Raw genomic sequence first — 115343 nt, 5'->3', positions numbered from 1 at the left:
GATCAAGAGCGTGATCATGAAACCCTCCAGAGCTGAAGCCGAAGGCTGGGAATCTTGGGGAAGTCGCGGGCGTGAGTTCCGGTTCCGCTCATGAACGCGACCCCTCCCCAGATTCCGCGTCGAATCCGATCATTTCATCGACCAGGTAGAGCGGCCGCTGTTTGACCTCCTCATAGATGCGACCGATGTACTCGCCGATGATTCCCAGCGTGATCAACTGCACGCCGCCAAGGAAGAGCATCGCGACCATCAACGACGTCCAGCCGGTCACGGGCCGATCCGTAAGCAACTTCTGGAGCACCGCATAGACGATATAGAGAAAACTCGCACCGGAGATCAGGAAGCCGAAGTAGGTGGCCATCTGCAGTGGGACAAACGAAAAGGAGGTGATGCCGTCGATGGCAAATTTCAGCATCTTCCTGAACGGATACTTGGTCTCGCCGGCGGCCCGTTCCTCACGGATGAACCGCACACCCGTCTGTCGGTAGCCGATCCAGCCCACCAGCCCTCTGACAAAGCGGTTGCGCTCGGTGGTCGCTCGCAGCGCCTCCACGGCGCGCCGGCTGAGCAACCGGAAGTCCCCCGTGTCGGCCGGGATCTCGACGCGTGACAGCCTGCGAATCAGCCGGTAGAACAGCGCTGCCGTCGCCCGCTTGAACAGGCTTTCCCCTTGGCGCTCCTCGCGGACGGCATACACGACGTCGTAGCCTTCGCGCCACCGCTCGATCAGCGTTGGGATCAGCTCGGGCGGATCTTGCAGATCGGCATCCATGACGATAACGGCGGCCCCGCGGGCGCGATCCAGCCCGCAGGTGATCGCCATCTGATGGCCGAAGTTCCGGGAGAGACTGACGACCCTGATCTTCGAATCCTCAGTCGCCAACTTTTTCAGCACATCCAGGCTGCCGTCCCGGCTGCCGTCGTTCACGAAGACCAGTTCGTACGACTCGCCCAGGCGGCGCATCACCCCGGCAAGCCGCGCATAAAGCGCCGGCAGCGTCTGCGATTCGTTGAAGACCGGCAGGACGATGGAGATTGTCGGGGTCATTTCACTCATCTACGGCACCGAGAAGAGGTGCCCTCTTCCGGGATAATAGCCGTTGAACTCATCTTCGAGTGCGTCGAGGTCGGTTCGTTCGAACGGTCGAACCCTCATATAGATCCATACGGTGACCCCGTTGTCGAGCGTGAACCTACCGGGCAGGCGCTGAAACGAGGCGCCGATGCCGTGGCCCTCGGTGACTTCCCGCGCCAGGACGCCGACGACGCGCTGGTCATCGGGACGCACACTGTATTGCGTGGGACTGGCGGCCACGAGGTATGTCGCTTGCAGGAACCGGCGGGGAAACCCGTCGCGCTTGTCGACATCGTGCGTGTACAGGATACGGTCACAAAAAGATCGAGGGTGTGGGCCAAGCCTACAGGCGTTCTGCAAGATATTTGAATTCAGAATATGGGAGCTGGCCAATACATAGATATCGCCCGGTTGCTGCAGCTCCAACGTCTCTACACGCGCCAGCAGGTTTTCCAGCACATCAATGTCGTACCTGACCAGTGGGTACAGTCGCGTTGACGGGGCTGGGACGAAGCTGCCAAGATGCTCAGCAATACCCGCAACTCCCGGAACAAAGGTCGCGAAGGAGCTTATCGATAGGGCAGCCAGCACACACCCGACCGAAGCGACTCGCCACAAGCCGTTCGTCATCTCCCTCCAGAGGCCGATAACGACTGCCGCAATGCCTACGGCGAGACCCGGAATCAGCAGGTACACATGTTGAACTCCAAAGACCTGGGTTCGCGCGAACAGCACGAAAATCGCGAACAATTGCACGAGCAGGAAGCTGCCTATCACCCGGGTTTCCTGACGGACGATGAGCCAGACAAGCCCGACCAGACCGGTGATCAGTTCAAACCACCCGAATTTACGGGCCACATCTTTCGCGACCTCGACCAGGGAGTTATTATACCGCCAGGCCGAATAGATGTCGGAATAGTCCGTTCGCATGGCCCTCAACGCAAACGGAGCGGCGAGCCAAAACAGGGTCAGGGTGAAAACAAGCCCAATGATGACCGCGTTGCGGCCGGCAGTCAGATAAGGGCGCCAGGCGATGCCGTGCCGCTGATAGATATCAAGACCGTGAGCAACGGTAATCGCCGGAAAGAAGGCCACCACCCAAAACGCATACCAGCGCCTGAGCAGAACGAGAAGGCAAAGAAGTAGTCCGGTCGCCACCAGTCTACCCAAGCCCTGTTCCGAGAGCGGTACGGCGAAGTGCAGCAGCGATATGCCTCCTATGAGGACGATCCCCACCACGTCGGGGTATCCTTGCAGTGCGGCAGCCCACAGCATATGGAGCAGCGGGAGACTCGCGACGGTCAACACGAACGGCACGAAAGGCCGCCGGGGAAAGTACGGACGAAACAGCCGCTGCACCAGCAGCCCCATAACCAAGACAGCCGGCACCAGATAGATATTGGTAATGGCCAATATGTACGGCAGGCGGCCGGTTCCGAACAGCCATCCCACCGGGACCAGCGGCAGCACCGGCAACGAATTATGGTCGTCCTTCCGAATGGAACCGATCAGGGAACCAAGCGTCGCGATGGGATGCTGCGTGAGTGACCCGGCAAGATCCCGGTACCGATCCCAATAATGGGACCAGTCCCAATAATAGATGTAGCGTTCTTGAACCACATAATAGACCGCAAACGCATTAGCCAGGACGGCCAAGGCAAGGCACGCGGCCACAACCCCGCCATATCTTCTGAACGGCCGGTCAATTGAGAGTTGTGGTGTCATGAGAGGGTTGTCTCAGTCTTTTCTGAAGGCAACTCCCAATAACCGCCTTCCTGCATTGCTCTCATAGTCCAAGTCTTTCGAATAGATGTGTGTCCAGATGTGCGGATCCGTGATCAGGCAGGAGTCTCCAAACTTATTGGTACATCGGATATACGATCCATCCAGCGATAAGTCGTACTGGTGTAGACCACGCCACCACTCTGTGGTGCCTTCATTCTCATAGAAAATCACCATGAAGATCCCATTTTTCTTAAGAACCCTGTAGATATTGTCTATCGTCAGGGACGGATCTTGTGTGTGATCCAGGGCATTGCCTATGTAGGCGATATGAAAAGATTCCTCCCCGAAAAGGTTCATGAGCGTCTCTCCGGTGCCGTAGATAGGCTTGACGGGAAATTCCCTGAAGAGTCCGTCTGTCTCCATCAAGGCAACATACTCACGTGCGAGGGGGTCGATTGCTGTAATCTGAAATAACCCTTGAACCTGACCCCCAATAAGCTGGGAAAAGGGGCCGGAGCCGACGTCGAGCGCCAACAGAGCTTCTCCTGGAAACAGCACCGGGCTTTCGCGGTGGACGAAGTTGAGCAAAAATTCAGGATAATAGTATTGATACTGCTCCTTCGATCTGGCCACGGAAAGCGCAGGTTCGAGATGTTTCCTTGCGGTGATCGCCTCTTTCCAAAATGTCAATTCAGATGAGAAACCCTCCTCCTCTATGACTCTACAATGCGCTGATGAGGTGTCGAGCCGGGCGATCGGTACTGTATGACCCGCGTCGTCTTCTGCCTCTATGGAGATGCTGATCTCATCCCCGAGAGCCGGCGGAATCCTGACGAAGGTCAAGAACCCCCTGCCCGGCTGTCTCGTCGCTTCTCCGGTGATCCGTTGTCGGTCATACGGCGTCTGAAAGGTCCTCGCTGCCGACCCATTGATGGAACAGATGAGGTGTTTGATATCCGTGTCGGAATCTACAAAACCCCTGATTTCGAGGAACGGCGTCGGCGAGCTTGGGTCGCGTTGGGCCTCACAGAATGTAATGGCGCCGTCAATTCTTCTTTTCCCCGTCTTTTTAAAAAAATACATTTTTGCAGTCTCCAACTTCAGTTTGCTCATCTACTACTTGCTTGTAATAATACCCGTACGTCATTGCCCAGAAAGTCCCTCCTCACCCCCGCCCTCTCCTCCAAGGAGGCGAGCGGCACGAAAAAAGACCTCCTCTCCCTCCATTTGGGGGAGAGGATTGAGGTGAGGGGGCCGTAATGCGTCGACTTTCATGTCCATGGGCGCACCAGCGATGCATGCGGTATTCCCGCAGTCTTTAAGCGGGAATCCACTGATGTTACTGGATACCCGCTTTCGCGGGTATGACGGCTTATGTGCGCTAACTTTCGAAATTAAGTACTACGGTACCGAGAAGAGGTGCCCTCTTCCGGGATAATAGCCATTGAACTCCTTTTCGAGTGCGTCAAGATCGGATCGTTTAAACGGGGACTCTTTCAAGTAGACTCGAACAGTCACTCGGTTGTCGAGCGTAAACTCACCCGGCAGGCGCTGGAAGGATGCGCCGATGCCGTGTCCCCCGACGACTTCCCGCAGCAGGACACCGATCACACGCTGATCATCGGGACGCAAATGGTATTGCGCGGGACTGGCAGTAACCAGGTACGTGGCCTGCAGGAACTGACGAGGAAACCCGTCGCGCTTATCGACATCGCTTGCACTGAGGATGCGATCGCAGAAGGATCGGGGGCGCGGACCAAACTTGCAGGCGTTGTATAAGATATTGGAATTCAGAATATTGGAGCTGGCCAACACATAGATGTCGCCGGGTTGCGCCAGCTCCAACGTCTCCACGCTCGCCAGCAGGTTTTCCAGCATATCAATGTCATGCCTGACCAGTGGGTAGAAACGGTCTGATGGCAGGAGAACGCGAAGACGGTCCGCGATAGCGACAGCCCCCGGAGTAAAGGCAGTGACGGAGCCGAGTAACAGTACGGTGAGCATCAGCCCGACGGAAGCGACCCGCCACACGCCATTCATCATCCGCCCCCACAGACCGATGACCACTGCCGCAATGCCTACGGCGAGACCCGGAATCAACAGGTAGATGTGTTGCAGGCTGAAGTCTTGGGTCCGCGTGAACAGCGCAAAGATCGTGCAGAGCTGTACGAGCAGGAAGCTGCCCAACACCCGCGTTTCTTTACGAACGGCCAGCCAGGCAAGTCCGACCGAACCGGCAACAATTTCAACCCAACCGAACCAACGAGCCAGATGGCTCACATCATCCATCAGGGAATGGTTGAACCGGTAGGCCGAATAGATGTCGGAATAGTCCGTTTGTATGGCCCTCAATGCAAACGGCGTAGCGAGTCCCAACAGGGCCGAGGCAAACGTCAGTCCGATAATAACCGCATTGCGGCCGGCAGTCAGATAAGGGCGCCAGTCGCTGCCGTACCGCCGATAGATGTCAAGGCCGTGGGCGACGGCGAGCGCCGGAAAGAACGCCACGACCCAATACGCGTACCAGCGCCTGAGTAGAACCAGAAGGCAAAGGAGTAATCCGGTCGCTACCAGCCTACCCGCACGCTGTTCGCTGAGCGGCCTGGCGAAATGGAGCAGCAAGATGCCTCCTATGGGTACGACTCCCACCACATCGGGGAACCCCCGCAGTGCGGCCACCCATAGCATATGGAGTAGGGGGAGACTTGCGACGGTCAACACGAAAGGCGCAAAGGATCGCCGGGGGATGCCTGGGCGAAACAGCCACTGTAGCAGCAGACCCATGACGAGTATAGCCGGCAGCAGATAGATATTGGTAATGGCCAATATGTACGGCAGGCGCCCGGTTCCGAACAACCATCCCACCGGAACCAGCGGCAGTACCGGCAGCAGATTGTAGTCGTCTCGCCGAACGGAGCTGAGCAGAGAGCCAAGGGTAGCGGTGGGATGCTGCGCGAGCGATGCGGTAAGGTCGCGATACCGAAGCCAATAATGGGACCAGTCCCAGAAGTAGATCGTGCGTTCCTGGGTCACATAGTAGACTGTAAACAGATTGGCAACGGCAACGACCGCAAGGCAAGCCGCCACAGCCCCGCCATATCCCCCGAGCGATCGGGACGCTGCGCGCTCCGCCATCATGACGGATTGGTGTTGCAATTGGAGCCTGCGCACCGCTGCTCGATCAATGACCAGAGCTGTCCACTGCTCTTGTACACATTGAACCCCGCCCTGACCTTTTTTCTCCCTCTCAGACCGTACTCTTTTCGTAGTCCTGGATTCTCCAGGAGCTTTTGAATGGCGTCAGCGATGGCCTCTCCATCCCGCGCCGGTACCAACAGGCCATTCCTCTGATCTTCAATGAGTTCCGGGATCCCCGAGATCCTGGTCGACACAACGGCCGTCTCACAGATCAGCGCCTCAACCAGGACCGTCGGGATCCCATCCCGCTCGCCATCACCCGCATACACAGATGGGGCAACCAGGATATGCTCCGGTCCGAAGTATTCCAATACCTTATCATTCGTCAGCGCTCCGGCAAACGTCACGCAGTCCCACAGATCATACTCCTCCGCCAGCGCCTGGAGTTTGCCTCTTTCCGGCCCATCGCCGATGAGCATACAGTGTGGAAATAGACCGCGTTCCTTAAGGAGAACGAGGGATCTGAGCAGATAGTCAAAGCCCTTCTTTTCTACCAACCGTCCAACGGCCATGATGAGCGGACTCGCCTGATCAACGCGCTGCACACGATCTCGTCCGTATTCGGGATCGATCCCCAAGACAATCCTTCGGATCCTGTCACGAAATGCCCCGGATGTCATTGAGATAAGCCGCGACGCGCAGTAGCCGGTCGTTGCCACAACGAAGGCGGCCCCCTCAATCTTCTCATAAAGCATCCTGAAGTCGGACTCGTGTTCAAAGTCCACGAACGTGCTGATACTGAAGGGCAGATGGAGGAGCGAGGCGGCAACCATCGCCCTTGTCGCGGGGTAGGTGGACCCGTAGGCATGGATACAGGTGATACCGCGCCTTTTCAGCAGCCCGATGAGACCGAATGATTGCACCGGGTGAAAGACATTATGAAACTGTTCGAAACGAAGGAACAACAGCTTGTCCCCATGGGAGTGGGGCCGATACAGGTGGATGAGCTCCGCCATCCTGCGCGGAGAGCGGACGAGGAAAAAGAGATAGCGAAGCACAGCGGCCGTTCGAGACAATCTGGGCACCATAATAGCCCTCTTCAATAGCTCCTGCGCCTCCGGATGGAGCACCCCGTAATCGCCTTCCTCCAAGGCAATGACATCGCAGTCGGCGCCCTGCTCAATCATCGCGAGGATCTCACGATAGACAAACGTGTGCGAGATATCAGGCAGTACGGGAATGAGGATCCCCACCCGAACGGGCTTCCCGGATTGTTTCGAGACTCGATCGCCGGGCGCGGGCCGACGCCACATCGACAGCATAAGACAGGTCATCACCGTGGCGATACCGGAGACCATCAGACAGGCCAGCATGTCGGCAAGGGCTCTCATCCGGCGGCTGAAGGACAGACCGACTTCTTGAAGTCTGCCGTCGAGAATGATCCTCCTTTCGGCTGGGATTATGAGCGAGAGGACAATGGCATCAGAAAGATGAACAACCTCGCGTGAATTCCGACACGGAATCACAACGAGGTCGACGCGCGCTTTTCGTAGCTTCCTGATAAGCAGCATGCCCTCTTTCCATGATCCGGCGGCACGGCTATCGTAGACACAGAACTTGTTGATGTGAGGATTGCCTGAGAAGGATTCCACCTGCTCTCGCTGCAGCAGTAATGTCACCTCTGCGCCGGGAAATTGCCCGCGCAGATGCGCAAGCGCTCTGTTCGTTTGATGGACATCCGCCGAGCGAAAAACAAGTACTTTTTTCCTTCTCTGGGTCGTCATCTTCGATGGCCTTCTACGGCTTTCTTACGGCGAAGGGATTCTCTCGTCCGGCCCCCTGAGCCCGACCAGTTTCAAGAACAGGCGCTTGACGCGTCGGCGCCGGCTGATGGCCTTCCAGACCGGAGACCGATACATTTTTGCGACGAGTTGCTCGACCGCAAGACTCACGACAACCCGCTCTCGTAACTCCGGACTGATGGTATTGGGTTGGGACAGGATCCCGGTGAGTCGGGCGACATGCTCTTCCAGCTCCTCCGCCCGCTTCTGCTGGCTCAATTTCTCCTGCCAGATACGGTGTGTAACGGGTTCCAGCCGCTGCGTTTCCAACCAGTGGCAGTAGCGATCCAGCGCCAAAGACCAATACTCGAAATCCTCACCCGTCCCATGGTTACCCTGTAACACGTCGGCCAGGTGTTGCGACACAGCCTCGACCATCTTGGACAGGGGAAACTGCTGCCGCACTCGTTCGCGCGCGGCGGCTCCCATCGCCTGCCGTACTCCTGGATGCTCCAGCAAGGACAGGAGGGTTTCCACGAACCGGTCGATCTCACCCGGACCCCCTAGCGGGATGAGGACGCCGACCTCGGACGTCACCAACTCTCGTTGGCCGCCGACATCGGACGCGACAACCGGGAGCCCCATGGCCATGGCCTCATAGAGCGTCAGGGCGATCCCCTCCCACTGAGACGGCAACAGTAAGATATCGGCCTCGCGGTAAAACTGGCCCGTATCCCTCCGAGCTCCCCAGAAGACGCACCGCTCCGACAGACCAAGATCGTAGGACAGCTTCTTGACCTCGGGGAGATCCGGACCGTCGCCGACAATCCATACCTGGAAGGGGGTTGTCGTGCGCTTATCAAGCCGTGACACGATCTCCATCAGGACCTCGGGCCGCTTCTGCTCACAGATGCGCGCCATGTAGAGCAGAACGGGGGTCGTCACGGGACAGCGTACCTCCCGACGAAGGAGGCCTGGCGTGAAGCGATCCGGGCTGAACTCGCCCTCCGCGTCGATGTTGGTATAGACACAGTGCACCTTTTCCGGAGAGCGAGAGAATTCCGACGTATACATCTTCAGCAGATGTTGCGAGCTGACAAGGCTCCGTTCCAGTGCGGGGCTTGACATCATGGAGCAATGCGCATATCCTCCACCCTTCCAGTGCATCTCCTCGATATGCACAAAATCAAGGACCTTCAGTTTGGGAAAAATCTTCTTCAAGACGGGCGAACACAGATACCCGTATTCGCTGTTGGAGATAAAGACCGCCGAGATGTCCCGGCTCCTGATGAAATAGACCAGGAATCTGAGCCAGTCTTCAACGGGCAGGAAGTTCGGCAGATGGAAGATCTCCGGCGTCAACTCAGCAAATCGATCCCCCCACGGGTTTTCACTTTTCAGCGTCGTCACCACGTACGGGCGAAAGCGAGCACGATCGAGGCCGCGCAGCACATCGAGATTGAATTTATCCGCCCCACCCATGTTGAGCCATGGCCAGATGAACAGCACGCCTGGGCGGTGGTCCGACGAGTACTGGTTCACAAACGGCAGATGGTCGTTAATAAACGGATAGGGGGGCGGCCAGGGAGGTTCCGGCGTCGAAGGCAGGCCATCCTTATAGAGTCGCGCATGTTTGACGCGCCTGTACTCGGCAAACCATCGGTTATAGCCCTCATCCGTCTCAATCTGCGCAAGCATTGAATTGGGTCGGCGGCGGTACCAGCACAAATACTCTGGGATGACTTTACTGGTGAAACCATGTTCGATCATGCTTAGCCAGTAATCCCAATCCTCATAGCCGCGCCGTATCGACTCATCATACTGTCCGCACACAAAATGGGCGCTCCGCCGAATAACACTCGTGGGCACCAGAAAATTCTCTCTCAACATCTGCTCGCGCTTAAACTCCCGCAGCCACAAGTAATTCTGCTCCCCAAAGCCGATGACCGCACTATGGGCCCATGCGCAGTGCGGATGCGTCTCCAGAAACCAGAGGCACTTTTCCAGGAACGTTGGAGCGAGCAGATCGTCGGCATCAAGCTGGGCCACGTATTCGGAACGAGCCTCTTGGAAGCCATAATTCCGGCTGGCAGCAAGACCTGCGTTGGCACGATGAATGACACGCACCCGAGGATCTTGCTGCGCGAGCTCGTTCAGCACGCCGACAGCCCTTGGGTCGGTCGATCCGTCATTGATGATCAACCACTCGAACTCGCGGAAGGTCTGACGAAAGACGCTCTCGGCCGTTTCACCGATAAACTCCACCATATTGAAAAACGGCGTCATGATCGTCACCGCAGGATTGCACGCACCGGAATCCTGGTCCAGCTCAACAAACGCCCGATCAATGCGTATTGGTTTCATTCGTGTGTGTTGGTCTCCATCGCCTGCCGGCCGCTCAGCAGGCGCAGACGCCGGCCGATCCGCGTCCAGGCCTGCTCTTCCAGGTCATCCAACGTCCGACCCACCTTCGCCCGCTCGTGCTCCAGCACAGCAATGCGGGTGTGTAGGGACTCAAGGGCTCGACGATGCTCCAGGACCAGCGCCTCGCGCTGCTCCGCCTCCCGCTGCCAGTTCCGTACCTGCTCCTCCAGCCGTACCGTGGCGGCCTCACGCTCCGCTCCCTTCGCCCGGAGGTCCGCAACCAGCGCCTCGCGCTGCTCCGCCTCCTGCTGCCAGTTCCGCACTTGCTCCTCCAGCCACGCCTTGGCGGCCTCAAGCTGGGCCGTCCATGTCCGAAGTTCTGTAAGCGTCCTCTCGCGCTGCTCCGCCTCCTGCTGCCAGTTCCGTACCTGCTCCTCCAGCCACGCCTTGGATGTCTCAAGCTGGACCGTCCATGTCCGAAGTTCTGTAAGCGCCCTCTCGCGCTGCTCGGCCTCCTGCTGCCAGTTCCGTACCTGCTCCTCCAGCCACGCCTTGGATGTCTCAAGCTCCGCTGCCCACCTGTGCACCTTCGCCAAGGCCTCTACCGAGGCATGCAACCACTCTGCCTCCTGTGCTCTGCCCGGGTGTTGGCGGTACTCTGCCAACACCTTCCGGCCGGCGAGGGCTATCTCCCGGACGCCCCTGTCGAACCGGTAGCGGTGCGTCTCATTGTCTGCATGCCACCGGTACTGGACCAAGGGTTGGCTGAGGAAGGCGACTCGTCGGTTGAAACAGAGCTTCATCCACAGGGCATAGTCACACGCAAACCCGAGATCCGGGTCAAATCCACCGGCCTTGACGAGCTCCTCCCGTCTCACAAGGACACTCGGCGCACAGATGAGGTTTCCCTCAAACAGCAGACGTCGAAGGTACGCGCCGCCATCAATCGTGAAATCGACCTCGGACGCCTCCACCCACCGGGATGGCGGATACGGCGCCGACGGCTCAATGAGGATCTCCACTGCCGAATGCACGATCCCGATGGTGGGATCAGCCCGAAGAACGTCGAGTTTCCGCGCCAGGTTGTCCGGCTGCATCCGGTCGTCTTGGTGGAAGAGACACAGGTACTCACCGCGGGCCAGGGAGACGGTGCGATTCCAGTTCCCTGGAATGCCCAGGCGCACCTCATTCTCGTAGAGGACAATGCGAGGATCGCACAGGGAGCGAACGATCTCGACGGTCGTATCGGTAGACCGATCGTCGACCACGATCAGTTCGAGGTCCTGGATGGTCTGATCCAAGACGCTTCGGATCGACTCGGCAATAAACCGCTCGCCATTGTAGGTAGGGATGCCTACGGAGACCTTTGGGGGGGCCACTGCCAGACCCGCTCTCGCCACACTGCACACGTCACGGGCGGAAGTGTTCCGCCCCGCCTTTTCTCAACCCTCTCCAGAAGGAGAGAATGCGCAACCCTTCATGAAAGGGGATATACGCCAGATGAAGCAGATACCGATTGTCTCGACAATACCTGTACTCCTCTCGGACCACATGCCATGACCACCTGAGAAAGTATGAGAGCGGCGCATGAGATGGAGGACCGTAATATTCCATCCCGTAGGCTCGGGACAGGTAGGGAATCAACTCGCCGTTAAGACGAAATCGGCTCGCCCAGTACCGAAGCGACAGGGGATGGCTGTGATACACTGAGGCTTCTGGGACATAGAGAACATGGTGGGATTCCGGCAGCAGCCGTCGCCAGATATAGTCCTCGGCACCCGGGGCCGACTCGTCGAAGGGGAAGCGCACCACGACCTCTCGACTGATCGCGCAGTTGGCCGCGGAGAAGATGACCGATGGACCGTCTGCATGATCAGAGGGAAATATCCGGTTCAACTCCATCTCCTCAAAGGGATTCAGCCCCTGTCGTGGCTCTTGTCTCCCGAAGGTCGCGACCACACCGTTATCGCCTGTCAGCGGCTCAACCAGACGTGTGAGCCACAGCCGGTCCGTCGGCGTGCAATGGGCTGAGAGATACACGATATACTCCCCTTTGGCAATCTGCGCTCCGCGATTCAAGGCGCGCCCAAAGCTGAACTCGTCGGGACTCATAGAATACACCGCGACGGGAAACCTGCGCGCGATTTCGAGAGTGCCGTCTCGGGAGCCCGAGTCCAGGACGATCACCTCGAAGAACCCATCGTACTCCTGGGCAAAAAGCTGCTCCAACACCTCGCCGAGGAACCGAGCCTCATTCCTGCTTCGAATAACGATGGAGATATCCACGGTCTCATCCGGCCGCTGATGCCGTTGGTTCGAGAACCTCCTCACCATTGGTTAGAAGTCCCCCGTGGGGGTCATTGCGAGGCGAAGCCGAAGCAATCTCACCGTTCTTCGCACCTTCAAAAACAAGGCGCCTTTTCAAGAGAATCCGTCGTGTTCGACCTCCAATCGAATCGTATTCTAGCGTTACTTAATGACGATATCAATAAGTTCACATGCTATTGGTCCCCGCACAAGCAATGAAACACGGACGATTCACGTGTCCGTTCATCCTTGAGTTGTAGAAGGACACGGTGGGCATCCTCAGGACAGACTTCTTGTGCGCGCTTCAATAGTTTCATCACCGGACCTGGAGATATCGGCGTACGTTCTTTTTTACGACTCACCGCGCAGACCGTTGCAATCGAGCCTGTGTGATTTCCGAAGCTGTCGCATCTCATGCATGGTTGGGTTCAGCACCTCATTCCATCAACGCGAAAGGGAATGCCCGCTTGTCGCGTCCCGTTGACGGTCCGGGGGAGACCCGACGCTGCGCCGAACGAGCGACAGATAAAGCTGTTCTATCTCAATCGCATGCGCTCGAATTGATTTGACCTCGACCTCATCGGCGTTCCCTCGCAATACGTCGATCAGGTGCGGTTCGACTGCAATCCGACCCAGGGCGATCGCCAGGGAGTCCACCGATCCGACCTCGAACAGCAGACCATTCTCGCCGTCGCGCACCAACGCCGGGATCCCGCCCACCCTCGCCGCAATGACGGGTACCCGCACCGCCAACGCCTCATGGATCGTCAACGGCGCATTCTCCGGCCAGATCGATGGGACGACGAGCAGATCGAGGCCGCTCAAGATCCCGGCGATCTCATCGTTGCGGAATCCGCCCATGAATCTTACCGGCTGCCCGGCCGCCTTCTGCTGCAACTGTTGAGCGTACTCGGGGGTTGCGGTCGACTCTCCGTAGATCAGCAGTTCGGCCTTATCACTCCCCAGCCGGCCGAAGGCCTCAATAAGCAGGTGCACCCCTTTGTGAACCACGATGCTCCCGATGAACCCGATCCGTAATCGGTCAGCCGGCCGTTTCTGAAAGCCCTTGAACAATTCGAGCGCAATGCCGTGCGGCAGCCGGATAATCTTCTCGGGAGGCACGCCATGGGCAATGAACCGTCCGCGAAGGAACTCCGACGGGGCGATCACCAGATCTGCCTGCAACAACCACCGGCGCATATAGTGGGTTCGGTAAATCCCGGCCAGCCGCCCGATCCATCGCAGGCCCATCTCGGCGCGGGTGTTCATGACCAGCGGGTGCTGGATACATGAGGCGCACTTGGCCCCCGACCCCGGCCCCTCGCAGATCCCAAGGGCCGACGTGAGCAACTGGGTCCGGTGGCATAGATACCAGTAATCATGGAGGGTGAAGACAACCGGCAGGCGGCGGCGCTTTGCGACACCCACCATGGTAGTCGAGAGCCTGACGGTATGTTGGAAATGCACGATGTCGGGCCGCCATTCACGCAACAACCGATCGAATGCCCTGTCGACCGCAGGGTCGCTCAAGCTGCGGCGAAAGGCCCGGACGATCCCATATCCCCGCCGTCGGTCCTGATCGATCAGGAACCGCCGAACGGGGAAACCCTCATACTGGTCGTCTCGCTCCGTGGAGGACGCGCCGGCTGATCCCTCCTCCCTGGTGTAGATCCGGACCTCATGGCCTCGATCCCGCAGGCCCTTCGCCAGGCTGAAGGTATAGATCTCAGTGCCGGCCACATGTCGCGGCAGGAACTGATGTACCACCAACAAGACCCTCATCGATGCCTCAACGGCGCGGCGCCTTCGCACACCGAACCGACTCATACAACGCTTCAAGCTCGGCTGCGTGCCGGCCCATCGGCGTAACAACAGGGATCCCCTCGCGCAGGTGCTCGACAAGTCCGCGATGCGCGATCAGACGTCTGAGAACCCGCTGCAGGTCCTGGGGATCACCCACCTTGAACAGGAGCCCGTTGACCCCATCCTGGACCAGTTCAGCCATCCCGCCGATGTCCGAGGTCACAACCGGAATCCCGGCCAGAAAGGCCTCCTGGATGGTCAGGGGTGAATTTTCACACCAGATCGACGGAACCACCAGGACATCGATCCCCTCCAGAATCCTTGCGATCTCCTGATGGCGGTATCCGCCCATCAGGCGGATTCTGGAATTTGTGATGAGGCCTTTCACGTGCTCGTCATACGAAGGGAAGAAGTGGTAGGGAACGAAATCTCCGTAGATCTTCAGTTCCACATCATTAGCCTCGACGCCGTTAAAGGCCTCCACGAGCACATGCACCCCTTTGGACAGGAGCAGATTCCCTATATAGCCGAATCTGAGCCCGGACGATGGGGTCCGTCGATAGTCGGCAAACCGCTCGATCGGATAGCCGTTGCGAAGCCGGATGAGCCGTGTGGGCGGTATACCCCATTGAACGAATCGATCCCGCAACCATTCGGATGGGGAGATGAAGAGGTCCACGAGCCCGAGCATCTCGCGGAAATGGTGGAGTCGCTTCTCAACCTCGACCGAGAACGCATCTCCATCCGAACCGTCGTTGCTCGATAGCCGCCGAAACGCCTGCTTCGCCAGCCCTTTGATGGGCGACAGCACACGTTGCAGGAGGGGACCGGCGGCGTGGTAGCCCCGCGCCATCGCTCCATACGTCGCAGAGTACGGCAGGAGTTGCGGCAACAGGCACGTCAGGCAGCCATCGCGAGATGGGCCCTCGCACCGCTCCGATCCAGGCCTCAGGAGCTGCCCCAGATGACACATCCACCAGAAGTCATGGTGGGTATACAGGACGGGGATATCCCGCCTTTTCGCCTCCATCAGCATGGTCGTGGACAGACACGTCAGGTGGTGGACATGGACGATGTCCGGTCGGATCTCGTCCAAGAACCTCCCGAACTCGCAGTCGATCATGCCGTCGCGATAGGTCTGTTCGAACGATCGGACCTCTCTGAACGTCCGATTCAGCTTGGAAACCGGGAGCCCTTCATAGCTATCGCGGACGACCAGATACTCGGGCAGGTCAGGGCGCGCGATCCGATAAAAGACGTGGACCTCATGACGTGTGATGAGCTCACGGCACAGGTTGAAGAGGTAGAGTTCCGACCCGCCGATATTGTCCGGTGGGAAGGCATGGATGACCTGGGCAATCCTCATAGGTCATCCACCGTCCCCGCGATCCGGCTGCTTCACCGGACGGAAGACACCCAGCAGAAGCCGCAAGCCTGCCACCACTCTGTACGTACGCGTCTGCTGGACGGTGGCCCATTCCTGTCGGATCCTGGCGGCCTCGGTCTCGGCCTGAGTCAGCAGCTTGCGGAGCCGGACGGTTTCAGTCTCGGCCTGAGTCAGCAGCTCGCGGAGCCGGGCGGTCTGCTCGCGGAGTTCAGTCGTTTCAGTCTCGGCCCGTGTGAGCATCTCGCGGAGCCGGGCGGCCTCGGTCTCGGCCCCGGATACCCGCTCCTGCAGCCGATCCAACTCGGCGTCACGGACAGCGAGACCCCGTAGAGCCTGTTCCAGTCGCTTGTCATCCACCGCCGCGTGGGTCTCTGCCGACCCCGGTGTTCGGGATACCATTGTGGCCTCCTGATACAATCGCTCCAGCGCCTCCACGTGCACCTCCATCGCCGGGCTTGGGGATACAGGAATGGCCGACCTCATCACCCCCAGCAGCTCCGGCCGGTCAAGAATCTCCTGAATGCGCGCCGCCAACCCGGCGGTGTCGCCGGCAGAAAAGATCAATCCCGCAGACCCTGCTCGCTCAGCAAGTGCCCCTCGATCCGACACGATCACCGGCAGGCCTGCGCGGAACGCCTCATCCAATACGAGACCGAACGACTCATGGGCAAGAGATGGAAAGACGGCGAGGTCCAGATCGAGTCCGGCCAGATCGGACGGGACATAACGCCCATAGAACCGCACCTGCAACCCGGTCGCCGCCGCCTGAAGCTCCTCCAGATACCATGGAGGCGCGTCGCCGCCATACAGGTGGATCGCTACCCGGTCCGGTTCGGCCAACCGGCGTGCGGCCTCGAGGAGGAGATGGACCCCCTTGAGAGGCCAGAGGTTCCCCCAATACCCGATCTGAAGGGGTCGGTTCGGGAATCCGGCTGTCGGATCACGGGTTGGGGAAGGCCACTCGACAAGGCTGCCATGCGGCAACACCCGCGCACGATCGAAGACCGCCCCCATCGTCCGGCAGAGGAGTTGCTTCTGGGCTTCCGACGGCACCACGAGGCAGGCGGCCAGTTCGAGCTCCCTGGCCAGCGTCCGTACGCGGATGTCGATCGCGCTCGCGATCTCCGCATCGTCCTGCCAAGGCGTCCGCTCCACACAGTTGAGACAGGCGGCTGGTGACGAAGGTTCGGTGCAGAAAGCACCGTCCCGTGTGAACCGCATCCCTCTGGGACAGGAGATCCAGAGGTCATGGATCGATACCACAACCGGGATCCCCTCCCCGGCGCAGACCGCCACAAGATTGTCCGTGAGGCGCATCCAGTGGTGAAGGTGCACGAGATCGGGACGCGCGAATGCCAGGAACTCACGAAACAGTCGAGCCGCCCCGGGGTCGAAGGATCGCGTCCAGTGCCCACGGTGCCAGCCAGAAAGATCGCCGGCGTACCGGCTCAGCCACACCCCATCACAGCGGTTTGTCAACAACCGGGGCTCTGGAGCTCCCTCGTCTGTCCCGGCCAGCACCAGGCACTCGTGGCCTCTGGCCGTAAGGGCCTTGCCCACCGCCGCCATATAGGCCTCCGTTCCACCGACCTCGTGCGGGAGGGCGCGATGGGCGATCTGCAGGATCCTCACCCCCGTCTCACCTCCTGATACGCCTCGACGTACCGAGCCGACGTCAGATGGATGGTCCGGTAGGCGTTCAGACCGGCCACCATGTGAAGATAATCGTTGTACCGGAGCTGACTTTCATACTGTTCTACGGCCTTGCGCTTCACCTCCCAGACAGGGGTGATGTCGATCACGTGGGTTGGTGTAACCGTCGCCCAGATCTCATAGCAGTAGTCCTGTACGGGGGCCGCGTGCTGACGAAGCGCTGCTTCAACGCCTACCCCAAGCGCCCAGTGGTCCGGGTGGATCTCCCTCGCCGACGGCCGATAGACGATGTCGGGTCGATCGGTATCGAACAGTATCCTCAGCCGTTCCGACAGGTCGTCGGCCTCTGCGAGCCGACCGTCCGGATAGTCCCAAAAGACCAGTTCCTCCACCCCCAAGATCGCCGCGGCCCGTCGGGCTTCTGTTCGCCGCAGCGCCACGTAATCCTGCCCGGCGTAGTAGCCCAGCGCATCGCCTGCCGCCCCGTCCGTCACGACGACCACCTTCACGCGATCGCCCTGGCGGCGGTGTAGTGCGATGGTCCCACCGCATCCCAGACTCTCATCGTCAGCGTGCGGGACCACGACCAACACACGTCCATGCGGCGGGGCTGTCAAGACCTTCGGGGGCTCAGGCGGCATCACATCACGGTCATTAACGTCTCAGCTCGATGCGGGCGCAATAAATTGCGCCCCTACGCAGACCGCGCTGTTCGTGCTTCGCCTGTCGGCGCGCCCATAGCGATGGAGTTCCCTCCGACCCGTCATTGCGAGCGACCAACGGGAGCGCGGCAATCTCACCGTCGTTGTCCTGAAAGATTGTGAGATTGCTTCGGCTTCGCCTCGCAATGACATGACGGATTTTGTCGACAATGACCGCGCTTCGTACCGCATTCATCAATAGATGTCCGAATCGCCCATGGTGTAGTACCATTGCGCGTTCACCCGCTCCAGCGAGATCTCGGGCGTTTTGGTCAGGGCGACAAGGTGATACAGCGTGGGCTCGGATCGATAGCCTCGCTCCAATAGCAGTTGGGTGGGCCATCCCGAGGGTCGAAACCATGCCTGCAGTTGGGTCATCCCGGCCTCGCGCGCCGCTGTTTCACAGTAGGCAAGAAGCGCCTGGGCTACCGGCAATGCGCCATCCGGGACGAGCCAATCCACCAGGAAGGCGATCGACTGATCCGCGATCCCAAGCCGCAGGACGGCGATCCCTGCAAGACTTCCGCCGAACCGCCGACGGGCCGCAAGCAAGATGTACCGAACGTCGGGGCAATCGGCATATCGCCAGTTGAGGTATCCGGCATCCCGCACGGTCGCGACACCCACGCTTGGCCCGACTTGCGTCCAGAGCCGGTCAACGTCTTCGCCAAAGCGATCGACCGGCTCGACGCGGAAGCGACTGGCCCTCCAGGGCAGCGGCCCACCCCGGTGATCATTCAGCTCCAGGACCAGGCGTACGACCGGATGGAGCGGGACGTATCCGGCGACCCGCTCCCCGACCCGCATGGCCTCCGGCGTCGGAAAACCATAGCCGACCGCGACCTTGCCGGAGACCAGGTAGTCGGTGATGTAGGCATTCGCCAATGCCGCGAACAGACCGGGCCGCTTCAGCCCAAGCCTGAAGCGGCGATCCACCATCACATCGATGATCTGGGTAAAGATCTGCGTCGTCGCTCCCCAGCTCACTCGAACGGGCAGTGCGGCGTACTGCCCTACCAACTCCCCGGAAGGCGCCTCCGCCAGCCGGATGTAATCTGAGCCTGCTGGATTGGCCTGGAATTTCCATCGCCAGTGCTCAAGGGTGCGATCGACGCTAAAAACATCCTGAAACAGACTCAGGATTCGGCCTTCATCCCCTGACCGATACGGTCGGATAGCCCACCGTCCGGCGGGGTTCAGACAAATACCCTCATCTTGCGGCTTCATTGAAGACTTCAAGGTAGTAGCCCCATTCACTCCGAATACACGGACGCTCCACCCGTATCTGAGTCCTCTCCAGGCTCATCTCAAACCAGTCATGAAACGCGTCGGAATCGCAATTGCTGCAAAGGTCGATCTCATCATGCCTGCCCATTCTGTGAAGCATCCTCGCCCTGTTCATAGGATCACCGTTCCAGATATCCCGCAGGCTGGCTTCAGGGAACTTCCCGATAAGATATTTCGCATAGTCGGCCGAGCCGGCATAACAGCACAGGACCACATGCCCACTCCAGCCCATCACCAGCGTCTGATCAAGGGACGGGCACGGCTTCTTGAGCACGATCCTCCGATTGACGCTTCTGTCGACCGGCCGCTTCAGAGACACCTGTATTGTATCGACCTTGCCCTTCCAGCGCTCTACCATGAGACCAATATCGGCCTCTTGATGGGCAACCATATTGAGGTATACTCGAGGGGTACCGGCCTTCCTGAGGGACAGCAATCGTTCGATGTTCTGCTCAACCTCAGAAAGGATTGCGCCCTTTCTGTAGTGCTCAAAAACCTCCCTCTGAGCGCCATCGACCGAGAATCCAACCGTGTCGATCTGCAACGCAACAATGGCCTCGGCCTTTCGTGCGTCGAACAACGTGGCATTACAGAGAAACCCCACACCTATGTTCCCTTTATCCTTGGCATAGCGCAGGATGTCCAGAAATTCAGGATGCAGTAACGGCTCCCCCGAGCCTGTGAGGTGAATATTGGCTCTCACCGGCCAGGCGCCTATCTCATCCAGTGCGCCCATCCAGATATCCCTCGGGATGAAGCCGACCTCCCTCTTTCTGGTGACGCCCTCACCCCATTCGGAGCACATCCTGCATCGCAGGTTGCAGCTATTCGTCGGCTCGATCACGAGGCTCTCCGGATAGTCGGGCGCGCTCATCTCACCCGGCGGCCTCCACACCCGCTCCCTGACGAGGCAATGGCTTCACACCTTCTCCGAGAGGCTCGACCTCCCACCGATGGTCCAGGTAACAGAGTCCTATCATCTTGGCTTTTTGGGCAACCCTGAATCTCACCTCGCGCAGCCGTCGATCATAAACGTGCAATCCGTTTCCGTCCAAGAGAAACGCACTCAGCGCGTACTCCCCAGACAGCAGCGGCAAGCGCGGCAGATGGAGGTGAGCGTGTCCGCTTTCAGTAGCCGCCTCCATGGCGACAATGTGAGTTCCGGTCCCAAAACACTCCGTGCCGTCGTTACGAGTCAGAACAACCCCGATGTGAACCGGAGTCGGCGATTGAGGGACGCGGAAAGAGACCGTCACGACAATGTCATCACCGGTCATGAAGATGTCGCGCTCCCCTGAGTCCTCAGCCTTGGCTACGTGAATCCGATCGATCCAGGGAAACGGCGTCACATGATCGGCACCCACAGGCGGTTTGGCCGACGGCAGTTCCCGCTCCCGAAGGTAATTCTCATACGCCCCAGCCACTCGGGACGCCTCCCCCATCTCATGAATTTGACCATTTCTCAACCAGATCAGCTCATCACAAATCATCCGAACATAATACAGGTCGTGGGAACAGAATAGAATCGTCTTCCCTGTTTTCCTGAAACTGTCGATGCGGTCGAAGCACCGTTTCTGGAAATATACGTCCCCGACCGACAGCGCCTCATCAATGATTAACACATCCGGATCGATAGCGGTGGCGACTGCAAACGCCAACCTGATATACATGCCGCTGGAATAGATCTTGACGGGTTGATCCAAGAAGTCGCCGATGTCCGCAAATGCCGCCACCTCAGGCAGCTTTCGCTCCATCTCCCGTGACGGGATCCCCATGATCGCCCCGCTCATCAACGCGTTTTCCCGCCCCGTAAACTCGGGGTTGAACCCGGCGCCAAGCTCCAGGATCGCGGAGACGCACCCTTCAATACGCGCCGTCCCGGCGCTGGGTTGCAGGGTGCCGGCGACCAGTTGCAGCAATGTGCTCTTGCCGGCGCCGTTATCTCCGATGATGCCGAGCGTCGTACCCCTCTTGACCTGAAAGCTGACGTCGCGAAGGGCCCAGAATTGCTTGTGATAGGTCCGACGGCCACGAAACAGGAATTCTTTGAGCCGATCCTGCGGATGGGTGTAGATCCGATAGACCTTGGACAGTTGCCGGGCCTCAACCGTCACCATCACAGTACGTCGGCAAAGGCAGGCCGCATACGCGCGAATACCCGATAGCCCAGCCAGTTCACGATGAGGGCCATCAGCGTCAGCGCAGCGAGGCTCCACCAGGTCGGAATCTCACCCCGAAGGATCAGGCTCCGGTAGGCCTCTACGACGGTATACATCGGATTGATGGTCAACAGGACCTGCATCCCCTGGGGAACCATCGCGGGCGGATAAAAGATCGGCGTGAGGAACAGCCACAGCGTCAGGATGACTCCAAGAATCTGACCGAGATCCCGTACAAAAACGGTCGTCCCGGCGATAAGCCATGCCAGTCCGGTCGTCAATGCGAACTGCAGCACCAGGATCGCGGGCAGGACCAGGATGACCGGCCGAATGGGATGCCCGATGACCAGCAAGACGCCCAGGAGGACGCCGAAGCCGATCAGCTCATTGACGATGCCGGCGATCACCGGATAGACCGGCAGAATCTCCGACGGAAAGATGACCCGCTTGATCAGGTTGGCATGCTCCAGGATGACGCCGGTCGAGCGATTCAGCCCCTCGGCAAAGGCATTCCAGGGGAGTAACCCGCAGAACAGGTAGAGGGCGAAATAGTCCGTCCCCTCTCCGGCGCCGACGCGGACCTTCAGGATGGCGGAAAAGACGATGGTGTACAGCCCCAGCATGATGAGGGGATGGATGATCGACCAGAACAACCCGACGGCAGAGCCTTTATAGCGGGCCAGCAGATCCCTTTTGACGAAGCTCCAGATGAGGGTCCGGTGACGGTACAGCCCAACACTGCAACGCATGCAACCTCCCACTCCGCGAGGACCTGCCCTCCCCGGCCCTCGCGAAAATTACGTCTAGTATAGGAGGAATCCGACAGTATCGTCAAGGAAAAAGCTCGGGAAGATGGGTAGATAGCACACGTTCCAATCGCGTGACCACGGCTGGCTGAGGTGGGGTAGTGCGCGGGAACCTGAAGACCGGCAGTCCGAAACCGCCTGCCTTCTCGTTCGACGACAAGGGCCTTACAAGTCTAAGCCAACATGTGAAGCTCGCGATGTTCTTTCGAGCGTCGAGTATCTTACCGAGGTCACTAGTGTCCCATTTCCGAAATTCGTTGCATATTTGTGGACGTCATTCCGGCCAAGCCCGCATCGCGGGCGCGAGCCGGAATCCAGGAAATACCGGGAGTTTTGGATTCCCGCTTTCGCGGGAATGACGACACATGGAGCGCCGACTTCTTCATCGAACTTTTAACTCAGGACGCTAGCAGGTTGTTGAAAAAGTCCGTATATGTCATTGCGAGGAGCGATGTTTGCGACGAAGCAATCTATAACTTATTGTTTTTTAAGGAGACGAAATCGCTTCACCTCGTCCGAAATGATGGTAGACCGAGTTTTTCAACAACCTGCTAAAACATCATCTGTTACTTACGACACCGTACTACGATGTGAAACGCAAGAACCGCAAGATCCTCTACCGATTTGAACCGGAACGGTTCCGCAAACCGTTCCCGCGAAACACCAGAAGGATCGAGCACGATCAGGGGCTCTAATTCGACGACCTCGAAACCATAGCGACGGAAAAGATCCAGCCAATTAGACATCCTAAATCGATTGCAAAAGACCTCACCCTGCCAGGTGCCGTCGAGAAATCCTCTGAGAGACGCCCCCTCACCATACGGCTGAGCCCTGGTGCTATACTCATCATCTGACCATTCCAGAAACCTCAGAGGACCACAAGTACCATAAGTACCATGGTCCTGCAGATCGATCTCGTGGACGCTGATTCCTCCGGGTCGCAGGACCCTTTTTGTCTCACCAACCGTCCGCTCTGGTTCAGGCACATGCTCGAGAGTCGCAACCGAGTAAATGAGGTCAAAAGAATCATCTTCGAAGGGTAGCTGCCCCGACGAAACCGGACTTCGGTAGTCGATCCGCCGCAAGACCTCGTCAGCGTTTAATGTCTCGGCACAGTGTGGGAACGAGGCATGGGGATAGGTTTTCGTGGCAAAGTAACGCCACCACGCAAATCCTTCTACACACCCCAGGTAGTCTTTCAAGCTCTTATAAAAATGAGGGCTTAAATCTGTAATCTCGACGACATCTACGCCGACTGCCCGCTCGACCCCGGAGGCAACAAAACAAAAAAGCGCCCCAAGATTAATACCAGGTCCAATCTCGAGCACCGAGCGGAGGGGTTGCGCGAGATGCTTGCGTGCCAGAAAGTCGATTTCCGCAAAAACGTGGTGGGCGTAAATTAGCGAGTCATTAACGGATGATCGAGCCCGGACCGCTTTAACGAGCAGTTCGTCTCCGAGCACATTGGCCAGCAGTTCTATTTCGCTAGAGCTCTTAAAGGACAATGAACCAATCAGAGTCTCGAGGAGATTCTTGGCAAACGTAGCGTCCGAGGCAGCCAAAGCGACGCACTCCTGTAGCAACTGTTGCGCATCAGGCCGTGCTTGAAAATCAGGTACTCGCGGCGAAACAGTTTGTGTCAGCAAGGGCCGAAGGTGATTAAGCATGCGAGGCATCCCTGACGATGCCGGCGATCACCGGATAGACCGGCAGAATCTCCGACGGAAAGATGACCCGCTTGATCAGGTTGGCATGCTCCAGGATGACGCCGGTCGAGCGATTCAGCCCCTCGGCAAAGGCATTCCAGGGGAGTAACCCGCAGAACAGGTAGAGGGCGAAATAGTCCGTCCCCTCTCCGGCGCCGACGCGGACCTTCAGGATGGCGGAAAAGACGATGGTGTACAGCCCCAGCATGATGAGGGGATGGATGATCGACCAGAACAACCCGACGGCAGAGCCTTTATAGCGGGCCAGCAGATCCCTTTTGACGAAGCTCCAGATGAGGGTCCGGTGACGGTACAGCCCAACACTGCAACGCATGCAACCTCCCACTCCGCGAGGACCTGCCCTCCCCGGCCCTCGCGAAAAGTAAACGTAGTATATGGGCTATCTAGGGGAATCGTCAAGGAAAAAGTCCCTCCTACCCTCGCCCTCTTCCGTGTGCAGGGATACTCTCCAAGAATAGAGATTGATCGCACAACCCTTTCATGTGTCTGTCATTGCGAGCACCCGAAGGGTGCGCGGCAATCTCACCGTTTTGTGCTCGTGAGCCTGGATAACGTGGGGCGAAGAACGGTTGGATTGCTTCACTGCGTTCGCAATGACGCATCCCAATGTCTATTTTTGGGATACTCGGAAGATGTTGACTTCTTAGAACTATTCCTCCATAAGCATAATGCAACCTAAATGGAGGACACCATGGCGACACTGAATATCAAGAACGTGCCCGACCCGCTGTACAGGAAGCTTCGGGCCCGCGCCAAGCGCGAGCGGCGGTCCGTGGCTCAAGAAGTCATCCACATTCTGACCCAGGCCACCCAAGAGCCCAAGCCCCTCTCGATCCTCGCTTTGAAGGGCCTTGGCAAAGAACTCTGGCGCGGTGTGGACACGGCGACATTTGTGGAGCAAGAGCGGCGCTCGTGGGATTGATGGACGAGATCGGGAGCGGCCCCGTCGCCCTTGATACGGCCATCTTCATCTACTACATCGAGGAACACTCACAGTTTCTGCCCCTGGTCGAACCCGTCTTTGCCGCCATCGACGCCGGTCCGCTCGAAGGCGTCACGTCCGGCCTGACGCTCCTTGAGACGCTGGTGGCGCCTTATCGCTTCGGCAATGGTCCGCTGGCCGAGCGCTACGAAGGACTTCTTACTCGGAGCCGCGGCATTCGGCTGGTTGATCTGCGCCTGCCTCTGCTGCGCGCCGCTGCGCAGCTTCGCTCCGGCACTCTGGTGAGGACACCGGATGCCGTGCAGCTCGCGGCGGCGCTGGCTGCGAATTGCGCGGCCTATCTTACGAACGACAGGGATCTCCCGTCCATCCCAGGGCTCCGGATTCTGCAACTCCGCGACTACCTTCCAGCCGCCTGAGGTCATGGGCTCGGCGTGCCTGTTGTCACGTCTTCTTAAGGTGCCCCAGCAGCACGCGCTTCAATCGTGCTGGGTCTTGTCGCATCCCAGTGTCCTGAGTCAAAAGTTCGATGAAGAAGTCGGCGCTCCATGTGTCGTCATTCCCGCGAAAGCGGGAATCCAGAACCCCCGTTATTTCCTGGATTCCGGCTCGCGCCCGCGATGCGGGCTTGGCCGGAATGACGTCCGCAAATAGGCAACGAATTTCAGAAACGGGACACTAGGCTCCCTCTTGGACTGCGAACGCCGCGATTACACCGTCAGAATCGTCAGGCGCGGAAAGGTTGCGCGATAGAGTCGGTCGTCAAGGGTGAGTAGGCGGAATCCATTGTGCAGAGCATGAGCCCCAATGACAAAATCGGCAAGAATGCGACGAGGACCGGCGTCACGGTGTGCTCTGCGGTGGGTCACATACTATTGGAAGGCACGGCCCGCCGCGCGCCAGACCGCTTCGTTGAGATGCCAGTCTACCGCAATGCTGGTCTCCCTGCAGAACGAATCGAGAAACGCTTCCGATCTGGCAGGAGCGGCAATCACGAGACTCCCTCGCCCCAACGCAGCATCCAGTGCCGAACGCGCCGACGTGTTCAGACTGTCGTCCTCGTTCCAGAGCGCGATCAGGACGTTGCTGTCGATCGCCGTCGTCATCGGCCGCGTATTGCGCGCACCCAGCGCATCACGGCCTTTTTGCCGCGCTGAATGCCTGGAGTCCCGATCCCCCGGTACTTTTCAAACGGACTCTCGACTCGCACGGGGCGCACGCGAATGCCGATGCTGTCCTTCTCGAAAAGTAGCGTGTCGCCGGGCCGAACACCCAGGGCCAGCCGAACATCCTGTGGCACGGTGATCTGACCCTTACTGGTCATACGTGCTGCATTCTTCACGATCGCCTCCTATCGTTCTTACTTTAGCATAGCACTCCTTACTGGGCAAGGCGGTGGGTTTCGCGAAGACGTGCATGCGTAACAGCTTTCGCGCAAAGCGCGAAAGAACGTGATGAATCACAGGACGAGCGTTTTCTGCTGACGACTACTTGGCGAGCTATTGGTAACTCGGGCGCCTGTTATCACCCACTCTTAAGATAAGGATGACTCAGCAGCAGACGCTTCAATTGTTGACCGAAGTTGAGATACGCGGGAATCGCCCTAGGCGGCTGTTGGCCTGACCCAGCGACGGTAAAGCGTGGTGGCGATCACAGCGTATCGGCGCCCGGAACCATCACGGTCACCCCTTCAAGGCGAGAGAAGTGTTTCCGGTCGAACGTACAGGCAATCGTCAGCCCGAGCCCCCGCATCCAGACCGCGCTATAGGCATCGATGAAGTCTACATTCTTTTCGGCATAGCAGAGCATAGCCTGCAGTATCAGCTCGCCATCTGCCACCTCCAGCCCTGGTGTGTTCAGGATGGTCAGTACCTTCTCTTTGATGTCGCTCCTGGGAAGTTGATAGAAGGCTTCCAGCGTCCACACCATTTCTGCCATAACCAAGGTGTTGGTGACCAGGGCCAGCCCTCCCGCCGCTGCACGACGGAGCAACTGCTCGACGGCATCCGCTTGTTCCGGCACATCGTTGGTGAGATAGCGCAGGAAGAGATTGGTGTCGACGAAGAGGCGTTCAGGTTTCATTCTCGATCACCTTGCGAGCATGGAGTTCGAGTATCTGCCGACGGATGGCGGTGAAATCCTGGGGTCCAGAGACAGGGACACTTCCCCGCAGGTCCAGCAAGGTGCGGGTGAGGGGCTGCAGGATGACTTCGTCGCCCCGACGGACGAAGAGGAGGCGATCGCCCTCTTGAAGATTGAGCCAACGGCGAATCGTTTTGGGAACCGTAATTTGTCCCCGACGTCCGACTTTTGTCACATTCATCGGATTAATACTCCTTTGACAGACAAATTAGCAATTCGCCTGACATAATTAATTTACCTGTCAAGTTAAAATGTGTCAAGCACGGTCGGTGGGGTGTGATTCCAACTCTCAACTGACTCGGGGAAGGACGGAGAGCAGTCTATTTTGGTCTGATAGGTGGCAACGACTTCCTTACGACAAACGCCATCGAGCACTGTTCCGGTGGGAGCGATACCCTCTCGCGTCATATGTATGCATGGAAGACTTAACATGCGATCGGTGGTTCACCCCTAAGGACAACACGGGGTCGTGGCGAGCGACACGCTGGTGATCGCCACATTGGTCCGGCGGTTAGAGGGGTCGAGGGGATTACTCCCGGGCACGACCCCAAAGGCCGAAAAGGTGTAGGTCCCCGGGAGGAGATCCGAGGATACTCTCAGCGTCGTGATCGGTAACGGGTTGGGCAGGTCGGGCACCGCAAAGGACTGGACGGCGGGCATCGGTATTGAGGAGAAGCTGACGAGGTCCGTGGGCAACGGACGAGACATCGCACCTCCCTCTGCGCTTACCGGCTCAACTCCTGCATCAGGTCCTGCGCCAGGGTGACAGCCTCTTCTGCGTTGGCCAACGCCTGACGGGCGTCGGTCTCACTGAAAAGCTCCCAGGGTGTGCGACCTCCCATTTCATCTCCGTAGTCGGTTTGTACGTGGATATCAGGACCCATCAGCTCCGCCAATTCAATGAGGCATCTTATCCGATCTTGCGCGGGACCCGGAAACAGCCCGTCATCCAACGCTTGGCGGAGGGCCACAGCAGGGTGATGCGTACGACCGACCGGTCCCAGCAACGCCAGCACCGATTTAGCGGCATTCTCCACCGCCAATTGCGCGTTGTCCACTGCAGCGCGCCAGCGTGTCAATTCCACATCCTGACGCGCCTCGCTCAAAAAGCCCTGAGCGATCCGGAGGCGATACTGCACCTGCTCCCGGCCGGTCATGATGCTTGGTCCCATTGCAGCGACCAGTTGAAACCGGGAAAACGTTCCCAACGCCAGACCAGATCACGACCGGCCCGCTCTCGGATCAAGCCGCGCCTGCGAATCAACTCTCTGAGTTGCGCCAACCGATCGGTGGCATACCCCTCGGGGTCATAGAGCACAATGCCGTCCAGGGCAATATCCAGCCACAGAGGAGGCAGATGGGCGGCAAACTCCTGAGGGGTGTTCGCGAGGAGGGCGACACGTCCCCTCCATGCATCGGGAAGCAAGCGCTTCAGCCGCTGATGTCGCTCAAGAATCCGGCCGGGAAGGTGGTGCGCCAGCACAAAGACATCCCAATCACTCCCCTCCCCGGCATCCCCTCGCGCGCGCGAGCCAAAAAGGGCGACAGCGACCAAGTCGTCACCGAGCCCCTCTCGGAGCGCAGCTACGACATCACTCAGGCACGCGCTCTCAGTGATTTCCTGGCCTGCCACCTTGTTCCTCCTACGAGCCTCGTTACAGCGGGAGATCGCCACAGCCACCCAGCGAAACAAACGAAAGTCTCACCCAATGCCCTGTCAATGTCAAACAGAAAAGACTGGAAGAAAGGTCGGCGACAAGACCGCAGATTAGAGAAGCGCTTGTCGTAATCCGAGCAGTCGTTGCGCTGGGCTACCGGCGCCAAACATGCCCTGCTGATCGCAAGGCGCGTTCATCAAGAAGGTGTGCCATTAGAGATTCAGTGACTTGGAGCCGTCAGTCATCTAACACGCAAGATACTATATCGGAAGATATCGCTTTGCGAGTTGTGATTGACAATGACGGAAGTGTTCGTTACTTTATTAAAATATGGTTACTTAACATCAATAGTGGTTTAATCGTGCCAAAATCTGTATAAATCGGCTAACTATATATGACGCTAGCAAGGGTGATTCAAGGTGGGTCCAACTGCGCAAGCATCAACAACGCGTGACGGAAGATGCTCAACTTCAATGAGGAAACTTCGAGAATCTTTCTCAGGAGGTGAGCCTGACCCCATAACGGACATTCGCGCTTCCTTCGAAGTTCGCAAACAGGTGGAGCAGACGACGTCAATTGGTCGGGAGCCTTTCGTCGCCCGAGGCGTAGTTCATGCTGAAGAAAGGAGGAGCTGGGGTGAAAGTTCGACAGAAACTAATGGGCGCATTTCTACTGGCTGGTAGTCTATTTGGTCTGTCCTCAATGGCGGAAGCCTTATTCTTCCCGGCAGACAACAAAATCGGTTGGTACGCCGGAAATGAGGTCTCGTCGCCCAACGTGCCGTGGGCCGTATTGATTTACAACGACGCTACGGATACATATTACCAAGTACTTATGTGGAAGAACGATTCCAGTTGTGATAAGGAGGTGTTGAACGATGGGAACACAACATGTAAGATCCTGCGCGGTTGGGGAAGGATGTATGGCACCACGTTGTATGCGTACATGCATGAACAAGGGAACACAATTCAAAGCACTACTAACGATGTAACCTATTACATCTTCCAGGACGGAAGGGTCTTTCGTGGCTCACAACTATTCCTGACCCTGAACAATCACATCGATGCCTATGGTAATCCGTTCTTTGGCACTAGCTCCAGGGATGGGGTTTTCTTCTCACTCCAATGGGGTCATAAAAAAACCGACAATGGCTGCACCATGACCAAGCTTGATAGCACCGTTGGTCCTAACTACAAGGATTGGGACTTCGAGGCATTCATCATTACCGATGCTGACGGAGATGCCTATATAGTCCTGCCAGCTATCGGACCCGGTCGTACCGGCATGGAGTATACGTGGGGACATCGGAGAGAGCCCCAAGGGTCGATTCATCCCATTTCCTATGCTCCTACATGGCTGTTCAATGATACTTTGGGGTATGCGGGGTTCGAGGGTGTGTTGAGTGACCTAAGATGGTGGCTGTGGCTTGCTCCAAACCATCCCACGCTTTCGTCAATCAATGGCAAGGCAGTTCAGACTTGGAGTCGGAGTACCAGCGTACTCTCCGCCTACAAAGTACAAGGCCCCGGCTTCACATGTGAATCTCAGTACCCGCCATCCGATCCGGCCCCGGGCTCTCAATGGTAGTCGAGAGAGGGAAACACAGAGGTACCACAACTGACACGAACTGATAGAAAGCAAGAATCGCGCGACCCGGGCCTCGACTTTTATCGTAGGCTCCATGACTATCTAGCGAGCTATCGGCGGTGCGACGCATCTAATGTCGCGCATTCTTTAAGATGGCCAAGCAGCGCACGCTCCAACCGCGTGACCACCGCCTCGACCGGATAGCCGGCAGCGACCTCGAGGCCGGCTTTCCGCAAGCGCTCCCAGAGCGCCTGATCGCTGAGAATCTGGTCGATGGCGTCCGCTGTAGTGATCGGATCGCGGGGCGGTACGAAGATGGCGTAATCGTGGGCGTGCCCCAAGCTCAGATACGAGGGGATCGCCGTCAACACACACGGCACCCCGCAGGCCATGGCCTCGATGGCCGTCAGTCCGAACCCTTCCGCCTCCGTCGAGGCACCCACCAGCAGATCGCAGTCTCGATACAGGTCGGGCATCGCATACGGAGCGACTCCTTGGTGATACTCATCAACCACACCCATCGCCTGCTCGGGCCCCGATTGCGGCGTCTGAGACGCGCGAACGATCCGGAGGTGATGCCGCCTATCGCGTAGACGCCTGAGTCCCTCGAGCGCATACGGAATCCCCTTGACAGGCCACTCCCATGGCCCCACGACCAGTATCCGCCGCAGTTCGCCCTGCGGTCGAATCGGTCCCGGAGTAAAGCGCGTCAGATCGATCCCGTTCCCGATCTCAACGCACGGTTGACCGAACCGCGATTCGATCAGCGCCCTCAGGTGCGGTCCTACGGTCACCTTCAGCGTGGGCAGACGATAGGTCGCCTCGATCTCGGCTCGAAGCGCGGCGCATCTCTCTGGGGTCGGCACGAGATCCGGCGGCAGCCGATAGATGCGCTCGACCTCGGCCCGCAACACGCCATCATCGTACAAATCGCCCTCATACCCCTGGCAGAAATGGACCGCCCTGCCGCGTCCGGCGGCTACGGCGGGCGCCACGGTGGTCCAGTAGGTGCCGATGATGAAGTCCGCCTCGGGAATGTCGTCGCGGCTAAACGCCGTCACCTGCCGAAATTCGGCCCGCAGGGGAAACCAGTTCGGCCAAGGCCCTTTGGAGAGGACGATCACCCGATGACCCGATCGGACCAGGCCGTTGGCCTGCTCCAAGACGGCCTTGACGCCGCCCCAGGTCTCAGTCCCTTCCAGAAGATAGACAATCCGCACCTGGTCTACTCCTTCACCCATGACCACACCCCCAGCGGGTCAAGGGTCTCGACATCCAGCATCCTGGCATAATACCGTCCAGGTTGCAGCCTGACCCATACCGCCGCCGGAAACCGGTACTCATCACCGCTCACAAAGGCCGCAGCCGACGGAATCAGACGCGGATCAAAGCCGATCTCGACCACCCGCTCGCGCTCAGGGGCCTCAGGAAGGCGCCATTTCGGAGGATCAGCCAAGACACCGAAATCGATGACACCCGGGGGCATGATGAGCGCCCGGCGGGCCAGCCGCCCGTGAAGCGCCCGGAGCGCCAAGTAGAGGAGCCGGCCGGGCAGGCCATAGTGGATCTGCACAAACCTGGCCTGTGACCGGCGCGCATGACCTTGGGTCGCTCCAACGTCCTGTTGCGCGCTCTGGTTGAAATAGTGGACGATCTCCGCGTCCGGGACATGGACGAGCCGATATCCGGCCAGGCGCACCCGGCGACACCAGTCGGCATCTTCATAGTACAGAAAATAGCCGGGGTCAAGCCGACCAATCCGATCGAGGACGGACCGGCGAGTCAGAATGCAGGCCCCGGAGAGCATCGGGACCTCCATCGGTTCGCGGCTTCGCCAGACGGTCATCGCATCGCGGTGCCATCGACTATCCAGGGAACCGCCCCACGCCGGCAGCAGATCCGCTATGAACCGGCCCATAAGAAAGGCGAGCGTCGGCGGGTCGCCGGGCGGCAGCAGGAGCGTGCGATCCTGGTCGGCCCAGATCCGAGGCCCCACCGCCCCGACCTCCGGATGACGATAGCAATACTGAAGCAGGGCATCCAAGGCCCCGTCCAGTACGACGGTGTCGGGATTGAGAAAGCAGAGGTACCGCCCCGACGCGCGCGCGATCCCCTGATTGTTGGCGACGGCAAAGCCGACGTTGGCATCGTTCCTTACCAGGACGACGTCGGACGGCAGTCGCTCAAGACAGGCCACATCCTCGGACGAAGAGGCGTTATCAATGACCAGGATCTCGAGGCGCCCGGCGTCCCCGTCCGGCGCAGCAAACTTCTGCGCCTGAAGCGAGGCCACCGCCTCCAGGACCAGGCCGCCGGCGTTATAATTGACAATAATGACAGAGAGATCGACGCTGAGCGTACCCATCCGTTCCGCTTTCCTTTCGACTTACCGCGGTGAATTATAGGCATCATGTTCGGACCAGGTCAAGCCGGGACGGACCGCCTTCGGATATAAGTTGACCGCGCCACCCATTCGCGTGTCTGTCATTTCGAGCACCTGAAGGGTGCGCGGCGATCTCACCGTTCTGTTGTCGCAAGCGTAGAGGAATGGCGACGAAGAACGGTTGGATTGCTTCGCTACGCTCGCAATGACGCATCCCGATGTTGATTCTCGGGGCCGCCATTGGGCTTTGACCGCTCACCCGCCTGGAGTATACTGACGGAGGCTCCAAAGGATTCGACACATTATGAGAGTATGCGAAGTGCAATGAACAGTATTATGCAGCTCGTCCGTTTCGATGCGATGATTGGGCAATGCGAAGGGCGTCAACAATGGATCAGGTTGTGAAAGAGTATGTGGCCGAGTTGCGAAAACGGCTGGGCTCGTCCATGCGACAGGTCCTTTTGTTCGACTCGAGGGCGAGAGGAAGCGCTCGGGAGGATTCGGATTACGACATGCTGGTAGTGGTCGAACAGCGAACGCCGAAGGTCCGGGGCCACCACCCGGCAATCCCTGAACGATGCCACGATCTGGATCGAGGGGCTGGTTAAATAGTGACGCGGAGGGGGAGTTTCTTCGAGCGTCACGAGGTGCTGCCCAACTCGTTCAGCGCTTCTTCCGGAGTGAGAATGCGGGCTCGCCGATGTCGCTTTAACGCCAGGAGATCCTTATCCCTCGTGATGATCAATGCGGCGTTGCCGGCCGTCGCCGCATCAAGAAACTTGTTGTCGGTCTGATCGCGACTCGCGGCAAAGTGTCTGGCCGGGTTGACCACGGTGACCTTCGAGGGATGGGTCAACCACAGCGCCCATCCTCTCAAGGCCCGTCTTGAAAGATCAAATCTGGCCAGGACCCGTAAATACTCCTCGACGATCTCATCGGAAACAATAGGCTGAATCAGCCCATGTTTCCAGCGATGCACCACCTGCTGCGAAGCTCCACCCCAGAGGCTGGAGATCAGGACGCTGGTGTCGAGCACCACGCGATCCCGAAGCTTCCGTCTGACCACCGTCTAACGCCCGACCTCGGCTCTCACCTTCTCAATGAGGCGATCGAGCTCTTCAGGCCGATAACCCGCCCGCTCGGCCGCCGCCTTCGTCTCTCGCATCAGCAGATCAAGACCGGAGGGGGATAAAAGGGCCGTCTGCTCCAGCCACTCGTCGATCACCGTCTTCTTAAACCGCCACTGTCGGCCGATCTTCGCGCCGGGAACCTCCCCACATTCCACCTTCCTGTAAAGGGTCTGCGGAGAAAGCTGAAGATACGCCGCGAGCTGGTTCAGATTCATGACCTCTGGAAATTCCCGCATGACGTCGTTGCGCACCGCTGCTATTGTGTTCACCTTCCTTGCTCCCAACCTCGCCTTTTCTCAAAATCCGCGTCAGCGCTTCCCTGCCGTCTGAGTTGATCCACCAATCTATCTTTGAACTTACGCATCTTTCTTCCAGTTGTCAAGCTTTTTCATAATTTGTTATAATTCGTAGCTAGTGTCATATATGTGAAAGTCGCCGGCGTTATAATTGACAATAATGACAGAGAGATCGGCGCTACGCGTTCCCATTCATTCTGCTTCTCCTTGGTTCGCAGGGGTGCATTATAGGCATCATGTTCAGATCCGGTCAAGCCGGGACGGACCACGCAAGAATAGAGATTGATCACGCAGCCATTCGTGTGCCTGTCATTGTTCAGAAAGCCCCCCGTCTCGGTCATTGCGAGGGAGCGCAGCGACCGAAGCAATCTCATCGTTCTTCGCACCTTGAAAAACGGTGAGATTGCCGCGCTCCCGTTGGTCGCTCGCAATGACGAGCCAGTGACGGGGCGGTCTCGCACATGCCCATCTGCCTGTGCGTGCCCGCACGCAGACAGGTGGGCGCACCAGCGACGACCTGATCCGGCAGGCGCGTACGGAGACCGGCGACGATGCGAAATTCGAATTTCCCGAGGTCCCGGAAGGGCAGTGGCTGCTGCTGGTCGAGTTGCCCAGACCGCCAGCGCTGGCGGTCTGGGTGGTTCCGGTGACCGTGACCGCCGGTGCGGCCACCAAGCAGTCGCTTAATGACCAGACTGTTATTGAAGGGCTAGTTCAATAGGCGAGAAGGAGGGAGGTGTTGTCAGTTCTGCCCTAGCTGGGAGTTGGTGTCCTTTGGGTTAGCCTGTCGCTCTTGTCTTCAAAGCGGCAGGAACATCACCCGGTTAATCAGATCTGCAGGCTCCCCAGCCTCGGCGATAATTGCTAAGTCCTGTACGCACCCGCCGATCGAAGACCGAAATTGGTGAGCGTAAATCACGCCGTGGAACGGAATGCCTGCCCCCTGTCGTGTCGCCGCTTCCGCCAATAGATCATCATCTCGAGTGAAGAGCACCCGTCTCAATTCGTTGGCTCGGTCCAATAAGGCCGCATCATCCAGCTTGCTGGCGCCATCCTCATATGCAGTGAGTACGTCTATTCCACGAAGCCGGAGCCCGAGAGTAATCGCTCGTGGAACATGCTGATCCATATAAAAGGCCAGGGGCATCAGATCCGCCCTGTGGCCCTCAACCGATCTCTCAGCGCGGAAGACTCCGTTGCCTGCTGCATGCGATCAACGGACTGCAGGCGTCGTTCGATATCCTGGTCAAGCTCCGTTTTATGATCCCAATAATACGCCAGCGCAGAGTAGATTTGACCCATGGTCAAATCTGAATGCTGGAAGTGCAGTTCTTCCGGACTCCAACCGTAGCTGAGATGATCCAAAACAAGTTCTACGACTTTCATGGTAGTACCGCCAATTATCGGAACCTGATCAGCATCGAGTCGAATGTGCTCGTAGTGGGTTTCGGTCAACAACGGAAACACCTCCTGCGCAAAACGTCTAGGCGCTCTCCCTGTCATGCTGAATAAGTCCAATGCTCTGACTCCAAACCTAATTCTCCCACTTTTACTTGTCAAGGCTTTTCAGGACAACTCGCGATTTCACGGTTGACAGTCTAAGATAGAACGGTATACTGTGCTTCGTCACGCGCGCGGGACAACATGACGACGCACAGGAGGGAATCGGATGCGACGAAGGGCAGGCAGGTGGGTGATCGGCTTTCTGCTTCTGGCCGGCTGCGCGGGCCTCACTCGCGGCCTTCAGGAACCTGATTGGCAGGGCATGCTGCAGACCGTCCAGGCGCGCAAGGACCGTGGCGAGGTCGGCGCCGTCGAGGGCCTGCTCTACCTTGGACGAACAGGGATCCCCATCCCCCTCCGGGATACGCCGGTGACCCTCATACCCCTTCCGCCTGAACTCGAGACGGTCGTGGCCGATGCCAGGGCGCAGTATGCGGCGGGCGGCTTTCAGCCCCTCTCGACCGAGGCGTTCGACAAGGCCCATCAGCCGATCACCACCGCCGTCACGCGGTTACGGACGGAGTACGGCGACCTGGCGCGTGCGGTCAGGACGGCATCAGGGACCGATCCCGAGTTCCGGTTTCAGGACGTCCCGGCTGGGCGCTGGCTCCTGCTGGCGGAGCTCCACTCACCCATTTCCACCCTCCTTTGGGCGGTGCCCGTCACCGTCAGCGCCGGGGCCATCACCCGGCAATCCCTGAACGATGAGACGATCTGGATCGAGGGCCTAAGGCCTCGACCTGAGACCACCCACCAATAACGCTCGTTCCCGCTCGGCGCGGACGTCATTGCGAGCAACCAACGGGAGCGCGGCAATCTCACCGTACTTGCCGTTGCGAAAAACGGTGAGATTGCTTCGGTCGCTGCGCTCCCTCGCAATGACGTGAGGGGGGTCATTGCGAGCACCCGAAGAAAGCCGAAGCCAGAAGCGAAGGGGTGGCAATCTCACAGTCCTTCAGACAAATCACACCAGGTCGGATTCATTCCGTTGATCAACTGGAGCTTCTTCGCTCGTGAACCCGCTTTGAGCCGCTTCTCCCGAACAATCCCAGTCTTGATATCGTCACACACCTCGTAGTAGACCAACTTGGTAAGATTGTAGCGCTTCGTAAAGCCCTCCGCCAGTTTGGCACGATGCTCATAGACCCGCTTGATCAGGTCGCTCGTGACGCCGACATAGAGCGTGGTGTGCGTCTTATTTGTCATGATGTAGATGTAACCGGGCCTTTGCATTGTCGTTCGTTTGTCCGTCATTGCGAGCGACCAACGGGAGCGCGGCAATCTCACCGTCGTTGTCCTGAACGACTGTGAGATTGCTTCGGTCGCTGCGCTCCCTCGCAATGACCGATACGGGAGACTTTGCTTAGAAAATAGCCCGCATTTTCATGATGCATGGGTGGCCGACGGGCCATGATGATTCTAACCAACCCCGCTTGCGCGGGGGGCGCGCCCATTGGGATGAACGTCTGTTGCGAGACCGTCTCATCACTGGCTCGTCATTGCGAGCACCAGAAGGGTGCGTGGCAATCTGGCACAGAGTGTCAGTGCGAGCCGTAGGCGAAGCAATCCCCTGGTGACACAGACAAGAACGGTGAGATTGCTTCGATCGCTGCGCTCCCTCACAATGACGTAAGGGGGGTCATTGCGAGCGACCAACGGGAGCGCGGCAATCTCACGGTCGTTATCCTGAGCCCACCAAAAAAACACGGGCCAGGGGTGAGAACCCCTGGCCCGTGGACTGTCGTTGTAACGTGATACCGACGATCTAGAACCCGAAACAGGCTAGGAAGAACTCAGCAGCCGTGTCGATCGACGCATCGATATCGCAGTGGTCCACGAAATCAACGTTGGTGTATCGCGTGTTCCGGCTACCGGTCGCAACGTTCAGATGATCACCGCCGCCTGCCGGATCACCCCAGAGGCGGGTGACGTCACCCTGGGCCGTATCGTTAGACTCCACCAGCACCCCGACCATGCCGCGGTCGAACTCATCACCGGCATCACCCCGAGTTGACAGGCCGGCTACGTTGAGCGGCCCGATATCTGCGCTGTTCGGGATATCGATCCACCCGATGAAGGCGCCGGGGACGGCGCCGCTGGCCTCATCCACATGCGGGAAGTTCGACACACCGTGGCAGTCCTCCGGGAGGATGTTGTGCCAGTTGGTCTGGTTGATGATGGTGCCAAACAGGCTACCCAGGGAGCTGAGGATATAGTGCCCGCTGATCGGTCTGGACGAGTGGTTTTCACATCCGTCAAAGACCTCGGTGTTGGCGGTGATCAGTGTGCCTGGGTTGATCAGAGACGTGCTCACAGCATCTGCGCCTGGCGGTTCGCCCAGGGCGCCGCCGGCCCAGTTACCGTTCGGAAGAGCGGCGATGGCCAGCAGACTCTGGGTATTAATGGGGCCACCCTCGGCGAAGAACATCGGCACGAAGACGCGCGCCGGGAACGGCTCGAAGCTACCGGTCCAGCCGCCGACAGCGGCATTTCCGCTTCCATCGTTAGCCCGGGCGACGATATTACCGCCGACACCCAAAGTAGAGCTGCCGATTCCGCTGGCGGCCGGGTAGGCGATCGCAAAGTCGTTCGTGCTGTCGCCGATGACGACGGTCCCCAACAGGACGTTAAACTGGACCGAGGTGCCGGTCGTGGTGGCCGTATCCCGGACATCGATGTCGGCATACCCCTGCGTACCCGGAAGGGCCAGCGAGGGGTTGGTCAGATCAAGCTGATCGACATCCCCCGGGCTGAGCTCGACGGGGACGTCGGTTCGAGTGCAGGACTTGTCGTACCACTCGATGTGGACTTGACCGGTCAGGGTGGTGACACCGTCAGTCATGGGCGCCCCGGTCAGGTCGACGAATCGGCTGACGTTGGTAAGCAGGATAAGGGTGCTTTTACCGCTGGTGACATCCCAGTACGGGATCGCGAGGCGGGCGGCCGGAACCAGCTCCGTGTTCGCGGAGGCCGTCCCCACTGCGGCCACCAGTGGGGCAACCGCCAGCATGGACGCCAAGATACCCTTCGTTAAGGACTTCATCTGTTTTTTCCCCTCCTTCTTGATGGATAACAGGCTATGGAACGGGTGAAACACACAAAACTCCTCTTCGACTTAAACCCCCTTGGACCGCTTCCCCGCATCACCTCCCCTCGCTGGTCCTCCCCCTTGATCACGTCGCGTCCGGGCCATTGACACTATCAAAACCTTACGCCAACTTCCCGCTTGATCTGCATGTACACCTGTATCCGGACGACCCCCTCATCCGGATGAGACTGAATTCTGCTCTTTATATTCTTCGCAGGCGCTGTTGTCAAGAAAAAAATCGGCCTCGGATCGATGTTACGATTCGTCATTGCGAGCGACCAACGGGAGCGCGGCAATCTCGCCGTCGTTGTCCTGAAAGACTGTGAGATTGCTTCGGTCGCTACGTTCCCTCGCAATGACGCGGGGGACTGTCAGGATAATGACAGATCGTCATCGTTATTTCTGGGTTGGCCTTAACGCAGGCCCCATCGCATTCCAGTCCACCGGCGGGTACGGATCGCCCACCGGAAAGCGGAACCGTCGGTACCAGTCACCCTCGGCCAGGACCCATCGCTCCTCGAATTCGTGCCACTTCGGCTCAACAGGTTTGACCAGCTTCGGATGATGGAACGTCGACCGGATCTTCATCCGTACCACCCCCTGTTGGCCCTGAACCTCCTGTCCCAGGATCGTATACTCAAAAACAGTGGTCGACCCGCGGCCCTGCGCAAACGCCGTCAGAGAGACGGCCCGCCGGAAGGCGGGCTCATGGAGCTGATAGGTCTCGACGAGATCGCCGCGAAGTCTGGCCTCCCAGTATTGGGCGGCCCGGGCGCGCAGCCGCTCCTCAGGGTCGAGCGTGACGGCCGGAGGCGGTTGAACGGCCTGCGGCGACGCGGCCTGCGGCGCGGCGGGGTGTTCCGCGGGCCGCAGCGGGGCCGACGCACACCCGGCCAGGACCAGCCCTGCAAGCAGTATGGCGCCCCATCCGGAGGCGTTCGTGTTTCGTCTCATCACCTCGTATCCCCCATTCTGTCGCCTTGCATCCCTTGCTTTGAGCAACACCGCACCCACCCTGCGGCACACACCCATGGGCATGAAGACTTCACTCTTAGTCCATACCACCCACTACTGCTTCGTTGTGAAAGGTAGCGCACATAAGCCGTCATACCCGCGGAAGTGGGTATCCAGTACAATCAATGGATTCCCGCTTAAGGACTGCGGGAATGACGGTACGGGTATTATTGCAACTAAGCACTAGAGCGTCATTGCGAGCGACCAACGGGAGCGTGGCAATCTCACCGTCGTTGTCCTGAAAGACTGTGAGATTGCTTCGGTCCCCTTCGCTTCGCTCTGGATCCCTCGCAATGACGCGGGAGGACTGTCAGAGCACTGCGCCCGATCGAAACGTTGGCGACACTATAGCAGGAAGCCGACGCTTGTCAAGGTCTACTTCAGGACTCGGTCGATGGGAGGCGGGGACTCCGGGTTCGACCCGTACACGATCATCTCGGCCAGCAACCCCAACGAGACCAGTTGAAGCCCGCCTACCACCATCAACACCGCGAGTAGGAACAATGGCCGACCTCCGATCCACTCCCCGAGCAGCCAGCCGACCGACAGATATCCGACGATGCCGACCCCGACCGCTCCCAGCAGCGCGCCGCCCAGCCCGAACAGATGCAGCGGGCGGGTCGTATAGCGCGTCAGCAGCAGGACCGTCAGCAGGTCGAAGAAGCCGCGTGTGATCCGGGCAGCTCCGTACTTTGATCGGCCGTACCGACGTGGATGGTGCCGGACCTCGACCTCCGCGACCCTGAAGCCGCGCCCGCCCGCCAGGACGGGGATGAATCGATGCAGATCGCCCTGCAGTCGAAGCTCGGCGATCACCGCGCGCCGGTAGGCCTTGAACCCGCAGTTGAGATCATGCAGGTTGACCCCGGTCACTCTGGAGGTCACGGCGTTGAAGAGTCGGGACAGGACGCGGCGCGACCAGGGATCCTGCCGGTTGACCTTCCAGCCGGAGACCAGGTCGTATCCCTCTTCAAGCCGACCCAGCAATCGGGGGATCTCCAGCGGATCGTCCTGGAGATCGGCGTCCATGGTGATGACCACCTCGCCCCGCGCCTCCCGAAATCCTGCAACCAGCGCCACCGTCTTCCCTTGGTTGCAGCGCAGCCGGATAATCGTGACTCGCGGGTCCGCATCGCGAAGCTTCTTGAGGCAGTCGAAGGAGCCGTCGGTGCTGCCGTCATCGACGTAGATCACCTCGCATCGGTCGCCATAGGGCCGCAACACGGCCGTCAGGGCCGTATGGAGCTCTTCAAGGCTCTCGGCCTCGTTGTACAGCGGGATGACCAGCGAGAGCGCCGGGCCGCCTTCGCTCATGGCCGTGCCCCGGCGCCCGACGGCGCCGATTGAGTCATTCGGTCCCGGCGGTCGGCCAACCGGGCCAGATTCGTCCTGGCCTCTGCCAATTCGGGCATCATCCGCAACGCCTCGCGAAAGGCTGCGGCCGCCTCCTCGAACCGGCCCTGCCTGGCCGCCAGCACGCCCAGGTTGTTTCTGGCATACGGGGCGGACCGACGGTTGCTCATCGCGGCCTGAAACTGCGCCTCGGCCTCCGTCACCCGCCCTTCACGCAACAGCACCGCCCCCAGCCACAGGCGCGGGATCATCTCATTGGGTCTGAGCGCAAGGGCGGCTTCCAAGGCCGTTCTCGCCGAAGCCAGTTCGCCACGATCGAGGTGGAGCTTGCCCAGGTTGCCGTGGGCGGTGGAAAAATCGGGCCTGATCCGGGTCGCCGCCTCCAGCTCCGCCTGTGCGAGCGCCAGTTCTCCCCGGCGCAGGTACGCCGCCCCAAGGTTGTTCCTGGCCCTCGCCGACTGTGGGGCCGTTTGCACCGTCTTGCGCCACAGCGTGAGCTCGTCCCGCCAATCGGTGTTCCGTGTTACCGTGCGCAGGGAGAACAGGACGAGCACAAGTGCGGCGGCCCCGAACACGACTCGAGACGATTGCCGCTCGGCAAGGGCGGGTTCGAGCAGCCCTACGAGCAGGAGACAGAATCCCACAGACGGCGTATAGAGGTAGTGCTCGGCCATCAGTTCATGGTGAGGGACGATCTGCGAGACCGGCAGCAGCGCGAGCGCGAACCAGGCGCCTCCGAAGGCCGCAAGCGGGCGGCGCGCGACCAGGAAGAGCCACCCATACCCGAGTCCGGCCAGGACCAGCAGTGCAGCCCAGGCCCAGGGATCGGTCCAGGAGTCCGTCACGGGGAAGGCATTGTACGAGTAGTCGGCGTTCAATCTCAGCGGAAAGGCCAGCAGACCGAGATAGTGCAGCACGACCCTTGACATGGTGAGCAGGGTCATGGCAAGGCTCCCGCCGTGATACGACTGCTGCCAGGTCCCACGCACGAACAGGAGGACATACGCCGCAAATCCCCCGGCCAGGACCGCGAGCGGCAGATAGAGCCGGCGGCCCTCCCGTATCGCCGCCCAAGCAGCCGTGAGGATCGCGCGCAGAGATTCCCTCGCGGTATCGCCGGCATGGTGTACCCGAACGCGGCGGTAGATGTCGTACCCGACACAGAGCAGCGGCAGGATGATCCCGCTCTCCTTGCTCAGGAAGGCGAGAGGGTAGAGCGCGATAGCAAGCACCAGATAGGCCGCCCGCCCGGTTCCGCGGTACCGCAAGAAGGCGTAGAAGCCGCCCAGAACAAAGAGGCCCGACAACACGTCCCGCCGTCCCGACAGGTACGTGACGGCATCAGTCTGAATCGGATGAACCGCGAACAAGAGAGCGGTCAGCAGCGCCGCCGGCAGGCGGTCGAATAGTCCTCTAGCGATCAGGAAGACCAGGACGGTTGAACCGGCGTGCAGCGCGATGTTGACGAGGTGATAGCCCCAGGGCTCCAGGCCGGAGACCGCGTAATCCAGGGCATACGAAGCGCTCCGGACCGGACGGTAGGCCCCGCGCCCGCTCAGAAGGGCATGAAGCGGGCCGAGGGGCCCGGATCCGCCTGGGCTGTGCAACTCCACGATCGTCTCGAGATCATCGAACAGGAATTCGTTCTGGAGGGAGTTGGCGTACACCGCCGCCACGACCGCGAGCAGCAACAGGATGGCGAGCAGGCTGGGCAGGTACCCTCCATTTCCGGACTGACCGACCTGCAGGGATCGGTTCTTTTTCTTCCGCACCTGCCACGTCCCGCTATGGCAGGCCGATCCGAACAGGTTGCGGCAGCCACGAGCGGCCGCCATCCACGGACCGGGTGATGACGATCCCGTGGCGGCCCTCGCTCCACGCGACGAACAGCCGCCCATCGCCGTCGGCACGGATCATCGGCGCGCTTCGGATGATCTCGGGAGGTTGGGCCGAATCGGCCAGGAACACTGCGCGACGGCGCCAAGTCTGCCCGTGGTCCTCCGATCCGTTCATCAGTACCTGCCATCCGGCCGGCCGGATGATCTGCTCCAGCCAGGCGACCCAGACATGCCCACGGTTATCATGACGGATCATCGGCGCGCCCGGCTGGCCTCCCTGGGGGCTGGTGCGCTCGAGCTGCACCGGCGGCACACTCCAGCTTGAACCGAAGTCGGATGAGTGGGCCATGAGCAGGCGTTTGAGCTCCTTGTCCTCCCCCTCGGCCCAGACGGCATACAGATGGCCCTGCTCATCGGCGCTCAACCCCCAATACAGGCTCTCGACCGCCTGCGGAGTGGCCGGATCAATCACGTTCAGACGGATCGGTGTGGCCGGCCAGCTCTGCCCCTCATCCAGGGATCGGTTGACGACCAGGACCTTGTCGAGTCTCGTCTCCTGCTTGCCGTCCTCCAGGGTGATGGCCCGCTCATCGAACTGCTCCCACATCACCGCCACGCGCCCGCCCGGCGACGTGACGATCAGCGGGCTGCGCGCGCCGAATCGGCTGTCCCCGGGTGGGCTTACCAGGATCGGCTTCTCAGCCCAGCTCCGTCCGTAATCGACGGATCGATTCAGGAAAATCTTGGACGAACTACCCTTCGCGGTCTCCTGCCAGACGACGTACAGACGCCCCGCCCCATCGGACGCGAGACGGACATTAACCAGCCCAAGTTCGGCGGTTGGATCGGCCCATTTCAGACCCGCCGACTCGCCCGTGAACGTCTCGCCGTGGTCAACGGAGGTCCTGAACTGCAGGTGGCGGTGGCCACGGAGCGGACCTTCGAGCCACGCGACGTAGACGCTGCTCTCGTCGTCGACCAGGAGATACGGCAACCCGACGTTGGCCGAAGCGGCCAGCTCCCGGGCCGGCTCCCAGCGCTTTCCTCCATCGAGCGAACGCGCCAGCATCAGTCGGTGCTGCTTTTTCGTCGCCTGATCCGATTGCCGCCAGGCAGCGTACAGATGCCCTTTGGCGTCGGCCGCGACCGTCATCCCCTGGACGATCGTCTCCTTATCGGCTTGTAACAAGGTCGTGGGCTTCTGCCAGGTCGCACCGGAATCCTGAGAGCGGGCGTACAGGATCTCCCAACTCGTACGCGGCTCGACCGCCTGCCAGAACAGATGGATCGCCCCATCCTGGCCGACGATCAGTTGCGGCATCAATTGCTCCAGCGCCTTAGACGCCGGTCGGGGGGTCTTGAGGCTCGTCTCGTTCTCCATCCCCCCTTGCAGGGCGCAGGCGGTGAGAGCGACGACCACCGCCAGCAGCCCGAACCCGCGCAATACTCGTACAATCATTCGGAACACCTCCATAGTTTCTATCGGATTGTCACACTTGGTTGATACCCTTCGTCATCGTGAGGCCGTGGTAGGCGTGGCAGGCATCCCCGATCAGAAGGGTGTATAGACGTGGAACCGCGTGCCTGAAGGACGCAATATCGGCCCGGCCCACCTCCAGGACCGCGGCGGCCAGGATCTCGGTTGCGGCGCGGATCTCCGCCTCCTGGGCGGGGGTCGGGGTATAGAGGCCGAACATCCGGACGTACTGAAGGATTTCCATGGCATGGCCGAGGAACTTCAGCCTGGTATCAAGATGAAATAGATGCGCATCAGCGGCAGGCGCGTCGGTCTTGGTCATGGCCTGGTAGTGCTGATTCGCCAGATAGGTCTCGGCCTTCATCCGCCAGATCAGCATATCGAGGATACGCGCGAGACGTCGCCGCCCCTCCTCGCCAAGGTGCCCGTATCGAACCGCCACCGCCAGACTGTAGATCACGTGGGTCCCGCCACAGGTAAAGCGTGTAATCGGAGCTCGTTCGCGTGGCATGATCCCCTGCTGCATGGCCGTCGCGTATGCTGCCGACCCCTGTTCCATAGCCGTGAAGAGGGTGGCGATCACATCGTGGAGCCTGATCTCCTGGTCGGCGGCGTTCTTCCAGACGGCCTTGTCCGGCGGCGTCGTGATGGAGAAGGCGATCACGCTCCAGGCCGCCTCGTCCCTCGTGTCGTGCAGGGGGCTCAAGGTCGTATCAAAGGTAAAAAGGGTTTTCCCGCTGTGTAAGAGATCGCCCACCGTCCGGCGGCGCCCCTGGACGATGAAAGAATGGTCCGGATCGACCCCGGCCTCCAGAAACGTCTTCAAGAGGGCATTGAAATGGCCGTCGGCGCCGCGCGCCATCTTCAGGTATGACCGCCCCCGGACTGTTTGCATCTCGAGGAAATGCGAACAGAGGTAGTCGACAGCCGGACCCTCGTCGAGCATGAAGTTCTTGCCGAAGGCCCGCACACCGTGCATCATGGCCCACGGATCATCCTTGACCGAGGCGTAACGACGGACGATGTCGCGCATCGCCTGCTTGGCCTTCGGCAGGCTGTTCCCCTGCCCGGAACCGGCCGTCACCGGTTCAGCGACCGCCAACGCGGCAAGGGGTCCAACCAGTAGTGCGCCCCCGCCGAGCGCCGCGTACCGAAGCAGGTCCCGCCTTGTCACGCCTCCACAACAGCACCGCACCTGTTCCGTCCTCCTTATATCTCCGATTCACGTACGCAGGATTGTGTCGTTGCCCGCCGACAGTGTCTATCTTCTAACCGATTGACACCGAGGCGTCAAGCCCTTTCACCGTACCAAGCATAACGATCGATCACGCAACCCATCCGTGTGTCTGCCATTGCGAGCACCCAAGGGTGCGCGGCAATCTCACCGTCCTGTTCTCGTGAGGAGGGCGGGTTGAAACCCGCCCCTACACTCGGGGCGAAGAACGGTTGGATTGCTTCGCTACGCTCGCAATGACGCGAAAGAGCACGCGATGTCATCGGTCTTTCTTTTTTTTCATCTTGCGGGCACCCTTCGTTCGCACTGCAGTTTCTTCAGTTCCGCCGACCCGGCTCTCTAACCCAAATGGCAGCCCTGCTTCATGCGACGGCACAAGGAATCGATAAAGAAACCATCCGATCACGAACGGCAGCAGTTGACTCGCTATCGACAGGTAGAAATTGACCCCCCACACGTAAAAACGGCCGGCAGAACTCTGCGGATCCCCTTGCGCCGGTTGCTCAAAGAACTTGACACCGATCAGAAGGTATACAAGATGGACCGCCAACAGGATCCCCAACGCGATCGCCAGCAGCTTGCACCGCGACCGCCAATCGATGCGTCGAAGTGAAAAGATGAGGGCAACCATCAGGATCAGATTGAAATGCGTCAAGTTGCCTCTGAATCCCTGGACCCGCATCTCTGCCCCTGGCGTCGAACTGGGACGCTTCAGGAGGATGTCGTGTTCCCAACCCTCAAGTCTTGGCGCAGGAGCGCTCTCAATGAGCGGGAGCACGAGGTTGGCACTCGACGCCAGGAGGCGATTATACGCCGGAGTCACGAGAAACCAGAGCGGCAGAACGAGGCAAAAGCTCAAGAGAAATCGGCCGGCAAAGATAAGGAGCGCTTTAGTGTTGAGGAGCACTGACGAAACGCACCGTCCAGTAGAGCCATATCAGGAGGGCGCAGAAGATGATCACCGATTGCCAGATCAACAGATGCGCCGTTTCGAAGAATGATGGGAAGTAGCGGCCGATATACATCAGGCTGACGACTCTAATAAGATTCAAGAAGAGAATCGCCGAGGCGCCAAACAGCAGCCCCTTCAGTTTCTCTTTCGCCCGGCTCGGATAGGCCAGGACGGCGGAGAGATAGATCGCCACCACAAACAGCCCGGTGCACACATCGTCGATTCGGGCCGTAAATCCCTCGACCTGGAGCACCGTACCCGTAGCCGTCGCCTCAACTGATAGGAGATTCAGGATCAATCCTCCGATGGATGCGAATGCCGTGGCCAGCGGCTGCCCGACGAAGTCCCGCATGACACTCGTACGCAGCAGGGTATACGAAGCAACGATGCATACGAAAAACGTCACGTATGCAGTCACCACAGGTCGACGTAAGAACAACGGCTGCGCCATCATATCCCCTGCTACTTCACGTCATGTTGAAGAGGAGTCATACGGGTAGAGAGATACACCAGTTGTCAGCCTGCTGTCAATACTTGATCGCCCCGCGGCCTCGCAGGCAGACCTGCAGCCACAGCAGGAACAGGCTGCCGAATCGGTAGAGGCCCTCATGGAGGAGGTTGAACTTGCTGCGACGGCGATCATCGCACCAGATAGGGATCTCGGCCACAGCCACGCCGTCGCGGTGGCCCCAGGCGATGAGTTGCACCACATAGGCGCTTCCATCGGCCAGAAGAGGAAGGTACGGCATGACGGCCGACCGTCGGTAGGCCTTGGCGCCGATCGAATAGTCGGTGAACTCCAGACCCAACAGTGTGCGCGTACAGGCGATAAACGCGGCGCTCGCCAGTCGCCGAAGCCACGAGCGCTGCTGCGCCCCCGTCTGCTTGGAGCCGATGACGATATCGGCCTCGGTGAGCAACGTCGCGGCCGATCCGATGAAGGCCAGGTCGATGGTCAGATCGAGATCCAGACAGACCAGCCGGTCGTATTGCGCGCGGCGGATCCCCTCTTTGAACGCGCGGCCGACGCCGCGGCGGTCGAGCGCAACGACGTGCAGATCGTTCCGGCCCGCCGCGCACGCATCGGCAATCTCGACGGTCCGATCGGTGGAGCCGTTGCTGACCAGGATAATCTCGTACTTCTCGATCTCCAGTTCCTTCAGGAATGCCCTCAGGCGATCGATGTTGGCGGCCAGGATGGCCTCTTCATTGTAGGCGGGGATCAGGATCGTGAGCGGATCGAGATTCAATCGAGGCCTGACGACAGGCGGCGGCATCATAGGGGATCGTTATCCGAAGAGCGCCGGTCGCACAAAGTCCATAAACAGGGCCGCCTGTCGCCGCCACAATCCAGGATCCATCCGGCGAAGCCTGGACCAGAGGATGGCCGGACGCAGGTAAAACTCATGAAAGGCGCGGTTCACCACCCCACGCAGGAAGGCCGCGTCATGCTCCCTGTCGAATACCTCGGGGAACAGCTCGCGCGAGCCGCTCATCTCGAAGAGCGCCGTCCCCCGGTAGGGACTGACGGCGTGGAAGGATGCGTACGTCGGGTTGAGGCGCTTGGCAAAGGCGATGGTGGCGTCCATATCCGCTTGGGTCTCCCCGGGAAAGCCGAACATAAAAAAACAGGCCTGATCGATCCCGGCCCGTTGTGTCTCCGCGACGCCCCGTTCGATCTGCTCGAGCGTAATCCGCTTGTTGGTGGCGGCCAGGACCTTAGCCGACCCGCTTTCCACACCGAAATGGATCAGCCGACAGCCGGCCCGCTTCATCAGGTTCAGCAGCGGACCGTCCACATAATCGGCCCTCGTCTGGCACGCCCACTCAAAGGGGAGGTCGGCCGATGCCAGCCGCTCACAGACCTGCCCGACATAGTCCCGGTTCGCTGTAAACTCCAGATCGATAAAATATCCCGTCCGGGCGCCCGCTTCCCTGACGAGATAGGCCACCTCGCGGATCACCTGATCGGGGTCCTTCCTCCGATAGCCTTTCCCATACATCTTCAGCAGACAGAAATGGCATCGGTAGTGGCACCCGCGCGTCGTTTCCAACAGCGCAAAACGGCCGCCGAGGATCTCATACCGATAATGGCGAAGGTCGAGAAGGCGGAATGCCGGCATCGGCAGTGCCGTCAGGTCGAGTGCCGGTCCCTCCGGGTTATTGCGAACGGTTCCATCAGACCGCCAGGTCACACCCGGAGCCTCCGACGGATCGTCGCCGCGACACAGCGCCTGTACGGTCAGTTCAGGCTCGCCACGGATGACGGCGCGCGCGCCCGTCATCTCAAGCAGCTCTTCCGGCGCAACGGTTCCATGCGCCCCCATCACGTACAGCTTGTCCCGCTCCACCAGACCGGTGACCGCCAGGAACGGTGCGAGGTCAAGGTTGGGACATTGCCATCGATCGATGGGAGACGAAGTCACAAAGACCAGGTCGTGCTGCGCCGCCGCCTCGGCAATCGCAGATAACGGGATCGACACGGCGCGCGCGTCGATCAGGCTGACGCCCACCCCGTCCTGTTCCAGGATCGCCGCGCAGTTCAGTAGATCGAGCGGCATCCAGGCGCGATTGAACCGGCGTCCCTTTCGGCTGACCAGTCCGTCCCAACTCGGATTGACCAGCAGGACCTTCAGCCGCCTCGCCTGCATGTTGCGCGCATCCTCTTATAATTATAAGGACCGATCATATCGTGTCCTTGAGCGTGCGACAAGCGCTTCCGTGAGTAGCCACGCGATACCGACTGCGGTGGCGGCCCACCCCGCATAATCGGGCCAGCGGTTGCCGAACACAAGGCGGACCTGTCTGGCCGTCGGATAGACCAGCATAAAGGCCGGCGAGACCAGATAGACCCGATCGGCGCCCTCAACGTGCCATTTTGGATGGTACGAGATCTTGATCAGGTGCGGGCGACCCGGACAGTCGGTCTCAAACCGCACCTCCTCGTTGGCAAGGGCGTCTTTCACACGGCATTCAGGTAAGGCCGATTGTTTCCCCGGCGCCTCGTCCAGACCCCTGAAGGGCTGTATAGCCTCTGGTGTCGGTTCACCCGCGCGCAAAAAAAGGAGCGGGACATCCAGCCATTCCGGTCTCTGGAACCAGTCATAGGCCAACCGCTTCCAGTCGCCATCCGTCACCGATGCCGGCGGATATCGAAGCGGGACGACATACTGGCCGTTCCCACGACGGACCTCAAAGATTTTGTAGGGTCCGATCGCCCCCTCCTCACGGTAGCCTGCGCTCGATGCCAGCGCTGCCTTGACCTCGTCCGTCACGGCAATCACCTGTTTGACGTTGAACAGCTCCAAATGGGCGAGGGCCTGTTCCGGATTGAATGTCGTACACGTATATGGAACGAACGGGCACGACGGGGTCTCGGTGAGCTCGGACTGAATATAAAAGATAAACGGGGCGCTTGGCGAGGACTGCATGTAGGCGCCCTCAAGTGTAGGACGTCCCGAAAAGAGCGGCAACGCCTCAAAGGCCCTGACCGTCCCGGCCTTGTCGTGAACCGGCGAGTGCTGATAGACCACCCGTGGACTGTGAGGGCCGCCCGGCACGCCGATACTATTGACGATCTGATAGTATCGCCACCACGGCTTTTGCTCCATCCCCTCGAAGTTCCAGCGGATCCATTTGGGGATATATGAGACCTGGGGCGCGACCCACGCGATCATCAGTACACCGATGACGATCGGGGCCGCCTGGCGAAGCGACGGCGGCAGTCGCATGACGAAGCGACCAAGACCGGCTGCCGCCAGTATCGTCAAAAAGAACTGGGCGAAGGCCAGGAACCTGACATCGACAAGATTCAGTCGGGGAGAGGCATAGTACAGGACGATAGAGAGAACGACAGGATAGGTCAGGTAGTAGACGATCCGAACCCACTCCTTATCCGTCTGTTTTTGTAACAACACCACGCCGACGGTGATCGCCGCCATGATGACGATGGGCCACAGCACGACCGGGGCGATCTCCAGGGGCGATTTGAACTCCCACGTAATGGGGAATCCCGTCGTGTAGTGAAGATAGGCGACGAGCGGCACCAGCCAGAATCCCAGCAAGAGCCCGCCGACCGCATAGACGCGTACCAGATACAGGAGCGTCGATCGAAACTGCGTGCTCACGGCGAGGAAGTAAAGCCCAAATCCTGCCGCCATCACCATCCCATAGCCATGGGCCAGACCGGTGAGGGCAAAGAGCACCCCGCACCACCCTACGTGGCGCTGCGCCGATACGCCACGATAGAGCGCGCCAAAAAAGAGCACCAGCAACATAAAGGACAGACTGTGCGAGAACTCCCCGGCCAGCGTACTGGGGAGGTTGCCGCCCCACATACTGTTGCCTGCGTTCAACAGAAATGGAAGCGTCAGGACAGCGCCGATGGCCGGTATGGGAAACGGGCAGCCGATCCAGCGGAGCGCGACCAGCGACGCGACCGGCAGTCCAAAGGTTCCGGCGAGGGTACCCAGTTTAAACGCAACGGGAAATGACGCGACAAGGCTCAAGCCGGCGATCAGCAGAAAGGCCAGCGGAAAGTAAAAGAGGAAAAGGGGATAGCCGGCAAAATTGCCCGGCATCCAGCCGACCAGCTTCCCATTGGGGAGCAGGTAATCCCGCAGATACCGAGCGGCGACATAGTGGGCGATCGTGTCGCCGCCAGCGGTAATGGTCGGCTGCAGCAGAAGGGAGGGCTTCAGGTACCAGAACAGGAGCCCATAGGTCAGCGCCAGCGCGGCCAGCGTACTGGCCCACTCCAGCCGGTTCGGCTGCTCATCCGCTGCAACCCCATCACTCAACGTGAACTAACCCCTCTAAAAAAGAAAAACGGGGATTGCTCCCCGTTTTTCATATTCATACAAACTGATCTGATTTAGACCGACTATGAGATGTGAGCTCGGCGGGCCTTGAGCATCCAGGCCATCGCGCCCAAGAACGCCACTCCGAGCGCCGCCATACCCCATGGACCGACCGTCGGAATGACGGTTGTGGTGGTGGTTGTGGTGGTGGTTGTGGTCGTCGTCGTGGTCGTCGTCGTCACCGTCACGCTGGTGGTATCCGAATCGCCCGTAGCGTCCTCGGCATTGTTGGCTCCGGTGATATCAAATCCCGCGCCGCCACCGGACACATTCAGAGTCCCCGCCGTATTCGCGGGGATGAATGAGGCGCCGTTATAGACGAAAAGGATGCCCTGGTTGTTATTCAAGGTGATCCCGTCGGCAGGTTGCGCAGCCCCATCAGCAATCGAACAGGTGGTGCCGCCATCAAACCCATACACGCTGCTGCCGCAATTGACGTCGCTGGTGATATGGGAAGCCGGTGAGGCTGCGGTAAGCGCCGTCAGCGCGCCATCGCCGAATCCAGACACCGTGGTCACGCCGGAAGCCCATGATCCGGATCCCGCGGCAGTGAAGGCGACCGCCGGAACGCATCCGGCCAACGACAAGATTCCGGTCCGCTTTCCCTGGGCCAGCGCGGTCAGCGGATTCGCCGGCACCCTGGCAATCAATGTCGTGCCGCTGCTCACGGTCTGAACGACGGTGGCCGCTGAATTGAAGGCGATCGACATCGAGACGTTTGTCAAACGGTCGTGGTCGGTTCCCGCCGGCTGTCCGTCGGAACAGAGGTACTGATACACAGTCCCATCGGCGGCAATATCAATCCGCTGCTGCACGCGGGCGTCGGCTGTTAATGGAACAATGACTCCTTGCAGCAGGAACGCCGATCCTACCAGGGAGAGCGTCAGCGTCTTACGAAAGCGACCCCTTCCTCCAGAACTCATCCTCACCCTCCTTGTCCCAACCATCAGGACATGATAGTTAGTCCGGATACTATCCTGTGTTCACGTCAGGGATGATCGTATAGCTGAAAACACGGGGATGAAATCGCCTAGCGCTTTCGCCCTCCCTTCGGCCCCCTTGCATGATCATTAATTCGCAACGCTCATTCTACCCTTAAAAAGGCGAATATGGCGTCTTGTGTATCACTGTCGCTTCATCGATGTCAAGTCTTTTTTTGTGGCCCAAGATATCCAAGATATCGTTGGGTCGCACCATTGCGAGCGACCAAGGGGAGCGCGGCAATCTCACCGTCCTGTTCTCGTGAGGAGGGCGGGTTGAAACCCGCCCCTACACTTGGGGCGAAGAACGGTTGGATTGCTTCGCTACGCTCGCAATGACACGGGCGGCTTTCTGATCGATGCGAGGGCCGATGGCTACGGCGGGCTGAGGGTCCGGACGGCCTGCTCCATCGCCTGGCGCACCTCCGGAACGGTCTCCTTGGACAGGGCGTCTTTGATCGGCTCCACCGATTCCCGGTCGTTGAGCTGTTCCAGGGCCATGGCCGCCTGAAGACGGACCCCCGCATCCGTATCGACCAGCGCCCGTTGCATCTCCGGCAACGCTTCCTTGGCGCCGACCTCGCGAAGGAGCACGGCCGCCCACCGCCGCACCCGCTGATCCGGGTCGGAGAGCGCCTGGCGCGCTGCCCGGACGGCCTGGGATGCCTTGAGCATGGCCAGCGCCTCAAACATTGCGACCTTCGCCTCCCCTTGCGCCTGTTCAGCGGCATCGATCAGGGGTGGAATCGTCGCGGGATCGCCGAGGCGGCCGAGGGCCCTTGCGGCGGCGGCCGGCAGATTCCGTTTGGCCGCAGCACGGCCGGCAAAGAACTCCTGGGGGCTGCGGGTGCGTGACGGCGGTCTATCCGGACTCTTGGCTCCAAGCGCCTGGATCAGCGCCTGCCGCGCCCGCCCATCCTTCAATTCCCCCAAACGCTCGGCCGCCGGGGCCTTGGCGGCGTCCGGATGGGCAGGGTCCTGAAGGATGTCGATCAACAGCGGCACCGGATCGATCCCTTCCCCGCCGATCCTCACCAGCGCCCACCTGGCGGCCAGCCGAACGGTCGGATCCGCATCGCCGCCGGCACGGCGCAACTGCGCGAGGGATTCCTGCGAGGCGTCCTTCATCGACCCCAGAGAGGCAGCAGCCGCGAAACGGACCTCGGCGGCCTCCTGTTCATCGGCCAGCCGCTCCACGAGGAAGGCTGCGACGGCTTTCTGCTGCGACGACCGGCCCACCACATGGACCATCGCGGCCCGGAGCGTGGGCCGCGTTTGCCTGTCTTGGATGACGGAAAAGATAGGATCGAGCGCCTTGGGATCGGTGGAGGCGGCCAGCGCCCTCGCGGCCTTCATGCGGACCCGATCCGATCGCGTCGTGTCGCGGACCACGGGGCTCAACGCCTCGACGTTGATCGCCTTTTGAACCGGGCGCTGGCGGCTCTGAAGTTCCGGCGTCGAGGCGCAGCCGGTCAGACCGGCGAAGATGAGGCAGACGATAGCCCAAGCGGCCGAACGGACCCAGTCGTTTTTCATTTGGCCACTATGGGACTGCAACCATACTTCATGCGTCAGTGGTACTGCGCCCATGGGCATGAAAGTGGGGGCGAGACCTTCGACCCCACAACCTGTCATTGCGAGCGACCAACGGGAGCGTGGCAATCTCACCGTACTTGATGCTGCGAAAAACGGTGAGATTGCTTCGGTCGCTACGCTCCCTCGCAATGACGCAGGAGAGGGACCTTTTAAGCACTAAGAGTGGGAAGGGCCACACGCTATGGCCGGTCACCCGCCGCGAGTGGGCTGACATCGCCACCCTGCAAGGGAATCTGGTACATGAAGGCCTGAAACGTGTTGAAATTCATCCCCACGATCCACCCCATGAACCCGCGATCGGCAGAGTGTATGTCCGCATGGCCGAAGAGCCCGGCCGCTCCAGGAACCGCGTCAGCGATCCGGGTGAAATCGAGATCTCGAGGATCAAGGCCTGGTGGATTAAGGATTCCTAGCCAACTCCCGAGCAAGAACCCGTCCGACCTGTAGACGTCCATATCAAGGTTCGTGTCGGTTGCCGTCGGGTTGAGCGCCAAGACGAAGGTTTGCCATCTCCCCTCCTCCGTCCAGTAAGGGATGTTGGCATCAGAAACATCCGGGATAGGGAAACCGCCGGGGCTCTCGATCACCTGGCTCTGCGCCGTATCCGACATGATCGCGACGGCATTGTTGCTGGTGATGAGGTTGTTACCATCTGAGACCCCGACCAGGAAGCTGACCGCAATATCGCCTCCCGTCGCGGCGAAATAGCAGAAGCCGAGGCCGGTATAATCAAGATCGGACGTGAGGCCCAAGCTGAGAGGGCTATGCACCGCCATCTCGAAAGCACCAACAGTGATATCGGTCCCCGCTGCAGGCCCGACGCGCTGGATGCCATCGTTGAAACACTTCACATTGACAGTGACACTGCCACCAATACCCAAAAAATCAGCGGTGTTCGAGATCAGATAGTGGGTCGTCAGGGGGCCGGGGGCCGTTCCGGCCGCCATGTCGAAGTGGCCATACGGGGCGACAAGGTCTGTTGCCTCGTTCCCATTAGCCCAGGCGGGCGAGAGCGGCGATAGTGCAGCCGCGAGACCCAGCGCCGATAGAGCAGCCAGCGTACGTCGGACGAATCGGTTCGTCTTCATGGCCTGCCTCCTTCCTTTCGGGTACGAACGGCTTCAGGCCGCTCACCCTCCTGTTAGCGTGCCAAACCACGCCTCCGAACACCCCTTCTTTTGCGATCCCTTCGTGCGATAGCTTTTCTTACATCCGGCCCTTGTCCCTGTCAAGCGGAAACTCCGTCCCGAGAATAAGGATTGATCGCGCACCCCGTTCATTTGTCTGTCATTGCGAGCACCCGAAGGGTGCGCGGCAATCTCACCGTCCTGTTCTCGTGAGGAGGGCGGGTTGAAACCCGCCCCTACAGTTGGGGCGAAGACCGGTTGGATTGCTTCGCTACGCTCGCAATGACGCATCCCAACATCCATTCTTGGGTCTGCCGTTACCCTTGACAGAGGTGCAAGCTCATTGCTATGGTACACTTAGTGTCCTGGGTCAGAAGTTCGGCGAAGAAGTAGGTGCCCCATGTGCCGTCATTCCCGCGAAAGCGGGAATCCAGAACTCACGCTATTCCCTGGATTCCGGCTCGCGCCCGCGATGCGGCCCCCGACCTGATCGGGGGCGGAATGACGTCCAGAATTATGCAACGAATTTCAGAAACGGGACACTAGCTTATCAATTGGCAATTGATTCGAAAGCCCCCCACTGCCCCCTCCCCCGCACCCAGGGGTCCTGGGGAGGGTCAGGTTGGAGGAGGCGTCGTTGACATTATGATGCGCCACGGTACCGCCATCGCTATCCTCTTCGGTGTGATCGCCGCCTGTGCGTGCTCGCCGGCGGCCGACGCCGCCACGAATACCGAACTGGTGCCGGGATCGAGGATCGTGTTTCCGTACTATGATCTGCGACCCGGATTTGCGACCTTGCTGTTTCTGACCAATACCGGCTCGACCCCCGCGTCTGCCGCCTTGGAATTTTACGATGCGACATGCGCCCGCCAGGACACCGTCATGGGCCTTTCAACCGGCGATATCGATCCGCTCGATCTGAGCCAGGTTATCTCCGGCACCGCATTCGGGAGCTTTCTGCAGGGTTTCATCGACGTCGCTGCCGGCGCAGACGTCCTGATAGGCACGGCGCTCGTCGTCAATATGGTCGATGACTGGGCGATCGCGTATAACGGGGCGACGGCGCGGCGACAAACGGGTGGCGTAACGCCCTTCGAACCGTACCCCACCGGCCTCTTCTTGCCCGCGTTCCTGACCTCGGGACAACTTGGGGGCGGTGTACTGGCGGACGGCCTGCTGATCGTCGCCGCCCCGCACCCGACCGTTCCAGGCGGCGAGCTCCCCGACAGCCCCCTCCAGGACAAGCCCATCCAGGCATCGGTCGAGGTCTTCCTTCAGCAGGAGGACGGCACCATGACCCAACGCTCTTCCGCGTTGAACGGCCACTACATCATCTCGCCGATCGGCGCGATCGCGGGCGCGCTCTCTCCCACGTTGGGATGGCTTTCCATCAGGAATCATGCGTCAGACGAATCGGGGAACCCGTTCGGGCTGGTCGGTCTGTACATCCAGACGTTGGTCGGACCGAACAGCGGCTCTGCGATGGCCATTCGACTGTCCGGCGACCCGTCCGCTGCCTCGACCCCTCCGGGCCCATAGCGGCGTGAACGGGGACACGCCGGATCCCACGCATCCGAGCGGCGCCCGGTCGCTATGAGGATTTGCCTCGTCGGCCCTTTCCCCCCTCTGCGCGGCGGGATCGCCCATTACAACGCGCAGCTCGCGCTGGAACTTAACATACGCCACGAAATCGTATTGATCTCGTTCTCGCGCCAGTATCCGGCCTTGCTGTTCCCGGGTCGAACCCAGTTCGGCCAGGACCCCCCGCCCCAGAGACTTGCCGCGGAGACGCTTCTGGACTCTATCAATCCGGTAAGCTGGCTGTACGCCGGTCGTCGGATCACAGAGATCGCCCCCGATCTGACGGTCGTTCACTGGTGGCATCCTTTTTTTAGCCCCTGCCTCGGAATCGCGCTGCGACGGGCGGCGAGGCGATCCCGTAACCGCGTGCTCTTCATCTGTCACAACGTAGTCCCGCACGAGCCGTTTCCCTTGGCGCGCGGGCTGAGCCGCTTCGCCCTGACGGCGGGCGATGCCTGGCTCGTCCACTCGGAAAGCGACCGACGGGCGCTCCAGTCGCTCAATCTGCGGGGCGACCCCCTGGTTGTCCCCCAACCTCCGGGGCAAGGATTCGGCGAACCGATCGACAAAGAGACGGCCAAGAAACGCCTTGGTCTTACGGGGACGGTTCTACTCTTCTTCGGCTTGATCCGCCGTTATAAGGGGCTCGCGCAACTGCTGACCGCGATGCCGCTGGTGCTCAAACAGGCGGACTGTACCCTGCTCGTGGTCGGCGAGTTTTATGAGGGAAAGGACGACTGCCTGCACCTCATCACCACACTGGGCCTTGCATCGAGGGTCCGAGTGATCGATCGCTTTGTGCCGGATGATGAGGTCAGCCTCTACTTTTCCGCCGCCGATCTGGTCGTCCTTCCCTACGAATCGGCGACCCAGAGCGCGATTGTTCCCATCGCCTACGCCTTCGAGCGCCCGGTGGTCGCCACCCGCGTCGGCGGACTGCCGGAGGCTGTCCGTGAGGGCGAAACCGGTCTCCTGGTCGAGCCCCGCGACCCGACCGCTCTGGCGGCGGCCGTGATTCGTTTTTTTGAAGAGGGGCTGGAGACGACGTTACGCCGCAATATTGCGGAGCAGAAACGGTTCTCATGGGCGGATCTGGCACGTACCCTGGAAATGACGGGAGCCTCGCATCATTGATAAAACTGAAGTCGGCGTTGATCGTGCTTCTGCTGGGGCTGACGACCGCTGTTGTGGTCGGCCTGTTCTTACTTACGCTCGCGCTACCCAGCCTCATCCCGCGGCTCGTCTGTACGCCGTACGGGATTCGTTGCGCCGTTGGGCAGATCACCATCCGTCCCCATTTGAACCTGACCATGGACCTGGTCATTGACCATCTGACGCTGTTCGATCCCCAGGGCCGAGAGACGGCGCTGCGGGTGAAGCGTCTTGCCGCAACGCTGGGTTTGCCCTCGGTGATCCGTACCGGTGAGGTCATGCCGACCGAGGTGCGGATCGAGCACCCAGAACTGCTGCTCCGACAACTCGACGATGGCCGGTGGAATCTCCAGGTATTGGCTCAGGAGGTACAGCGGCACGTGCAGCCTGCCGCCCGGTCCACCGCATTACGGATCCCCAGGGTCTCGCTCGCCGGCGGCGTCGTTCAGATCGGCAACGACCGGGTCGCCGATATACACGTCACGCTCGAGCCGCGGCCCGCTCCGTTATTGTTCGAGATGCAGGGGCAGGCCGTCGTCGGCGGACGCTCGATTCGAATCGACGGCGCGCTGAGCCATCTGTTTGATGGGCGGATTCAGGCGCAGGTCCCGGAGGACAAGGCGCAGGCCGCAGTGCGGTTTCATCTTGATGGGTCGACGCGCGCCCTCGCGATTTCTGAATGGTCATTCGCCATAGAGGGGGCGTCGGCTCGCGGGACGGCGGACGTCCGGTATGCCGACTGGCCGCCCGCCTATTCGCTGACCGTCGCCGAGTGGCGCGCGGATGTGGGCGTCCTGGCCCGACACCCCTCCTTCTCCCGACTGTCCGGCCTCACCGGGACGATCGAGGGCAGGCCGACGACGCTTCAGGGCCGTTGGCCGGACCTGCCAGCAGGACAGGCCGCTGCCGTCTTCACGGACGGCACATTGGCGCTCCCCGCGCAGCAGGTGACCATCGCCGCACTGAACGGCGACCTCGACCTTCAGCTTGAGGGACGCAGGCTGCAGGGACGAATGGAGCTGCGCGGCAGGACGATTGAGCTGCGCGGACAGCGGTACAGTGATCCGTCGCTCCGCGCCTCCTTCAGCGTCGACCCGACAACCGGCGATATGACCGCCGACGATCTGCGTATATCGATCTCCGGCGCACGGATCGACGCCAAAGGGACCGGACGGGGGTGGGGACGCGACCGTCTCGACCTGACAACCACCGAACTGCGGATCGAGCCGGCGCTGCTCGCGCAGCTTTCCCGTTTGGCCGGCGGAGGCCTCACGATGACGCAACTCGCCGATCCCTCGATCCGCCTGTCGTGGCAAGGCGACAGGCGCCCATGGAAGGCGGAGATGCGGGGCCGATCGATCCGGCTGCAGATGGCCGCCGCGGACGGCGCGGCAGCGCTGCAGAACGCACAGATCGTTGTCCGGGGGATCGGGGTGTCGGGGCGTCGTCTCGAGGGCGCGTTGACCGTCGACCGGATCGATTTTGCCGGGCAGCGCCTGAGCGGGCTGACCGCCGGTTTTGCGGTCGGCCCAGACCGGGTCCGCATTCCCACGTTTCATGTGATCGCCGGCAACGGCGATATTCGGGGCCATGCGTCGCTGATCAGCACTGCGGCCGCACAGGAGATACGCATGGCGCTGTCAGCCCGCGGCCTTCGTCCCCAGTTGCTGTCCGCCGCAACCGACACAGCGGCCGACGCGCAGGGGGTCACGCTCGACACCGATCTCGCGATTGAGGCCACCGTCGGCAGATCACGACCGCTGACCGGCCGCGGCGCGATCACGCTTCACGGTCTCTCGCTCAACCTGGCGCGGACACAGGCCCGACCGGCGTCGCTTGGCGGAAGATGGGGCGGCTCGATTCCCTTCGCGCTCGACGCGGCCGCGCTGACGATTCCCGAGACGACCCTGCGCAACGAGGCGGGACAGGTGTTGATCCTCGCCGGCAGTCTGCCGGTCGACGGACGCGCCGGCAGCGCCATGCGCGCTCGCCTGGCCGTTCCGTGGACGGAGCTCTCCACCTTTCGCCCGACACTCGCCGCCCTGACAGGAGACCCGCCCGAGGCGATTCGGCTCGCCGGTCGGCTTCGGACCGATGTGGAACTGATCGGTCGGGACTATCACGCAACCCTCGCCTTGCGGAACGTCGGCGTGGAATTGAAGGGCGTCCGTCTGGACGGCGCCACCGGCGTCATTCCGTTGGACGGACGGACCGGTTCGACAGGCCTGCCGCCGGTCGATCGGCATTCGACCACATCTGCAGACCGCGCGTCGGTGTCCGGGCAGTTCGGGCGGCGCCGCCTGGCGGAAGGGCAATTCGAGGCGGCATTGACACAACTGTCGAAGGTGCCGGCCACGGCGTCCGGATCGCTGACCGTCAGGGCGCTTCGCTACGATCCGATCGAGCTTCGCGGCATCGCCGTCTCCCTTGCGTCGTCCGATGGTCGGATTGCCGTACAGCGGTTTACCTTTGATGCGTGGGACGGGCGGTTGGGCGGATGGGGAACGATAGCGCCGCTTGGCGGAGGAATCGCGTTGACCATTCTGACGGATGGACTGAGTCTGCGCGCGATTTGTGATGCCTTTCCGCCCATCAAGGGATATATTCATGGGCGAATCAACGGGATGGTCGAACTGGCGATCCCGCGTCCGGCCATCGATCAGGCGGTCGGGAACGCGCGGTTCTGGGCCATAGAGTCTTCACGAGAAAAGCGGAAGATCAGCCGGGCCTTGATCGAAAAGTTGGCAGGACAACAGATCCGTTATTTCAACCTGTTCGGCGTGCCGCGTCGGTACAATCACGGTGTGCTGGAGGTCGCGCTGAACACAGGCGATCTGGTCTTCCATGAGCTGGAGATCTCCCACACTATTTTGGGCTACAAGGATCTGGATGTTCGCGTCTCGCCCACATTCAACCGAATCGGGTTGGCTCACCTGCTCGAAAGCCTCCGCGAGGCCATCGAACGTATCAGGAGGGTCTCCGGCGCGCCGAATCCCTGAATCATCGTCGGTCAGAATCTCAACCGGAAGGAGGATGTTGATGCGCACATACCGAACACCGCTTGTGATGTTCACCGCCGGCGCGCTGCTGAGCATCGCCGCATGCGCGGTCATTACCGTGAACGTCTATTTCCCGGAAAAGGATGTCAAATCGGCCTATAAGTCGCTGGAAGAAGAGTTACTGCAGACCCCGAACAAAGAACAGGAACCCGCGCCGAGCCAGGCGCCGTCGTCACATCTGTGGAACAGGCAACAACTCCTCGCCGCGACACGCGCATGGCGAATCGCGCTGGTGACCGAAGCCATGGCTCAGGATGATCTGTCGCGGCGTATTACGGAGGAGATCAAGGGTTATCCGGAGGTCGTTGCCGCCTACAAAGGGGTCGGCGGGCGGCTTGCCCGACTGAACCAGCTCCGAGAACAGGGATTGGTCGGCGAGGCGAACAACGGCAGGGTCACCTTTCGCGCCGGCCCGCCGCAGGTCAGCGAGGCCGATACGGCGCTGCTGGGCGAGGAGAACCGGGACCGCGAGGTCATCATCAACGGGATGGCCAGGGCGATCCTCAAGCTGACCAGGCAGGAGGGCACGCCCGCGAATCTGGCAAGGGTGAAGACAGAGGCCGCTGAAACCTTTGCGTCGATCCGCCGTGAGGCGGCCAAGTCGGGCTGGTGGGTGCAGCGTCCGGACGGCGCCTGGACGCGTAAGTAATCCTACGCCTCGTCGTGTCTGGCCTTCAGGTCAGCCACGACAGCGGCATCCGCCAGTGTGGTCGTATCGCCCAACGCCCGGCCTTCGGCGATGTCGCGGAGCAGACGACGCATGATCTTCCCGCTCCGGGTCTTCGGCAGCTCGGCCGTAAAGATCAGGTCGTCCGGTCTGGCGAAGGCGCCGATCTTTTTCGCCACATGCGCCTTGATCTCCGCCTGAAGTTCGGGGGTCGGTTTGACACCGTCCCGAATGGTCACGAAGGCCGCAACCGCCTGTCCCTTGATCTCGTGGGTGCGGCCGATGACGGCCGCCTCCGCCACAACGGGGTGATCGACAAGGGCGGATTCCACCTCCGCCGTCGAGACACGATGACCGGAGACATTCATCACGTCGTCGACGCGTCCCAGTAACCAAAAATCGCCGTCCTTGTCCCGGCTGGCCCCGTCACCGGTGAAGTAGAGACCTTTATACGTCGACCAGTATTGCTTTGTAAAGCGATCGGGATCGCCCCAAATGCCGCGCAACATGCCGGGCCACGGCTGCCGGAGCACGAGGTAGCCGGTGGTCGCGGGCTGACCGTTTTCATCCACCACCTCGGCATCGATCCCCGGAAAGGGACGAGCGGCCGATCCGGGCTTGAGCGGCGTAATCCCCGGCAGCGGTGTAATCAGGATATGGCCGGTCTCCGTCTGCCACCAGGTGTCCACCACCGGGCAGCGGCCGCCGCCGATGACCTCCCAATACCACATCCACGCCTCCGGATTGATCGGCTCACCGACACTCCCCAGCAAGCGGAGGCTGGACAGGTCGCACCGTTTCGGGTACTCCTCGCCCCACTTCATAAAGGTGCGGATGGCCGTCGGCGCGGTGTAGCAGATCGTGATCCCGTACTTCTCGATGATGCGCCAGAAACGATCCTTGTCGGGGTAGTCGGGGCTCCCCTCATACATGACGGTCGTGGCCCCGTTGGCCAGCGGCCCGTAGACCACATAGGAATGGCCCGTCACCCACCCCACGTCGGCGGTACACCAGTAGACATCGTCGTCCTGGAGATCGAAGACCCACTTATGGGTGGCGACCACGCCGGTCAGGTAGCCGCCCGTCGTATGGATGATCCCCTTCGGCCTGCCGGTCGAGCCGGAGGTATACAGCAGAAAGAGCATGTCCTCGGCGTCCATGATCTCGGGCGCGCACCGCGCCGGGGCATCCTTGATGAAGTCGGTCCACCAGACATCCCGGCCGGGCGTCATCTCGACCGCCTGTCCGGTCCGCCTCACCACCACCACCGTCTTGACGCCGGGACATGCCCTGAGCGCCTCGTCGGTGTTCCGCTTGAGCGGCACTGCCCCGCCGCGACGGAAGCCGCCGTCGGCCGTAATCACCAGGGCCGAGTCGGCGTCACGGATCCGGTCCCGGACCGCCTCGGGTGAGAAGCCGCCGAAGATGACGCTATGAGGCGCGCCGATGCGCGCACACGCCAGCATCGCGATCACGACCTCCGGGATCATCGGCATATAGATCGTGACCCGATCCCCTTTGTTGACACCGTGCCGCTGCAGCGCCGCCGCAAAGCGGCTGACCTCGCGATAGAGATCCCAGTAGGTCAGGGTCCGGGTCTCACCCGGTTCCCCCTCCCAGATCAGGGCGGCCTTCGTCCGCAGCGGGCCGTTAATGTGACGGTCAAGACAGTTATAGGCGACGTTCAGCTTGCCGGCGATAAACCACCTGGCGTGCGGAATCTTCCACTCCAGCGCCCGCTTCCATGGCTTGAACCAGTGGAGGGTCTTGGCCTGGCGCTCCCAAAACCGAACCGGATCGTGTGCCGCCTCCTTGTAGACGGCCGGACTATTGACAATCGCGCGCGCCCTGAACGCCTTCGTCGGCTTGAACCGTCGCCGCTCGCTCAGCAGTCTCGCCACGGCATCATCGCCCCGGCTTTTCGTGATCGCCATAGGTTCCTCCGTTTCAGAGTATCCGCAACCTTCGATATACCCTGTACGAGTGTGGGCTGCCATTGTACGTGACGTCGAAGAAGGCTGACAACCGTTTTTGTGCAACTATCCTATTACGGTCATAGCGGATATCGCCGAAACACCGGGAAGACCGTCGACAATTCTGCGCCTCCTTCAGAACAAGCCGGGTATTGCCGATAAACATAGCGGTGCGGCTTGACCGCGTGGTGTTCCTCATCTACGCGCTATCGCTACTATTTGACTGCAATAATACCCGTACGTCATTCCCGCAGTCCTTAAGCGGGAATCCATTGATTGTACTGGATACCCGCTTTCGCGGGTATGACGGCTGACGGAACCTCTTGAAATACTTCACCCTTGGACAGACTCAGGGTGAACGGGATCTGTAAAGAAGCGTTAGATACACTACGCTGGTAACGTACAGTTCCGGTAATCGGGCACCGCTATGGGCTGATGTCATGGGGTGTTTGCCGGGTGATAGGGCGAAGAGGTCATAGGAGGGTACTGCGACGGATAGCGTCTCACTGACGCCACCCGACGGGATGGCGTCGACACACGGTGTACCGATAACGAGAGAACTGCGCTCGTTACGCTATTATCAGACCGTCATAGTCCTCGCCCTCGCGGTCTACCTGTACTACCTCGTCTATCGACTGCTGTACACCATGAACCAGGACGCGCCGGCGTTCTCCCTGATTTTCTACTATGCCGAGTGCCACGGGTTCGTCTCCCTTGCGCTCTACTTCTTCCAGTTGTGGCATCCGATCCGGCGAACCCCGCCCCCCGCTTCGCCCGGCCTGCGGGTCGACGTCTACATCCCCACCTACAAGGAGGAGATCGATCTGGTCAGAAAGACGGTGTTGGGCTGCATCAACATGACCTACCCGCACCAGACCTATATTCTCGATGATGGAAATCGGGCGGCATTCGCGGCCCTTGCGTCGGAACTCGGATGCGGGTACGTCACCAGGACGGAGCGCGCCCATGCCAAGGCCGGCAACCTGAATCACGCCCTCTCGGTCACCGACGGCAACCTGATTGTCGTCTTCGACGCCGACTATGTGCCTCAACCAGATTTCCTTGACAAGACGCTCGGGTACTTCACGGACGATCGGGTGGCCTTCGTCCAGACGCCGCAGAATTACTACAACGTCGACTCGTTCTCATTTCATTTCAATCCGAAGCGGCGGATCATGTGGAATGAAGCGGACCTCTTCTATCGCTTTATGATGCCGGCCCGGGACTACTGGGACTCGGCCTTCTTTGCGGGCACGTCGGCGGTATTCCGAAGGACGGCCCTCGCCGACATCGGCGGATTTGCGACAGAAACCATTACGGAGGACCTCCATACCAGCGTACGCCTCTACAAGAGGGGCTGGAAGGGTGTCTATCATAATGAGCTGCTGTCCAGCGGTCTCGCCGCCACCGACCTGAAGAATTATCACGTCCAGAAACTCCGCTGGGCCGAGGGCAATATCAGCCTCCTGTTTGCCGACAACCCGCTATGGACCAGGGGGCTGACCCTGCCGCAGCGGATCTGCTTCTTCGCCACCGTGTTCGGCTGGTTCATCGGCGTGCCCAAACTGATCTACTTTGTCACCCCGGCGGTCATGCTGCTCACCGCGCAATATCCTATCTATCCCTTTGACTGGCCGTTTCTCTGGCGGTATGGGATGTTCCTGACAACTATCATCCTGAGCGTCAAGATCGTCAGCCGAGGGTACGGACGTATCCTCGATGAAGAGCTGTCCAACATGTTGAACTTCTTTGTCCTGACCAAGGCGGTCGTCAGGAGCCTCCTGTGCCGGAGGGCGCGATTCATCGTGACCGGCAAGGGGGCCGGCGAGGCGGTCAGCCTGCGGGGTGTCCTGCCCCAGTTGACGCTGATCGGTCTGTGCATCGCCGGGGTGGAGTGGGCAGTACTGAAGTGGCTGTATACGGTCTCGCGCGACTTGATCGGACTTGGCATCGGCGCATTCTGGACCGGTATGAATGGGCTGCTCGCATGTCGGGCGGTCGCCACGGCGACCGCCCCGCTGCACCGCCGGAGGGATTTCCGGTTTCCCGGCGGCCTGCCGGTCTGGTACCAAGCGGGCTACGATGAGGGAACGACAAAGGGGTTGGGGCTCAGCACCGACCTGAACGAGCATGGGATGGCGCTTATGACCTTTTTACCCCTGCCTATCGGGGAGCCGGTGAACCTGCAGTTGCACCTGGGACCCCGGATCCTCTCATGCGACGGGATCGTCCTGTATGTGCTCAAGGGTCCCACGAACGAGGGGGTCTTCCGATACGGGATTCAATTCAGCGATCCGTGCAGGGCGCAGCAGGACACGATCACGACATTCTGTTTCAACCGGATGCTCCCGACCCTTCTCCGGCGATTCGAGGTCGGGCCCTCACTGTGGACCAAGCGGATGGCAGACTATTACGACCGTCGGCGCATCCGGCGGCGGGCCGCGCGCAGGGTCGTCAGCCTGCCGGCCCTCCTGCATACCGACCCGCCCCACTGCCTGGTCACGGAGGACATCAGTATCGCGGGGGTGGCGTTCATGGCGCCGACCGCGTTGGCTGTGGGCGAGCGGACCGCGATGACGGTCTTCGGACCGTTCGGCAGACTGGACGCGCCGATCGAGATCCGATACTGCCGGGCCATAGCAACCGAGGGCGCCTACAAGGTCGGGGCCGAATTCGTGGGGCTGCCGGAACCGTCTCGTGAGCGTCTGCGACAACTCTGCGAGACCGGGCGCCAAGAGAGGGTCGCGTGAACGGGACCTCCCTGATCAGCAACAGATGGGTCGTCGGCGTCGCCCTCCTGCTGTATGGCGCGCTGCTGTGGGGCGGGTTCCAATGGATCTATCGGGCTGAGATCGAGCTGCAGCGACTGGCGCACGCCACGGAGACGCCGAATCCGGAGCGCACCGGACGCGTCTACGAGGCCATCATGCGCTCACCGGTCAAGCGGACCAATCTCGAGACCTTCGTGGCCCTCGGTGATCTCTTGGAACGTACAGAACGCTGGAATGAGGCGATCCTGGTCTGGCGGCACACGGTGGCTGTGGCGCCTGAAAATCACGGATTCAGGTGGCGGCTCGCGCTGGCCCTGCACAACGCGGGCCGCTATACGGAGGCGGAGCGCTACTTCGCCGAGTTGCTGGGAGAGGAGGCGACCTGACATGGTCAGACAGACACGATGGCGTGCGGTCATGCTCTCCGCGGCGCTGATCGGTGCCGTATTCACCGCGCCGACCCATGCCGAGGAGTCGAAGATCGACGAACACTTCCTGCTGTTGATGGGGGCCAGGAACGCAGCGAAGGCGGGCAAGCACGAGACGGCGATCGCCCGGTACCGGAGGCTGCTCGAACACCGTCCCTCGTACCCCGATGCCGGACAGGAGTTCGGATGGGCCCTGGTAGCGGCCGGACGGATTCAGGAGGCGGAGGAGCAGTTCCGGATCATTCTCCAGACGAATCCCAAAGACATCGAGGCCTGGAAGGGGCTGCTCGAAGCGGCGCGGAAGGGCGGGAAGCAGCATGAGATCCTCAAGTCGTTGGAGCGGCTGGTCGAGTTGGAACCCGCACGCCGCGATCTGCGGATGCAACTCGCGCTCGAACTCCATAACCGCGGGAGGTTCGCGGAGGCCGAAGCGCACATTGTCATTCTGCTGGGAGAGTAGTCCATGCCCCGAACACCCCGCCGAACCGCCATCGGGCTCATGGTCTGCGGTCTGCTCGGCATGTGGACCGCCGCCATCGCAGGGGCGCAGGAGCCCACCGAACGCGAGGTGTTGATGCTGGGCGCCAGGAACGCCTGGAGGCTCGGCGCCTATGACCAGGCGATCGCCAGGTATCGACTGGCCATTGAGCGGGATCCCACCCAATGGGACGCGGTGGAGGAACTGGGGTGGCTCCTGCTTGCCATAGGACGTACCGATGAGGCAATCCGACAGTTTGAGGCCGCTACAACCCTCGCGCCCGACAACCTCACGGTATGGCGCAACAGGGCCAGGGCGTACGGCTGGGCATTCGCGTACGAACCGGCCTTGGACACCTTTGACGTGATCCTCAAGCGGTTTCCGAGTGACGCCGCTACAGAGTTGGAACGGAACGGGAAGCGGGCGTTGTGGCTGGGGCGACTGAGACCGGCACAAGCGGCATTCGAACGGCTGGCGGAACTCGAACCGAACAATACCGAGGCGCTTTTTGATCTGGCACAGATCGCCGCACAGCGGGAACGCCCATGGCAGGCGCAGGCGCTCTACCGCCGCCTGCTGGCCGTAGCGCCGGAACACCGACGGGCCGCGCTGGGGCTGGAGCTTAATACCCGGCTACAGCAGCCGCTGCTCATGCTTGACTACGCCTTCATTGACCAGCAAGGCTATGACGGCAAGCGATCCATCAGATACGGGCTTGGCAGCGCCGAGGGCCGTGTGCGCATCTCCGATACCGTATCGGCCCGATTGGGTTACCAGAACGCCCAGTTTCACTTCGGGCACGATAGCCTATTGGCACACGCAGGTACCGTGGGGCTCGGCTATCACCCGAACAGCTTTCTGCAGTTTACCGGATTCGTCAGCGGTCTGCACTATGATAGAACGGACCGAGACCGGATCAACCTCGGCGTCGGCGTCTCATACGAGACGCTGTCCGGCCTGACACTCCGCGCCGACTTTGAGCGGAAGGATCTGTGGGAGAATCGGACCACCGTATTGGATGGGATCGTTACCCACCGATTCTCGACAAGCGTGAGGGGCGTTGTCGGGCAACGGCTGGAGTGGACGATCCAGGGTGACTTTACCGACTACTCCGACAACAACACCAGGATCGGCGGTGAGTTCCTGGCAGCGTATCGACTGCTCTGGTTCCCGACATCGCTCCGTCTGATCTATCGTGTCAACGGCTTCGGGTTCCAGCGGGAGCGCGCCTACTTTTCCCCGTCAGCCTACGCCACTAATACGCTCGCCGTCGAGTGGCAGCACCGGTTGGGTTACCCGACACACAAAGACTACCTGGCGGAGGCGCCGCGGAATGCCTACTCCATCTACTATGGGATCTCCATCGACAGCAACGGTATCCCGTTTAATGAGTGGCGCGGGAGATTTGCCTACGCGTTGGCGCCTCAGTTGGACGTTGGTCTGTCGCTGAAGACCATCCGGTCGACCGTCTATAACGAGTGGGGCGCTCAGGGATCGATCGGCTATACATTCTAATGAAGGATGACGGCATGCCCCCACGGACAGAGGTCGCGACGGTCGTCGGGCTGTTGGGCCTGCTGCTGGTATCGTGCGCAGCCTCGGTCTCCGACCCCCAGGCCGACACGACTCCAGTAACCGAGCTGATCGCCAAAACGTGGCAGGGGTTCCGCCAGCGGTTTATCGACGCCGATGGGCGTGTCTTTCGTCCGCACAACAGGGGGGACACCGTGTCCGAGGGGCAGGCGTACGCGCTGCTCATCGCCTCACTGCTGGACGATCGGCCGACGTTCGACAGGGTGATGCGCTGGACCCACACGCATCTATCGCGTCAGAGGCACGCCGGCGACCATCTGCTGGCCTGGCACTGGCAACCGGGCCGGGGGGTCGTCGACTGGAACAGCGCCTCTGATGCCGACATCGACTATGCGCTGGCGCTGATCATCGCCGCTCACCGCTGGCACGACCCGCGCTATGCCCAGGCGGCACGACCGATCCTGAACGATCTGCTCAGCCTGAATACCAAGGTGGTGGATGGCCGAAGGTATCTGCTGCCGGGCAACTGGGGACAGGACAACGACCGCACCATCATCAACCCGTCTTATCTGTCTCCGGCGCACTTTCGCGTCTTCTTCGCCTGTACGGGGGATGCCCGTTGGAACGACCTCATCGACAGCAGCTATCACCTGATCGATACGGCCTCACGACGCTTGGCCGGATTATCGGGGGTCGGCCTGATGCCGGACTGGCTGCGCATCGCGCCGGACGGTTCATTGACACGGGCCGAAGGGTTCTCGAATCGATTCGGGTGGGATGCCGTTCGAACCCCGTGGCGACTCGGAATGGACGCCCTGTGGTTCGGCGAAGATCGGGCGAGGCGATACCTCGCGCGCCTGAGTGGATTTTACGCCGGGGAATGGCGAAGACTGGATGGTCGGTTCTTCGCGGAATATAGCTATGAGGGCCGACCGATTGTGGAGTATGAGCACACGGCGAGCTACGCGATGAGCCTGGCAGCGTTGGTAGTGACCGACAGTCTGATCCTGGAGGGTGTATGGGATAGGCTGCGCAGTCGGTTCAACGACAAGGCGCAGCTCTTTGAGGCAACCGACGATTACTACGCCAACAGCCTCGCCCTGCTGGGGCTTATCCTGTACCGCGAGGCGCAGCAACCGACCATCGATCTTAAGACGCTCCGTTGCCGATGAGGTGCCGCGTACCCGTCTCCGTCGCCATGATTGGCTGTTGCGAAGGGTGCCCGGCTATCGCGTGCTCGGCACCGGGCGGTAATACTGTGACGCCTCGGGGATCCAGGCCTCGATCTGCTTGATACGGGCCGACTCCGACGGGTGGGTCGAGAGAAACTCCGGGGGACGGTCATGGCCCTTGGAGGCCTCGGCCATACGAATCCACAGATCGCGGGCAGCGCGCGGATCATACCCGGCCTTGGCCATATAGATGAGCCCCAGATGGTCGGCCTCCGATTCCTGCGAGCGACTCCAGGGCAGCATCAGACCCACCGCCGCACCGGCGCCCAACAAGGCGCCCACCGTCTGCAGGGTCTGCGGGTCGCGTTTCGAGAGCGCCGCCATGGTGCCGGCCAATCCCACCTGCACCAGCAGACCTTGGCTCATCCGTTCGGCGCCGTGTCGCGCAACGGCATGAGCGACCTCATGCCCAAGCACCGCCGCCAGCCCAGCCTCATCCTTCGTGATCGGCAGGATACCGGTGTAGACGGCCACCTTGCCGCCCGGCAGCGCAAACGCATTGGCCTGCCGATCCTCGATGACCACAAACTCCCATGGAAAATCCGTCCGACCGGTAGCCGCCGCAATGCGAGTTCCCACCCGTTTGACCAGATCGTTGGCCGCGGGATCGGTTGAAAGCTTGGATTTCTTGACAACCTCCTGGTAGGATTGGATGCCCATCTGCATTTCATCGGCTTCAGAAAGCAGCAGGAGCTGGGACCGACCGGTGATGGGAACCGTCTGACACGCGGTCATGCCGAGGCAGACAAGGAGGACGAGGCAGGAAGCGGCCAGCCATTTTAATCGAATGGGAAACATAGTGAGCCAGCGATCAGACCCGGTCACTGCTTAGCAGGTCCCTCGTGTCGGTCATTGCGAGGAAGCGCAGCGACCGAAGCAATCCCACCGTTCTTCGCACTCTCAAAAACGGTGAGATTGCCGCGCTCCCGTTGGCCGCTCGCAATGACGACCGCGGCGCGGGAGCCCTCATCGAGACCTTCGTGTGCATGGGCGTACCATCGGCGCAACGGGTATTGGTCAGCACACAATTCTCGCACTACTCAGGGCGGCTCGAAATCGGGCGATGGTGGCGACATAGTCCGGGGTCCCGAATACAGCAGAGCCTGCGACAAAGGTATCGGCCCCAGCCTCGGCGATACGGCGGATGTTGTCCACCTTGACGCCGCCGTCCACCTCCAGGTCAATCGCCTTCCCGACAGCGTCGATGCGCCCACGAATCGCTGTGATCTTCGGCAAAACATACTCGATGAAGCCTTGACCGCCGAAACCGGGGTTCACGCTCATGACCAGCACCAGATCCAGTCCTTCCAGCACATAGTCCAGCCAGGCGATGGGGCTCGCCGGATTGAGGGAGGCCCCCGCGCGACAACCGAGGCTCTTGATCAGTTGGATGGTCCGATCCAGATGGCGGGTCGCCTCCGGATGGACCGTAATGATATCGGCCCCACTCCTTGCGAAGTCGGGAATGATGGGATCCACCGGCTCGATCATCAGGTGGACATCCATCGGCTTCGTCGTATGAGGGCGGATGGCGGCGACGACAGCCGGTCCGATGGTGAGGTTCGGGACGAAGTGATTGTCCATCACATCGACGTGGATATAGTCGGCGCCGGCCTCATCCACGGCGCGCACCTCTTCGCCCAGCCGGGCGAAGTCGGCGGACAGGATTGACGGGGCGATCTTATAGGTGTACGTGGTCACGGACTAGTTGACACGCGGATCAAGTTCGCCCTTTGCGTAGCGGCGGGCCATATCATCCAGAGAGATCAGGCGGATCTTGCTCGCATGGCCGGCGCTCCCCAACTGCTCATAGCGCAGTTTGCAGATCTCTCGCATCCCCTTGGTAGCCGCCGTCAGGAACTTACGCGGATCAAAATTCTTTCTATTTTGCGCCAGATCCCGTCGGATGGCGCCGGTAGCGGCCAGGCGCAGATCGGTGTCGATATTGACCTTCCGTACACCGTGCTTGATCCCGAGTTGGATCTCCTCGATCGGCACCCCATAGGTCGTCGGCATGTCGCCCCCGAACTCCCGAATGACCTGCAGCCACTCCTGGGGTACGCTGGAGGAGCCGTGCATGACCAGGTGGGTGTCCGGGATGCGGGCGTGGATCTCTTTGACCCGCTCCATCACCAGGACGTCGCCCTTCGGCTTCTGGGAAAATTTATAGGCGCCGTGACTGGTGCCGATGGCAATGGCCAGAGCATCCACCTTTGTAGCCTTGACGAACCGGGCGGCCTGCTCGGGGTCGGTCAGGAGTTGATCCCGCGAGAGCGTCCCCTCGGCCCCATGGCTGTCTTCCTTCTCGCCGGTTCCGGTTTCAAGAGATCCGAGGCAACCGAGCTCTCCTTCCACCGATACCCCGATCGCGTGGGCCACCTCAACAATATGCGCCGTTGTCGCGACATTGTACTCATACGACGACGGGGTCTTGCCGTCAGCCAGGAGCGAGCCGTCCATCATGACGCTGCTGAACCCGGAGCGGATCGATGCGATGCAGACCGCTGGAGATGCGCCGTGATCCTGGTGGACCACCACCGGAATATCGGGATACATCTCCGACGCCGCCAGAAACAGATGGCGGAGGAACGGTTCACCGGCATACTTGCGGGCGCCGGCGGAGGCCTGCATAATCACGGGACTATCCGTCTCGTGGGCCGCCTCCATGATGGCCTGAATCTGTTCCATGTTGTTCACATTAAAGGCAGGAACGCCATACCCGTGCTCGGCGGCGTGATCAAGGAGCTGTCGCATCGAAACGAGTGCCATACCTTCCTCCTGTCTCTCTCTGTATGTCCTCTGTGCCTGTCCTAAATCTCGTGACACAACTTGACTGACTTCAGGTTGCTCGGACCATGCTCGGCCTCAATCATGCGCCTCGTCCGACTCTTGCCGCGCATCACCATCGAGTGGGTCGTTGAGCGGCTGTCGGCATATCGCACCCCGTGCAGCAACAACCCATCGGTGATGCCGGTTGCCGCAAAGAATACATCATCGCTGGACACCAGATCGCGCTCGGTCAGCACCCGGTTGATATCGAGGCCCGCCTCGATCACCGCCTCGCGTTCGCCCGGCTTCTGAGGGGCCAGTTGGCCCAGCATCGCCCCGCCCAACGCGCGAACCGCACAGGCGGCAATGACCCCTTCCGGGGTCCCGCCGATGCCCATCAGCACATCCACCCCGGAGCCGGGGGTCGCAGCCATCAGCGCGCCCGCCACGTCGCCGTCGGTGCGTGTCAGCACGCGCGCCCCGGCGGTCCGTAGCGCGCCGATCAACTCCGCATGCCTCGGCTTGTCCAGCACAAATACGGTGAGGTCCGTTATCGGCTTGTGTTTTGCGGCGGCGATTGCCGCCAACGTCTCGGTCACCGGCGCGGTCAGGCTCTGAGGTGAGATCGCCTCCCGCGCCTCGCGCCCCACAACCAGCTTATTCATGTAAAAGCCCGGTCCCGGCGACCACATCGTCCCGCGTGGCGCCACGCCAATGACGGCGATCGAATCCGGTCGACCATGCGCCAGCAGACTGGTCCCCTCCACCGGATCTACCGCTATGTCCACGGCAGGTCCCTGACCGGTCCCAACCGCCTCGCCGTTGAAGAGCATGGGCGCCTCGTCTTTTTCGCCTTCGCCGATCACGACGACGCCGGCGATATCCACCGTTCTGAGCATCGCCCGCATGGCGTGGACGGCCGCCTCATCGCCCGCATCCTTTTGCCCACGTCCCATCCACCGTCCCGCGGCCAATGCCGCGGCCTCGGTCACACGGACCAGCTCCAGGGCAAGATCGCGCCCCAGACACCCGTTCATCGTCGATACACCGCTCATAGACGTCCCCTTTATTATGTGCTGCGAGAACCTGTCAAGGGCTGGATTCACACGCCTGCGCCATCACAGGTCTTTAAGACCGCGGAGGGCGCGTGATTGCGGGAGAAATATTTCACAGGCGCTTGACAATGTCAACTACTTCGTAAGCGTGAAGGGTAAGGCGTAAGGAGTAACCTCCCTCCCCCTGACGCCTTACGCCTTCCGAGTCGCAGCGGCGTCTCTATAGCGGACATCCACCCAGTAACGCGGCAACGATTCGCCGGAGGGAAAGATCAGATCGGCCTTCTCAAAACCGGCGGGATCCTGCATCTCCTCACCGGCGTGGATTCGCCCCATCACCACCGATTGATGGGGATCAAACAGCGCAGGCAGATCGATGACCTCGACCAGATGACCGGACTGTTTGTCTTTCAGGAACATCTCAACTCCTCCTGACGGCGTGTGTCATGACGGTTGACTCGATTGAGAAGGGAGAGAGGCCGAACAGCATGACCAGCCAGGCGATGGCGCAGACAACAATCACAAACACCATGATGACGACGGCAAACAGCAGCGGTCCGCTGAGCAACCGACCCGATGACCCGACTGAAACCGAACTGACATACTCAACGCGGACCTCCTGATCAGGTCGAATCCGACCCTGAAGCGCCTTTGCGAAATCATAGGCCTGTTCGCGATGCCAGGGCCAGCCCTTCATGGTCTCTCGTTTGCCGTCTGTGGTATTGACAATGACCGTTGGGGTGCCCTTGAGGAGGCAGTAGCCGAATAGGACAAAAATCACGCCGACAAGCACTACCATCGCGGGTATCCCAATCAGAATAAGCAGAAGTCCATTGAGGAGGCTGCGGGATATGACGAATTGGACCGATGCGATCTCACTGAGAGGCACATCCTCCTCGTGTCCTTCGGTCAGCCAGCCTCTATTCGGGTGGTAGACGACCCTCTGGTCGGTGACCGCCCCGAATATGTTATCGGCAAAGGTCGTGTCTACTGTTTCTTCCGTCTCGGCCATGCATGAACCTCCCCTTATCAAACAGTACTATCGCCGCTCCGCGTGGCGGATCAATTCATATGTATCAGGTAGTTAGACTGAAGACTAAAGACTGAGGCGCCTGAGAACCTTCCACCTTCAGCCTGGGATCGTGCTGACTTTCAGCCCTCAGCGGTCGTGGGATCAATCACCGACCTGATCTCCGATACCCGGTTGGCCGGAAAACCGCCTTGTCGGGCATGCTCCAGAACCATCTCGGCGTTCGGCGCAATATAGACACAATAGACCTTCTCGTCGGTCACATAACTGTGCACCCACTGGATTTGCGGCCCTAACGCGCCCAGCACACCGCACGACTTCTGCGAAATGGCCTGAAGCTCCTGAGGCGACAGCCTACCCGCCCCCGGGATCTCTCGCTCAATCAGATACTTCGGCATGGACGATCTCCTTAGAAAAGCGTTCAGCGGTCAGCGTTCAGCGTTCAAGAGCAGGCTGAAGACCAAAGGTCAATAGGCTGAAGGCGGAGGATAAGGATCCTTCAGTCTTCAGCCTTCGGTCTATCTCCCTGCTGTAATTACTTCGGAATCGCAACGCCAAACGGCATCTTACCCACCGGGACGGTGGCGATGACCTTCTCGGCAGCCACATCGATCACCGATACGGCGTCGCTGCGACCACAGGCAACATACAGGAGGCGTTCGTCGGGGCTGAAGTCCAGATACCAGGCCCGCTGCCCCACAGGGATCTGTTTCGTAATGGTCATCGTACGGGCATCGATCACGTAGACCGCATTGCTCCGGCCGTGCGCCACATAGAGCCTTCGGCCATCCCGTGTCACCACGACCCCAACCGGCCGCTCCCCGACCGGGATGCTCTTGATGACCTTGTGCCGGGCGACGTCGATCACCGACAGCACGCCGGGCTCGACCTGCTCGCTGGTCACGTAGGCATATCTGCCGTCAGGGCTGAAGGCGATTCCGCGTGGGTTCTTCGCCACCGGGATGTTCGCCGTCACCTTAAGGACCGCGGTATCAATGACCGAGATCGTATTGGACGTCTCATTGGACACATAGGCGATTTTTCCGTCGGGACTGACGGCGATTGTCTCGGGCTCGACCTGAACCTCGATGGTGGCGACTATCGTACCAGTCTTGGTGTTCAGCACCGTGACCGTCCCGCCGTTCTCGTTCACCGCGTACAGCCGAGCCCCATCGGGACTCAGCGAGAGTCCCTCCGGGTCGACCCCGGCCGGCCACGTCTCCAACACCTTCCCGGCTTCCGCGTCAATCACACTGATATCATCGGAATTGCCGTTGGCAGTATACACAAATCGCCGGTCGGGCGAGATCACCACCCCTCGCGGTCGTTTGCCTACAGCAATCGTACGAACCACTGTATTGGTTGTGGTATCGATGACCGAGACCTCATCAGATTTCTCATTCGCAACATAGGCCATCGGTCCCGCCGCGGCGGCCGGTGGAATTCCGCCGGACCAGCACAGCAACGCGACCATAAGCAACCAGCAGCTTCGACGAACTGATTTTGGCATTACTCTCACCCTTTCCTTCGGCGCTGAACAAGGTTGAGCGCGATACTTCCTCGAGACGACGTCACTACGATTTCCTATCACAGATTGCATGGGATGTCCACCACGAAGGGAGGCGCGTAGAGCAGCTCACCGATAATTGATATCGACTTATTCTTCTGTCCGCTGATGGGCTCCGTCCTTATAGTTTTTGGTATTGTTGCGGTAATTGTTTGATCGCGAATGGTGATTTTATCTGAGTTCGGCATTCAAGAACGGGAATACCGCATGCGTCGCTGGCGCGCCCATGGGGATGAAAGTCGGTATCGAGCTCGTACCGGTAACCTGCTCGTCATTGCGAGCGACCAACGGGAGCGTGGCAATCCGACACGCAGTGTCGTTGCGAGGCGGAGCCGAAGCAATCCCGTCGTGACAGAGGCGAAGAACGGTGAGATTGCTTCGGTCGCTACGCTCCCTCGCAATGACCCGCACGGGAGACTTTCTGGGCAATTATGACCACAATTAGACCATATACGTCAAAAGGCGTATTGACGGCACGTCGTCTGTAGAGTATTTCTGATCGCGCTCAACAGCTACACCGTTTAGGAGCATGCGATCATCTCTACCCACACAAGGCCAGGGAGAGCCACGTTGTTGGAGACCGGCCGGGGACCTCCCGACTCTGCACCGTTGTGAAGACCGCTCGGTGCGTAAACAAAAGAAGATATCCGTCGCAGGGTCACTCGAATCTGCACAGATGCCGTGCCGATAGGCACGGTGGGTGATCCCTCCGGATCAATGGCATCGATTCAAGCGAGACGAGGCGACTATATCCTGGATGGCTAAACAGGCGAGTACCGACACTCGAGAGGAGGACCGAACAGCATGAAACGGAATCGATTGGTTGGGGCAATGGTGTTGGGTGGGATGGTGATGGTGGCGGCGCCGGCGATGGCGGATACCTGCGCACAGTTGGCCGGCCAAGGGCTGACGCATGATGCTCTGAAGACTGCCCTGCAGGGCGTGGTGCCGGGCAATGGCGGTACAGATACCCCCAGCGGCGGTCTGGACTTTCCGATGTGGCTGACGCTGGTGGACGACAGCGGCAGGGTGTGCGAGGTGGTCAACTCGCTGGGTTCCGGACAGAGCGCCTTACGCGATATCTGGCTGGGCAGCCGCGTGATCTCGGCGCAGAAGGCCAGTACGGCCAACGCCTTCAGCACGGGACTGCTCGCTCTGTCCACCGCCAACTTGCATAAGGCGGTGCAGCCGGGCGGAAGCCTGTACGGACTTCAGCACAGCAATCCGGTCGATCCGACTGTCGCGTATGAGGGCGACTCCGGCAAGTTCGGCAGCGTCAAGGATCCGCTTGAGAAGGAGCGGGTCGGCGGCATCAACGTCTTCGGCGGCGGTCTCGCCCTGTATAACAACAGCCACGTCAAGGTTGGCGCGATCGGCGTCTCCGGTGACACCTCGTGCACCGACCACGTCGTCGCCTGGAAGGTTCGCGAGGCGTTGGCGAGCGGAGCCTTCCAGGTTGCCAATCTGCCAGGGGGTGTCTCCTCTGTGGGGAACGATGCCTTGATTCAGGGAGAGTCGGCCGGCGCCTTCCCGGGCGGCTTCAATCATCCCACCTGCCTCAACAATCCCACGGATGCCAACGACGGCGGCTCCATCGAGGGCAACTGACCGTGACCTGCAGCGGGTTGGGGCGGACCGCTCCAACCCGCTGCAGTACCCCACAATTTCGCGATACCGCACCGACCCCCCCAACGTACCCGACTCGATCCGATTTCACGCGGCAATCCGTGTAAAAGGCATTGAATTCGATATCGCGCTGGTGTATCGTAAGTCTCCGCACCCGCATGCGATACTATCCCGGCGCAGGGGGCCCGGACATCCGTCGGACAGTTCGACATTGCCCGTAGGCTATGACAACGCTATAATACGTCGTCGTATCGGTCTTCCCGTATTAACCTATACACAGATGGAGGAGCCATGAGCGTACTCGTAGGCAAGCCCGCACCAGTTTTTACCGCAACCGCCGTCATGCCGGATGGCAGCCTTAAGGACAACTTCATGCTATCCGACTACTGGGGCAAGTATGTGGTGCTCTTCTTCTATCCCCTTGATTTCACCTTCGTCTGCCCTTCAGAGATCATCGCCTTTGATCATCGCGTGGCCGAGTTTGAGAAGCGCGGCGTGCAGGTCGTCGGCTGCTCGGTCGACTCGCATTTCACCCATTGCGCATGGCGCAATACCGCTGTGAAGAACGGCGGCATCGGTCCGGTGAAATATCCGCTGGTCGCCGACCTCAATAAGGACATTGCCCGTGATTACGACGTCCTGCTGCCTGGCGGTATCGCCCTGCGCGGCTCGTTCCTGATCGACAAAAACGGCATCGTGCAGCATCAGGTGGTCAACAACCTGCCGCTCGGCCGCAATATCGACGAGATGCTTCGCATGGTTGATGCGCTCCAGTTCACCGAGGTACACGGAGAGGTCTGCCCGGCCGGGTGGACACAGGGGGCTAAGGCGATGCAGCCTACCGCCGCGGGTGTAGCCAGCTACCTCGCCAGCGAGGCGGCGAAATTGTAAGGATTATGGGAAGGGGTGGTCGCGTGAGACGGACCCTGTAACCGCCTGCGCCGACCACCCCGGACCTCCTCATGCGACAGTCTCGTCCTGCCCTCCCTTTCTACGCCGTCGTCGCCTACCTGTAAGGTACACTTCACGGTGAAACACTATGCCGAGTTTGAGTCCGGCTTTATCTGGACATCGCTGACAACGGCGATCCTCGGCGGTTTTGCGTTCGGCGCCTACCTGGCGATCGTCATCGGTTACGGCTTTCCCGCCGGACAGGCCTTCTACGCGCTGATCCAAACCCACGGGCATCTGCAGCTCATAGGGTGGGCAGGTGTCTTCATCATGGGCATCAGCCTGCACTTTATTCCTCGACTGGCCAGCTTCCCCCTCCCCCATCCGGAACGGATGACCGGTATCCTCTGGTTCATGATTCCGGGGCTGCTGCTCCGAGCCGTCGGGGGACCCGTATTGGCCACCATCGAGGAGAGCCCGCTCTTTTTACCCCTCAGTTGGTTGGTCGCCGCATCCGGAATGTTGGAGGCAGGCGCCATCGTCCTGTATGTCTCGCTGCTGATCGAGACCGTGCGCGGGAGCACCAAGGTCAGCAGACTTCCGGCGCTCAGCGCGGTCAAGCCCTATTTTGGGATGATGGCGGCCGGTTGGATCCTCTCTGCGTGTCTCAACCTGTTCCTGCTGCTCCGAATGGCGACAACCGGCCATGCCGTCATCGACTCCGGCTGGAACGAGTTGACCATTCAGACCTTCACCAACCTGGTCCTGTTGCCGGTGGCCTTCGCGCTGTCGGTCCGCCTCTTTCCGCTCTATCTTGCGCTACCCGCCCCGGATTGGCCGGTCTACAGGATCGGGTGTACGTATCTCGTGTCCGTCCTGTTGCAACTGATCCCGGCAATACCCCCCCTGGCGGCGCGCGCACCAGACGTCACCACACTGATGGCGGCACTGGGGACGATGCTGAAGGGCGGTGTGATCCTCTGGTTTGTGTGGCAACTGGATATCCTGACTCGACGCCGGCCCCTGGGGCGCCATGCCCGCTTCCTTGACACCGGGCCTGGCCGCCCGCCCACGCGGCCCGGCCTTCCGGATTATGGAGAGTTTGGCCGGTTCGAACGGCTGGTCTACGCCGCCTATGCGTGGCTCGTCCTCGCGGCGTTCGTGGAACTTTTGACCGGCGCGGCTACCCTGTTCGGCGTTTCGGCCCCGGTTGCCATGGACGTCATCCGCCATATGTATCTTCTCGGCTTTATCACCCATCTCATCTTCGGCGCGTCGGTCCGGATGTTGCCCGGCTTTATCAGAAGAAAACGGGTCGCCGACGTAACATTGGTCGATGCGACCTTTTGGTTGGGAAGTGCCGCGGTATTCTGCCGCGTGGTTCCGCTCCTGTCGCCGTCGTGGTTCACCGATCTGCTGCCGGGCGGCGACCTGCTCATCCAGACGATCTTTGCGATCTCGGGGATATTCGGATGGGGGGCCGTTGTCTGTCTGGCGATCAATCTGCGACAAACAGCGAATGCGCCCGCAAGACAGCTCTTAGCGGGCCGCTGGATGACGCCCGTAGCCCACTCCCACTTCGGAAAAGATCCCGATGGCGGCGGGGCTCGCGAGCACCGCACCTAGCACATAGGGCCGCCCAAGCCCACACACAGAACAGAGAGAGGAGGTCGTGAGTACCATGAAGGTCTCATCAATCGGCATCGTCGTCGGGGTGACGGGGTTGATCATGCTGGGATTATCCGGTGGCGCCCTGGCGGTTGAACTCCACGACCCCTCCACCGATTCGCGGCAACGTCTGGTCCTCGGTCCGGCCCAGCGACAGATGGTGCTCGCCGAAATGCGCCTGATGCTCGAGTCTGTCAGCGGGATCCTTCAGGGTCTTGCACGCAGTGATCGCCCGGCTGCAGAAAAGTCGGCCCGTACGTCTGGAATGACAGGATCCGCCGATATGGATCCGCATATTCAGACACGACTTCCCCGGCAGTTCCTGGAGCTGGCCATCCACACCCATCGGGGGTTTGATGCCTTGGCCGACCAGATCAAGGCCGGTCACAGTCAGGCCGACATCCTCCGTGAGCTTGCCAGGCTGACCGGCAATTGCGTGGCCTGTCATACCATGTATCGACTCGACGAAGGGCACTGATCACCGTGACGTTTGCCTTGACCGCGTCCGGCGCTTCAGCTATATTTTTGACAAGATAGGAGACGGGCCTACCTACCCGGCACGTTCCGGTTGACTATCTGATGTATGCAGATTCTGCACGATGAGCCGCGAAATGGCCGCACATCAGTTCACAAGCACTACAACGGTTGATGACGTCGTCCATGCCGATCCGGCCCTCAGTCGGGTCCTGAACGCGCACGGAATCGACACCTGTTGCGGAGGGAGCGCCACGCTTGCCGAGGCGGCACATGTCCGGGGCATCGACCTCGATGCATTACTCGGGGCATTGAACGGAAACGGCAAGCCTCGCGAACGGCCCGTCGCCGTCGCGACCGAGCCGATGCGCCCTTGCGCCTCACCTGCCTGTGAGGTCACGGTTCAACCCGTACAGCCGCCGCGCCCGACGGTGGCGGCGCCCGCCGTCCCGCGGCCGACCGGCTACGTCCGGTTCTTCGCGGCCAGCCTGCTGTTTGCGCTGACCCTCGGCAGCACGCTGGGCGCGCTGACCCTGGCGACAATCACCCTTCCCTGGAACTTTCTGGGCGGCCTGTCGAGCGACGCCACCAAAGTGGCACACGGGTATGCGCAGGTCTTCGGCTTTGCCGCGCTCTTCATCATGGGTGTCGCCTATCACGTGATCCCGCGCTTCAAGGCGGCGCCGCTTACCGCGCCGGGTGTCGCGTCGGCATCGTTCTGGCTGCAAACGGGCGGCGTGCTGGTCATCACCGTCGGTCTGCTTGCCGGGCCACCGGTGGTCGGACCGACACAGCTTGCAGGGGCCATCATGCTCCTTACGGCGGCGCTGGCCTTCGGATGGGTCATTCATCACAGCCTGGATGCGGGCGCGCCGACCCCCGAGCGTTTCGAACGCTACCTGCGCAGCGGCTGCGGATGGCTGGTCATCGCCGCCGCATTGGCCGTTGTGACGGCAGCCGGCGCGGATTCGCTCCAACCGGCGGTCTGGGAGACGGCACTGTGGGGGTTCGCCGGCTCGTGGATCCTCGGCATGAGTCTGCGCATCGCCCCGGTCTTCCTGGGTCTGACGCTCCCGCCGGCGCGGATGAACACGGCGCTGTTTATCGGCTATCAAGTGGCGGCTTCGGCGTGGATCCTCGTCGCCGTCATCGAGACGTGGATACCGCTGCCGGGGTTGCGCGCGCCGGCCGGGGTTGCGCTGGCGCTTATGGTGGGGGCATTCGTCCTGCGGCTCGGTATCCTTGGATCGTGGGAGAATCAGACGGTAGTGGGCGACCGCGGCTATGAAAAGTTCCTGGTAGCCGCCTATGCGTGGTTGCTGGTTGCGCTGGTATTCATACCCGTCTGGAGCGCTGTGTCGGCATTGACGGGTCAGCCCGTACCCGCGCTGGTCTTAGACGTCGGTCGTCACGCCTTCACCCTCGGCTTTCTGACGCAGATCATCATCGGTGTCGCTGCGCGCCTCATCCCGGTATTTGCCGGTACGCCGTTATGGAGCAGAGGCTGGCGCGACACGACCTTCTATCTGCTGAATGCGGCAATCGCCACACGCGGCCTTGAACTGCTGGTTGAGCTGGCCGGTCTGGACGAGGTGTGGCCGTACATCTCTATCTCCGGCGTATTGGGTGTCGGGGCCTTTGCGGCGTTTGCCGTCAACGTCATCATGACCGTCCGGACCCGCCCATCATCCGGACTCGCCTCGACCGAAATCGAACCGATGGCGGATAATTTCGTCTCCGATCTCCTCACCATCCCTGGTGCCCTTGAACTGCTCGTCAGTCGCGGCCTGCGTCCGCTCCAGAACCCGGAGATGCGGGCAGCCATGGCCCCCACGGTCACACTGCGACAGGCGTGCCGGATTCACAGCATCGAACTGGAACCGCTGCTGGCCGAATTGGGGAAGCTGGCGGCGACATCGCGCGAAGCGTAAAAGGAGGATTCAACCGTTATGAGCATGGACAAGGCAACACCGCGTGAACACCTGGCACTCTCGTTGCGAGTGCATCCCGAACCGATTATCGTGCGCGACCCCTTTCTCGAATTCCTGGGACTGGTCGCGCCCGGCGAGCCGATCGCGGTCAGCTTTGATGAGCTCGTCAAGGCGGCAGGCCACATGTGTCCGACGGTGGCCGGCGCCTACCTTGTCCTGCGGCACGGCCTCAAGGCCCTGTATGGTGATGAGCCGGCTGTTCGCGGCAACGTGCGGGTCACGGCATACGGCGGACCGACGGACTTCGGCTATGGGCCGATCTCGCAACTGGTGAACGTCGCCATTGGTGCGGCGCCGGAAACCGGTTTTGGCGGGTTGGGCGCCGGGCGCTTTCGACGGCGTGATCTCTTCGTCTTTCGAAGCGATGATCTCCGCCACAGCGAGTTCGACTTCGAGCGCCTCGACACCGGTCGTACCGTTCATGTGACGTATGAGCCGAACGTCGTACCGGCGTCCAAAGATCTTGCAGCCGCCATCGGCCCCGCACTCGGTAATGGAGACCCCGCCTCAGTCGCTCGTTTCCGCTCCCTCTGGAACGAGCGCGTGGAGGACATCCTTGAGGCCGACGCGCGCGTCGTGCGCATACAGGCTGTCGGGCAATAAATAATGACGACGGGCCGGCAGATAGTATCTCCCGGCCCGTAGTCCAGGCGTCAATCCAAGGTGATCTCGGACCTGCGTCGCCTGTCGTGCAGCCGCTGAAGCGCGTCCGGCCGCAACAGATACCGGCGTCCGCGCCTGGTCCACAATCGTTGCAGCGGCCCCTTGATGGCCGCACGCTGCCGTGCCGCACGGTCGTGGTTGTCGGCCTTTTTTGAAACGATTAAGCGAATCCGGCCGTGGGGATCGATGACAATGGTGCAGCCGGCCGGCAGTTCCACCGGTTCTCCGCCTTGGATGAGCGTACAGGTCTGCGTGACCTCGGCGACAAGATCGAACAGTACGGTTCCATCAGGCGACGTGCGGCGCGCGCATCGAATCGACTCGATGAGCGGAGGCGAGGCGTAGGTCATACCCTTGGGCAGACGCCGGCCGGGAACGATGAGACGACACCAACGAGCATGGTCGCCGGTTGTGATGAACGCACCCAAGGCCGTCGCCTGACGGCGCAACTCATCGGCGTCGGCAGGATGACCGGGATCGCCGTCGAAACGAAGTTCCTTGAAGGCGAGCCCGGGAACATAGAGTTCTACGGGCGGCTCCTGCCATCGGACCGCGTCCTCCGTCATGAACTGTACGTGATCGGGAAAGATTCGCCGCCGTCGGAACGATCGCATCAGCGCCTCTCGGTAGCCCAACTTATCGTCCGGAACCAACTCGGAATCGGCGGTGACAAGCGCGCGAAGGTACTCGCCCATCTCAAGGTCGACAGGCGGGCAGTAGTCGATGGCGCGGATGCAGATGTCGAGGAACCGGCCGGCCACGTCGCAGGCGTCCTGTGCCAGCGCGCGCACCAACTCCTCACTGAGCTGCGCCTGACCGATCGCCTGCGGGTCGAGACCGGCAATCCGGAACAACCGTTCCCCCTTGCGTCGTACAACCGTGACAAACGCCTCGAACACCGCCGACACAAGCACCGATCCAAGCTGATGCGCCTCGAGCGCAGGGTCGTAACAGAGCGGGCCCTTGCCTTCGCCTGGCGGCGCGTCGGAATCAAACGGCACGAGACCGGCCACGTCAATGGCCGATCGGAGGGCGGCGGCTCGACCCGGTGTTGAGCGCGCATATCCGAACTCGCGCGCCACATCCGCCAGCAACGATCCTTGCGCAATGGCGCCGCGTGATTCGCGAATGGCCTGCTCCACGACACCCGGATAGCTGAAGTGCAGGAACAGCGCCACGAGATCCGCGAAGCCCTCGTGAAACGCGGGTACGTCAGGATTCGTGGGTACCGCAAACGATGATCGCAGCGAGTCGAGCAGCGCGTGCGTGGTCTCGTGCGCAACGACATCGTGCGAGAGGGCCGTCAGGATAAGCCCTTTGCTCACCACGAAGCCGGCCGGCTTCACGCCGGCCCTGAAATAGCCGAACGACAACTCGCCCGCCTCTCGCGAATAGCCCGCATTGCGCGCGTACATGCCGAATGGGCGGACGACGAGCCTGGCGCGCGGCGTCCCATCGATCCCTTCACACGCCCAGGAGATATCCCGACCGAGCGCACGCCGAAACGCCGCGTACGTGAGGCTGCAGACGGCATACACCATCTGTAACGCAAACCGACCGTCGGCGGGCGACGGCGCCAGCCCACCGGACATCAACAGGTACGGATCATCGAGATCCAGGGTCGACGCCTCGAGCGGCTTGGGCGCGCCGGAGGGATCGATGTGGAATACCGACCCGACCGGCCCAGGCTCCACATCCTCGTACGGTACGCCCACGGTGGCAACGCCACCGATTCGGTGTGAGACCGACGGATCCAAGGTATAGATTTTGAGCGGGCGCAAAAGGGGCGCCCCGTGCGGCCGCTGATACGGGCGAGTCAGCGCCTGTCGCTCTACGCGAGAACTGATCTCGAACGGCGGTGATGCGGGTCTTGTCTTTGTGGTCATCATGGTACAGGTGACGTTGAGATCGGTTGGGGTCCGAGGATCGGCTATGTACCGGGTCAATCGAACACGATCCGGCCCCGGGCTATTCCACACGTCACAGCGGGGTTGTGGACACCACAACGCGCGTCGGCGTCGCCTCGATGATGCGCCACGTTATTGCGTGTTCGCAACCGGTCGCGGGCAGTTCGATCAACACACCCGTCGACGTGGATCGCCATCGCCCCGTCCGGAGCACCGGTCTATCGTCGGCGCCGCCCACGAACACCCGAGCGACACCTCCAGCCGCCAGTTCGAATCGTTCACGCGGGCGACGCGCAAGCGGAATCCGGTCGGTTTCAGGGCAATAGACCGCCCCGGCCTCGGTATCCTGCTCGAATACGTGGATCCACCTGATGCCGCAGATCGTCGACGGATCCATGCGTGCCTTTCCTGCGAGAGAGCCATGGCGCAATCAGTTGTCGGATACCGGCGCCCCGTCGACGACAGGTATTCGGCTGTGGCGAACAGCCCAGCTTCTGCGCGGAGCCTACTTCAGTCCACTCCGATTCGTATCAAGCGCCGCCCGCATGCGCACCGTCTGCTGGGTCGTCAGCATACACATCGCTGCGTCGTCGGTGTAGTCCATGTAATTCACAAACATATCGCCATGAGGCCCGTTGCCGCAGGTGATCGTGGGGAAGGCGGGCGTGCCGTAGTTCGGTCCGGCGCAGTTCGGTGTATCGGCCACCATATCCGAACCGCTGCAATCGGGGGTATCGCCCCAGATGTGGCGCAGGTTGAAATAGTGTCCGACTTCATGGGTCGCCGTGCGTCCCTTGTTGAACGGGGCCTCCGCCGTTCCCATCGTACCAAATGCCCGAACATTGATGACGACACCGTCCGTTGACGGCGGCCCGCCGGGGAACTGCGCATAGCCGAGCAGCCCGCCGCTCAGGGGGCACACCCAGATATTCAGATGCGTCTTGGGCGTGATCGGCGCGATGCCGCCGGTCGCGGCCTTCTTGACCTTGTCATCGTGCGTGAACGCAGCGACATTGGTCTTCGTACGCGTCACCTTGACGAGTTTGAACTGGATGCGCGAATCGGCCACGAGGCCCTTCCACGGCGCCGGTACATGGGCTTTATCCGGATTGGCAGCCCGGAAATCCCGGTTGAGAACGGCTATCTGGCTCTTGATCTGCGCGTTCGAGATATTCTGTTCATCGGTCTTGTAGACGACGTGGACGAACGTCTTGACGGTGACAATGGGAACGGCCTTGATATCGAACGCCAATTGACGCCGTTTGTCCGTGACTCCTTCGAGGCGCATCTGGTTGCCGCGAAACGCCGGGAACGTCTCCAACAACATCATGTGTGCGGCCATCGTCCCGCAACTGCGACGGAGTTGAGCATGCCTTTTCGCCATATTTCCTCCTCCGAATCAGAGTAAAGCGCTTGGACCCCCGGTCGCCTCTATGCGATGGGCGACTTCGCCTGTCTGGAACACAGGTTCGGACGGCGGCGGCGGACCTCGTGAAGCGTCATGGTTCCGAATCCCGCTGACGGCGCGAGGCTATCAGCGACAGGAGAAGAAGTCAAGATGAAACAGTGGGAGATTGGAAACAGTAAAGTCACACGTAAACCATCTTTCAATTCGGTTGTGTGTCAGTATTGAGTGTTGACATGCGAATGTCGGACTCTCGCCGCCTGACACTGCCGTTCGCGTATGGACTCTCCCGGACATCGAGTGGCTATGACAGGAGCCGGAGGCGCAGCTAAAAAAATGCCTGGAGCGCAAACGCCGCATCGTCATCGCGATCCCGATGGTGATACTCGATGCGAAGGGTCCAATTCCGCGATAACGTGTAGCGCGATCCGATAGACCATCGAATATCGTCGGATCGCTCGCCTACCGCATACCCCAGATACGTCCCCGTCGCCATCGCTCGCCAAGACGGCGTCAGATCAGCCACGATTCCGACGGTGCCGCCGCCGCCGATACGATGCCGCTTGTCGTAGGCACGACTATAATTGCCCTCGGCCTCCGCAAACGCGAACAGGACCTCACGCCCCAGCAGTCGAGACTCAACGGCGGCCCCGATGCCGCCACCCAAGACCCCATTACGGCACAGTCGACAGCCATGATGCCGGATCGTCTGCATGCCGACATTGATCTTCCACGACGGGGCATGGGTCACCGCATCAATCGGCGACAGGGAGAAGACATCGGCCAGGGTCGCCCGTTCAACGCGTGTCTCATCCGCCCGATTGTAATGACGGACCGTCACGGATGCGATCTCGATCTGAGCATCCGGGGTATAGCCATCCTCCGGATCCAGCAGATCGTGATAGCCCGCCCGTATCGTGACCTCTTCAAACGTATCTCGATTCCGCCACCCCGTTCCCACGCCGACGCGGGAGGTCTTATGCCCTGACTCCGGCTGTTTCGCAAACGGCGCCACCTCAAAATCCTCAGACGGCAACCTGATGCGGCTGCGGGCCGTCAAGAGTGTCCGGTTTTGCTCTCGCAGTTCAGGGGATGGCTCATCAGCCGTGTCGATGCGGTATCGCAAGACGTCCGATGCCAGATCGAGCAGGAACGCCTGTTGCTGGGGATTCCGGTCGACGAATGACGGCGACGTCAGCTCACCCGGATCGCGTGTGATGCGGTCGGCCAGGGCGCGGTCGCCCGGCGGGAGGGATGCCCGTTTGCGCCGAATCATATTGCTGCGGGCTGGTCGATACGTGACCTCCGATACCAACCCCGGCTTGGATGCAATCAGTCGAACCGTATCGGCCGGGACCGTCCAGAACAGAAACCGGTCCGCAAGGTGGAGTGACGGGTCGGCGTAATCGAGCAGCGTCAGCAGGTGATAGGAACAATTTTCCTTAAAGAAAAAATAGTCGAAGGAGGCATTACCCAGCTCCCACGCATGCATCAGCAGCCGCTCTACCTGCTGATCGGTAAAATTGAGGCGATACTCCCAGATGTCACGGTCCTCGATGTCGCGATACTCCTGGACCTTCAGATAGTACGGGATCGTTGAGAAGTAGCCCCTGTAGAGTCCGAAGACGCCGCGAACCGGATAGGCGATACCGGCGTCCGGCGGGACATCCGCCGCATAATTGATCGTGTAGGCGAGGATCCGTGTCTGCTCGGTCTGGCCCTTCTGATCGACCCGCAGCAAGGTATGACCGAACATGGAGGCCGGATTGTTCATGAAGGCCGAAGGAAAGATCAGCGTGATCGACCGGGCCTCGAAGTCCGCAACCCATCGGTCGAATCGCTCGCACGCCGGCTTCGGCAGGCGCGAATCGTCGAACTGCAATCGCTGCCTTAACCAGTGATAGCGCGCAACGAACGCGCATTGAGCCGGCTGCCGCGACCGTCCCACCAACTCCGATGAGAAGAATTGCGCCAGCGTCGCATCGAGCTCCGCCTGAGGATCGGTCTTTCCTTTCGACGACAAGAAAAAGCCCGGATCGTCCTGTTCGCTCTCGAGTCCGCCGAACAGACGGGGGCGATAATGCAGAAGCAGGTGCCACTCACGATCATCCGCAAGTTTGGCTGCACGCGCCTGGGTCTGCAGTTCGGACAGATATGCGGCGGCGGCGAGCGGCTGTGCGCCGACCGGCGACGAGGCGAGACAGACGACGACAATGATCAGGCCGAGCAGGGGTGAGGCTCGAACGAGAAAACAGAATGGGCTCTGACCGGAAGGCCAGAGCCCATTTACCAACTGAATGCTACCGAACAGAGGCCTTGGCAAGTACCGGATGACCGGCCATCGCGTCATGGATCGCCTTCACCATCGCTGCCGGAGAGGTCTCGCCCGCCTCGACCAGCGACGTATAGCGTTCCTGGGTCATGGCGAAGAAGGCGCCGTGTTGATCGGCCGGTATCCCCATCAAGGTCGCCAGCGAGGCCAGATGCTCCCCCTGACCTCGCGCCATCTCCTGGGAGAGGTTGTCGAAGTTCAACTCGGCGAACATGGTCGTCCTGGCATCGCCCCAGACCTTGCCGTCATTGGTACAACCGGAGGTCCCCGAACTGATGCCGAACGTCTGGCTGCCGAAGGTCCCGTTGGTCGTCGCCATCATGACCTGCGGGGCAATGTCCTTCTGCCTCTGAGAGTCGGCCCAGGCGAGCTTCCCCAAGCCGCACCCTGGTCCCGTATCGGGATTCGACACCGCCATTGCCGGACCTGCCTGCATCCCACACAGCACTGCGACCGACACCATCACCGCTTTCCTTACCATACGTCCCCCTCCTTGTAAGTGGTCAACGACGCGCGGTACGTCTCACGTGATGCGCGCATTATACCCGAAGCGACCCGTGATATTGAAACAAATTAGGCGGGTAACGGTGTCCCCCGTGTTGGAGCGATCTGCCCCTCAGGCGAGATCCGGCGGGACGTGTAAGGCTGCGGGTACCTCGATGACGGTCAGTCTATTCCGCTCAAGCGCCTTGAGCAGGGTTTCACCGAGCCTATCAAGGGAGTCCACCCTCATCGCAATTGCTCCAAACGATTGCGCGAGGGCGATAAAGTCCGGGTTGCTGAGCGCTTCATCGCCAACGAGTCGCCCTGCCTTCCGTTCAGCGTAATCCACAACGCCGAAGGCGTTGTCATTAAAGAGTAAGACGACAATGGCAATCTGGTGCTTCACGGCGGTCGAAAGTTCCTGACAGGAATAGAGGAATCCGCCGTCACCGCACAGCGCCAGGACCTGACTGTCAGATTTGGCGAGCTTTGCACCGATGGCGGCCGGCAACCCGAACCCGATCGTCCCGCTTCCCATCGCCCAGAGGAATGTCCTGGGTTCGTAGACCTCAAAGTACCTGCGGGTCCAGTACGTTGCAACGGTGGAATCGTTGGCGACGACGGCATCACGCCGCAACGAGTTCCGGATGACCTCAAGCAACCGCAACTCGGTCGGGTAGTGCGCCCTGAGGCCATCGAGGACCCGGCGTTTGGCCCCGATCACCTCAGGTCGCTCAAAGCCCGGCGATCGCAACGACTGTCGGCCCAGCCGTTCAAGAACACGCTCCAACGTTATGCGGGCGTCTCCAACCAACTCGACAACGTTGCGCCCTTGAACGTCCGGATGGGTCGAGGCGAACTGCCCTTGGTCACAATCGACCCTGATCCACCGCGGGGGCAGCCGCAACGACCACCTGCCGGTCGATCGATTGCTGAACCGGGTGCCGACAACGATCGCGAGATCAGCCGTTGCCAGGAGCGACTGCACAGGCACCTCGGTTCCCAGGTTGCCCAGCGACAGGTCATGAGCCTCCGAGATCGCCCCTTTACCTTTGATGCTGGTGAGGACCGGGGCGTGAAGCAATTCAGCCAATCGTTCGATCACGTTGCCTGCGCCGGAAGCGATCGCGCCGCCACCGGCATAGATGACCGGCCGTCTCGCCCCCGCAATCAGGTCGACCGCTTCTTTCAGCCGCTTTTCATCGGGCTGTGTCGGCGTACGTACTGCCGGCTGATATGCGAAAGGTACGCTAAGTTCCTCCTTCAGAATGTCGGCAGCGATCTCGAGACCGTATGGTCTCGGCCGTTCATTCTGCATTCGAGAAAAGATTTCGTACAGGTAGAGAGGGATGTCCGATGCGCTTTTCACGTCATAACAGGCCTCAGTCACAGTCGAGATCAGCCCATGCTGATCTTTGACCTCGTGGATATCCCCCCATCCCTTGTGCAGATGGGCCTGCTCAATCTGGCTGGCAATGAGTAACACGGGCGAGGAACTGCAATAGGCCTCCTGTACCCCAATCATTGTAGCGGACGCACCGGCGCCCGTCCCAGCCAGCACAACTCCGATCTTGCCACTCACTCTGGCATAGGCATCGGCCATGAAGGCTGCCGACTGCTCATTCCGGACCTCAATGAATCGAAGTCCTCGCATCTTGGCGGCGGCCGCTACCGGCGCAATGTGCAGGCCGCGTATCCCAAAGATCAGCTCAACCCCTTGAGCCTTCAAGCACTCGACAACCGCCTCTGCCCCGGTCATCGGGATCCTCCAATACAGACAAGCTCATGGGTAAGACAGTTTGTTCGAGAACGCGCCATTCGCCAGTTCGTCATTGCGAGCGACCGAAGGGAGCGCGGCAATCTCACCGTAGTTGCCCCGAACGACTGTGAGATTGCTTCGGCTTCGCCTCGCAATGACACGGGGGACTTTCGGAACAATATCGGAAGACGGCGTCGCTTACGCGATCTGCTCTATGGCGCTTTCCAGGATCGTGACGGCTCGATCGATGTCCTGGCTCGTGATGATCAGGGGCGGCATGAATCGGATCGTCCGAGGCGGAATCGGATTGATCAGCAGGCCTCGCTCACGGCAGGCCTGGGCCATCGCCGGCGCGACCGGCTCGGTAAACTCTACCGCCACCAGCAGACCCCGACCTCGAACCTCCTTCACTATCGCCCGCCGCTCTTGCACGCCCAGAAGCCGTTCCTGAAAGTAGCGTCCCATACGGGTCGCGTTCCCGACGAGGTCTTCTTTCATGATGAACCGTAAGACCTCGAGGGCGACTGCCGAGCAGAGCGGGTTGCCCCCATAGGTGGAGCCGTGATCGCCCGGCCCGAAGCAGGCGGCCCGTTCATTGGCCAGGAAAGCGGCGATAGGGACCCCGCCCCCCAGACCCTTACCCACCGTCATGATATCCGGCCGGATGCCAAAATGCTCATGCGCCCACAGCATACCCGTCCGACCGCAACCCGTCTGGACCTCGTCCAGGATCAATAGAATGCCGCGTTCGTCGCACAGCGCGCGGACCTCCTGCAGGTAGTGGTCAGACGGAATATTCACCCCGCCCTCGCCCTGGATCGGCTCCAGCAGGATCGCACAGGTCCGATCGCGCACGGCGGCCCGCAAGGCGGGGATATCGTTGTACGGGACATTGATGAACCCCTCAGGGAGCGGGGTAAAGGTGGCCTGGTACTCCGGCTTTCCCGTCGCGGCCACCATCGCCAATGTCCGGCCATGAAAGCTTTTGAGGGTCGAGATGACCTCATACGCGCCGTTCAGATGCAGCTTCCCATATTTCCTGGCCAGCTTCACCGCCCCCTCGTTTGCCTCGGCGCCGCTGTTACACACAAAGACCTTGGCCAGACCGCATGTGGAGGTCAGCAGTTCCGCCAGCTCGATCTGCGGGATCGTATAGACATCAAGGCTGGCCAGAATGAGGCGTGATGCCTGCTCCCGAAGCGCCTCCTGAACAACAGGATGACAGTGGCCCAGGCTGCACGCGGCCCATCCCGCGATAAGGTCGAGATACTCCTGCCCGGCCTCGTCCCAGACCCTTGCGCCCTCACCACGGACGATGGTCACTCCGAGACGCCGGTGACCGGTGTCCATGAAGTATCGCTTGTCCCGCTCTATCCAATGGTTCATAGTTCGTACCTACTCAGGTGTTGAGGCTATAGGCTACAGGCTGTAGGGTGTTATAGCCTAAAGGCCTACAGCCTATCTACCTTGTAGTTACCATGATTCGTCCCGATCCAGAAAGAGGGCCAGACACTTGGGTCCGCCCCCGGCCTTGAGAAACTCCGTCGTCCCAACCTCGTAGACCCGATACCCGGTCTCGGCCAGCATCTGAGACAGATGGGGGCAGTCCGCATTCATCACGACGGCCTGTCCGACAACGATCGCGTTACAGGCAAAGCGCCGGGCCTCGGTCTCCGTCACCGGGATAAGCTCAGCGATCGTTTCTTTTAACAGCCGTTGAGAAGCCGGACTGAACGCCTCCGGGTAGTACGCCGCCCGGCCTGCCTGAAGCGGACAGAAACAGGTGTCCAGGTGATAGAACCACGGATCGGTCATCTCCAGGGAGTAGACCGGCCGTCCAATGAGTTCCGAAAGCAAACGATGGGCCTGAAGTTCCGAACGAAAGCGGTACCCGGCGAACAACAGATCACCGCAGAAGAGGGCATCCCCTTCCCCTTCAAAAAAGGCGGGTTCCGGCAAACAGGCGACCCGGTAACCGCGCTCCAGAAACCACCGCGTATAGTACGGCACCTCCGCCTCGCGCTCGCGGTATCGAAAACGACTACTCACAAACAGGCCATTCACCAACAGTCCGGCATTGGCGGTGAAACAGAGGTCCGGCAGCCCCGAGATGGGCGGCAGCAACTCTACGTGAAACCGCAACATATCGGTGAGTAGCCGATACAGCCCCTCCCACTGCCTCAGGGCCACCGCCCGATCCGCCTGGCGCCTTCGGTCCATCCAGGGGTTGATCTCGTAATAGATCCCGTAGTGGTCGGGACGACACATCAGCAGCCGGGTCATCGTTACACGTCAGCGCTCAGACCTTGCGCCATCTTGATCTCGTGACTGTGACCGACGGTCCACGCGACCTTGTGCGTGACCAGATCCAACAACGGCCACGATGCAGGCACCCCTGTCCCGCTCTTCTTCAATCCGCCGAACGGCAGGTGGACCTCTGCCCCGATGGTGGGCAGGTTCCAATAGCCGACGCCGAATTCACACTCCTCGCGAAGACGACGGGCGATCCGGTAATCCTCGGTGATCACGGAGCAGGCCAGGCCGTACTCCACATCGTTGTGAACGGCTACCGCCTCGTCCGGCGTTCGGAAGGGGATCAGCGCGACATGCGGCCCGAAGACCTCCTCGTGGAGCACCCTGGCATCGTGTCGATGTGTCATCCGATAGATGAACGGGCTGAAGAAGTAGCCCTGCCGATGGGCGTCGTCCTCCAGACGCCCGCCATCCAGCAGCACCTCTGCTCCCTCCTGCTTCGCCAGCAGGTTATAGAAGCCGACCTTCTTCATCGCCGACTCATTGATGAGCGGCCCCATGAAGACCTGCGGATCAAGAGGATCGCCGATGACGATCCGCCCCGCCATGGCGACGAAGGCATTCGCGAACTCCTCCAGCCGGCTCTCATGGACGATGAGACGGGAGGCCGATGTGCAGCGCTGCCCCGTCGTCTTGAAGACGCTGAGTATCGCCGCCCGGACGGCCAGATCGAGGTCGGCATCCTGACAGATGATCATCGCATTCTTTCCGCCCATCTCGCAGGCGTACATCTTGCGATAATCCTTGACGCAGGCCTCCTTGATCCGCGATCCCACGCCATAGGAGCCGGTAAAGAGTACCACCTCGACGTCGGGATGGGTGACCATCGGCCACCCCGCATCCTCTCCCGTGCCGTGAACCAGATTCAGGACGCCGGGCGGAAGTTCGGCCCGCTCAAAACATTCCACGATCTTCTCCCCCACCAACGGGGTATTGCCGGACGGTTTAAAGACCACCGTGTTCCCTTCAAGCAGCGCCGGGGTGATCAGCCAGATGGGAATGGCGAAGGGAAAATTCCAGGGGCTGATGACCGCCACCACCCCTTTCGGCTTGCGGAACATATACGCATCCTTCTCGGCGATCTCTGAGGCGACCACCTGACCGGAGGCAAGCCGTGCATGACCGAACATGTACTGCGCCATGTGGATCCCCTCGACCACATCGGCCTTCGACTCGTTATATGCCTTGCCGGCCTCCTGAGCCACGAGACGGGTAATCTCGTCGGTCCTGGCCTTGACCGCCTCGATGAATCGATCAAGGTATTCCCCGCGTTTGACCCGTGACAGCGCCCGCCAGCCGGCAAAGGCCGCCTTCGCCGCCGCGACCGCCTGCTCCGTATCCTCGCGATTCGACAGCGCCACCGTACCCAGCACCTGATCGAACCCGGCAGGGTTGCGACGTTCGAACCTGCCGCCTCCGACCGCCTCTACCCATCTGCCTGCGATATAGTTCTTGCCGTCCATCGTCCTACCTCCTGCAAATACGAAAAGCAGGCCGCCTCGACGCTCCCTGCCTCGATGAGTGCATTGGGTCTCTCTCCCGCGTGAGCGACGTCGTCCTTCCCCTACCGGCCGCTCAACCTCGTCGCCCTAGAAGAATCAAGACCCGATCCGTACACTCATAATCTAGCGCGAAGCATAAACGAGGACAAGATGTTTCCCCCAAGAGATCGAAATGCGTCATTGCGAGCGTAGCGAAGCAATCCAACTGTTCTGCGCCCTCAAGTATCCCAGTATGAACATAAAAGCTCGAACCCCCCACCTCACTCCTCTGCGAACCCAGAGGGTACCCGGGGAGAGGAGTCCTTTATGATGAACCCCTCGCCCCCATTTTGGGGGAGAGGGCGGGGGTGAGGGGAACTGTCGAGGTAATGACAGATAAATGAACGGGTTGCCATATCAATCTCTGTTATTAGGATTTATGCAGCCTTGATGTATGCTTAGGCATTTGCTATAGTAGCCCCGGGAGGGAACAATGTCTAAGGAAGAAATCAAACAGATTCGGAAGCAGTTAGGCTGGTCCCAGGAACGGCTGGCGCAGGAACTGGGGTTAAGCTTCAGCACTATCAGCCGCTGGGAGCGAGGCGAGTCCAAGCCATCACCGGCCGCAGAGCGGCTTCTCAATCAGTCGGTGCAGCCAATTCTGCCCAAAATGAAGCCTGCCCATCGACAGTGGCTGTCTGCCGATCGGATAGACATTTCAGGAATTGTAGGCATCTTCTCCGGCCCCAAGGATCTCTCGATTCATCATGACGACTACCTGGCCGGTTCAAGAAAGCGGCCATGACCGGCCGCCCTCAAGCGGGGTCTCTCCATCGGGCCTCCGTCCTCGTGGACACCAGCGCGCTTGTTGCATTGGCCAATCGCCACGACGACAATCACGAAGCAGCCAAGCGTATCTGGCACACGATGCAGGTCGAGAGATGCCAGCCTTTCACCACCAATGTCCTAATCATCGAGGCCCATACCCTGTTCCTGATCCGCTCACACCACACCATCGCACGCACATGGCTGATGACACAGCCCTTTCCGGAAGAGTGGGTGACCGAGCGCGACTACACGAATGCCCGAACACTTATTATTACGTATCGGGATAAGAGCTTTTCTCTCGCGGATGCCACGTCATTTGTAGTGATGGAGCGTCGTCGCAGCCGATGGGCCTTCAGCTTCGATGAGCACTTCACGCAATACGGGTTCACACGACTCACACCCTAAAACGACTTCAATGAGATATCACCTGCATACGTCATCCCATGAGCCACCGTAGCCCGGACGTGGCATGTCCCGTCGCGGCATTGCCGTGAGGCAGTCACGCCGAGATTACCAACGACCGAACCTGAGAAGCAGGGAGGTGGAGAGATGAAGGGAGTCTTAGCAGGAACATTCGTGTCGATGACGCTGCTTCTGGCAACGACCGTCGCGTGGGCCGCGAGGATCGACTCTGCCGGGCCGGCGAACGTCAGGGCCGGACAACTTGTGGTAATCTATGGCGCCTCGTTCGGTACGGCACTCGGACCGTCCAGTTCCAGGAGAGTCTCTCTTGCCCCTGTCGTGGGCGGACCCACAGGGAATTTTGATCCCGCGAGTCCTGGCTGTCCGGTCCCTATTGTCGACTGGCGTGAGGATCGCATCGTGACCCTTGTGACGGGGTGCGACCCCGGGGAATATCGTCTCGCGATATGGGGTAGACATCGTGAGTCTAATGAGGTACCACTCACGGTGCAGGGTCTATCGGGTCCACCTGCCAAAGGCGCGGTGCAAGGCAGAGGTCTGATTGTTCGGGTTCATCCCGAACTGGTCTCTCCGGGGCAGTTTGTCGATCTGTATGGCGATTTCCCTAATCCGGATCCGAGCAACGATGAGGTGATCCTGGTTCCGAGCGACGATGTCAAACAACAGAACCCGGACATCCAGAAGCAGTGGGTGCTTCAACCGCTGCCGGGAGAGCTCGCGAGGCAGCACATGCGCGTGAGGCTCCCTACGGATGGACTGGCCGCCGGGGAGTTCCTGTTGATTCCAACCAAGAGCGGAGGACGGTCGGGTTTCGGGCAACGTATCGTCCTTCGGTCGACTGAGCCGGCGGAATGGGAGTCGAGGAGTCAGTTTCGTAACGTCGTTGCGGCACCATGTCGCCTCGTCTTCGTCATGAAACACGTCGGTATGGGGGCTGAAGAGATGGATATCCTGGGGCTCAACTTCGGCACCATGCAAGGGCCACGAAAGGTGCATCTGATGAGGCAGCAGGACCTGGACAATTTGGAATGGAACATCAGACATAAGGACGACCCTCAGGCTCCGCTCTACGGGATCTCGTCTCCTCTGCCCGTCACAACATGGTCGGATACCCGGATTCGCGTCCGACATTCCGGACCCTCCCCGTCCGGCGACTTCTTCGTGATTATGAGCGGCCCCTCAGAAGCATGGTCCAACCCAGTGCACGTACGATTTCCGTAGCACATTTACGGAGGGAGGATATGCCGTACACCGATATCAAGCACACCGTGACGAGGCAAAGGCTTGCAAAGCGGACCGTACTTGTCTCTATTGTCGTCCTCCTATCGTTTGGCTTGGGTGGCTGTCATACAGGACACTGTCCCGACGGCAGAGAATGGTCGATCCCCCAGGGAGGGGAACAGGATGCGATGGTCACATTGATCAATGACGCAAGAGCCGACGCCGGGCTTGCCCCCTTGACCCGCGATGGCATGCTTTCACTCGTGGCCAGCGAACACAGCAAGGATATGGCCTGTCGGGATTTCTTCGACCATATCAACCCGGATGGTCAGAATCCTGGCGACCGGGTTCAAGAGGCCGGAGAAGCGTATGCGCCCCCTTGGCGTTGGATCGCCGAGAATATCGGGACCCACGCGACCGCCAGAGAGCAGTTCGATAGTTGGATGGCAAGCGAGGGACATAGGCGCAACATCCTCGATAGCAGGGTCGATGAAGTCGGCGTCGGTCTTGTTCATATCAGCGAGGGCTCCCGTTATACCGACTACTGGACGGTGGTCTTTTTGGGCCGCAACAGGTAAGCTGCAAAGGGTACACGGTCGGATCTGTCACGCATCGATTCTCCATGCGAGGAGGCGTAGCGATCTGCTCGATCGCGTTCCTTGACGTATGCTCAGGATCAGATTAGATTACAAGTAGCTGCACAGGCGAGGGCTTATACCTCTCGCGTGATCCTTACCGGTCCACCGATGACGCTACGTGGCCTCCTCATATCGGAGAAAGCGCCATGCAGAGCGATGCCCGACAGAAACAATTCGATGCCTTTTGGAAGAAGATCGCACTGAAGATCCATCGGCATCAAGTCATCAGGAACAACCGGTTCTGCATCTGGTTCAGTCGCGGCGAAGTCAACCCTGCTCAAGTCATCCATTTCCTTGAACAGTTCGCCGTCTTTTCCAAGCATTTTGTCCCGATACAGGCCAAGCGAGTCGCCCGTGCGACGAACCTTGAAAGCGAGAAGCTGGCGCGCCACATCCTGGTCAACGAATGCGGCGTGAGGCTTGGATCGGATAAGACCCCGGAGAACCAGATATTCAGAACGGAGTGGGCCCATATTGAATGGTTGCGCGAGACATGCGCGCCGCTCAAACTGGATCCGGAGCGGCTGGGCAACTGGCGAACCGCCACCCCGCCGACACGGCGCTTTCTGATTGAGCTTGAGAAGGCCTATGGAAGTCTCGATTGGCGGCTTGCCACGGGCGCCAGTTACGGCATCGAGACCTGGGCGGCGTGGGGAATCGGCAAAGGCGACGAGACGGAGTCCACAAATTTCTGGAAACAACTGATCATCGGACTGAGGGGTTTCAATGAACATCAGCGCCTGCCGTATGGTCTGGAGCCGATTCCGCTCGGCTTTTTCCAGCATCACTTCGAGCTTGAAACGGGGCACGGAGAGAACGTGTACGGCGAGCTTCTGGACACCTTTTCTCACCCCACGTTCGATCAAGAGAGGTTCATAGAGGGTGGGCGGAGAGCACTTGATGCCTTATACATTTTCTGGGAAGGGCTCAACTCGGCCAGACAAGTGCTCGCGTAATGAACGCGGGGGATTCGATGAGGATCGCTGAAGGCGTAACGCTCGTGTCACCGACCCTCGACGCAGAGCGGGCGCGCAGGATCATCAAGGAGGCGGAGCCGTTCTTGATCGGGCAGCATCTGGCGTACCCCTCGGATTCGGATGGGGCGCAGGTGCATCTCGAGGCCTATTTTGCCACAGAAGCGATCGTGGAGTTCCAGGAATATGTGTCATGGCTCGTCGAAGATGTGATGCGCTGGATGACGACGAAGGGCCTCCGGCCTCACGTCATTTTCGCTCCTGGGACTGATCCGGCCCGGCGCTTCGTCGAGCAGCTTTCGAAAGTCGTCGATGCCATACCGGTCTATCTCGAGACCAGGCCCAGCGGTCGGTTCGGCGAGGCCGTCGAGGGGGACCTTCCGACCGGCTCTTCGGTGTTGACGTTCAATCTGACCAGCCTGACCGGCGGTCGGTGTATCGGATTTCGACTCCCGGACGCAGCCGTCAAGCGCGGCGGGCACGTCATCGGTACGGCCGCCATTGCTCTCGGGACGTCACCCCTCAACGAGGCGCTTCGGCGGAGGTTTCCCGACAACCTCTACACTACATTCCACGTCGCCGTCACCCATCATGATCCGGATGCCTGTCCGGCAGGCGCACCAACACTACGACCCTGGCAGGAGGCGAACGCCGAGATCATCGCTCGCCTCAGAAGGTGAAGGGATATGACCGTTACCTCGATTAAAGACGCCCTCACCTATCCGGTCCGATTCCTGGACGGCGTCTCGGATGCCAGACACATCATCGGCATGGGCAGGAGTTCGGGACGCAGCGACGAGGAGATTCAAAACAGTCTCGATCTTCGCAGGGTAAGGTGGGCATACTATGCGCTCGCCCTCGGCCGGCACGAGATCCATCATGCCGGCGAGACGGTAAACATCCCCCGCTCGATCCGGAAAGCGGACTACGAGTTCGAAGTCGCGCTCCTGCTCGATCAGGCCACACAGGAAGGATGGACCGAGGAAGAGGCCGAGGCGTTTCTGCGGAAACATGGTCGCGTAACGATCCTCAATGATCTGTCCTGCCGATGCCTTCAAGGCGAGGACGTTCAACTCGGGCTTGGCCCCGCACGAAGCAAATCTATCCTCGGGAAGGTGCTGGGGCCGCGCTTTGTGCGGTATGCGGAATTCGCGACGCGAAACCCCAAGATCGTCCTGCGGGTGAACGGCGAGGTTCGTCTGGAAGCCCAGGCGTACACCGACTCGACCTTGTGGACATTCCCAACAATCATCGCCTATCTGTCTCAACAGCCTTTGATTCTCGACGCCGGAACGCTCATCGGGTCCGGGACGTTTGCCGGCGGCTCCATCGCCGAAACATCCGGGAAGTATCCATGGCTGTTGGACGGAAAGACGATAGATACCGTTGAGATGGAGGTCGAGGGAATTGGAACGCTTGCAACCAGCTTTGTCAGAAGGAGCGAGGGGCATGGATAAAGCGCAGCGCGGACCGGGCGGTCTGAGCGAGGCGGAACGGGATCTGCTCCTGGCAGAGCTATGGGACACCTTCACGTTGAAGCTTGATCATGCAGCACTTGCCACGCAGAGCCTCAGAGAGACCGCCTATCTGTTCATGCGCGCCATCCAGGGAGGCCATGTCACCTATAAAAGCCGCGATGTCGCCGATCCTGACGCCCCTTCCAGCATGAAGACCGTCGCCATCCAGCTCGGCAAGATGTCTGGAGCCGGCTATATTGCGCCGGTGGAGGGGATCGACCGGATGGGTGAGTCGCAGGTCTCGCACATCATCACGTGCTGTGGGGAAGGAATTCAGCACGTGGCGCTCCGTATCGAGGGGGGTCCGATCGAAGTGTATCGTCGGATCACCGAGCAGTTGGGGGTCCGCTACACCACCCCCATCCTGTATGATGATCGCAGCCGGCTGCTCCAGATGTTCACCGGCTCGCTCTTCCGCTCGCCAAACCCGGCGGCAGGTCCCTTCCTCGAGCTCAATCAGCGCCTCGACCTGTTTGAACGTGATCCCACTCACTTCCACCATGCCACGGTCCAGGCGCTCTATCGGTGCCTGGAGGAGTTGCAAGAGGCCGGTACACCGATCTGGATCCTCGACTTCGACAGTATTCCGCCTGACTGGGATCCGTTCGAAGCATAAAAGGAGCCGGGAAGCACGGCTCCCTCAGACTGGAGCGAAGAGATGATGGGGTACGCACCAAAGATGGTGAACCTCACGCGAACCGAACGGAGGGTTCGAGTTGACTATCAGACGCGGCTCAAGGACTGGCACGGGAGCGGCCGCCCTCCGAGGGGCCTTTCGAGCTATAAGCTTGAATTCGGTACGGAACTGCTGCTGGAGCATCCTCCAACCCCCATCATTGAAAGCCAGACGATTGTCTCCCGCCATCCCTTATCCGGGGCGCACCTCTCACAGCCGACTGCGGAACGTCATCCTCTTCAGAGACGCGCCTTCTATCTGACAGAGCACACTGCGTCCAACTCCCTGGTCCCCATCCTCGCGAGTCACGATGCGACCATTTGGGTCTGCAATGGGGATTTTGGCGACGTCGGGAAGTGGCAACCGGCTACTCGTCATGCCGATTGCTATGAGCTCTATTTTCTTCATCGGTCTCAACATCCCCTCAGTCTTATGACCGAGTTCGGGCTCCTCGAAAACATTCGCGAAGGTGATTTCATATTTCTGCCGCGGGGTGTCGCCTACTCGTTTCTCTTAACCGGAAGGGTCACCCTCCTCCTGTATGAAATTCCCAAACGGCTGTTTCGGCCCTACGACTACTGGATGGGGGATCAGCAGCTCTGGCCATTTTCGCCGGCTGCACCGATTCCGCCGGAGCCGACGCCGCTTACCGAACTTCAGCCGCCGCTCAGCGGAGCTGAGGCCACGCAGGTGGTTATCAAACGACAACTTGCCGGTCCCACGTTGCTCTCATGCGCTACGCCGATCTTCGATGTTGTGGCATGGGAGGGCGAGATATGGCCCTTCATCCTGCGGCTCGACGAACTGGTGGCGCTGTCTTCGCCCCACGTTCATCTCGATCCGAAGAAACTTACCGTGTTTGTGAGCGAGGATGAGGGTGCGGCGATCCAGGTATTCCTCCCCCGCTGGATTCATAGCCTGCCGTATCACCATCTTAACTGGGTGGATGAGGCGCTCTTCAATCACAAGGGATACGGTGCTCGCCCCGACATCGCGGATGGGTTCATGACGTTACACCCGGCCGGTTTGGCTCATGGGCCTGATCTCCGCACGCTGGCCAACACCGCCCCGCAAGAGGTACCCGATCCACGGGACTTACCGTTTCGAGAAGAAGTGGCCGTGATGGTGGAATCCAGATCGCCATTCGTTGTTCTGGAGGACGCGGAGAAGGTAGAGGTTCAAGGGTACGACCAATCCTGGTACCGCCAGTGGATTGCACAGGGGTGAAGGGTCTCGGGATTCAGGTTTCTATAACCTGCCGGGTGTAACTGCCGCCTGATGTATGTAGTGCGTCATTGCGACAGTCAACGCACATAAGCCGTCATACCCGCGAAGCTTGTCCCCGCAGGCTGTAAGCGGGGAGCGGGTATCCAGTAAAATCAATGGATTCCCGCTTAAAGACTGCGGGAATGACGTCCGGGTATTAATTCAATCAAGCAGTAGTCCCCTTTATGCTATCCGACAGGCGGGCGCGAAATGGGAGATTGTGATTGCAAACAGTAGAAGTATAGTGCCATTATGTTCCGACTTATGGTAATAACCGACCATTCCTTATCATCACATAGAGATCGTAGAGCTCTTCGAAGACATAGGCGTGACCGGGACGACCATAGGATGACTTTCTTGATGAATGTACTGACGCGATTCGGTGTGATGGGGGTTGCGGCGCTGCTGATCGGCGCAGGAGGGACAACCATGGAACTGAAGAGTCAGGCGTTTCAGGCCGGCAATATGATTCCCCCGAAGTACACCTGCGATGGGCAAGACATCTCTCCGCCGCTGAGTTGGACCGATCCTCCAGCCGGGACGGTAAGCTTTGCCCTCATCTCAGATGATCCTGATGCACCGATGGGGACATGGGTTCATTGGGTGATGTGGAATATCCCGGCGAGCAGCCGCGCTTTCGACGAGAACTTCCCCAAGACGGCCTCACTCCCAAATGGAACACAGCAGGGTACGACCGACTTCCATCGGGTGGGATACGGCGGCCCTTGCCCGCCGTCCGGGATCCACCGGTATTACTTCAAGCTCTACGCCCTCGACACGACCATGGGCCTACCGTCCAGCGCAACCAAGAAGGACCTCGAACAGGCGATGCAAGGTCATATTGTGGCACAGGCTGAACTGATGGGCACCTATCGCCGGAGATAGGGATGGCAGGAGAGCGGACAGTCCTGCACTATCTGGTGCGGCATGGAGCGGCAAAAACCGAACTGGAGGATCCGACCAAGCCGCTTAGCGATCTCGGACGTCGGGAGGTCATGCGGGTGGCGCGATACGCCGCGTCCGTCGGCATTGAGGTCGGCGAAATTCGCCATTCCAACAGGCTGAGGGCCAGACAGACTGCCGAGATTCTGGCCGAATACCTGCTGCCCGGGCTCGGTATCCGCGAGACCGAAGGTCTTTCGCCCGGCGCCGAACTCGAACCTGTCCGCGGCCAATTGGAAGAAGCGACGGAGCCCCTGATGCTCGTCGGTCACCTGCCGCATCTGAGCCGCCTCATCTCCGCACTGGTGCTGGGGAACAGCGAGACAGAGATCATCCGACCGGACACTGGTACGATGATCTGTCTTGTAAAGACCGATCGGGGTTTTCGGCTCCTGTGGGTCCTCACCCCAGAGCTGGCCCAGGGGTAGGGTCTCCTGATGAGTCTTCATACGAAACGGTTGGGATCGGTGGCGGGCCAACAATGAGATTACTTCTCGCGACGGTGCTTGGCGGGTGGATCCTCGGCACCCTATTTATGGCATTCGTCGCGACACAAAATTTCCGGACGGTCGATCGGCTGCTGTCTTCGCCGACGCAGGAGTTCTCTCACGCGATTGCTCCTCTCGGTGGACAGGATGAGGCTCGTAGTGTCTTACGCTATCTGGTGGCGGAACTCAATCGGCTCTATTTCAGCGCCTGGGGAGTGGCCCAAGTCGTGTTCGGCGCAGCCGTCATCGTTGCTGTCGTCGGATTGAGACCGTTAGACCGTACGGCGCTCACCATCGCCATCGTGATTTTCGCCGTCGTCCTCGGGTCGCTGCTGTTCAGTCAGATGCTTCTGACGCTCGGTCGGAGCCTGGACTTCGTACCTCGTACCCCGCCACCCCCTGCATTGGCCTACTTCAAGAGACTCCATCTGACCTTCACCGTCCTCGATCTGGTGAAACTCACACTGTGTATCTGGTTGTTGATTCGCTCCACTCGCCGAATAAATACGGCGACACCACACTGAGTTCAGCGGACGGCGGAACCCGTAAAAGAGAACGGCCCCCCGGAGGATTCTCCGAGAGGCCGTTACGGTTCAGCACAGAACGTCGGTGGGCTAGTCTGCCCTGGTCACGTTGGCTGCCTGCTTACCCTTTGGTCCATCTACGACGTCAAACTCTACGGCCTGCCCCTCGTTAAGGGATCGGAAGCCGGATCCGGAAATCGCTGAATAGTGTACGAATACGTCCTCGCCATCTTCCCGCGCGAGAAAGCCGTAGCCCTTCGCATCGTTGAACCACTTTACAGTACCTGTCACTCGCATGAAATCTTCACCCCCTTCCATCTGAACACTCGGGGCGGTGCCCCGATACACAAAAACCGCAAAAGCCTCACTCAGCAGCTTTCGCGGTTCTCGAAATTGCGCAACAAAAGCGTGCTACAACGTCAAATGCACAATAAAGGCATTGCATTGCTTGGTTCGGAGCGGACGTAAGCTCTACGCTGCCCTGGTCACGTTGGCTGCCTGCTTGCCCTTTGGTCCATCTACGACGTCAAACTCTACGGCCTGCCCCTCGTTAAGGGATCGGAAGCCGGATCCGGAAATCGCTGAATAGTGTACGAAAACGTCGTCGCCATCTTCCCGCGCAATAAATCCGTAACCTTTTGCATCATTGAACCACTTCACTGTACCTGTTACTCGCATGAAACTTTCACCCCCTTCCATCTGAACACTCGGGGCGGTGCCCCGATAAACAAAAACCGCGAAAGCCTCATTCAGCAGCTTTCGCGGTTCTCGAAATTGCGCAACAAAAGCGTGCTACGGAGTCAACAGCACAATAAAGGTAATACGTTGTAATGTCAAGAACTTTTTTAGGCTTTTCCGTCTAAAAAACCACACTTTCACACATTATTACATAAAGTATCTATGGACCGGCCACGTTCCGGGATAGCTCGACCCGCGTGGCCTTTTTCCCCGGCTTACTACTGATATTGACGTTGAACTGATCTGCGGGATCTCGACTGATCAGGATCAGTGTATTCATCAGCTTTCCGGAGTCCACCTGGGAGACCTGCGCATCCCTACCCACCTTCTCCCGATAGAATTTGACGACCTGGCCATAGGGCGCGTTGGCCGTGAAGCTCACCTGAAACCACCGGGTTCCTTCGCCCTCTCCGGATCGACGAACGATCGTCGACGCAACGGCCTGCGGATGGATCGGGAGCCCGATATCGTCCTGAGCGAGGGCCTGCGGGACAAGAACGAAGGCGACTAGCGCAAGCACCAGCGCCCCAACCGTCCGCCTCGCACCCACTATTCGATGCCCGGCGGAATCGGGCCGTACACGAGACCGACTCATCCGTGTATCGCCCTACCAGACGATCCTTTCCGGATCGCCTTTATAGATGGACCGGATCCAGGCAATGATTTTCCATGTCTGCTCATCGGTCAGATTGGCCCCGAATACCGCCGGCATCGTCTGACCCGGATAGGTCCCCTTGATCACCTTGAAATAGGTCTCGTCGTCACCACCAAATTTCCAGGCGTCACGGATGAACGGCGTCGCGCCGGCCATTGCACCGCCGCCTCCAGAACCATGACAGCCCGGACACCCGTTCTGCAGATATAATTGCCGCCCTTCCTTAATCGCATCCGGATTGCCGGTAAACGGATTCAGCTTCTTGGGCGTCTGATCCGCAGGCGCTGGGGTCTCAGGCGCCTTCGGCGACTCGGCCGGCTGCGCTTGAGCATACTGTGCGGCCCTCTCCGGCTCCTTCTGTGTCTGAGCCGTCAGGCTCTGGGCACATCCCAACATCACAACGCTGAGGATTAACGTGGTAACAAGCGACTTTTTCTGTCTCATGGTCACTGGTCCTCGTAAGAGAAGATTAGGTTAGCCCTTTTCAGTAGGAGGGAAGGGGATCCTCCCGATCGAAACGGCGGTAAAAGATTTCTCCAGGCTTGTCTTCAGTCTTTGAAAATTGCTCGCGCGCCAGGAGCGGCAAAAGTGGCACCCCGTAATCCTCCAGGATCTTCCGAATCTCGACCTGGCGCTTGCCGATCGCCGCCTCAAGCTCAGCCTTGAGTTCCTTATTGCCTTCCTTCACCCCCATAGAAAACTCAAAGGTAAAAGGAAGTCCCGGCTCTCCACCCTGGAGGAGGACGACCTCCAGGGGTGACGATCCGTTCAACTGCTTGACCGCATAGCCGGCCATCGGCCCCCAATCCAGTACGACATCAAGTTCGCCGGCAATCAGGTCCCGGATGATCTTATCCGATCGCACGGTCGAAACGTTATCAAAGAGGCTGTAACCGACGACATTGGCCCTGATCTCCCTGTTGGCCAATGCCTCCGCCGGCGGGGTGTTGATATATACGCCAATCTTAAGTTGCTTCAAAATCGGATCATCGAGCGATGTGATCTGCAACCCTCGATTCTTGGGATAGATCAGGACATACGCCGACCGATAATAGGGCTTTGTCCAGAGCACCTGATCCCAGCCCTGCGGGATCGAGATCATCACATCACAGAGTCCCGGTCGCAGCGCACGCCGGACCAACCCACGCTGGTGGGGCCACCAGAAGTAGGCCAGCTCTGCTCCCATCTCCTTGGAGATGACCTCGGCAATCTTGTTCTCAAACCCCTCCGATTGCTTGTTCGAGAAGGGCAGGTTATCCGGATCGCCACAGACCTTGAGTTGCGAAAGATGAGCGCCTGAGGCCTGTCCGACAAAGGGTAGCAGCAGCAGCAGCGCAATCAATCCACTGAGTGTAGTACGTCTTCGGTCCATCATACATCCTCAACATAAAGGCTTAGGCTGAAGGCTGAAGATTACCTAACAGCCTCCAGCCTATCGACCTGTTTGTCCCTACGACCTGAAAATTACCTAGCCGTATTATAGCACAAAAAACCGGCGCCGAAGAGACAATCCTTCGGCGCCGGTTCCAGGCATATTAACTTACAGACCAAACACGTACAGCGTCCCGCCCTTGCTTGATGCCATGGGCAGACCGGACAGGTAGGCCGCATTCACACCGCCCAATGCGGCAGTCGGATCATCCGGCGGCAGGTCGAGCGACACGGTGGCGCCGAACCACCCGCCGATCCCGGAGTAGACGGCGACATACTGCTTGCCGTCCGGCCCTTTGAAGGTCATCGGGTTCCCGATGATCCCGGAGCCGACCTTGTGCTTCCACAGGAGCTTCCCATCGACAGCGCTAACCGCCTTAAACCAGCCGTCCATCGTGCCGTAGAAGACCACGTTTGTAGACGTCACGACCGGGCCGCTCCATGGCGGCTGCTGCTCTTTGATGTCCCATACCCTTTTTCCCTGGTTGACGTCCCAGGCGATGACATTACCCCACCAGTTGTCTTTGCGCTCGCCACCGCTGGACATACCGTTGAACATCAGGACATTCGCGCCCACGTACGGAGCGCCGGCCGTATACTGAACCAGCACGCCCTCATAGTTCATGCACATGTTGTTGACGGCCGCATAGAAGAGGTTCGTCTTCGGAGAGTAGGCAGCCGGCACCTGGTTCTTGCCGCCCATGGCGCAGGGACAGATATTCTTGGTGTCCTCGCCCTGCTTGGTCAGCTTCTCGGTGTTCACAATCGGCCGTCCCGTCTTCAGATCGACCCCCTTGGCCCAGTTGACATAGACGAACGCATCGGCCTTGAGGAGGGTGCCGTTGGTGCGATCCAGGGTGTAGACAAAGCCGTTCCTGTCGAAGTGCGTGAGGGCCTTGACCTTCTTACCGCCGATCGTCTGGTCGGTCAGAAGAGACTCATTGATCCCGTCATAGTCCCAGTTATCCCACGGGGTCATCTGGTAGGCCCACTTGGCCATCCCGGTATCAGGGTTGCGGGCCCAGATGGTCATCGACCACTTGTTGTCGCCGCCCTTGCGGGGAGCGGGGTTCCAGGTCCCCGGGTTGCCGGTGCTGTAATAGAGCAGATTCAACTCGGGGTCGTAGGACCAATAGCCCCAGGTAGTGCCGCCGCCCACTTTCCACTGCTCGCCGGGCCAGCTCTTGGTCCCCTCGCCAAATCGCCCGTAATGCGGATTGGCGGAGTTGAAATCCGACGCCAGCAAGAGCTCGTCATCGGGTCCCGCGCTGCGGGCCTTCCAGATCAGCTTCCCGGTGTCGACGTCGTAGGCCGAGATCCACCCGCGGACGCCGAATTCACCTCCGGCGACACCCACAATGAACTTATTGTGAATCACCATGCCGGAGCCGGTGTTCGTCTCACCCTTCGAGGGATCGGCATTCCGAGCCTTCCAGATCTCCTTGCCGGTCTTGGCATCGAGGGCAATCACGATACCGTCAAGCGTCTGATACAGGATCTTGCCGTTCGCGTAATTGAGACCCCGATGGACGAGGTCGCAGCAGGCGACCGGAACCGCCTTTGGGTCGTGCTTGGCCACGTACTTCCACTTGATCGGCGCCCCTTCCTTGGACAGGTCAAGCGCGAAGATGTTGTGCGAGTTGCCCGTTGAGTAGGAGCTGTGGACGTACATGGTGTCGCCGACAACCAGCGGGCCTCCCTCTTGGCCGTTGAGGGTCCCCAACGAGAACGACCAGGCGACCTTCAGGTTTTTCACGTTGTCGGGCGTAATCTGGTTCAGGGTGCTGTAGCGGGTCGCCGCATAGTTCTTCCCCTGCTGCGCCCACTGCCCGTCATCTTTCTGGAGCTTGAGCAGGTCGTCGTTGGCAGAGGCCATCGGCGCCGTCACGACAAGGCTTCCAGCCAGGATCAGCAGACCCCCGATCAGTGACGTACTTCGTTTTAGGCTCATTGAATGCCTCCCTCTTCATTCGGTCCCATTACTTACCAGACGCGCTCTTTCAGCTACTCATCCCTCATCGTTTTCTCATACGGTCGTGCATCTACTGCATGTACGCCGGTCTTGCGCACGGCAATCCACATACGTAATCACTCACGATGAAAAACTGTCGTTCACCCCTCCTTTCTTTTGCAGATGGCATTGCATCAGGTGGTTCAATGAACACCCTGTCATACATACGACGCGCTAACGGACAAAGGAAAATACGCTGATGATACCACGCGAACCGTCCTGCAGATAGGCGATGAGGCCTTTCTCCTTGACCGCCGACAGGACAATCAGGTCTTTCCGGCCCGCACCGTTGAGATCCGCCAAGGCGACGTCACGCACCTGCCCCTCAAGCGGGATCGTCTCCCATCCCCGCGCAAAGGTGCCGTTCTGGCGATCAAACGCCACTACCTGACTCGGGGGGTAGGCCATCTCCGTTCGAAACACCCCAACCTTTTTTGGATTCGTGAAGGTCAGCAGCTCGGTCTTCGCGTTGCCCCATAGAGGCGTCGCCTCAACAAGAACCCGCCGCGGCAGGATCTCCCGGACGGCGTGCTCTTCAGGCGTAATCTGGATCCCCGAACCGGACTGGAGCCCCTCTTTCGCCTGGAGCATCTGCAATGCCCGGTACGTCGGGACGTGGAAAAAGGCAAGATGATCAACATCCCCCAAATCATCCTTGCCCTCCCAGGACGGCTTGTCCCCGCTACCGTAGGTCTTGACCCGCTGGTCGCTGACCACAACCACCTCCGATATCTGATCGCCGACGGCCTTCAGCGGCGCAAATTCATACAGTTTTTTCACCTGAGCCGGAAGGGCGAGCGGCTGGCCCTCGACATAGCGGGTGCCGTCCCACGCCAGTCGGACGATCGGCCCCTCAAACGCCGTCAGCTCCCCCATCCGCTGACCGGCCAGGATGGGCGTGTCGATGCCCGGCCCCGTCACGACCCGAAGGAAATAGCCCAGCTTCTCCGCAATCCGAACGAGTCGACCGTCTCGGAGTTCCAACACAAACGACTGCAGATCGTTTCGACCGCCCGACAGGGCGGTCACGACCACCTGGGCCGGACCGCGGCCATTGATCGCCCCGACGTCCAGATGGAGGTGACGAACCAGTCTCGGGCTGCCGGCCTTGGCGATCGAGACCAATCGTTGATTCTGCCACCGATACACAATCACCTCGGACGAGGTGATCCCGACGATCTCAGGCCGCTGATCTCCATCCAGATCGCCCGCCGCCAGCGCAAGCAACGGATCGGACAGCTCGATCGTCACAGCTTCTTGAGCGCCTTTTTCGGCAGAGGGTGCTGGGGTCGCGTCGCTTCTGGTCGCCGTCAGGAACGAAGGGCTGTCGGCCTCTCGCGACGGCGGTTGGGCAGCCGGGCTCCGGCGGGATGAGGCCATCTCCGATCGAGAACCGGTCTGTGGCTCGGTGATGAATGACGGTCGCGACGTCGCCGATGGTCCCGGTCCCGTACCTGGTCGGAGGGCCGGCCGTGACACAGGCGACGGGGCGGCCATCACAATCGGCCCACGCTCCGTCACCTCAACGCTTGCCACCGTCAATGGCGCCCCCGTCACAACCGACATCACCTGAAGATCGAGGAACAGTCCCCGGTGGCCAGGGTTCAGCTTACCCAGAATGAGGAGTTGCGCATGGGCTTTCTCCGCCAACAACTTTAAGGTTGAGGGGTCACTGAACGATCCCACCTGCGGGGTACGCTCCCCCGCCAGGGCTGCTTTAAGCAGCGGATCCTCAATGACGATAAAACGGCCGGTCTTGGCCAGCGCAATGGCCAGATCCTTGGTCGCCGACTGGACGTTCGCCTCCTTGACCCCACCGGCATCGATCAGAGGAAGGCCAACCACAAGCCGGTCCGAAGTCACCCGAACCAGATCTCTCGTCCGAATGACCGATCCCTCTTCTCTGGAGACAATCGTCGCCTCGGAGAATCGCTCCTTCACCTCGACAACCCTGAGGAGACCCAGCTTTTTGTCCCGCCTCCCCAGCACCTCGCCGGTGACCGGGTGTTTGACCTCTTCGCCCTCGCGGTAGACCTGCAGCTCCATCCCCTGATAGACCTGTTTGGCGCCAAGGTCGATCAGGACGCGGTCCTTCTCAACGGCGGTCACGGCCCCCTGGACAACCGGGAAGGCCTCAGCCAGTTTGGCTGCGGCGTCTTCAGCAGCTTGACCAAAGGCGGGTTCCAACGCGCAGGCTTGACGGGCAATGAGCGGAATCACACAGGCAACAGCGAGAGACAGGAAGACCGGTCCACGCCATCCGTAGGAGGGGGCAGCTCTTCCCGTTTTTGTCTTCATTACAAAATAGGCGGAACCCTTCATGCCTTTGAACGCAAACGGCACCGACTCGATAACATCAAGGAAAGACAGCGCGCCCTCTCTCACGCAACGGAGAGCAAAACTCTTTCGAGACGCTGTTTGACGCGGTGGAGATATAGCGTACTCGCGCGAGACCTGTCAAGCAATTTTTCTCTGAAGACGCGCCGGATTGCGCGGCTTGGCACTACGGAATCTTGGGCATCAGAAGGCGGGGCGGGCTGTCGGCTCGCTGCTGTTTCAGCAGCTCCTTTCCCACAACCTTCCCACCCGCGAAGCGAAAACGGATCTGGGCCTTGCCGGTGTAGTCGGTGTCCTCGTCCTGAAACACCTTTTCGCCCGTTTCATTGTAGGCAACCCAGACGTCCGGTCGGCCGTCCGCATTGGTGTCGTACTCTTCTCTTGCGAGACGGCCGTTCTCAAAAAAGCGAATCAGATCGTATCGCCCTTCGTATTTGGTGTCCACCTCCTGCCGTTGAATAGCACCATCGTGAAAGTAGGTTACAACATCCGTCTTCCCCTGTCGTCTGGTGTCCTGATGCCGCTTGACCGGTTTGGTATTCTCGTACCACTCGATCAGATCCGGCCGACCGCTGCCTCCTTGTGTGTCCTCCTCTCGGCGAGCCAGCGTCCCCGCTTGAAAGAAGTAGGCGACATTCGGACGTCCCCGACCCAGGACATCCTCCTCTTGCCTGACAATCTGTCCGTTCTCATAGTAAGCCCAGACGTCGGGCCGTCCGGATCCCTTTCGAGCCGCCTCACGTCGGATCAGGCGCTCATCCTGATCATAATAGGACCAGCGATCTATTCGCCCAGAACCCTTGGTATCCTCCTCGCGTTTCGAGAGCTTCCCTTCTTGATAGTAAGAAAAGAGCGTCGGCCGACCGATGCCCTTGGCATCCTCTTCGTCTCGAATCAGTACGCCGCCACTGCCGTAAAACGACCAGAGGGTGATCTTGCCGTCGCGTTTCAGCGATTCCTCGGCTCGAACGACCCTTCCCTTTTCGTAGAAGATCCATCGATCGATACGCCCATCGGCATCCAGATCCTGTTCCCCCTTAGTCGGCGCGCCCTGCTGATAGACCATCCAGACATCGGGCTTGCCGTCGCCGTTGCTGTCTTTCTCGGCCTTCTCCACCTGACGATTTGACGCCAGATGGTACCAGGCATCGGGCTTGCCGTCTTTGTCCGTGTCGACGGCCTGAAGAACCGCACGCCCCTCGCGATAGGTGACCCATGTATCGATCCGTCCGGAACCGGTGTCGATCTCCTCCCGAATCACTCGCCCCTTTTCGTCGTAGAAGAACTTATTAGCCGGCTCGGCCCCTGTGGTCTGGGAAGCAGACATAAACAATAAGAAGAAGAGGATAAAAGGCAGGATGATAAATGTGGAGCGTGTTGTCGGAGTCTGCCGGAGAGCCGTCATACCCGATGCCATATCAGTTGAGCGCAAACTTGACTGGAAGCAGCACCCAGCTTTCTACCGTCTTACCGCCCCGTTTCGCCGGAAAAAACGCCCACTCCCTGACCGCGTCCACCGCAGCCCGGTCCAGCATCTCGTATCCGGAGGATCGATCCACCGTCAGTCGCTCAACGCGGCCATCCACCCGAACCAATACCCGCAGGAAGACCGTCCCCTCATATCCTTTCTCCCGCGCCGTCAGGGGATACTTCGGCAGCGGATTAACCCCGTAATTGGCGGCTGCGAATCGCCCTCCAGACCCAGCACCATTGCCGGCCCAGCCTGCTCCTCCACCGCCCGTACCATAGGGCAAACCTACAGTGACCGCCGGCATCGTAGGCGCAACCAAGGCGGTGTCAAGTCCGCCCCCTCTTCCACCGCGATGCGCCGGGCCGGACTCGACCGCGCCATCCCCGTCGGGACCCAGGACAACCGGCCCCCGCGACGGACCACCCATGGCGAATGCCGTCGCCGCACCGATACCCGCGGTGTCCGCCCCGCCGGCGGCCATGCCGACAGCCTTCGGCTCGGCAACGTGATCGTCCGGGTCCATCACCTGAGCAGGCGCAGGCGGCGCAGCAGCAGAAGTCGGAGGCGAAACCTGAGGTTTGGCCATAGCCTTGGCGGGTGATGCGACCGGTCCAGGTGCGCCCGGTCGCTTGGTCTCCGCACGATCAGGTCGTCCGGACTCAGCAGACGATCCGGAGTTGTTGCTTCCGATGATATTGACAACCAGGGGCTTTGAAGCCGATGGAACCTTGGGAATCCCAAAGCTGATGACGATCCAGGCCAGGATCAGGTGGAATCCGGTGGAACTGACGAGAAATCGTCCCAACGAAAGTGATCTGGTCTGAAAACCCACGAATGATGTCATGGCAGGGTGAGCTGCATTGGAAGTCCGACTGACCTCGGTACTGCCTCCCTGATTGTCAAAAGCGAGGGTGTCCTTCGGAGTCATGTAATGATTATAGCGAATCCACCCAAAGCAGGCGAGCCGTTTTTTCGGCGACCGCTGTACCGGTCCTGTGTCATCTGGTCTTACTGCTCGAACAACTCGACCAGTACAATCCTCAATCCCGGCAGGAGGGGTGTACTGAGGGTGTCGGTCGCCTCACGGCTTAGCTCGGCGGTGCGGCTGTAGCCCTGAGGGGTTATGCGATAGATCTTCACCGTCTCCAGCTCCGGGTCGACGATCCAGTACTCCTGTACGCCGTACCGCTCGTAGAGTTTCCGCTTGATGATCTCATCGGTCTTACGGGTGGTCTCGGAGAGGATTTCGATGAGGAGGTCGGGTGTGCCTTGGATGTTCTTTGCAGTAATAATCGAGGCCCGAGCCGATGAGACAAAGATGAGATCCGGTTGGACGACATCGAGGTCGGAGAGGACGACATCGGTGGGGGCGACAAAAATCTGCCCAGCCTTCTGTCGATTCAGGAAAGTCCCGAGGGCAATCGAAAGGCGTACCACCAATCTCTGATGTGTCGTTGACGGCGCGGGTGTCATATAGTGCTCTCCATCGATCAGCTCGTGGCGTCGGCCGTCGTCGGGGAACAGCAGGTAATCGTCATAGGTGAATTTGACTTGTACGGTCACGGTCCCGGCCCCTTGTTATCTCGTCGTAACCCTACCAAGAGCCTGAGGCGGTGTCAACCCCCTCGCGCCTACTAAGATAAATTCAATCTTGCGGCACAGACAGCCGGAGAGGCTAAAGCGTTCTGACCGTGCTCTCACTGAAATACGGTGAGCTTGTGACTACACCATGAATCGTCTTACAGTAATGGTACACCGAACGTTTATGTCTGCTTTTAAGATATTGGTATATTGCTGATACTTGACGTAAATATACTTTGTGGTATTATTTAGATCATG

The 115343-nt window shown here is 60.2% G+C and carries 108 protein-coding genes (2 of these 108 cut by a window edge); 32 read left to right on the top strand and 76 right to left on the bottom strand.

Features of this window, described 5'->3' with window-relative positions; genetic code table 11:
• The 20 genes from rfbD to C3F12_05740 all read right to left on the bottom strand — a co-directional run.
• Positions 1–18 carry the 5' end (the start) of a dTDP-4-dehydrorhamnose reductase gene (gene rfbD / locus C3F12_05835; protein ID PWB47487.1) on the bottom strand. Its footprint begins 870 nt before the window's first position, so the window shows 18 of its 888 coding nt (coding positions 1–18); the start codon lies at positions 16–18; the stop codon falls past the left edge of the window.
• 70 nt (positions 19–88) lie between these two features.
• A complete protein-coding gene (locus C3F12_05830) occupies positions 89–1057 on the bottom strand; it encodes a glycosyltransferase (protein PWB47486.1) in 969 nt (322 codons plus the stop codon).
• Positions 1058–2800, bottom strand: coding sequence for a hypothetical protein (locus tag C3F12_05825; protein ID PWB47485.1), 1743 nt, complete (start codon positions 2798–2800; stop codon positions 1058–1060).
• 12 nt (positions 2801–2812) lie between these two features.
• A complete protein-coding gene (locus C3F12_05820; protein ID PWB47484.1) occupies positions 2813–3913 on the bottom strand; it encodes a hypothetical protein in 1101 nt (366 codons plus the stop codon).
• Between the two features lie 288 nt (positions 3914–4201).
• The gene (locus C3F12_05815; protein PWB47483.1) at positions 4202–5938 is read right to left on the bottom strand and encodes a hypothetical protein; all 1737 of its coding nucleotides are present in this window, start codon (positions 5936–5938) and stop codon (positions 4202–4204) included.
• Positions 5935–7722: a hypothetical protein gene (locus tag C3F12_05810; protein ID PWB47482.1), complete on the bottom strand. Its 1788-nt coding sequence runs from the start codon at positions 7720–7722 to the stop codon at positions 5935–5937. Before C3F12_05810 ends, C3F12_05815 begins: the two co-directional genes overlap by 4 nt.
• 24 nt (positions 7723–7746) lie before the next feature.
• Entirely contained in the window at positions 7747–10083 is a 2337-nt protein-coding gene (locus C3F12_05805) for a hypothetical protein (protein PWB47481.1), read from the bottom strand.
• Entirely contained in the window at positions 10080–11492 is a 1413-nt protein-coding gene (locus tag C3F12_05800) for a hypothetical protein (GenBank protein ID PWB47480.1), read from the bottom strand. Before C3F12_05800 ends, C3F12_05805 begins: the two co-directional genes overlap by 4 nt.
• A 1-nt stretch (position 11493) precedes the next feature.
• Positions 11494–12417 carry a hypothetical protein gene (locus C3F12_05795; GenBank protein ID PWB47479.1) on the bottom strand — a complete coding sequence of 308 codons (924 nt, stop codon included), beginning with the start codon at positions 12415–12417 and terminating at the stop codon, positions 11494–11496.
• A 417-nt stretch (positions 12418–12834) separates the two neighbouring features.
• A complete protein-coding gene (locus C3F12_05790) occupies positions 12835–14217 on the bottom strand; it encodes a hypothetical protein (GenBank protein ID PWB47478.1) in 1383 nt (460 codons plus the stop codon).
• Positions 14180–15559, bottom strand: coding sequence for a hypothetical protein (locus tag C3F12_05785; GenBank protein PWB47477.1), 1380 nt, complete (start codon positions 15557–15559; stop codon positions 14180–14182). The genes C3F12_05790 and C3F12_05785 overlap by 38 nt, the downstream gene beginning before the upstream one ends.
• Before the next feature lie 3 nt (positions 15560–15562).
• Entirely contained in the window at positions 15563–17212 is a 1650-nt protein-coding gene (locus C3F12_05780) for a hypothetical protein (protein ID PWB47476.1), read from the bottom strand.
• Positions 17209–17874: a hypothetical protein gene (locus tag C3F12_05775; protein ID PWB47475.1), complete on the bottom strand. Its 666-nt coding sequence runs from the start codon at positions 17872–17874 to the stop codon at positions 17209–17211. The genes C3F12_05780 and C3F12_05775 overlap by 4 nt, the downstream gene beginning before the upstream one ends.
• Before the next feature lie 13 nt (positions 17875–17887).
• Positions 17888–18130, bottom strand: a complete 243-nt coding sequence (locus C3F12_05770) for a hypothetical protein (protein PWB47474.1) — start codon at positions 18128–18130, stop codon at positions 17888–17890.
• Complete coding sequence (locus C3F12_05765) at positions 18130–19161, bottom strand: hypothetical protein (GenBank protein PWB47473.1); 1032 nt, start codon at positions 19159–19161, stop codon at positions 18130–18132. Before C3F12_05765 ends, C3F12_05770 begins: the two co-directional genes overlap by 1 nt.
• Positions 19145–20095 (bottom strand): hypothetical protein, encoded by a 951-nt coding sequence (locus tag C3F12_05760; protein ID PWB47472.1) that lies wholly within the window; start codon positions 20093–20095, stop codon positions 19145–19147. The genes C3F12_05765 and C3F12_05760 overlap by 17 nt, the downstream gene beginning before the upstream one ends.
• A gap of 1 nt (position 20096) precedes the next feature.
• Positions 20097–21338, bottom strand: coding sequence for an ABC transporter ATP-binding protein (locus tag C3F12_05755; GenBank protein PWB47471.1), 1242 nt, complete (start codon positions 21336–21338; stop codon positions 20097–20099).
• A complete protein-coding gene (locus tag C3F12_05750; protein ID PWB47470.1) occupies positions 21338–22129 on the bottom strand; it encodes a sugar ABC transporter permease in 792 nt (263 codons plus the stop codon). Before C3F12_05750 ends, C3F12_05755 begins: the two co-directional genes overlap by 1 nt.
• 623 nt (positions 22130–22752) lie before the next feature.
• Complete coding sequence (locus tag C3F12_05745; protein ID PWB47469.1) at positions 22753–23853, bottom strand: hypothetical protein; 1101 nt, start codon at positions 23851–23853, stop codon at positions 22753–22755.
• Positions 23846–24226, bottom strand: coding sequence for a hypothetical protein (locus tag C3F12_05740; protein ID PWB47468.1), 381 nt, complete (start codon positions 24224–24226; stop codon positions 23846–23848). The genes C3F12_05745 and C3F12_05740 overlap by 8 nt, the downstream gene beginning before the upstream one ends.
• A gap of 378 nt (positions 24227–24604) precedes the next feature.
• Between C3F12_05740 and C3F12_05735 the strand changes: the two genes are divergently transcribed.
• Both C3F12_05735 and C3F12_05730 read left to right on the top strand, forming a co-directional pair.
• Positions 24605–24835 carry a hypothetical protein gene (locus C3F12_05735; protein ID PWB47467.1) on the top strand — a complete coding sequence of 77 codons (231 nt, stop codon included), beginning with the start codon at positions 24605–24607 and terminating at the stop codon, positions 24833–24835.
• Positions 24835–25275 (top strand): hypothetical protein, encoded by a 441-nt coding sequence (locus tag C3F12_05730; GenBank protein PWB47466.1) that lies wholly within the window; start codon positions 24835–24837, stop codon positions 25273–25275. Before C3F12_05735 ends, C3F12_05730 begins: the two co-directional genes overlap by 1 nt.
• A gap of 453 nt (positions 25276–25728) precedes the next feature.
• Here the strand turns inward: C3F12_05730 and C3F12_05725 are convergent, their stop codons facing one another.
• From C3F12_05725 to C3F12_05700, 6 genes are all read right to left on the bottom strand, one after another.
• The gene (locus C3F12_05725) at positions 25729–25962 is read right to left on the bottom strand and encodes a hypothetical protein (protein PWB47465.1); all 234 of its coding nucleotides are present in this window, start codon (positions 25960–25962) and stop codon (positions 25729–25731) included.
• Entirely contained in the window at positions 25959–26180 is a 222-nt protein-coding gene (locus tag C3F12_05720) for a hypothetical protein (GenBank protein ID PWB47464.1), read from the bottom strand. Before C3F12_05720 ends, C3F12_05725 begins: the two co-directional genes overlap by 4 nt.
• A 326-nt stretch (positions 26181–26506) precedes the next feature.
• Positions 26507–26938: a nucleotide-binding protein gene (locus C3F12_05715; protein ID PWB47463.1), complete on the bottom strand. Its 432-nt coding sequence runs from the start codon at positions 26936–26938 to the stop codon at positions 26507–26509.
• Positions 26928–27179, bottom strand: coding sequence for an AbrB family transcriptional regulator (locus C3F12_05710; protein ID PWB47462.1), 252 nt, complete (start codon positions 27177–27179; stop codon positions 26928–26930). The genes C3F12_05715 and C3F12_05710 overlap by 11 nt, the downstream gene beginning before the upstream one ends.
• A 544-nt stretch (positions 27180–27723) precedes the next feature.
• On the bottom strand, positions 27724–28155 hold the full coding sequence (locus C3F12_05705; GenBank protein ID PWB47461.1) for a hypothetical protein: 432 nt from the start codon (positions 28153–28155) through the stop codon (positions 27724–27726).
• Positions 28152–28631, bottom strand: a complete 480-nt coding sequence (locus C3F12_05700) for a hypothetical protein (GenBank protein ID PWB47460.1) — start codon at positions 28629–28631, stop codon at positions 28152–28154. The genes C3F12_05705 and C3F12_05700 overlap by 4 nt, the downstream gene beginning before the upstream one ends.
• Before the next feature lie 682 nt (positions 28632–29313).
• On the opposite strand from C3F12_05700, the gene C3F12_05695 reads away from it, so the two are divergent.
• Positions 29314–30243: a hypothetical protein gene (locus C3F12_05695; protein PWB47459.1), complete on the top strand. Its 930-nt coding sequence runs from the start codon at positions 29314–29316 to the stop codon at positions 30241–30243.
• 110 nt (positions 30244–30353) lie between these two features.
• On the opposite strand, the gene C3F12_05690 is transcribed toward C3F12_05695, so the two are convergent.
• Both C3F12_05690 and C3F12_05685 read right to left on the bottom strand, forming a co-directional pair.
• On the bottom strand, positions 30354–31490 hold the full coding sequence (locus C3F12_05690) for a hypothetical protein (GenBank protein ID PWB47458.1): 1137 nt from the start codon (positions 31488–31490) through the stop codon (positions 30354–30356).
• Complete coding sequence (locus C3F12_05685; GenBank protein ID PWB47611.1) at positions 31469–32608, bottom strand: hypothetical protein; 1140 nt, start codon at positions 32606–32608, stop codon at positions 31469–31471. Before C3F12_05685 ends, C3F12_05690 begins: the two co-directional genes overlap by 22 nt.
• 407 nt (positions 32609–33015) lie before the next feature.
• On the opposite strand from C3F12_05685, the gene C3F12_05680 reads away from it, so the two are divergent.
• Complete coding sequence (locus C3F12_05680) at positions 33016–33234, top strand: hypothetical protein (GenBank protein ID PWB47457.1); 219 nt, start codon at positions 33016–33018, stop codon at positions 33232–33234.
• Positions 33235–33266: 32 nt separating this feature from the next.
• On the opposite strand, the gene C3F12_05675 is transcribed toward C3F12_05680, so the two are convergent.
• Positions 33267–33692 carry a putative toxin-antitoxin system toxin component, PIN family gene (locus tag C3F12_05675; GenBank protein ID PWB47456.1) on the bottom strand — a complete coding sequence of 142 codons (426 nt, stop codon included), beginning with the start codon at positions 33690–33692 and terminating at the stop codon, positions 33267–33269.
• 3 nt (positions 33693–33695) lie between these two features.
• Entirely contained in the window at positions 33696–33992 is a 297-nt protein-coding gene (locus C3F12_05670) for a DNA-binding protein (GenBank protein PWB47455.1), read from the bottom strand.
• 535 nt (positions 33993–34527) lie between these two features.
• Between C3F12_05670 and C3F12_05665 the strand changes: the two genes are divergently transcribed.
• Positions 34528–34773, top strand: a complete 246-nt coding sequence (locus tag C3F12_05665; GenBank protein PWB47454.1) for a hypothetical protein — start codon at positions 34528–34530, stop codon at positions 34771–34773.
• Positions 34774–34851: 78 nt separating this feature from the next.
• On the opposite strand, the gene C3F12_05660 is transcribed toward C3F12_05665, so the two are convergent.
• Together C3F12_05660 and C3F12_05655 are read right to left on the bottom strand one after the other, a co-directional pair.
• Positions 34852–35199, bottom strand: a complete 348-nt coding sequence (locus tag C3F12_05660) for a hypothetical protein (GenBank protein ID PWB47453.1) — start codon at positions 35197–35199, stop codon at positions 34852–34854.
• Positions 35199–35510, bottom strand: coding sequence for a hypothetical protein (locus tag C3F12_05655; protein PWB47610.1), 312 nt, complete (start codon positions 35508–35510; stop codon positions 35199–35201). The genes C3F12_05660 and C3F12_05655 overlap by 1 nt, the downstream gene beginning before the upstream one ends.
• A gap of 211 nt (positions 35511–35721) precedes the next feature.
• On the opposite strand from C3F12_05655, the gene C3F12_05650 reads away from it, so the two are divergent.
• The gene (locus tag C3F12_05650; GenBank protein ID PWB47452.1) at positions 35722–36315 is read left to right on the top strand and encodes a hypothetical protein; all 594 of its coding nucleotides are present in this window, start codon (positions 35722–35724) and stop codon (positions 36313–36315) included.
• Positions 36316–36500: 185 nt separating this feature from the next.
• Here the strand turns inward: C3F12_05650 and C3F12_05645 are convergent, their stop codons facing one another.
• The 15 genes from C3F12_05645 to C3F12_05575 all read right to left on the bottom strand — a co-directional run bounded on the left by C3F12_05645 (position 36501) and on the right by C3F12_05575 (position 55034).
• A complete protein-coding gene (locus tag C3F12_05645; GenBank protein PWB47609.1) occupies positions 36501–36761 on the bottom strand; it encodes an excinuclease ABC subunit C in 261 nt (86 codons plus the stop codon).
• A gap of 559 nt (positions 36762–37320) precedes the next feature.
• Positions 37321–38652, bottom strand: coding sequence for a hypothetical protein (locus tag C3F12_05640; protein PWB47451.1), 1332 nt, complete (start codon positions 38650–38652; stop codon positions 37321–37323).
• A 387-nt stretch (positions 38653–39039) separates the two neighbouring features.
• Entirely contained in the window at positions 39040–39597 is a 558-nt protein-coding gene (locus C3F12_05635) for a hypothetical protein (GenBank protein ID PWB47450.1), read from the bottom strand.
• 435 nt (positions 39598–40032) lie between these two features.
• Positions 40033–40971, bottom strand: a complete 939-nt coding sequence (locus C3F12_05630; GenBank protein ID PWB47449.1) for a glycosyltransferase — start codon at positions 40969–40971, stop codon at positions 40033–40035.
• On the bottom strand, positions 40968–42908 hold the full coding sequence (locus C3F12_05625) for a hypothetical protein (GenBank protein PWB47448.1): 1941 nt from the start codon (positions 42906–42908) through the stop codon (positions 40968–40970). The genes C3F12_05630 and C3F12_05625 overlap by 4 nt, the downstream gene beginning before the upstream one ends.
• A complete protein-coding gene (locus tag C3F12_05620) occupies positions 42796–44322 on the bottom strand; it encodes a hypothetical protein (protein ID PWB47447.1) in 1527 nt (508 codons plus the stop codon). Before C3F12_05620 ends, C3F12_05625 begins: the two co-directional genes overlap by 113 nt.
• Before the next feature lie 16 nt (positions 44323–44338).
• Entirely contained in the window at positions 44339–45499 is a 1161-nt protein-coding gene (locus C3F12_05615; GenBank protein ID PWB47446.1) for a hypothetical protein, read from the bottom strand.
• Between the two features lie 319 nt (positions 45500–45818).
• Positions 45819–46466: a hypothetical protein gene (locus C3F12_05610; GenBank protein ID PWB47445.1), complete on the bottom strand. Its 648-nt coding sequence runs from the start codon at positions 46464–46466 to the stop codon at positions 45819–45821.
• On the bottom strand, positions 46450–46965 hold the full coding sequence (locus C3F12_05605) for a hypothetical protein (protein PWB47444.1): 516 nt from the start codon (positions 46963–46965) through the stop codon (positions 46450–46452). The genes C3F12_05610 and C3F12_05605 overlap by 17 nt, the downstream gene beginning before the upstream one ends.
• A 73-nt stretch (positions 46966–47038) precedes the next feature.
• Positions 47039–47788, bottom strand: coding sequence for a glycosyl transferase family 2 (locus tag C3F12_05600; protein ID PWB47608.1), 750 nt, complete (start codon positions 47786–47788; stop codon positions 47039–47041).
• Positions 47789–47800: 12 nt separating this feature from the next.
• Positions 47801–49162, bottom strand: a complete 1362-nt coding sequence (locus tag C3F12_05595; GenBank protein ID PWB47443.1) for a hypothetical protein — start codon at positions 49160–49162, stop codon at positions 47801–47803.
• 21 nt (positions 49163–49183) lie between these two features.
• Positions 49184–51310 (bottom strand): hypothetical protein, encoded by a 2127-nt coding sequence (locus tag C3F12_05590; protein ID PWB47442.1) that lies wholly within the window; start codon positions 51308–51310, stop codon positions 49184–49186.
• 83 nt (positions 51311–51393) lie between these two features.
• Positions 51394–52293 carry a hypothetical protein gene (locus C3F12_05585; protein PWB47441.1) on the bottom strand — a complete coding sequence of 300 codons (900 nt, stop codon included), beginning with the start codon at positions 52291–52293 and terminating at the stop codon, positions 51394–51396.
• 432 nt (positions 52294–52725) lie between these two features.
• On the bottom strand, positions 52726–53985 hold the full coding sequence (locus C3F12_05580) for a hypothetical protein (protein PWB47440.1): 1260 nt from the start codon (positions 53983–53985) through the stop codon (positions 52726–52728).
• 140 nt (positions 53986–54125) lie between these two features.
• Entirely contained in the window at positions 54126–55034 is a 909-nt protein-coding gene (locus tag C3F12_05575; GenBank protein ID PWB47439.1) for a hypothetical protein, read from the bottom strand.
• A gap of 684 nt (positions 55035–55718) precedes the next feature.
• On the opposite strand from C3F12_05575, the gene C3F12_05570 reads away from it, so the two are divergent.
• The 3 genes from C3F12_05570 (at position 55719) to C3F12_05560 (ending at position 61517) form a co-directional block, all read left to right on the top strand.
• Positions 55719–56615, top strand: coding sequence for a hypothetical protein (locus C3F12_05570; protein PWB47438.1), 897 nt, complete (start codon positions 55719–55721; stop codon positions 56613–56615).
• Between the two features lie 54 nt (positions 56616–56669).
• Positions 56670–57791 (top strand): glycosyl transferase, encoded by a 1122-nt coding sequence (locus C3F12_05565; GenBank protein ID PWB47437.1) that lies wholly within the window; start codon positions 56670–56672, stop codon positions 57789–57791.
• 2862 nt (positions 57792–60653) lie between these two features.
• On the top strand, positions 60654–61517 hold the full coding sequence (locus C3F12_05560; protein ID PWB47436.1) for a DUF1318 domain-containing protein: 864 nt from the start codon (positions 60654–60656) through the stop codon (positions 61515–61517).
• Positions 61518–61519: 2 nt separating this feature from the next.
• On the opposite strand, the gene acs is transcribed toward C3F12_05560, so the two are convergent.
• Complete coding sequence (gene acs, locus C3F12_05555) at positions 61520–63469, bottom strand: acetate--CoA ligase (GenBank protein PWB47435.1); 1950 nt, start codon at positions 63467–63469, stop codon at positions 61520–61522.
• 563 nt (positions 63470–64032) lie between these two features.
• Between acs and C3F12_05550 the strand changes: the two genes are divergently transcribed.
• The 5 genes from C3F12_05550 (at position 64033) to C3F12_05530 (ending at position 69890) form a co-directional block, all read left to right on the top strand.
• Positions 64033–66258, top strand: a complete 2226-nt coding sequence (locus tag C3F12_05550) for a hypothetical protein (GenBank protein PWB47434.1) — start codon at positions 64033–64035, stop codon at positions 66256–66258.
• Positions 66255–66665 carry a hypothetical protein gene (locus C3F12_05545; protein PWB47433.1) on the top strand — a complete coding sequence of 137 codons (411 nt, stop codon included), beginning with the start codon at positions 66255–66257 and terminating at the stop codon, positions 66663–66665. Before C3F12_05550 ends, C3F12_05545 begins: the two co-directional genes overlap by 4 nt.
• 1 nt (position 66666) lies before the next feature.
• Complete coding sequence (locus C3F12_05540) at positions 66667–67167, top strand: hypothetical protein (GenBank protein ID PWB47432.1); 501 nt, start codon at positions 66667–66669, stop codon at positions 67165–67167.
• Between the two features lie 3 nt (positions 67168–67170).
• Positions 67171–68700 carry a hypothetical protein gene (locus tag C3F12_05535; protein ID PWB47431.1) on the top strand — a complete coding sequence of 510 codons (1530 nt, stop codon included), beginning with the start codon at positions 67171–67173 and terminating at the stop codon, positions 68698–68700.
• Positions 68701–68765: 65 nt separating this feature from the next.
• Complete coding sequence (locus C3F12_05530) at positions 68766–69890, top strand: cellulase (GenBank protein PWB47607.1); 1125 nt, start codon at positions 68766–68768, stop codon at positions 69888–69890.
• 54 nt (positions 69891–69944) lie between these two features.
• Here C3F12_05530 and C3F12_05525 read toward each other — a convergent pair whose 3' ends face one another.
• From C3F12_05525 to C3F12_05490, 8 genes are all read right to left on the bottom strand, one after another.
• A complete protein-coding gene (locus C3F12_05525; protein ID PWB47430.1) occupies positions 69945–70748 on the bottom strand; it encodes a peptidase M48 family protein in 804 nt (267 codons plus the stop codon).
• Between the two features lie 219 nt (positions 70749–70967).
• Positions 70968–71651: a ribulose-phosphate 3-epimerase gene (locus C3F12_05520; protein PWB47429.1), complete on the bottom strand. Its 684-nt coding sequence runs from the start codon at positions 71649–71651 to the stop codon at positions 70968–70970.
• A gap of 3 nt (positions 71652–71654) precedes the next feature.
• Positions 71655–72719, bottom strand: a complete 1065-nt coding sequence (locus tag C3F12_05515) for a fructose-bisphosphate aldolase class II (GenBank protein ID PWB47428.1) — start codon at positions 72717–72719, stop codon at positions 71655–71657.
• Positions 72720–72760: 41 nt separating this feature from the next.
• Positions 72761–73774, bottom strand: coding sequence for a fructose-bisphosphatase class II (gene glpX / locus C3F12_05510; protein PWB47427.1), 1014 nt, complete (start codon positions 73772–73774; stop codon positions 72761–72763).
• 192 nt (positions 73775–73966) lie between these two features.
• Complete coding sequence (locus C3F12_05505; GenBank protein PWB47426.1) at positions 73967–74194, bottom strand: acetyltransferase; 228 nt, start codon at positions 74192–74194, stop codon at positions 73967–73969.
• 1 nt (position 74195) lies between these two features.
• Complete coding sequence (locus C3F12_05500; GenBank protein PWB47425.1) at positions 74196–74786, bottom strand: hypothetical protein; 591 nt, start codon at positions 74784–74786, stop codon at positions 74196–74198.
• A gap of 140 nt (positions 74787–74926) precedes the next feature.
• Positions 74927–75202, bottom strand: a complete 276-nt coding sequence (locus C3F12_05495) for a DUF4242 domain-containing protein (GenBank protein ID PWB47424.1) — start codon at positions 75200–75202, stop codon at positions 74927–74929.
• A gap of 137 nt (positions 75203–75339) precedes the next feature.
• Positions 75340–76314: a hypothetical protein gene (locus C3F12_05490; GenBank protein PWB47423.1), complete on the bottom strand. Its 975-nt coding sequence runs from the start codon at positions 76312–76314 to the stop codon at positions 75340–75342.
• 861 nt (positions 76315–77175) lie between these two features.
• On the opposite strand from C3F12_05490, the gene C3F12_05485 reads away from it, so the two are divergent.
• From C3F12_05485 to C3F12_05460, 6 genes are all read left to right on the top strand, one after another.
• On the top strand, positions 77176–77979 hold the full coding sequence (locus tag C3F12_05485) for a hypothetical protein (protein PWB47422.1): 804 nt from the start codon (positions 77176–77178) through the stop codon (positions 77977–77979).
• A gap of 309 nt (positions 77980–78288) precedes the next feature.
• Positions 78289–78888, top strand: a complete 600-nt coding sequence (locus tag C3F12_05480) for a peroxidase (protein ID PWB47421.1) — start codon at positions 78289–78291, stop codon at positions 78886–78888.
• A gap of 138 nt (positions 78889–79026) precedes the next feature.
• Positions 79027–80514, top strand: coding sequence for a hypothetical protein (locus C3F12_05475; GenBank protein PWB47420.1), 1488 nt, complete (start codon positions 79027–79029; stop codon positions 80512–80514).
• Positions 80515–80569: 55 nt separating this feature from the next.
• Positions 80570–81034 carry a hypothetical protein gene (locus C3F12_05470; GenBank protein PWB47419.1) on the top strand — a complete coding sequence of 155 codons (465 nt, stop codon included), beginning with the start codon at positions 80570–80572 and terminating at the stop codon, positions 81032–81034.
• A gap of 121 nt (positions 81035–81155) precedes the next feature.
• Entirely contained in the window at positions 81156–82961 is a 1806-nt protein-coding gene (locus C3F12_05465; protein ID PWB47418.1) for a hypothetical protein, read from the top strand.
• Positions 82962–82979: 18 nt separating this feature from the next.
• Entirely contained in the window at positions 82980–83624 is a 645-nt protein-coding gene (locus tag C3F12_05460; protein ID PWB47417.1) for a hypothetical protein, read from the top strand.
• Positions 83625–83674: 50 nt separating this feature from the next.
• On the opposite strand, the gene C3F12_05455 is transcribed toward C3F12_05460, so the two are convergent.
• The 9 genes from C3F12_05455 to C3F12_05415 form a co-directional block, all read right to left on the bottom strand.
• A complete protein-coding gene (locus C3F12_05455) occupies positions 83675–85630 on the bottom strand; it encodes a hypothetical protein (GenBank protein PWB47416.1) in 1956 nt (651 codons plus the stop codon).
• Between the two features lie 34 nt (positions 85631–85664).
• Positions 85665–85988 carry a hypothetical protein gene (locus C3F12_05450; GenBank protein PWB47415.1) on the bottom strand — a complete coding sequence of 108 codons (324 nt, stop codon included), beginning with the start codon at positions 85986–85988 and terminating at the stop codon, positions 85665–85667.
• Between the two features lie 108 nt (positions 85989–86096).
• Positions 86097–86975 (bottom strand): zinc metalloprotease, encoded by an 879-nt coding sequence (locus C3F12_05445; GenBank protein ID PWB47414.1) that lies wholly within the window; start codon positions 86973–86975, stop codon positions 86097–86099.
• A gap of 349 nt (positions 86976–87324) precedes the next feature.
• Positions 87325–89346, bottom strand: coding sequence for a hypothetical protein (locus tag C3F12_05440; protein PWB47413.1), 2022 nt, complete (start codon positions 89344–89346; stop codon positions 87325–87327).
• On the bottom strand, positions 89297–89809 hold the full coding sequence (locus C3F12_05435) for an orotate phosphoribosyltransferase (protein ID PWB47412.1): 513 nt from the start codon (positions 89807–89809) through the stop codon (positions 89297–89299). The genes C3F12_05440 and C3F12_05435 overlap by 50 nt, the downstream gene beginning before the upstream one ends.
• 135 nt (positions 89810–89944) lie before the next feature.
• Entirely contained in the window at positions 89945–91570 is a 1626-nt protein-coding gene (locus C3F12_05430; GenBank protein ID PWB47411.1) for a hypothetical protein, read from the bottom strand.
• A gap of 198 nt (positions 91571–91768) precedes the next feature.
• Complete coding sequence (locus C3F12_05425) at positions 91769–92956, bottom strand: aspartate aminotransferase family protein (GenBank protein ID PWB47410.1); 1188 nt, start codon at positions 92954–92956, stop codon at positions 91769–91771.
• A gap of 87 nt (positions 92957–93043) precedes the next feature.
• Positions 93044–93853 carry an amidinotransferase gene (locus C3F12_05420; protein PWB47409.1) on the bottom strand — a complete coding sequence of 270 codons (810 nt, stop codon included), beginning with the start codon at positions 93851–93853 and terminating at the stop codon, positions 93044–93046.
• 2 nt (positions 93854–93855) lie between these two features.
• Positions 93856–95346 carry an aldehyde dehydrogenase gene (locus C3F12_05415; GenBank protein ID PWB47408.1) on the bottom strand — a complete coding sequence of 497 codons (1491 nt, stop codon included), beginning with the start codon at positions 95344–95346 and terminating at the stop codon, positions 93856–93858.
• A 511-nt stretch (positions 95347–95857) separates the two neighbouring features.
• Between C3F12_05415 and C3F12_05410 the strand changes: the two genes are divergently transcribed.
• Together C3F12_05410 and C3F12_05405 are read left to right on the top strand one after the other, a co-directional pair.
• Positions 95858–96169 carry a hypothetical protein gene (locus C3F12_05410; protein ID PWB47407.1) on the top strand — a complete coding sequence of 104 codons (312 nt, stop codon included), beginning with the start codon at positions 95858–95860 and terminating at the stop codon, positions 96167–96169.
• Positions 96166–96597, top strand: a complete 432-nt coding sequence (locus tag C3F12_05405; GenBank protein PWB47406.1) for a VapC toxin family PIN domain ribonuclease — start codon at positions 96166–96168, stop codon at positions 96595–96597. The genes C3F12_05410 and C3F12_05405 overlap by 4 nt, the downstream gene beginning before the upstream one ends.
• 513 nt (positions 96598–97110) lie before the next feature.
• On the opposite strand, the gene C3F12_05400 is transcribed toward C3F12_05405, so the two are convergent.
• A complete protein-coding gene (locus C3F12_05400) occupies positions 97111–97659 on the bottom strand; it encodes a hypothetical protein (GenBank protein PWB47405.1) in 549 nt (182 codons plus the stop codon).
• Between the two features lie 56 nt (positions 97660–97715).
• Between C3F12_05400 and C3F12_05395 the strand changes: the two genes are divergently transcribed.
• The 9 genes from C3F12_05395 (at position 97716) to C3F12_05355 (ending at position 104861) form a co-directional block, all read left to right on the top strand.
• Complete coding sequence (locus C3F12_05395) at positions 97716–98414, top strand: hypothetical protein (protein ID PWB47404.1); 699 nt, start codon at positions 97716–97718, stop codon at positions 98412–98414.
• A 206-nt stretch (positions 98415–98620) separates the two neighbouring features.
• Entirely contained in the window at positions 98621–99430 is an 810-nt protein-coding gene (locus tag C3F12_05390) for a hypothetical protein (GenBank protein ID PWB47403.1), read from the top strand.
• On the top strand, positions 99430–100128 hold the full coding sequence (locus C3F12_05385) for a hypothetical protein (protein PWB47402.1): 699 nt from the start codon (positions 99430–99432) through the stop codon (positions 100126–100128). The genes C3F12_05390 and C3F12_05385 overlap by 1 nt, the downstream gene beginning before the upstream one ends.
• 6 nt (positions 100129–100134) lie before the next feature.
• Positions 100135–100905, top strand: coding sequence for a hypothetical protein (locus C3F12_05380; GenBank protein ID PWB47401.1), 771 nt, complete (start codon positions 100135–100137; stop codon positions 100903–100905).
• A complete protein-coding gene (locus C3F12_05375; protein ID PWB47400.1) occupies positions 100898–101581 on the top strand; it encodes a hypothetical protein in 684 nt (227 codons plus the stop codon). The genes C3F12_05380 and C3F12_05375 overlap by 8 nt, the downstream gene beginning before the upstream one ends.
• Positions 101582–101623: 42 nt before the next feature.
• Positions 101624–102868 (top strand): hypothetical protein, encoded by a 1245-nt coding sequence (locus C3F12_05370; GenBank protein ID PWB47399.1) that lies wholly within the window; start codon positions 101624–101626, stop codon positions 102866–102868.
• A gap of 387 nt (positions 102869–103255) precedes the next feature.
• Entirely contained in the window at positions 103256–103792 is a 537-nt protein-coding gene (locus tag C3F12_05365) for a YbhB/YbcL family Raf kinase inhibitor-like protein (GenBank protein ID PWB47398.1), read from the top strand.
• Positions 103793–103794: 2 nt separating this feature from the next.
• Complete coding sequence (gene sixA / locus C3F12_05360) at positions 103795–104277, top strand: phosphohistidine phosphatase SixA (GenBank protein ID PWB47397.1); 483 nt, start codon at positions 103795–103797, stop codon at positions 104275–104277.
• A 74-nt stretch (positions 104278–104351) separates the two neighbouring features.
• Entirely contained in the window at positions 104352–104861 is a 510-nt protein-coding gene (locus C3F12_05355) for a hypothetical protein (GenBank protein ID PWB47396.1), read from the top strand.
• 90 nt (positions 104862–104951) lie between these two features.
• Here the strand turns inward: C3F12_05355 and C3F12_05350 are convergent, their stop codons facing one another.
• From C3F12_05350 to C3F12_05305, 10 genes are all read right to left on the bottom strand, one after another.
• Positions 104952–105158: a cold-shock protein gene (locus C3F12_05350; protein ID PWB47606.1), complete on the bottom strand. Its 207-nt coding sequence runs from the start codon at positions 105156–105158 to the stop codon at positions 104952–104954.
• A 174-nt stretch (positions 105159–105332) separates the two neighbouring features.
• Positions 105333–105539, bottom strand: a complete 207-nt coding sequence (locus C3F12_05345) for a cold shock domain-containing protein (GenBank protein ID PWB47395.1) — start codon at positions 105537–105539, stop codon at positions 105333–105335.
• Positions 105540–105759: 220 nt separating this feature from the next.
• Positions 105760–106194, bottom strand: coding sequence for a hypothetical protein (locus C3F12_05340; protein PWB47394.1), 435 nt, complete (start codon positions 106192–106194; stop codon positions 105760–105762).
• Positions 106195–106206: 12 nt separating this feature from the next.
• Entirely contained in the window at positions 106207–106698 is a 492-nt protein-coding gene (locus C3F12_05335) for a hypothetical protein (GenBank protein ID PWB47393.1), read from the bottom strand.
• A 40-nt stretch (positions 106699–106738) separates the two neighbouring features.
• Positions 106739–107626 carry a quinoprotein dehydrogenase-associated putative ABC transporter substrate-binding protein gene (locus C3F12_05330; protein ID PWB47392.1) on the bottom strand — a complete coding sequence of 296 codons (888 nt, stop codon included), beginning with the start codon at positions 107624–107626 and terminating at the stop codon, positions 106739–106741.
• A 168-nt stretch (positions 107627–107794) separates the two neighbouring features.
• Positions 107795–109636, bottom strand: a complete 1842-nt coding sequence (locus C3F12_05325; GenBank protein ID PWB47391.1) for a PQQ-dependent dehydrogenase, methanol/ethanol family — start codon at positions 109634–109636, stop codon at positions 107795–107797.
• Between the two features lie 234 nt (positions 109637–109870).
• Positions 109871–112081: a hypothetical protein gene (locus C3F12_05320; protein ID PWB47390.1), complete on the bottom strand. Its 2211-nt coding sequence runs from the start codon at positions 112079–112081 to the stop codon at positions 109871–109873.
• Between the two features lie 118 nt (positions 112082–112199).
• Positions 112200–113450, bottom strand: a complete 1251-nt coding sequence (locus C3F12_05315; protein ID PWB47389.1) for a hypothetical protein — start codon at positions 113448–113450, stop codon at positions 112200–112202.
• A gap of 1 nt (position 113451) precedes the next feature.
• The gene (locus C3F12_05310) at positions 113452–114432 is read right to left on the bottom strand and encodes a hypothetical protein (GenBank protein PWB47388.1); all 981 of its coding nucleotides are present in this window, start codon (positions 114430–114432) and stop codon (positions 113452–113454) included.
• 80 nt (positions 114433–114512) lie between these two features.
• Entirely contained in the window at positions 114513–115067 is a 555-nt protein-coding gene (locus C3F12_05305; GenBank protein PWB47387.1) for a Uma2 family endonuclease, read from the bottom strand.
• A 273-nt stretch (positions 115068–115340) separates the two neighbouring features.
• On the opposite strand from C3F12_05305, the gene C3F12_05300 reads away from it, so the two are divergent.
• A protein-coding gene (locus tag C3F12_05300) for an AbrB family transcriptional regulator (protein PWB47386.1) crosses the window boundary here: on the top strand, positions 115341–115343 show its beginning. The gene runs 273 nt beyond the window's last position; the window shows 3 of its 276 coding nt (coding positions 1–3); the start codon lies at positions 115341–115343; its stop codon lies beyond the right edge, outside the window.

Source organism: Candidatus Methylomirabilota bacterium, from assembly GCA_003104975.1.
Taxonomy (GTDB): domain Bacteria; phylum Methylomirabilota; class Methylomirabilia; order Methylomirabilales; family Methylomirabilaceae; genus Methylomirabilis.
The sequence above is the reverse complement of the archived record's forward strand: the minus strand, read 5'-3'. Positions and strand labels throughout refer to the sequence as shown.

Excerpts from the sequence above, each read along its gene's own strand:
- C3F12_05830 (PWB47486.1), bottom strand. The coding sequence starts at position 1,057 with ATGAGTGAAATGACCCCGACAATCTCCATCGTCCTGCCGGTCTTCAAC.
- C3F12_05825 (PWB47485.1), bottom strand. The coding sequence starts at position 2,800 with ATGACACCACAACTCTCAATTGACCGGCCGTTCAGAAGATATGGCGGG.
- C3F12_05820 (PWB47484.1), bottom strand. The coding sequence starts at position 3,913 with ATGAGCAAACTGAAGTTGGAGACTGCAAAAATGTATTTTTTTAAAAAG.
- C3F12_05815 (PWB47483.1), bottom strand. The coding sequence starts at position 5,938 with ATGATGGCGGAGCGCGCAGCGTCCCGATCGCTCGGGGGATATGGCGGG.
- C3F12_05810 (PWB47482.1), bottom strand. The coding sequence starts at position 7,722 with ATGACGACCCAGAGAAGGAAAAAAGTACTTGTTTTTCGCTCGGCGGAT.
- C3F12_05805 (PWB47481.1), bottom strand. The coding sequence starts at position 10,083 with ATGAAACCAATACGCATTGATCGGGCGTTTGTTGAGCTGGACCAGGAT.
- C3F12_05795 (PWB47479.1), bottom strand. The coding sequence starts at position 12,417 with ATGGTGAGGAGGTTCTCGAACCAACGGCATCAGCGGCCGGATGAGACC.
- C3F12_05790 (PWB47478.1), bottom strand. The coding sequence starts at position 14,217 with ATGAGTCGGTTCGGTGTGCGAAGGCGCCGCGCCGTTGAGGCATCGATG.
- C3F12_05785 (PWB47477.1), bottom strand. The coding sequence starts at position 15,559 with ATGAGGATTGCCCAGGTCATCCATGCCTTCCCACCGGACAATATCGGC.
- C3F12_05775 (PWB47475.1), bottom strand. The coding sequence starts at position 17,874 with ATGCCGCCTGAGCCCCCGAAGGTCTTGACAGCCCCGCCGCATGGACGT.
- C3F12_05770 (PWB47474.1), bottom strand. The coding sequence starts at position 18,130 with ATGAATGCGGTACGAAGCGCGGTCATTGTCGACAAAATCCGTCATGTC.
- C3F12_05765 (PWB47473.1), bottom strand. The coding sequence starts at position 19,161 with ATGAAGCCGCAAGATGAGGGTATTTGTCTGAACCCCGCCGGACGGTGG.
- C3F12_05760 (PWB47472.1), bottom strand. The coding sequence starts at position 20,095 with ATGAGCGCGCCCGACTATCCGGAGAGCCTCGTGATCGAGCCGACGAAT.
- C3F12_05755 (PWB47471.1), bottom strand. The coding sequence starts at position 21,338 with ATGGTGACGGTTGAGGCCCGGCAACTGTCCAAGGTCTATCGGATCTAC.
- C3F12_05750 (PWB47470.1), bottom strand. The coding sequence starts at position 22,129 with ATGCGTTGCAGTGTTGGGCTGTACCGTCACCGGACCCTCATCTGGAGC.
- C3F12_05745 (PWB47469.1), bottom strand. The coding sequence starts at position 23,853 with ATGCTTAATCACCTTCGGCCCTTGCTGACACAAACTGTTTCGCCGCGA.
- C3F12_05740 (PWB47468.1), bottom strand. The coding sequence starts at position 24,226 with ATGCGTTGCAGTGTTGGGCTGTACCGTCACCGGACCCTCATCTGGAGC.
- C3F12_05735 (PWB47467.1), top strand. The coding sequence starts at position 24,605 with ATGGCGACACTGAATATCAAGAACGTGCCCGACCCGCTGTACAGGAAG.
- C3F12_05730 (PWB47466.1), top strand. The coding sequence starts at position 24,835 with ATGGACGAGATCGGGAGCGGCCCCGTCGCCCTTGATACGGCCATCTTC.
- C3F12_05725 (PWB47465.1), bottom strand. The coding sequence starts at position 25,962 with ATGACGACGGCGATCGACAGCAACGTCCTGATCGCGCTCTGGAACGAG.
- C3F12_05720 (PWB47464.1), bottom strand. The coding sequence starts at position 26,180 with ATGACCAGTAAGGGTCAGATCACCGTGCCACAGGATGTTCGGCTGGCC.
- C3F12_05715 (PWB47463.1), bottom strand. The coding sequence starts at position 26,938 with ATGAAACCTGAACGCCTCTTCGTCGACACCAATCTCTTCCTGCGCTAT.
- C3F12_05710 (PWB47462.1), bottom strand. The coding sequence starts at position 27,179 with ATGAATGTGACAAAAGTCGGACGTCGGGGACAAATTACGGTTCCCAAA.
- C3F12_05705 (PWB47461.1), bottom strand. The coding sequence starts at position 28,155 with ATGACCGGCCGGGAGCAGGTGCAGTATCGCCTCCGGATCGCTCAGGGC.
- C3F12_05695 (PWB47459.1), top strand. The coding sequence starts at position 29,314 with ATGGGCGCATTTCTACTGGCTGGTAGTCTATTTGGTCTGTCCTCAATG.
- C3F12_05685 (PWB47611.1), bottom strand. The coding sequence starts at position 32,608 with ATGGGTACGCTCAGCGTCGATCTCTCTGTCATTATTGTCAATTATAAC.
- C3F12_05680 (PWB47457.1), top strand. The coding sequence starts at position 33,016 with ATGGATCAGGTTGTGAAAGAGTATGTGGCCGAGTTGCGAAAACGGCTG.
- C3F12_05670 (PWB47455.1), bottom strand. The coding sequence starts at position 33,992 with ATGCGGGAATTTCCAGAGGTCATGAATCTGAACCAGCTCGCGGCGTAT.
- C3F12_05660 (PWB47453.1), bottom strand. The coding sequence starts at position 35,199 with ATGCCCCTGGCCTTTTATATGGATCAGCATGTTCCACGAGCGATTACT.
- C3F12_05650 (PWB47452.1), top strand. The coding sequence starts at position 35,722 with ATGCGACGAAGGGCAGGCAGGTGGGTGATCGGCTTTCTGCTTCTGGCC.
- C3F12_05645 (PWB47609.1), bottom strand. The coding sequence starts at position 36,761 with ATGACAAATAAGACGCACACCACGCTCTATGTCGGCGTCACGAGCGAC.
- C3F12_05635 (PWB47450.1), bottom strand. The coding sequence starts at position 39,597 with ATGAGACGAAACACGAACGCCTCCGGATGGGGCGCCATACTGCTTGCA.
- C3F12_05630 (PWB47449.1), bottom strand. The coding sequence starts at position 40,971 with ATGAGCGAAGGCGGCCCGGCGCTCTCGCTGGTCATCCCGCTGTACAAC.
- C3F12_05625 (PWB47448.1), bottom strand. The coding sequence starts at position 42,908 with ATGGGCGGCTGTTCGTCGCGTGGAGCGAGGGCCGCCACGGGATCGTCA.
- C3F12_05620 (PWB47447.1), bottom strand. The coding sequence starts at position 44,322 with ATGGAGGTGTTCCGAATGATTGTACGAGTATTGCGCGGGTTCGGGCTG.
- C3F12_05605 (PWB47444.1), bottom strand. The coding sequence starts at position 46,965 with ATGATGGCGCAGCCGTTGTTCTTACGTCGACCTGTGGTGACTGCATAC.
- C3F12_05600 (PWB47608.1), bottom strand. The coding sequence starts at position 47,788 with ATGCCGCCGCCTGTCGTCAGGCCTCGATTGAATCTCGATCCGCTCACG.
- C3F12_05595 (PWB47443.1), bottom strand. The coding sequence starts at position 49,162 with ATGCAGGCGAGGCGGCTGAAGGTCCTGCTGGTCAATCCGAGTTGGGAC.
- C3F12_05585 (PWB47441.1), bottom strand. The coding sequence starts at position 52,293 with ATGAGTTCTGGAGGAAGGGGTCGCTTTCGTAAGACGCTGACGCTCTCC.
- C3F12_05580 (PWB47440.1), bottom strand. The coding sequence starts at position 53,985 with ATGACAGGTTGTGGGGTCGAAGGTCTCGCCCCCACTTTCATGCCCATG.
- C3F12_05575 (PWB47439.1), bottom strand. The coding sequence starts at position 55,034 with ATGAAGACGAACCGATTCGTCCGACGTACGCTGGCTGCTCTATCGGCG.
- C3F12_05570 (PWB47438.1), top strand. The coding sequence starts at position 55,719 with ATGATGCGCCACGGTACCGCCATCGCTATCCTCTTCGGTGTGATCGCC.
- C3F12_05565 (PWB47437.1), top strand. The coding sequence starts at position 56,670 with ATGAGGATTTGCCTCGTCGGCCCTTTCCCCCCTCTGCGCGGCGGGATC.
- C3F12_05560 (PWB47436.1), top strand. The coding sequence starts at position 60,654 with ATGAGCTGGAGATCTCCCACACTATTTTGGGCTACAAGGATCTGGATG.
- acs (PWB47435.1), bottom strand. The coding sequence starts at position 63,469 with ATGGCGATCACGAAAAGCCGGGGCGATGATGCCGTGGCGAGACTGCTG.
- C3F12_05550 (PWB47434.1), top strand. The coding sequence starts at position 64,033 with ATGGCGTCGACACACGGTGTACCGATAACGAGAGAACTGCGCTCGTTA.
- C3F12_05540 (PWB47432.1), top strand. The coding sequence starts at position 66,667 with ATGGTCAGACAGACACGATGGCGTGCGGTCATGCTCTCCGCGGCGCTG.
- C3F12_05535 (PWB47431.1), top strand. The coding sequence starts at position 67,171 with ATGCCCCGAACACCCCGCCGAACCGCCATCGGGCTCATGGTCTGCGGT.
- C3F12_05525 (PWB47430.1), bottom strand. The coding sequence starts at position 70,748 with ATGTTTCCCATTCGATTAAAATGGCTGGCCGCTTCCTGCCTCGTCCTC.
- C3F12_05515 (PWB47428.1), bottom strand. The coding sequence starts at position 72,719 with ATGGCACTCGTTTCGATGCGACAGCTCCTTGATCACGCCGCCGAGCAC.
- glpX (PWB47427.1), bottom strand. The coding sequence starts at position 73,774 with ATGAGCGGTGTATCGACGATGAACGGGTGTCTGGGGCGCGATCTTGCC.
- C3F12_05505 (PWB47426.1), bottom strand. The coding sequence starts at position 74,194 with ATGTTCCTGAAAGACAAACAGTCCGGTCATCTGGTCGAGGTCATCGAT.
- C3F12_05500 (PWB47425.1), bottom strand. The coding sequence starts at position 74,786 with ATGGCCGAGACGGAAGAAACAGTAGACACGACCTTTGCCGATAACATA.
- C3F12_05495 (PWB47424.1), bottom strand. The coding sequence starts at position 75,202 with ATGCCGAAGTATCTGATTGAGCGAGAGATCCCGGGGGCGGGTAGGCTG.
- C3F12_05490 (PWB47423.1), bottom strand. The coding sequence starts at position 76,314 with ATGCCAAAATCAGTTCGTCGAAGCTGCTGGTTGCTTATGGTCGCGTTG.
- C3F12_05485 (PWB47422.1), top strand. The coding sequence starts at position 77,176 with ATGAAACGGAATCGATTGGTTGGGGCAATGGTGTTGGGTGGGATGGTG.
- C3F12_05480 (PWB47421.1), top strand. The coding sequence starts at position 78,289 with ATGAGCGTACTCGTAGGCAAGCCCGCACCAGTTTTTACCGCAACCGCC.
- C3F12_05470 (PWB47419.1), top strand. The coding sequence starts at position 80,570 with ATGAAGGTCTCATCAATCGGCATCGTCGTCGGGGTGACGGGGTTGATC.
- C3F12_05465 (PWB47418.1), top strand. The coding sequence starts at position 81,156 with ATGAGCCGCGAAATGGCCGCACATCAGTTCACAAGCACTACAACGGTT.
- C3F12_05460 (PWB47417.1), top strand. The coding sequence starts at position 82,980 with ATGAGCATGGACAAGGCAACACCGCGTGAACACCTGGCACTCTCGTTG.
- C3F12_05450 (PWB47415.1), bottom strand. The coding sequence starts at position 85,988 with ATGGATCCGTCGACGATCTGCGGCATCAGGTGGATCCACGTATTCGAG.
- C3F12_05445 (PWB47414.1), bottom strand. The coding sequence starts at position 86,975 with ATGGCGAAAAGGCATGCTCAACTCCGTCGCAGTTGCGGGACGATGGCC.
- C3F12_05440 (PWB47413.1), bottom strand. The coding sequence starts at position 89,346 with ATGACGCGATGGCCGGTCATCCGGTACTTGCCAAGGCCTCTGTTCGGT.
- C3F12_05435 (PWB47412.1), bottom strand. The coding sequence starts at position 89,809 with ATGGTAAGGAAAGCGGTGATGGTGTCGGTCGCAGTGCTGTGTGGGATG.
- C3F12_05430 (PWB47411.1), bottom strand. The coding sequence starts at position 91,570 with ATGACCGGGGCAGAGGCGGTTGTCGAGTGCTTGAAGGCTCAAGGGGTT.
- C3F12_05425 (PWB47410.1), bottom strand. The coding sequence starts at position 92,956 with ATGAACCATTGGATAGAGCGGGACAAGCGATACTTCATGGACACCGGT.
- C3F12_05420 (PWB47409.1), bottom strand. The coding sequence starts at position 93,853 with ATGACCCGGCTGCTGATGTGTCGTCCCGACCACTACGGGATCTATTAC.
- C3F12_05415 (PWB47408.1), bottom strand. The coding sequence starts at position 95,346 with ATGGACGGCAAGAACTATATCGCAGGCAGATGGGTAGAGGCGGTCGGA.
- C3F12_05410 (PWB47407.1), top strand. The coding sequence starts at position 95,858 with ATGTCTAAGGAAGAAATCAAACAGATTCGGAAGCAGTTAGGCTGGTCC.
- C3F12_05405 (PWB47406.1), top strand. The coding sequence starts at position 96,166 with ATGACCGGCCGCCCTCAAGCGGGGTCTCTCCATCGGGCCTCCGTCCTC.
- C3F12_05400 (PWB47405.1), bottom strand. The coding sequence starts at position 97,659 with ATGTCTGATGTTCCATTCCAAATTGTCCAGGTCCTGCTGCCTCATCAG.
- C3F12_05395 (PWB47404.1), top strand. The coding sequence starts at position 97,716 with ATGGTCGGATACCCGGATTCGCGTCCGACATTCCGGACCCTCCCCGTC.
- C3F12_05390 (PWB47403.1), top strand. The coding sequence starts at position 98,621 with ATGCAGAGCGATGCCCGACAGAAACAATTCGATGCCTTTTGGAAGAAG.
- C3F12_05385 (PWB47402.1), top strand. The coding sequence starts at position 99,430 with ATGAACGCGGGGGATTCGATGAGGATCGCTGAAGGCGTAACGCTCGTG.
- C3F12_05380 (PWB47401.1), top strand. The coding sequence starts at position 100,135 with ATGACCGTTACCTCGATTAAAGACGCCCTCACCTATCCGGTCCGATTC.
- C3F12_05375 (PWB47400.1), top strand. The coding sequence starts at position 100,898 with ATGGATAAAGCGCAGCGCGGACCGGGCGGTCTGAGCGAGGCGGAACGG.
- C3F12_05370 (PWB47399.1), top strand. The coding sequence starts at position 101,624 with ATGATGGGGTACGCACCAAAGATGGTGAACCTCACGCGAACCGAACGG.
- C3F12_05365 (PWB47398.1), top strand. The coding sequence starts at position 103,256 with ATGACTTTCTTGATGAATGTACTGACGCGATTCGGTGTGATGGGGGTT.
- sixA (PWB47397.1), top strand. The coding sequence starts at position 103,795 with ATGGCAGGAGAGCGGACAGTCCTGCACTATCTGGTGCGGCATGGAGCG.
- C3F12_05350 (PWB47606.1), bottom strand. The coding sequence starts at position 105,158 with ATGCGAGTGACAGGTACTGTAAAGTGGTTCAACGATGCGAAGGGCTAC.
- C3F12_05345 (PWB47395.1), bottom strand. The coding sequence starts at position 105,539 with ATGCGAGTAACAGGTACAGTGAAGTGGTTCAATGATGCAAAAGGTTAC.
- C3F12_05340 (PWB47394.1), bottom strand. The coding sequence starts at position 106,194 with ATGAGTCGGTCTCGTGTACGGCCCGATTCCGCCGGGCATCGAATAGTG.
- C3F12_05335 (PWB47393.1), bottom strand. The coding sequence starts at position 106,698 with ATGAGACAGAAAAAGTCGCTTGTTACCACGTTAATCCTCAGCGTTGTG.
- C3F12_05330 (PWB47392.1), bottom strand. The coding sequence starts at position 107,626 with ATGGACCGAAGACGTACTACACTCAGTGGATTGATTGCGCTGCTGCTG.
- C3F12_05325 (PWB47391.1), bottom strand. The coding sequence starts at position 109,636 with ATGAGCCTAAAACGAAGTACGTCACTGATCGGGGGTCTGCTGATCCTG.
- C3F12_05315 (PWB47389.1), bottom strand. The coding sequence starts at position 113,450 with ATGGCATCGGGTATGACGGCTCTCCGGCAGACTCCGACAACACGCTCC.
- C3F12_05310 (PWB47388.1), bottom strand. The coding sequence starts at position 114,432 with ATGACTCCGAAGGACACCCTCGCTTTTGACAATCAGGGAGGCAGTACC.